Origin of the sequence: Citrobacter werkmanii, assembly GCF_008693645.1 — a bacterium.
GTDB lineage: Bacteria > Pseudomonadota > Gammaproteobacteria > Enterobacterales > Enterobacteriaceae > Citrobacter > Citrobacter werkmanii.
On record NZ_CP044101.1, the window covers coordinates 57,672 to 173,014 of the forward strand.

The 115,343-nt window shown below is 52.4% G+C and carries 113 protein-coding genes, 1 tRNA gene and 1 other annotated feature (1 of these 115 only partly in view); of the genes, 48 read left to right on the plus strand and 66 right to left on the minus strand.

All coding sequences use genetic code 11. From position 1 onward, the window contains the following. The first annotated feature begins 245 nt into the window (after positions 1 to 245). Together waaA and coaD are read left to right on the plus strand one after the other, a co-directional pair. Positions 246 to 1,523 carry a lipid IV(A) 3-deoxy-D-manno-octulosonic acid transferase gene (waaA, locus tag FOB24_RS00945; protein WP_069323706.1) on the plus strand — a complete coding sequence of 426 codons (1,278 nt, stop codon included), beginning with the start codon at positions 246 to 248 and terminating at the stop codon, positions 1,521 to 1,523. Between the two features lie 8 nt (positions 1,524 to 1,531). Beyond that, a complete protein-coding gene (gene coaD / locus FOB24_RS00950) occupies positions 1,532 to 2,011 on the plus strand; it encodes a pantetheine-phosphate adenylyltransferase (RefSeq protein WP_003024099.1) in 480 nt (159 codons plus the stop codon). 48 nt (positions 2,012 to 2,059) lie between these two features. Here the strand turns inward: coaD and mutM are convergent, their stop codons facing one another. The 4 genes from mutM to radC form a co-directional block, all read right to left on the minus strand. Further along, positions 2,060 to 2,869, minus strand: a complete 810-nt coding sequence (gene mutM, locus FOB24_RS00955; protein ID WP_038635364.1) for a bifunctional DNA-formamidopyrimidine glycosylase/DNA-(apurinic or apyrimidinic site) lyase — start codon at positions 2,867 to 2,869, stop codon at positions 2,060 to 2,062. Positions 2,870 to 2,967: 98 nt separating this feature from the next. Continuing rightward, positions 2,968 to 3,135, minus strand: coding sequence for a 50S ribosomal protein L33 (rpmG, locus tag FOB24_RS00960; RefSeq protein ID WP_003024094.1), 168 nt, complete (start codon positions 3,133 to 3,135; stop codon positions 2,968 to 2,970). A gap of 20 nt (positions 3,136 to 3,155) precedes the next feature. Continuing rightward, complete coding sequence (rpmB, locus tag FOB24_RS00965) at positions 3,156 to 3,392, minus strand: 50S ribosomal protein L28 (protein WP_003024071.1); 237 nt, start codon at positions 3,390 to 3,392, stop codon at positions 3,156 to 3,158. 218 nt (positions 3,393 to 3,610) lie between these two features. Continuing rightward, positions 3,611 to 4,276 carry a RadC family protein gene (gene radC, locus FOB24_RS00970; RefSeq protein WP_038635368.1) on the minus strand — a complete coding sequence of 222 codons (666 nt, stop codon included), beginning with the start codon at positions 4,274 to 4,276 and terminating at the stop codon, positions 3,611 to 3,613. Positions 4,277 to 4,447: 171 nt separating this feature from the next. On the opposite strand from radC, the gene coaBC reads away from it, so the two are divergent. From coaBC to slmA, 3 genes are all read left to right on the plus strand, one after another. Continuing rightward, positions 4,448 to 5,668 (plus strand): bifunctional phosphopantothenoylcysteine decarboxylase/phosphopantothenate--cysteine ligase CoaBC, encoded by a 1,221-nt coding sequence (gene coaBC / locus FOB24_RS00975; RefSeq protein ID WP_087857269.1) that lies wholly within the window; start codon positions 4,448 to 4,450, stop codon positions 5,666 to 5,668. Then, on the plus strand, positions 5,646 to 6,104 hold the full coding sequence (dut, locus tag FOB24_RS00980; RefSeq protein ID WP_006687626.1) for a dUTP diphosphatase: 459 nt from the start codon (positions 5,646 to 5,648) through the stop codon (positions 6,102 to 6,104). The genes coaBC and dut overlap by 23 nt, the downstream gene beginning before the upstream one ends. Before the next feature lie 116 nt (positions 6,105 to 6,220). Next, positions 6,221 to 6,817 carry a nucleoid occlusion factor SlmA gene (gene slmA, locus FOB24_RS00985; protein ID WP_003024060.1) on the plus strand — a complete coding sequence of 199 codons (597 nt, stop codon included), beginning with the start codon at positions 6,221 to 6,223 and terminating at the stop codon, positions 6,815 to 6,817. 89 nt (positions 6,818 to 6,906) lie between these two features. Here slmA and pyrE read toward each other — a convergent pair whose 3' ends face one another. Together pyrE and rph are read right to left on the minus strand one after the other, a co-directional pair. After that, positions 6,907 to 7,548, minus strand: coding sequence for an orotate phosphoribosyltransferase (gene pyrE, locus FOB24_RS00990; protein ID WP_061066836.1), 642 nt, complete (start codon positions 7,546 to 7,548; stop codon positions 6,907 to 6,909). Between the two features lie 65 nt (positions 7,549 to 7,613). Beyond that, positions 7,614 to 8,330, minus strand: a complete 717-nt coding sequence (rph, locus tag FOB24_RS00995) for a ribonuclease PH (protein ID WP_003024054.1) — start codon at positions 8,328 to 8,330, stop codon at positions 7,614 to 7,616. 125 nt (positions 8,331 to 8,455) lie between these two features. Between rph and FOB24_RS01000 the strand changes: the two genes are divergently transcribed. Next, positions 8,456 to 9,319, plus strand: a complete 864-nt coding sequence (locus tag FOB24_RS01000) for a YicC/YloC family endoribonuclease (protein WP_006687630.1) — start codon at positions 8,456 to 8,458, stop codon at positions 9,317 to 9,319. Between the two features lie 101 nt (positions 9,320 to 9,420). Here FOB24_RS01000 and FOB24_RS01005 read toward each other — a convergent pair whose 3' ends face one another. Then, positions 9,421 to 9,861 (minus strand): hypothetical protein, encoded by a 441-nt coding sequence (locus FOB24_RS01005; RefSeq protein WP_085049109.1) that lies wholly within the window; start codon positions 9,859 to 9,861, stop codon positions 9,421 to 9,423. 13 nt (positions 9,862 to 9,874) lie between these two features. Further along, a complete protein-coding gene (locus FOB24_RS01010; RefSeq protein ID WP_038635407.1) occupies positions 9,875 to 10,546 on the minus strand; it encodes a hypothetical protein in 672 nt (223 codons plus the stop codon). Positions 10,547 to 10,989: 443 nt separating this feature from the next. Between FOB24_RS01010 and FOB24_RS01015 the strand changes: the two genes are divergently transcribed. Beyond that, entirely contained in the window at positions 10,990 to 11,607 is a 618-nt protein-coding gene (locus FOB24_RS01015) for a trimeric intracellular cation channel family protein (protein ID WP_038635410.1), read from the plus strand. Here FOB24_RS01015 and ligB read toward each other — a convergent pair. Then, positions 11,604 to 13,283 (minus strand): NAD-dependent DNA ligase LigB, encoded by a 1,680-nt coding sequence (gene ligB, locus FOB24_RS01020; protein ID WP_150344420.1) that lies wholly within the window; start codon positions 13,281 to 13,283, stop codon positions 11,604 to 11,606. The genes FOB24_RS01015 and ligB overlap by 4 nt on opposite strands. 261 nt (positions 13,284 to 13,544) lie before the next feature. Between ligB and gmk the strand changes: the two genes are divergently transcribed. From gmk to recG, 5 genes are read left to right on the plus strand one after another with little or no spacing between them, the layout of a single operon-like run. After that, positions 13,545 to 14,168 (plus strand): guanylate kinase, encoded by a 624-nt coding sequence (gene gmk / locus FOB24_RS01025; RefSeq protein ID WP_038635416.1) that lies wholly within the window; start codon positions 13,545 to 13,547, stop codon positions 14,166 to 14,168. A 54-nt stretch (positions 14,169 to 14,222) separates the two neighbouring features. Further along, entirely contained in the window at positions 14,223 to 14,498 is a 276-nt protein-coding gene (rpoZ, locus tag FOB24_RS01030) for a DNA-directed RNA polymerase subunit omega (protein WP_000135058.1), read from the plus strand. An 18-nt stretch (positions 14,499 to 14,516) separates the two neighbouring features. Beyond that, positions 14,517 to 16,628: a bifunctional GTP diphosphokinase/guanosine-3',5'-bis pyrophosphate 3'-pyrophosphohydrolase gene (spoT, locus tag FOB24_RS01035; RefSeq protein ID WP_038635422.1), complete on the plus strand. Its 2,112-nt coding sequence runs from the start codon at positions 14,517 to 14,519 to the stop codon at positions 16,626 to 16,628. 4 nt (positions 16,629 to 16,632) lie between these two features. Beyond that, complete coding sequence (trmH, locus tag FOB24_RS01040) at positions 16,633 to 17,322, plus strand: tRNA (guanosine(18)-2'-O)-methyltransferase TrmH (protein ID WP_137360309.1); 690 nt, start codon at positions 16,633 to 16,635, stop codon at positions 17,320 to 17,322. Between the two features lie 5 nt (positions 17,323 to 17,327). Next, complete coding sequence (gene recG / locus FOB24_RS01045) at positions 17,328 to 19,409, plus strand: ATP-dependent DNA helicase RecG (RefSeq protein ID WP_150344421.1); 2,082 nt, start codon at positions 17,328 to 17,330, stop codon at positions 19,407 to 19,409. Positions 19,410 to 19,448: 39 nt separating this feature from the next. Here recG and gltS read toward each other — a convergent pair whose 3' ends face one another. Then, positions 19,449 to 20,654, minus strand: coding sequence for a sodium/glutamate symporter (gltS, locus tag FOB24_RS01050; protein ID WP_006687638.1), 1,206 nt, complete (start codon positions 20,652 to 20,654; stop codon positions 19,449 to 19,451). A 226-nt stretch (positions 20,655 to 20,880) separates the two neighbouring features. Between gltS and xanP the strand changes: the two genes are divergently transcribed. Both xanP and FOB24_RS01060 read left to right on the plus strand, forming a co-directional pair. Then, positions 20,881 to 22,272, plus strand: coding sequence for a xanthine/proton symporter XanP (xanP, locus tag FOB24_RS01055; protein WP_038635433.1), 1,392 nt, complete (start codon positions 20,881 to 20,883; stop codon positions 22,270 to 22,272). Between the two features lie 121 nt (positions 22,273 to 22,393). Beyond that, positions 22,394 to 24,100 carry an AsmA family protein gene (locus FOB24_RS01060; protein WP_085049113.1) on the plus strand — a complete coding sequence of 569 codons (1,707 nt, stop codon included), beginning with the start codon at positions 22,394 to 22,396 and terminating at the stop codon, positions 24,098 to 24,100. A 38-nt stretch (positions 24,101 to 24,138) separates the two neighbouring features. Here FOB24_RS01060 and FOB24_RS01065 read toward each other — a convergent pair whose 3' ends face one another. The 9 genes from FOB24_RS01065 to FOB24_RS01105 all read right to left on the minus strand — a co-directional run bounded on the left by FOB24_RS01065 (position 24,139) and on the right by FOB24_RS01105 (position 34,211). After that, positions 24,139 to 24,816, minus strand: a complete 678-nt coding sequence (locus FOB24_RS01065; protein WP_150344422.1) for a D-lyxose/D-mannose family sugar isomerase — start codon at positions 24,814 to 24,816, stop codon at positions 24,139 to 24,141. Positions 24,817 to 24,865: 49 nt separating this feature from the next. Beyond that, positions 24,866 to 25,726 (minus strand): ketose-bisphosphate aldolase, encoded by an 861-nt coding sequence (locus FOB24_RS01070; RefSeq protein WP_150344423.1) that lies wholly within the window; start codon positions 25,724 to 25,726, stop codon positions 24,866 to 24,868. An 80-nt stretch (positions 25,727 to 25,806) separates the two neighbouring features. Next, the gene (locus FOB24_RS01075; protein WP_085049116.1) at positions 25,807 to 26,658 is read right to left on the minus strand and encodes a class II fructose-bisphosphate aldolase; all 852 of its coding nucleotides are present in this window, start codon (positions 26,656 to 26,658) and stop codon (positions 25,807 to 25,809) included. 11 nt (positions 26,659 to 26,669) lie between these two features. Beyond that, positions 26,670 to 27,761 (minus strand): PTS fructose transporter subunit IIC, encoded by a 1,092-nt coding sequence (locus tag FOB24_RS01080; RefSeq protein WP_006687644.1) that lies wholly within the window; start codon positions 27,759 to 27,761, stop codon positions 26,670 to 26,672. Positions 27,762 to 27,787: 26 nt separating this feature from the next. After that, entirely contained in the window at positions 27,788 to 28,108 is a 321-nt protein-coding gene (locus tag FOB24_RS01085; RefSeq protein WP_006687645.1) for a PTS fructose transporter subunit IIB, read from the minus strand. A gap of 19 nt (positions 28,109 to 28,127) precedes the next feature. Beyond that, on the minus strand, positions 28,128 to 28,598 hold the full coding sequence (locus tag FOB24_RS01090) for a PTS sugar transporter subunit IIA (protein WP_003024008.1): 471 nt from the start codon (positions 28,596 to 28,598) through the stop codon (positions 28,128 to 28,130). 26 nt (positions 28,599 to 28,624) lie between these two features. Then, positions 28,625 to 30,178, minus strand: coding sequence for a BglG family transcription antiterminator (locus FOB24_RS01095; protein WP_069323692.1), 1,554 nt, complete (start codon positions 30,176 to 30,178; stop codon positions 28,625 to 28,627). Between the two features lie 321 nt (positions 30,179 to 30,499). Beyond that, entirely contained in the window at positions 30,500 to 32,818 is a 2,319-nt protein-coding gene (gene yicI / locus FOB24_RS01100; protein ID WP_150344424.1) for an alpha-xylosidase, read from the minus strand. A 10-nt stretch (positions 32,819 to 32,828) separates the two neighbouring features. Then, entirely contained in the window at positions 32,829 to 34,211 is a 1,383-nt protein-coding gene (locus tag FOB24_RS01105) for a glycoside-pentoside-hexuronide family transporter (protein WP_150344425.1), read from the minus strand. Between the two features lie 290 nt (positions 34,212 to 34,501). Between FOB24_RS01105 and FOB24_RS01110 the strand changes: the two genes are divergently transcribed. After that, a tRNA-Sec gene (locus FOB24_RS01110) sits at positions 34,502 to 34,596 on the plus strand. A 71-nt stretch (positions 34,597 to 34,667) separates the two neighbouring features. Next, positions 34,668 to 35,243, plus strand: coding sequence for a DUF6680 family protein (locus FOB24_RS01115; protein ID WP_121529726.1), 576 nt, complete (start codon positions 34,668 to 34,670; stop codon positions 35,241 to 35,243). Between the two features lie 7 nt (positions 35,244 to 35,250). Here FOB24_RS01115 and FOB24_RS01120 read toward each other — a convergent pair whose 3' ends face one another. Beyond that, a complete protein-coding gene (locus FOB24_RS01120) occupies positions 35,251 to 35,442 on the minus strand; it encodes a toxin-antitoxin system HicB family antitoxin (RefSeq protein ID WP_121529727.1) in 192 nt (63 codons plus the stop codon). 136 nt (positions 35,443 to 35,578) lie between these two features. On the opposite strand from FOB24_RS01120, the gene FOB24_RS01125 reads away from it, so the two are divergent. Further along, positions 35,579 to 35,869, plus strand: coding sequence for a SymE family type I addiction module toxin (locus FOB24_RS01125; RefSeq protein WP_121529728.1), 291 nt, complete (start codon positions 35,579 to 35,581; stop codon positions 35,867 to 35,869). A gap of 216 nt (positions 35,870 to 36,085) precedes the next feature. Here FOB24_RS01125 and misL read toward each other — a convergent pair whose 3' ends face one another. Then, positions 36,086 to 38,890, minus strand: a complete 2,805-nt coding sequence (misL, locus tag FOB24_RS01130) for an intestinal colonization autotransporter adhesin MisL (protein WP_150344426.1) — start codon at positions 38,888 to 38,890, stop codon at positions 36,086 to 36,088. Positions 38,891 to 38,964: 74 nt separating this feature from the next. Continuing rightward, on the minus strand, positions 38,965 to 39,582 hold the full coding sequence (locus tag FOB24_RS01135) for a helix-turn-helix transcriptional regulator (protein ID WP_150344427.1): 618 nt from the start codon (positions 39,580 to 39,582) through the stop codon (positions 38,965 to 38,967). Between the two features lie 577 nt (positions 39,583 to 40,159). Here FOB24_RS01135 and FOB24_RS01140 point away from each other — a divergent pair. The 3 genes from FOB24_RS01140 to FOB24_RS01150 all read left to right on the plus strand — a co-directional run bounded on the left by FOB24_RS01140 (position 40,160) and on the right by FOB24_RS01150 (position 43,232). Continuing rightward, entirely contained in the window at positions 40,160 to 40,933 is a 774-nt protein-coding gene (locus FOB24_RS01140) for a winged helix-turn-helix domain-containing protein (protein ID WP_085049165.1), read from the plus strand. Next, complete coding sequence (locus tag FOB24_RS01145) at positions 40,930 to 41,394, plus strand: hypothetical protein (RefSeq protein WP_038635561.1); 465 nt, start codon at positions 40,930 to 40,932, stop codon at positions 41,392 to 41,394. The genes FOB24_RS01140 and FOB24_RS01145 overlap by 4 nt, the downstream gene beginning before the upstream one ends. 341 nt (positions 41,395 to 41,735) lie before the next feature. Then, entirely contained in the window at positions 41,736 to 43,232 is a 1,497-nt protein-coding gene (locus tag FOB24_RS01150; RefSeq protein ID WP_069323827.1) for a C69 family dipeptidase, read from the plus strand. A 31-nt stretch (positions 43,233 to 43,263) separates the two neighbouring features. Here FOB24_RS01150 and FOB24_RS01155 read toward each other — a convergent pair whose 3' ends face one another. Beyond that, positions 43,264 to 44,166: a LysR family transcriptional regulator gene (locus FOB24_RS01155; protein ID WP_150344428.1), complete on the minus strand. Its 903-nt coding sequence runs from the start codon at positions 44,164 to 44,166 to the stop codon at positions 43,264 to 43,266. Positions 44,167 to 44,270: 104 nt separating this feature from the next. Between FOB24_RS01155 and FOB24_RS01160 the strand changes: the two genes are divergently transcribed. From FOB24_RS01160 to FOB24_RS01170, 3 genes are all read left to right on the plus strand, one after another. Then, positions 44,271 to 45,278 carry a zinc-binding alcohol dehydrogenase family protein gene (locus FOB24_RS01160; protein WP_150344429.1) on the plus strand — a complete coding sequence of 336 codons (1,008 nt, stop codon included), beginning with the start codon at positions 44,271 to 44,273 and terminating at the stop codon, positions 45,276 to 45,278. A gap of 1 nt (position 45,279) precedes the next feature. After that, entirely contained in the window at positions 45,280 to 45,585 is a 306-nt protein-coding gene (locus tag FOB24_RS01165; protein WP_042311525.1) for a putative quinol monooxygenase, read from the plus strand. Between the two features lie 500 nt (positions 45,586 to 46,085). After that, positions 46,086 to 46,766, plus strand: coding sequence for a hydrolase (locus FOB24_RS01170; protein ID WP_150344430.1), 681 nt, complete (start codon positions 46,086 to 46,088; stop codon positions 46,764 to 46,766). A gap of 70 nt (positions 46,767 to 46,836) precedes the next feature. Here the strand turns inward: FOB24_RS01170 and FOB24_RS01175 are convergent, their stop codons facing one another. Further along, positions 46,837 to 47,613 carry an SDR family NAD(P)-dependent oxidoreductase gene (locus FOB24_RS01175; protein WP_150344431.1) on the minus strand — a complete coding sequence of 259 codons (777 nt, stop codon included), beginning with the start codon at positions 47,611 to 47,613 and terminating at the stop codon, positions 46,837 to 46,839. A gap of 147 nt (positions 47,614 to 47,760) precedes the next feature. Here FOB24_RS01175 and FOB24_RS01180 point away from each other — a divergent pair, with 147 nt between their 5' ends. After that, entirely contained in the window at positions 47,761 to 48,705 is a 945-nt protein-coding gene (locus tag FOB24_RS01180) for a LysR substrate-binding domain-containing protein (protein WP_150344432.1), read from the plus strand. A gap of 25 nt (positions 48,706 to 48,730) precedes the next feature. Then, complete coding sequence (locus FOB24_RS01185) at positions 48,731 to 49,633, plus strand: carboxylate/amino acid/amine transporter (RefSeq protein WP_038635581.1); 903 nt, start codon at positions 48,731 to 48,733, stop codon at positions 49,631 to 49,633. Positions 49,634 to 49,659: 26 nt separating this feature from the next. Here the strand turns inward: FOB24_RS01185 and nlpA are convergent, their stop codons facing one another. The 10 genes from nlpA to FOB24_RS01235 form a co-directional block, all read right to left on the minus strand. After that, positions 49,660 to 50,478 (minus strand): lipoprotein NlpA, encoded by an 819-nt coding sequence (gene nlpA, locus FOB24_RS01190; protein ID WP_150344433.1) that lies wholly within the window; start codon positions 50,476 to 50,478, stop codon positions 49,660 to 49,662. A gap of 124 nt (positions 50,479 to 50,602) precedes the next feature. Further along, positions 50,603 to 51,517: an Rpn family recombination-promoting nuclease/putative transposase gene (locus FOB24_RS01195; protein ID WP_150344434.1), complete on the minus strand. Its 915-nt coding sequence runs from the start codon at positions 51,515 to 51,517 to the stop codon at positions 50,603 to 50,605. Between the two features lie 211 nt (positions 51,518 to 51,728). Beyond that, complete coding sequence (dagF, locus tag FOB24_RS01200) at positions 51,729 to 52,472, minus strand: 2-dehydro-3-deoxy-phosphogluconate aldolase (protein WP_150344435.1); 744 nt, start codon at positions 52,470 to 52,472, stop codon at positions 51,729 to 51,731. Further along, complete coding sequence (gene dgaE, locus FOB24_RS01205; protein ID WP_069323676.1) at positions 52,459 to 53,568, minus strand: D-glucosaminate-6-phosphate ammonia lyase; 1,110 nt, start codon at positions 53,566 to 53,568, stop codon at positions 52,459 to 52,461. Before dgaE ends, dagF begins: the two co-directional genes overlap by 14 nt. A gap of 3 nt (positions 53,569 to 53,571) precedes the next feature. Then, positions 53,572 to 54,432 carry a PTS system mannose/fructose/sorbose family transporter subunit IID gene (locus FOB24_RS01210; protein WP_005121522.1) on the minus strand — a complete coding sequence of 287 codons (861 nt, stop codon included), beginning with the start codon at positions 54,430 to 54,432 and terminating at the stop codon, positions 53,572 to 53,574. Continuing rightward, positions 54,429 to 55,178: a PTS mannose/fructose/sorbose/N-acetylgalactosamine transporter subunit IIC gene (locus FOB24_RS01215; RefSeq protein WP_003023960.1), complete on the minus strand. Its 750-nt coding sequence runs from the start codon at positions 55,176 to 55,178 to the stop codon at positions 54,429 to 54,431. The genes FOB24_RS01210 and FOB24_RS01215 overlap by 4 nt, the downstream gene beginning before the upstream one ends. Positions 55,179 to 55,203: 25 nt before the next feature. After that, positions 55,204 to 55,689: a PTS system mannose/fructose/N-acetylgalactosamine-transporter subunit IIB gene (locus FOB24_RS01220; protein WP_038635597.1), complete on the minus strand. Its 486-nt coding sequence runs from the start codon at positions 55,687 to 55,689 to the stop codon at positions 55,204 to 55,206. Positions 55,690 to 55,701: 12 nt separating this feature from the next. After that, complete coding sequence (locus FOB24_RS01225; RefSeq protein ID WP_038635600.1) at positions 55,702 to 56,127, minus strand: PTS sugar transporter subunit IIA; 426 nt, start codon at positions 56,125 to 56,127, stop codon at positions 55,702 to 55,704. Positions 56,128 to 56,247: 120 nt separating this feature from the next. After that, the gene (dagR, locus tag FOB24_RS01230) at positions 56,248 to 59,046 is read right to left on the minus strand and encodes a transcriptional regulator DagR (protein WP_150344436.1); all 2,799 of its coding nucleotides are present in this window, start codon (positions 59,044 to 59,046) and stop codon (positions 56,248 to 56,250) included. A 90-nt stretch (positions 59,047 to 59,136) separates the two neighbouring features. After that, on the minus strand, positions 59,137 to 59,553 hold the full coding sequence (locus FOB24_RS01235; protein WP_038635605.1) for a GNAT family N-acetyltransferase: 417 nt from the start codon (positions 59,551 to 59,553) through the stop codon (positions 59,137 to 59,139). A 129-nt stretch (positions 59,554 to 59,682) separates the two neighbouring features. Here FOB24_RS01235 and FOB24_RS01240 point away from each other — a divergent pair, with 129 nt between their 5' ends. Both FOB24_RS01240 and FOB24_RS01245 read left to right on the plus strand, forming a co-directional pair. Continuing rightward, entirely contained in the window at positions 59,683 to 59,976 is a 294-nt protein-coding gene (locus FOB24_RS01240) for a YicS family protein (protein ID WP_038635608.1), read from the plus strand. Positions 59,977 to 60,070: 94 nt separating this feature from the next. Next, entirely contained in the window at positions 60,071 to 61,453 is a 1,383-nt protein-coding gene (locus tag FOB24_RS01245) for a glycoside hydrolase family 1 protein (RefSeq protein ID WP_121529737.1), read from the plus strand. Positions 61,454 to 61,509: 56 nt separating this feature from the next. On the opposite strand, the gene nepI is transcribed toward FOB24_RS01245, so the two are convergent. Next, complete coding sequence (gene nepI / locus FOB24_RS01250) at positions 61,510 to 62,694, minus strand: purine ribonucleoside efflux pump NepI (protein ID WP_087857244.1); 1,185 nt, start codon at positions 62,692 to 62,694, stop codon at positions 61,510 to 61,512. A gap of 211 nt (positions 62,695 to 62,905) precedes the next feature. Here nepI and FOB24_RS01255 point away from each other — a divergent pair, with 211 nt between their 5' ends. Further along, positions 62,906 to 63,268, plus strand: a complete 363-nt coding sequence (locus FOB24_RS01255) for a type II toxin-antitoxin system RelE/ParE family toxin (protein ID WP_087857245.1) — start codon at positions 62,906 to 62,908, stop codon at positions 63,266 to 63,268. Beyond that, positions 63,252 to 63,575, plus strand: coding sequence for a helix-turn-helix domain-containing protein (locus tag FOB24_RS01260; RefSeq protein ID WP_087857246.1), 324 nt, complete (start codon positions 63,252 to 63,254; stop codon positions 63,573 to 63,575). Before FOB24_RS01255 ends, FOB24_RS01260 begins: the two co-directional genes overlap by 17 nt. 33 nt (positions 63,576 to 63,608) lie before the next feature. Here FOB24_RS01260 and FOB24_RS01265 read toward each other — a convergent pair whose 3' ends face one another. Both FOB24_RS01265 and FOB24_RS01270 read right to left on the minus strand, forming a co-directional pair. Next, on the minus strand, positions 63,609 to 64,061 hold the full coding sequence (locus tag FOB24_RS01265; RefSeq protein ID WP_038635635.1) for a DUF1198 family protein: 453 nt from the start codon (positions 64,059 to 64,061) through the stop codon (positions 63,609 to 63,611). 19 nt (positions 64,062 to 64,080) lie between these two features. Next, entirely contained in the window at positions 64,081 to 64,836 is a 756-nt protein-coding gene (locus FOB24_RS01270) for an IclR family transcriptional regulator (protein ID WP_038635638.1), read from the minus strand. A 245-nt stretch (positions 64,837 to 65,081) separates the two neighbouring features. On the opposite strand from FOB24_RS01270, the gene FOB24_RS01275 reads away from it, so the two are divergent. From FOB24_RS01275 to FOB24_RS01295, 5 genes are all read left to right on the plus strand, one after another. Continuing rightward, positions 65,082 to 65,981 (plus strand): dihydrodipicolinate synthase family protein, encoded by a 900-nt coding sequence (locus tag FOB24_RS01275; protein WP_087857247.1) that lies wholly within the window; start codon positions 65,082 to 65,084, stop codon positions 65,979 to 65,981. 21 nt (positions 65,982 to 66,002) lie between these two features. Beyond that, positions 66,003 to 67,520 (plus strand): UxaA family hydrolase, encoded by a 1,518-nt coding sequence (locus tag FOB24_RS01280; protein ID WP_188332501.1) that lies wholly within the window; start codon positions 66,003 to 66,005, stop codon positions 67,518 to 67,520. A 63-nt stretch (positions 67,521 to 67,583) separates the two neighbouring features. Continuing rightward, the gene (locus FOB24_RS01285; RefSeq protein ID WP_051594496.1) at positions 67,584 to 68,894 is read left to right on the plus strand and encodes an MFS transporter; all 1,311 of its coding nucleotides are present in this window, start codon (positions 67,584 to 67,586) and stop codon (positions 68,892 to 68,894) included. Between the two features lie 53 nt (positions 68,895 to 68,947). Further along, a complete protein-coding gene (locus FOB24_RS01290) occupies positions 68,948 to 69,844 on the plus strand; it encodes a 2-dehydro-3-deoxygalactonokinase (RefSeq protein ID WP_150344437.1) in 897 nt (298 codons plus the stop codon). After that, entirely contained in the window at positions 69,837 to 70,457 is a 621-nt protein-coding gene (locus FOB24_RS01295) for a 2-dehydro-3-deoxy-6-phosphogalactonate aldolase (RefSeq protein WP_150344438.1), read from the plus strand. The genes FOB24_RS01290 and FOB24_RS01295 overlap by 8 nt, the downstream gene beginning before the upstream one ends. 47 nt (positions 70,458 to 70,504) lie before the next feature. On the opposite strand, the gene uhpT is transcribed toward FOB24_RS01295, so the two are convergent. From uhpT to rbsK, 7 genes are all read right to left on the minus strand, one after another. Continuing rightward, entirely contained in the window at positions 70,505 to 71,896 is a 1,392-nt protein-coding gene (gene uhpT, locus FOB24_RS01300; protein ID WP_038635654.1) for a hexose-6-phosphate:phosphate antiporter, read from the minus strand. Positions 71,897 to 72,037: 141 nt separating this feature from the next. Further along, on the minus strand, positions 72,038 to 73,366 hold the full coding sequence (gene uhpC / locus FOB24_RS01305; RefSeq protein ID WP_150344439.1) for an MFS transporter: 1,329 nt from the start codon (positions 73,364 to 73,366) through the stop codon (positions 72,038 to 72,040). A 9-nt stretch (positions 73,367 to 73,375) separates the two neighbouring features. Next, positions 73,376 to 74,878: a signal transduction histidine-protein kinase/phosphatase UhpB gene (gene uhpB / locus FOB24_RS01310; protein ID WP_150344440.1), complete on the minus strand. Its 1,503-nt coding sequence runs from the start codon at positions 74,876 to 74,878 to the stop codon at positions 73,376 to 73,378. Further along, complete coding sequence (gene uhpA, locus FOB24_RS01315) at positions 74,875 to 75,468, minus strand: transcriptional regulator UhpA (RefSeq protein ID WP_038635664.1); 594 nt, start codon at positions 75,466 to 75,468, stop codon at positions 74,875 to 74,877. Before uhpA ends, uhpB begins: the two co-directional genes overlap by 4 nt. A gap of 145 nt (positions 75,469 to 75,613) precedes the next feature. Continuing rightward, positions 75,614 to 76,627: an aldose 1-epimerase family protein gene (locus FOB24_RS01320; RefSeq protein ID WP_087857250.1), complete on the minus strand. Its 1,014-nt coding sequence runs from the start codon at positions 76,625 to 76,627 to the stop codon at positions 75,614 to 75,616. Between the two features lie 11 nt (positions 76,628 to 76,638). Next, the gene (gene fucP, locus FOB24_RS01325; protein ID WP_038635670.1) at positions 76,639 to 77,955 is read right to left on the minus strand and encodes an L-fucose:H+ symporter permease; all 1,317 of its coding nucleotides are present in this window, start codon (positions 77,953 to 77,955) and stop codon (positions 76,639 to 76,641) included. 27 nt (positions 77,956 to 77,982) lie between these two features. Beyond that, positions 77,983 to 78,903 (minus strand): ribokinase, encoded by a 921-nt coding sequence (gene rbsK / locus FOB24_RS01330; protein ID WP_038635672.1) that lies wholly within the window; start codon positions 78,901 to 78,903, stop codon positions 77,983 to 77,985. Between the two features lie 324 nt (positions 78,904 to 79,227). Here rbsK and FOB24_RS01335 point away from each other — a divergent pair, with 324 nt between their 5' ends. Further along, the gene (locus FOB24_RS01335; protein WP_085049143.1) at positions 79,228 to 80,013 is read left to right on the plus strand and encodes a DeoR family transcriptional regulator; all 786 of its coding nucleotides are present in this window, start codon (positions 79,228 to 79,230) and stop codon (positions 80,011 to 80,013) included. A 1-nt stretch (position 80,014) separates the two neighbouring features. Here the strand turns inward: FOB24_RS01335 and ilvN are convergent, their stop codons facing one another. The 3 genes from ilvN to ivbL all read right to left on the minus strand — a co-directional run bounded on the left by ilvN (position 80,015) and on the right by ivbL (position 82,203). Further along, positions 80,015 to 80,305 carry an acetolactate synthase small subunit gene (ilvN, locus tag FOB24_RS01340; protein WP_038635677.1) on the minus strand — a complete coding sequence of 97 codons (291 nt, stop codon included), beginning with the start codon at positions 80,303 to 80,305 and terminating at the stop codon, positions 80,015 to 80,017. 3 nt (positions 80,306 to 80,308) lie between these two features. After that, complete coding sequence (ilvB, locus tag FOB24_RS01345; protein ID WP_137346625.1) at positions 80,309 to 81,997, minus strand: acetolactate synthase large subunit; 1,689 nt, start codon at positions 81,995 to 81,997, stop codon at positions 80,309 to 80,311. Between the two features lie 107 nt (positions 81,998 to 82,104). Continuing rightward, positions 82,105 to 82,203 (minus strand): ilvB operon leader peptide IvbL, encoded by a 99-nt coding sequence (gene ivbL / locus FOB24_RS01350; RefSeq protein ID WP_003827118.1) that lies wholly within the window; start codon positions 82,201 to 82,203, stop codon positions 82,105 to 82,107. A 522-nt stretch (positions 82,204 to 82,725) separates the two neighbouring features. Here ivbL and tisB point away from each other — a divergent pair. From tisB to emrD, 3 genes are all read left to right on the plus strand, one after another. Further along, positions 82,726 to 82,815, plus strand: coding sequence for a type I toxin-antitoxin system toxin TisB (tisB, locus tag FOB24_RS01360; protein ID WP_003023909.1), 90 nt, complete (start codon positions 82,726 to 82,728; stop codon positions 82,813 to 82,815). Positions 82,816 to 82,938: 123 nt separating this feature from the next. Then, entirely contained in the window at positions 82,939 to 83,772 is an 834-nt protein-coding gene (locus FOB24_RS01365) for a DMT family transporter (protein WP_110496412.1), read from the plus strand. 193 nt (positions 83,773 to 83,965) lie between these two features. Continuing rightward, on the plus strand, positions 83,966 to 85,150 hold the full coding sequence (gene emrD / locus FOB24_RS01370; RefSeq protein WP_069323660.1) for a multidrug efflux MFS transporter EmrD: 1,185 nt from the start codon (positions 83,966 to 83,968) through the stop codon (positions 85,148 to 85,150). On the opposite strand, the gene FOB24_RS01375 is transcribed toward emrD, so the two are convergent. Then, positions 85,077 to 86,159 (minus strand): cellulase family glycosylhydrolase, encoded by a 1,083-nt coding sequence (locus FOB24_RS01375; protein ID WP_150344441.1) that lies wholly within the window; start codon positions 86,157 to 86,159, stop codon positions 85,077 to 85,079. The genes emrD and FOB24_RS01375 overlap by 74 nt on opposite strands. A 78-nt stretch (positions 86,160 to 86,237) precedes the next feature. Further along, positions 86,238 to 87,164 (minus strand): DNA-binding transcriptional regulator DsdC, encoded by a 927-nt coding sequence (gene dsdC, locus FOB24_RS01380; RefSeq protein ID WP_038642948.1) that lies wholly within the window; start codon positions 87,162 to 87,164, stop codon positions 86,238 to 86,240. Between the two features lie 228 nt (positions 87,165 to 87,392). Between dsdC and dsdX the strand changes: the two genes are divergently transcribed. Both dsdX and dsdA read left to right on the plus strand, forming a co-directional pair. After that, positions 87,393 to 88,730, plus strand: a complete 1,338-nt coding sequence (gene dsdX, locus FOB24_RS01385) for a D-serine transporter DsdX (RefSeq protein WP_038635692.1) — start codon at positions 87,393 to 87,395, stop codon at positions 88,728 to 88,730. Positions 88,731 to 88,747: 17 nt separating this feature from the next. Continuing rightward, positions 88,748 to 90,070 (plus strand): D-serine ammonia-lyase, encoded by a 1,323-nt coding sequence (gene dsdA / locus FOB24_RS01390; protein ID WP_110496406.1) that lies wholly within the window; start codon positions 88,748 to 88,750, stop codon positions 90,068 to 90,070. Between the two features lie 11 nt (positions 90,071 to 90,081). Here dsdA and FOB24_RS01395 read toward each other — a convergent pair whose 3' ends face one another. The 6 genes from FOB24_RS01395 to ibpA all read right to left on the minus strand — a co-directional run bounded on the left by FOB24_RS01395 (position 90,082) and on the right by ibpA (position 94,215). Further along, positions 90,082 to 90,594 carry a radical SAM protein gene (locus FOB24_RS01395; RefSeq protein ID WP_038635697.1) on the minus strand — a complete coding sequence of 171 codons (513 nt, stop codon included), beginning with the start codon at positions 90,592 to 90,594 and terminating at the stop codon, positions 90,082 to 90,084. Between the two features lie 14 nt (positions 90,595 to 90,608). Then, positions 90,609 to 90,971: a DUF202 domain-containing protein gene (locus FOB24_RS01400; RefSeq protein WP_085049149.1), complete on the minus strand. Its 363-nt coding sequence runs from the start codon at positions 90,969 to 90,971 to the stop codon at positions 90,609 to 90,611. Continuing rightward, positions 90,961 to 91,320, minus strand: coding sequence for a YidH family protein (locus tag FOB24_RS01405; RefSeq protein ID WP_150344442.1), 360 nt, complete (start codon positions 91,318 to 91,320; stop codon positions 90,961 to 90,963). The genes FOB24_RS01400 and FOB24_RS01405 overlap by 11 nt, the downstream gene beginning before the upstream one ends. Before the next feature lie 174 nt (positions 91,321 to 91,494). Continuing rightward, positions 91,495 to 93,156 carry a putative transporter gene (locus FOB24_RS01410; RefSeq protein ID WP_038635704.1) on the minus strand — a complete coding sequence of 554 codons (1,662 nt, stop codon included), beginning with the start codon at positions 93,154 to 93,156 and terminating at the stop codon, positions 91,495 to 91,497. Positions 93,157 to 93,280: 124 nt separating this feature from the next. Further along, positions 93,281 to 93,709, minus strand: a complete 429-nt coding sequence (ibpB, locus tag FOB24_RS01415) for a small heat shock chaperone IbpB (RefSeq protein WP_005121488.1) — start codon at positions 93,707 to 93,709, stop codon at positions 93,281 to 93,283. Between the two features lie 92 nt (positions 93,710 to 93,801). Then, the gene (ibpA, locus tag FOB24_RS01420) at positions 93,802 to 94,215 is read right to left on the minus strand and encodes a small heat shock chaperone IbpA (RefSeq protein ID WP_006687722.1); all 414 of its coding nucleotides are present in this window, start codon (positions 94,213 to 94,215) and stop codon (positions 93,802 to 93,804) included. Then, positions 94,209 to 94,281, minus strand: a sequence feature (ROSE (Repression Of Heat Shock gene Expression) occurs in the 5'-region of heat shock genes and acts as an RNA thermometer to modulate expression.). Its footprint overlaps the gene before it by 7 nt. Before the next feature lie 238 nt (positions 94,282 to 94,519). On the opposite strand from ibpA, the gene FOB24_RS01425 reads away from it, so the two are divergent. Further along, positions 94,520 to 94,852, plus strand: a complete 333-nt coding sequence (locus FOB24_RS01425) for a YceK/YidQ family lipoprotein (protein ID WP_137346623.1) — start codon at positions 94,520 to 94,522, stop codon at positions 94,850 to 94,852. Here FOB24_RS01425 and FOB24_RS01430 read toward each other — a convergent pair whose 3' ends face one another. The 9 genes from FOB24_RS01430 to dnaA form a co-directional block, all read right to left on the minus strand. Then, positions 94,853 to 96,079, minus strand: coding sequence for a DUF3748 domain-containing protein (locus FOB24_RS01430; protein ID WP_137346622.1), 1,227 nt, complete (start codon positions 96,077 to 96,079; stop codon positions 94,853 to 94,855). Positions 96,080 to 96,215: 136 nt separating this feature from the next. Beyond that, positions 96,216 to 97,337: a DUF4056 domain-containing protein gene (locus tag FOB24_RS01435; RefSeq protein ID WP_190971855.1), complete on the minus strand. Its 1,122-nt coding sequence runs from the start codon at positions 97,335 to 97,337 to the stop codon at positions 96,216 to 96,218. Positions 97,338 to 97,354: 17 nt separating this feature from the next. Then, positions 97,355 to 98,440 carry a BamA/TamA family outer membrane protein gene (locus FOB24_RS01440; RefSeq protein ID WP_223851250.1) on the minus strand — a complete coding sequence of 362 codons (1,086 nt, stop codon included), beginning with the start codon at positions 98,438 to 98,440 and terminating at the stop codon, positions 97,355 to 97,357. A gap of 41 nt (positions 98,441 to 98,481) precedes the next feature. Then, a complete protein-coding gene (locus FOB24_RS01445; protein WP_051594498.1) occupies positions 98,482 to 99,492 on the minus strand; it encodes a hypothetical protein in 1,011 nt (336 codons plus the stop codon). Positions 99,493 to 99,665: 173 nt separating this feature from the next. Further along, positions 99,666 to 100,478 carry a sugar-phosphatase gene (gene yidA, locus FOB24_RS01450; RefSeq protein ID WP_038635719.1) on the minus strand — a complete coding sequence of 271 codons (813 nt, stop codon included), beginning with the start codon at positions 100,476 to 100,478 and terminating at the stop codon, positions 99,666 to 99,668. Between the two features lie 209 nt (positions 100,479 to 100,687). Continuing rightward, positions 100,688 to 103,102: a DNA topoisomerase (ATP-hydrolyzing) subunit B gene (gyrB, locus tag FOB24_RS01455; RefSeq protein ID WP_006687741.1), complete on the minus strand. Its 2,415-nt coding sequence runs from the start codon at positions 103,100 to 103,102 to the stop codon at positions 100,688 to 100,690. Between the two features lie 28 nt (positions 103,103 to 103,130). Continuing rightward, the gene (gene recF / locus FOB24_RS01460) at positions 103,131 to 104,204 is read right to left on the minus strand and encodes a DNA replication/repair protein RecF (RefSeq protein ID WP_069323651.1); all 1,074 of its coding nucleotides are present in this window, start codon (positions 104,202 to 104,204) and stop codon (positions 103,131 to 103,133) included. A 197-nt stretch (positions 104,205 to 104,401) separates the two neighbouring features. Next, positions 104,402 to 105,502 (minus strand): DNA polymerase III subunit beta, encoded by a 1,101-nt coding sequence (dnaN, locus tag FOB24_RS01465; protein WP_005121477.1) that lies wholly within the window; start codon positions 105,500 to 105,502, stop codon positions 104,402 to 104,404. Between the two features lie 4 nt (positions 105,503 to 105,506). Then, positions 105,507 to 106,910: a chromosomal replication initiator protein DnaA gene (gene dnaA, locus FOB24_RS01470; protein WP_003827078.1), complete on the minus strand. Its 1,404-nt coding sequence runs from the start codon at positions 106,908 to 106,910 to the stop codon at positions 105,507 to 105,509. A 296-nt stretch (positions 106,911 to 107,206) separates the two neighbouring features. On the opposite strand from dnaA, the gene FOB24_RS24675 reads away from it, so the two are divergent. The 6 genes from FOB24_RS24675 (at position 107,207) to mnmE (ending at position 111,373) form a co-directional block, all read left to right on the plus strand. After that, positions 107,207 to 107,287 carry a hypothetical protein gene (locus FOB24_RS24675; protein ID WP_420867109.1) on the plus strand — a complete coding sequence of 27 codons (81 nt, stop codon included), beginning with the start codon at positions 107,207 to 107,209 and terminating at the stop codon, positions 107,285 to 107,287. Positions 107,288 to 107,515: 228 nt separating this feature from the next. Next, entirely contained in the window at positions 107,516 to 107,656 is a 141-nt protein-coding gene (gene rpmH, locus FOB24_RS01475) for a 50S ribosomal protein L34 (protein ID WP_003023858.1), read from the plus strand. Positions 107,657 to 107,673: 17 nt separating this feature from the next. Beyond that, positions 107,674 to 108,033, plus strand: coding sequence for a ribonuclease P protein component (rnpA, locus tag FOB24_RS01480; RefSeq protein WP_003844432.1), 360 nt, complete (start codon positions 107,674 to 107,676; stop codon positions 108,031 to 108,033). Then, entirely contained in the window at positions 107,997 to 108,254 is a 258-nt protein-coding gene (gene yidD / locus FOB24_RS01485) for a membrane protein insertion efficiency factor YidD (RefSeq protein ID WP_003023846.1), read from the plus strand. Before rnpA ends, yidD begins: the two co-directional genes overlap by 37 nt. Positions 108,255 to 108,256: 2 nt before the next feature. Then, positions 108,257 to 109,903, plus strand: coding sequence for a membrane protein insertase YidC (yidC, locus tag FOB24_RS01490; RefSeq protein ID WP_006687746.1), 1,647 nt, complete (start codon positions 108,257 to 108,259; stop codon positions 109,901 to 109,903). A gap of 105 nt (positions 109,904 to 110,008) precedes the next feature. Next, entirely contained in the window at positions 110,009 to 111,373 is a 1,365-nt protein-coding gene (mnmE, locus tag FOB24_RS01495) for a tRNA uridine-5-carboxymethylaminomethyl(34) synthesis GTPase MnmE (protein WP_150344445.1), read from the plus strand. Positions 111,374 to 111,441: 68 nt separating this feature from the next. Here the strand turns inward: mnmE and FOB24_RS24370 are convergent, their stop codons facing one another. Beyond that, positions 111,442 to 112,209, minus strand: coding sequence for a hypothetical protein (locus FOB24_RS24370; protein ID WP_223851227.1), 768 nt, complete (start codon positions 112,207 to 112,209; stop codon positions 111,442 to 111,444). Continuing rightward, on the minus strand, positions 112,196 to 114,247 hold the full coding sequence (locus tag FOB24_RS01505) for a lipase family protein (protein WP_150344446.1): 2,052 nt from the start codon (positions 114,245 to 114,247) through the stop codon (positions 112,196 to 112,198). The genes FOB24_RS24370 and FOB24_RS01505 overlap by 14 nt, the downstream gene beginning before the upstream one ends. A gap of 184 nt (positions 114,248 to 114,431) precedes the next feature. Between FOB24_RS01505 and FOB24_RS01510 the strand changes: the two genes are divergently transcribed. Further along, positions 114,432 to 115,343: the 5' portion of an MFS transporter gene (locus FOB24_RS01510; protein ID WP_085049154.1), read on the plus strand. It continues 270 nt past the right edge of the window; 912 of the gene's 1,182 nt are visible here — the first part of the coding sequence; the start codon lies at positions 114,432 to 114,434; the stop codon falls past the right edge of the window.

A 115,343-nucleotide genomic window follows, 5' to 3' on the forward strand; every position in this document is an offset into this window, starting at 1 on the left:
TTGAACAAAATAAAGAAATAAATCATTAAAAACAAAAAGATATAAAATTAACGCATTCACCTTAAAACACGCGCCGCACAAGACGTTAAGCCGCGTCAGTACGTTCATAGGCATTTTTAAAAATGCCGCCGATTAAAACAGTGCCGCGACGATTCCATCGTTTTGCTGCGACCTGGATAAAAATGATGGTAAAGCCATAGTTAAATACATAGAATCCCCAGCACATTCATAAGTTAGCTACCATTATGCTCGAATTGCTTTACACCGCCCTTTTCTACCTTATTCAGCCTTTGATCTGGATACGGCTTTGGGTGCGCGGACGTAAGGCTCCGGCCTACCGTAAACGCTGGGGTGAACGCTACGGTTTTTACCGCCGTCCGCTAAAACCAGGCGGCATCATGCTTCACTCAGTTTCTGTGGGCGAAACGCTGGCAGCTATTCCATTAGTCCGTGCTCTGCGACATCGTTATCCCGACTTGCCGATCACGGTAACCACCATGACGCCAACCGGCTCTGAGCGCGTACAATCCGCGTTTGGTACTGACGTTCAGCACATTTATTTGCCATACGATTTACCGGATGCTTTGAACCGTTTCCTGAATAAAGTTGACCCCAAGCTGGTGTTAATCATGGAAACCGAGCTGTGGCCAAATCTGATCGCGGCACTCCATAAACGCGGTATTCCTCTGGTCATCGCCAACGCACGGCTTTCTGCGCGTTCAGCCGCTGGCTACGCAAAATTAGGCAAATTTGTTGGTAAGCTACTGCGTCGAATTACGTTGATTGCCGCACAGAACGAAGAAGATGGCGCTCGTTTTATTACGCTTGGCGCCAGGAGCAATCAGGTCACCGTCACCGGCAGCCTGAAGTTTGATATTTCCGTCACGCCACAGTTGGCCGCCAAAGCGATTACGTTGCGTCGTCAATGGGCGCCTCATCGCCCGGTGTGGATTGCAACCAGCACGCACGATGGTGAAGAAAGCATTATCATTGCAGCCCACCAGGCGTTATTAAATCAGTTTCCTAATCTTTTGCTGATCCTGGTTCCCAGACATCCTGAGCGATTCCCGGATGCCATTAACCTCGTACGCCAGGCTGGGCTAAGCTATACCACACGCTCTTCTGGCGAAGTTCCATCCTCAGATACTCAGGTCGTTATCGGCGACACCATGGGCGAGCTGATGTTGCTTTACGGCATTGCTGACCTTGCTTTTGTCGGTGGTTCACTGGTTGAACGTGGCGGACACAACCCACTGGAAGCCGCGGCACACGCCATTCCGGTACTGATGGGGCCACATACTTTTAATTTTAAAGATATTTGTGCTCGTCTCGAACAGGCAAGCGGATTGATCACCGTCACCGACGCAACCACGCTGGTGAAAGAGGTCTCTTCTTTACTGACCGATGCCGATTATCGTAATTTTTATGGCCGTCATGCAGTTGAAGTCCTGTATCAAAATCAGGGCGCGCTACAGCGCCTGCTGCAGCTGCTGGAACCTTATCTGCCACCCAAAACGCATTGAGGCAAATCATGCAAAAACGGGCGATTTATCCAGGAACCTTTGATCCCATAACTAACGGCCATCTTGATATCGTGACGCGTGCGACCAGCATGTTCGATCACGTGATCCTGGCGATTGCCGCAAGTCCCAGTAAAAAACCGATGTTTACCCTTGAAGAACGCGTCGAACTGGCGCAACAGGCAACGGCGCATCTCGGCAATGTGGAAGTTCTGGGATTCAGCGACTTAATGGCAAACTTTGCCCGTGATAATCAGGCTAACATTCTGATCCGTGGCCTGCGCGCGGTAGCAGATTTTGAGTATGAAATGCAGTTGGCCCACATGAACCGCCACCTGATGCCGCAACTGGAAAGCGTCTTTCTGATGCCGTCTAAAGAGTGGTCATTTATCTCATCGTCACTGGTGAAAGAAGTCGCCCGCCACCAGGGAGATGTGACGCACTTTCTGCCGGAAAACGTCCATCAGGCGTTAATGAGTAAACTAAAGTAATACGTCTGGCCGGATAAGACATACAGCTTATCCGGCCAGCAACGAATGTTATTTCTGACAGCGACGGCAGTAGAACGTCGTACGCTGGGCGTGTTTTGTCGCAATGATCGGCGCGCCGCATACGCGACAGGGTTCGCCTTCTCTCCCATAGACCTGCAGTTCCTGGGCAAAATAGCCCGGCTTACCGTCGCTTTGCAGGAAGTCCTTCAGCGTCGTTCCACCCTGTTCGATCGAACGCAGCAAAACCGCCTTAATGACGCGCACCAGTAGTTCGCACTCATCCTGCGACAAAGATGACGCCAGACGATCAGGATGGATACCCGCTGCAAACAGCGACTCGCTGGCATAGATATTACCTACCCCCACCACCAGCTTGTTATCCATCAGCCAGGGTTTAATCGCGGTTTTCTTCTTCGCGCATTTCTGCTGCAGATAACTGGCGTTGAAATCGTCGCTCAGTGGCTCTGGTCCAAGATGAGCGAGAACATTATGCCCATCGAGCTCTGTCGTCCACAGCCAGGCGCCAAAACGGCGAGGATCGGTATAGCGCAGAACTTTGCCGTTACTCATCACTAAGTCGACGTGGTCATGCTTTTCTGCCGGAAGCTCTTCAGGAAGGATACGCAAACTACCCGACATCCCCAGATGAATGATAATCCAACCATCCGACAGTTCCAGCAACAGGTATTTCGCGCGCCGCTGTACGCTGAGAACGGGTTTATCACTCAACCGGTAGATTTCCTCGGATACCGGCCAACGCAAACGACCGTTACGCACAGTCGCATGCATAATCGTTGCCCCAACCAGATGCGGCTCAATACCGCGGCGGCTGGTTTCGACTTCAGGTAATTCAGGCATAGTATCTCCGGCGATGTATCAGGTCACATTAATATGGGGACGGCCAGAAAACAAAAAACCCCGCCGAAGCGAGGTTTTTTATTACATCAAAGCGAGAATTACTTGATTTTCGCTTCTTTGTAGAGAACGTGCTGACGGACAACTGGATCGAATTTTTTCAGTTCCAGTTTTTCCGGCTTAGTACGTTTGTTCTTCGTAGTGGTATAGAAGTGACCAGTACCAGCAGAAGAAACCAGCTTGATTTTCTCACGAATACCTTTAGCCATGATTTATTTCCTCTTAGTACTTAGTACTTTTCGCCACGGGCACGCAGTTCAGACAGAACTGTTTCGATGCCTTTCTTATCAATAACACGCATACCTTTAGCAGATACACGCAGGGTGACAAAACGCTTTTCGCTCTCAACCCAGAAACGGTGAGAGTGCAGGTTAGGCAGGAAACGGCGTTTAGTCGCGTTCAGTGCGTGGGAACGGTTGTTACCGGTCACCGGACGCTTGCCAGTAACTTGGCAGACTCGGGACATGTCTATTCTCCAAAAATCAAATTAGCTCGAGCTTCGTATGGGGTATCGGCGCCTCGTCAGGCTTTACAGCCCGGTCATCGCGTAGTTCTAAGTGAACTCTCGATTGCCAGGCCCAAATGCCAAACCCGAGATTCTCAAAGGTGGCGTAGTATACGCTGACCCGGCGTTATGCTCAAGTCCCGAACAGACAAAGATCCCGATGGATCGCGTAAAGTGCGTTAAATCCAACCGCGTTCCGCAAAAGAAACGTACTCTCCGCGCCCAATGACCAGATGATCAAGCACCCGGATATCCATGAACTGACAGCATTTCACAACACGCTCGGTGATGAGTTTATCTGCTTTACTCGGCTCTGCACAACCCGAAGGGTGATTATGGGCAAGGATCACCGCTGACGCATTCATTTTTATCGCTTCACGCACAATTTCTCGTGGATGCACCTCAACATGGCTAAGCGTGCCGGAAAAAAGTTTGCTGTGTTTAATCACACGATGTTGAGAATCCATAAAGATCACCAGAAAGATCTCGCGTTCCTCTTGCGCGAGCTGGCTTTGCAGAAATTCTCGCGCCATTTCCGGACTAAGTAACGCGCGCTCTTCCATCACTCGCACGTTATGGTAGCGCCTTGCCAGTTCGGCAATCCCTTTAAGCTGCGCATACTTCGCCAGGCCAATGCCGTGAACGTGGCTAAACGCCATATAGTCTGCTGATAACAGGCCATACAGCGAACCAAAATGCTGGATCAACTCTTTTGCCAACGTCAGCACATCTTTACCCAGAATCCCGGTGCGTAAAAAAAGCGCCAGTAGCTCAACATCGCTAAGTGAACCAGCCCCCTGCGCCAACAGCTTTTCCCGGGGCATCATACGTCCTGTATTTTCCATGCTTTCCCCTCCTTTCGCGTCCGCATAGTGGCATAACGCTTGTCGCGAATCGACGCTCTGTTATCACTTCTTCGTAGCGGCTCGCAAACTGAAGCGCGGGCAAAAGCACGACTCATTGCGGATTGTGATAAAATATCCGCCTTCTGGTGAAACCCAACAGGAAAGATCATGATGAGCCTGGCCGGTAAAAAAATCGTACTTGGCGTCAGTGGCGGCATTGCTGCGTACAAAACCCCTGAACTGGTGCGTCGTTTACGGGAACGCGGCGCTGACGTCCGCGTGGCGATGACCGAAGCGGCAAAAGCGTTTATTACTCCCCTGAGCTTACAAGCGGTTTCGGGTTATCCCGTTTCCGACAGCCTGCTTGACCCCGCCGCCGAAGCCGCGATGGGCCACATTGAGCTGGGGAAATGGGCCGACCTGGTTATTTTGGCGCCTGCTACGGCAGACCTGATTGCCCGCGTCGCCGCGGGGATGGCTAACGATCTGGTTTCAACGATTTGTCTGGCAACGCCTGCTCCTGTTGCTGTGCTGCCAGCCATGAACCAGCAGATGTACCGCGCTGCCGCGACCCAGCACAATCTGAGCATTCTTGCCTCGCGAGGTTTGCTCATTTGGGGTCCTGACAGTGGTAGCCAGGCATGTGGCGATGTCGGTCCTGGACGCATGCTGGATCCGTTGACAATTGTCGATATGGCCGCAGAACATTTCTCGCCTGTCAACGATCTGCAACATCTCAATATCATGATTACGGCGGGCCCGACGCGTGAACCGCTGGATCCCGTGCGTTACATTTCCAATCACAGCTCCGGAAAAATGGGATTTGCTATCGCAGCCGCAGCCGCAAAACGCGGGGCAAACGTCACGCTGGTGTCGGGACCTGTTTCGTTACCCACACCGCCATTTGTGCAGCGCATTGATGTGATGACCGCTCTGGAGATGCAAGCCGCCGTGCAATCTGTGGTGCAACAACAGCATATTTTTATCGGCTGCGCCGCAGTCGCTGATTATCGCGCCGAAACCGTCGCCCCCGAAAAAATCAAAAAACAGGCGACGCAGGGTGATGAATTAACAGTAAAAATGGTCAAAAACCCGGATATTATCGCCGGTGTTGCCGCACTGGATGCTAATCGTCCTTTTGTCGTTGGGTTTGCCGCCGAAACAAATAATGTGGAAGAATATGCCCGGCAAAAACGCATCCGCAAAAACCTTGATGTGATCTGTGCTAACGACGTTTCGCTATCAAATCAAGGGTTTAACAGCGACAGCAACGCATTACACCTTTTTTGGCAGGATGGAGATAAAATCTTACCGCTTGAGCGTAAAGAACTCCTGGGCCAATTATTACTCGACGAGATCGTGACCCGTTATGATGAAAAAAATCGACGTTAAGATTCTGGACCCGCGCGTAGGGCAACAATTTCCGCTCCCGACGTACGCCACTTCTGGCTCTGCCGGACTTGACCTGCGTGCTTGTCTTGATGACGCCGTAGAGCTGGCGCCAGGTGCAACTACGCTGGTGCCAACCGGGTTAGCCATCCACATTGCCGATCCCTCTCTGGCGGCGGTGATGTTGCCACGTTCCGGGCTGGGCCATAAGCACGGCATCGTACTGGGCAACCTGGTCGGTCTGATTGATTCCGACTATCAAGGACAATTGATGGTATCTATCTGGAACCGTGGTCAGGACAGCTTCACGATTGAACCGGGCGAACGTATCGCGCAGATGGTATTTGTACCGGTCGTGCAGGCTGAATTTAATCTGGTGGAAGAGTTTGAAGCCACCGATCGTGGCGAAGGTGGCTTCGGCCATTCCGGGCGCAAGTAACCCGCAGAAAAGTATCCCACAGCGTAATAACGCAATAACACACCGCAAACAGCCGTTTGCGGTCGCTGTGTGGATGCCTGCCTGGCAAGAGCTTATTTTCAGGGGTATTTTGTAACATGGTAGAAAAGCAAACTGCGAAAAGGAATCGTCGCGAAGAAATACTTCAGTCTCTGGCACTGATGCTTGAGTCCAGCGATGGAAGCCAACGCATCACGACAGCGAAACTGGCAGCCTCTGTAGGCGTTTCCGAAGCGGCGTTGTATCGCCATTTTCCCAGCAAGACCCGCATGTTCGATAGTCTGATTGAGTTTATCGAAGATAGTCTGATTACCCGTATCAATCTGATCTTAAAAGATGAAAAGGACACCAGCGCACGTCTGCGTCTGATCGTTCTGCTGATTTTAGGCTTCGGTGAACGTAACCCCGGTCTGACGCGCATTCTGACCGGGCATGCGCTCATGTTTGAACAGGATCGTCTGCAAGGCCGCATTAACCAGCTTTTCGAACGTATTGAGGCCCAGTTACGCCAGGTTCTGCGCGAAAAAAGAATGCGTGAAGGCGAAGGTTACACCGTGGATGAAACACTGCTGGCCAGCCAGTTACTGGCTTTCTGCGAAGGGATGTTGTCCCGGTTTGTACGTAGCGAATTTAAGTATCGACCAACGGATGATTTTGACACCCGCTGGCCGCTGGTTGCCGCTCAATTGCAGTAACACGATTGCCGGATGGCGACTTTGTCTTATCCGGCCTGTGCAACCCGTAGGCCCGGTAAGCTTAACGCCATCGGGCAATTCCGCGACGATTAAACCCCAAACTCTTCTCGGTATGCCCGCACTGCTGCCAAATGTTCTGCCATCTCAGGCTTCTCTTCCAGATACGCAATCAGGTCTTTCAGGGTAATGATCGAAATTACCTTGCAACCATAATCACGTTCCACTTCCTGAATCGCTGAAATCTCGCCACGACCGCGTTCCTGACGATCAAGAGAAATCAGTACCCCAGCAAGCGTAGCGCCATTAGCCTGAATAATCTCCATCGACTCACGAATTGCTGTTCCCGCGGTGATAACATCATCCACCAGCATGACACGCCCCTCAAGTGCGCTACCTACCAGATTACCGCCTTCACCATGGGTCTTCGCCTCTTTACGGTTAAAGCAGTACGGTAAATCTTTATCGTGGTGTTCCGCCAGCGCAACGGCGGTGGTGGTCGCAATCGGAATACCTTTGTAGGCTGGGCCAAACAGCAAATCGAACTCGATGCCGGAATCCACCAGCGCTTCGGCATAAAAACGGCCTAGCAGTGCCAGATCGCGCCCGGTATTAAATAGCCCGGCGTTGAAGAAATAGGGGCTTTTGCGCCCGGATTTCAGCGTAAATTCGCCAAACTTTAGTACCTGCTTGCTAAGCGCAAACTCAATAAACTGGCGCTGATACGGTTTCATGGATTCGCTCCTCATCTCACTTTATTACAGACAAAAAAAAGGCGACTCTTCAGTCGCCTTTAAAATCAATTTTCTAACGCCGCCTTCTGCGTCGCTACAATGGATTCGATTCCCCCTCGGGCCAATGCCAGTAGGGTGAGAAGTTCTTCATGGCTGAACGGCTCACCTTCCGCCGTGCCCTGCACTTCAATAATGCGACCATCTTCAGTCATCACCACGTTCATGTCAGTTTCTGCGGCGGAGTCCTCAACGTACTCGAGGTCACAGAGCGCTTCACCGTTGACAATGCCCACGGAAACCGCGGCAACCATCCCTTTCATCGGGTTAGTTTTCAGCTTACCGCTCGCCACCAGTTTGTTCAGCGCATCCGCCAACGCAACGCATGCGCCAGTAATCGATGCAGTACGCGTACCGCCATCAGCCTGAATAACATCACAGTCCAGCGTAATAGTGAATTCACCGAGCGTCTTCAGGTCAACAGCAGCGCGAAGTGCGCGGGCGATCAAACGCTGGATTTCCATGGTACGACCGCCCTGCTTACCTTTCGCCGCTTCACGGGCGTTACGGGTGTGCGTGGCGCGTGGCAGCATGCCATATTCTGCGGTGATCCAGCCCTGGCCCTGACCTTTCAGAAAACGTGGGACGCCTTCATCAATAGAAGCGGTACACAGCACTTTGGTATCACCAAATTCGACCAGCACGGAGCCTTCAGCGTGTTTTGTATAATTACGGGTCAGGGTGACGGGGCGCACCTGATTGGCACTACGACCTGCTGGACGCATGATAAAATCTCCGGCTTGAAACGAATGTGGCTGCGCATTATACGGACTTCCGACGGTTATTCCTATCCTGACAAGACGTGGATGGCTATAATCCTCCCATCTCATCTTTAAAAACAGGAACGTCTATGATCCGCAGCATGACCGCCTACGCCCGGCGTGAAATCAAGGGTGAATGGGGTAGCGCAACCTGGGAGATGCGCTCGGTAAACCAGCGTTATCTGGAAACTTATTTTCGCCTGCCGGAACAGTTCCGTAGTCTCGAACCCGTGGTTCGCGAACGCATCCGCACGCGTCTGACGCGCGGTAAGATCGAATGTACGCTGCGTTTTGAGCCGGATGCCAGCGCTCAGGGCGAGCTGATTCTGAATGAAAAGCTCGCTAAACAGCTCGTGAGTGCTGCTAACTGGGTCAAAATGCAGAGTGATGAAGGTGAAATTAACCCGGTTGATATCCTGCGTTGGCCAGGCGTAATGGCAGCCCAGGAGCAAGATCTGGACGCCATTGCCGCCGAAATCCTCGCTGCGCTTGACGGTACGCTGGATGACTTTATCGTTGCGCGTGAAACCGAAGGTCAGGCGCTGAAGGCGCTGATCGAGCAGCGTCTGGAAGGCGTCAGCGCTGAAGTGACGAAGGTACGTGCGCATATGCCGGAAATTCTGCAATGGCAGCGTGAGCGTCTGGTGGCCAAACTGGAAGACGCTCAGGTGCAACTGGAAAATAACCGCCTTGAGCAAGAGCTGGTGCTGATGGCACAACGTATCGACGTGGCTGAAGAACTGGATCGCCTGGAAGCTCACGTCAAAGAAACCTACAACATTCTGAAGAAAAAAGAGGCGGTTGGCCGTCGTCTGGACTTCATGATGCAGGAATTCAACCGTGAGTCGAACACTCTGGCATCCAAGTCTATCAATGCCGAAGTGACTAACTCCGCAATTGAACTGAAAGTTTTGATCGAGCAAATGCGCGAGCAAATTCAGAATATCGAGTAATTTTGCGTACCATGCCTATGCTATCGTAACGTACTAGATAGCCTGCTCAATGCAGGCTATCCGTACCTCCAGTAAGTACTGGCTTATATAAAATTGAATACTTATTTATCTGGCATATATTTGTCGTTATAAAGACTCTTCAGAATATCAACCCGAACAGCGTTGCTGCTGTTCATCTTCACGACTGTCAGTACTTCATCAGATCCCCTGAGGCGCCAGCATTCTGCCTCTATATCGCATTTTTCCTGTTTTTCATAGCCCACCATTGAGAGATATTCACTAATTTTCCACGTATCCCTGGTATCATGGAACGTCACACTCCATACATCAGCCTTAGGGCCAGAAATGTTCGTATAATTAAAGTCATATACTTGGGATATTCTCGGCATTTTTTTAAAAACCTGGGGAGTGTAATAATCATATTTGGCTTTATCAAACTCTGTATATTGTGCGTTACATGCAAGTCTCATTTTAATATTAGGCCAGAAATAAGAGCTACATATAGCTATTACCATCAGCACTATTATGACTGCCTGTTTCATATGTTTCCCTTTTTTACCAGTTAACGACCGTTCCATCTCTGGAAACTATTTTAACGTTACCAGACCTAAAGTCGCTGTAAGGTATCACTGTTCTCATGAATGAGGGTAAAACACCTTTTACAGGAAGAGCTAAAGCTGATTTCATCGGATCGGGAAATAAAATCGGTTGGAATGAGGTGTTTTTAAAAGAGCCGATTGGGCCATAATAATCCCAACGTCTGAGGGCTTCCTCTTTGCTGACGGGTTGCAATAGCGGGAATGGGTTACTATATGAGACTACGCGGTAGAACCCCAGCAAATCGGATACTAAATCCTCACCACTGAAACCGCTGTCGGTGTAAAGATAAAAGGGGAAATTTGACTGTAAACCCTCAAAACGATGAGCAAGCGCCATCATCATGGAAAGCGCTATACTATATCGTTCAAATAAGCTACGCCCTTTTCTAATTCTCCATCTGATGAACTTCCCAATTATAAGCCCTCCTCTTCCCATACTTTGAGTGTATTTTACATCGTAATAATCCTTTCCTGAATGCTCGCCTTGGTGCATATCCGAGAGTAACTTTCTAACATCATCTCCTCGAGCATGTCCCATATCTATCCACCCCAAAACTTCGGTGTAGATTATCCCACTTCTTAAAATTCCAGCCTCTCTGCCATCCTGAATTTCTTCTCTGGCGCTCATATCTACCACTCCGACTGACTAAATGCTGAAGATTTTGCTGTAAATGCCCCTACACACATAGAAGCGATAGCTGAGGGGGCCATTTTTCAGAATAGAGGCCACTGAATATCAGAGTTTACTCATGATGACTTCCCTAATGGCTTCTGGCGTGTCAACTTGTCCTATGGTCGAGGAGTAATAGCTTGATGAAATATCATACGTAGCCCGCCAGTAAACGGCGGGACTACGTGTTTTTCCCGACGTTTCGCTTCCGCCCCTTCACTTCGAATTATATTTTCTCATCGTTTATTATTACACTCCACACTTTATACAGCATGCCATAAAGCATTTCTGACAAATTCGCATTAGCTGTAGTTATTAAAATCGTTTCACCTTAGAAAATCTCAATCGTGACAATGCGCACAAATCGATAACCTTAGCCCCCAGCACAACAGGGGGAATACATGCTGTTACACGTTTTATATTTAATTGGTATTACTGCCGAAGCCATGACCGGCGCGCTTGCGGCAGGACGTCGCCGTATGGATACATTTGGCGTCATTATTATTGCCACTGCGACCGCCATTGGCGGTGGTTCAGTACGCGACATTCTTCTCGGCCACTATCCGCTTGGCTGGGTAAAGCATCCTGAATACGTCATCATTGTGGCGGCCGCTGCGGTACTCACCACCATTATTGCTCCTGTCATGCCCTACCTGCGTAAAATATTCCTTGTACTGGATGCGCTGGGCCTGGTGGTCTTTTCTATTATTGGCGCACAGGTGGCGCTGGATATGGGTCACGGGCCGATTATCGCCGTGGTCGCTGCGGTCACTACCGGCGTCTTCGGTGGCGTGTTACGCGACATGTTCTGCAAACGCATTCCGTTGGTGTTCCAGAAAGAGCTATATGCTGGCGTTTCTTTTGCCGCTGCCGTGCTTTACATCGTGCTGCAACATTACGTCTCCAGCCACGATGTGGTGGTTATCTCTACCCTACTCTTCGGTTTTACCGCCCGCTTACTGGCGCTGCGCCTGAAGTTGGGCCTGCCAGTATTTTATTATCGCCATGAAGGCCATTAAGGCATAAAGCCCGTAATACGCTGAGCAGCCAGCCAGTTGCTCAGCGCTATGACCTCCCTGGCCTCCAGCCACTGAATAATCTGTCGTGCCCGGCGCTCCCCCATTAAAGGGAGTTGTCGCCAGCTTTGTTCATCACGGTCCTGCAATTGTTGCCACGAAGCATCCCGACAGGCATTCAGCGTTGCCTGTGTTAACGGTATTCCCATGGCTATAACCCAACGTGTGAACGGAAGATGGCGCGACAGGTTGAACTGATGCCACATCTTCTCCCCTTTGCTTACGCCTAATGTGGACCGGAGCTGCTCCTGAGTTAATCCGAGCCAGGAAAAGATATGTTCAAAGTGATACGTCTGATGAAGGTTACGCCATCCCGCTTCACCAATACCTTCTAATTCCAGCACTTCTTTCGCGCCCAGCCAAACCAGTCTGGCAATAAATTGCTCATAACACGCCGGCGTGGCATAAAAGCAGGTCATTGAATTGAAATGTCCCACAGGCGGCGTTGGCTTAGTGCGTTGAGTGCTACGCCAGACCACTTCGTCGATACGCGGGATCCCCTGTCCGGCCAGGCTTATCAGGATCCGATCTCCAGGCGCGATATCCCATTCATTCCAGCGGCGTACAGAGCCAATATTGACGCGTTGCACGCGTTTATCATCCAGCATGACGGGTGCCAGCAGCGCGACTACGGCAATTTTCCCACTTTTACCGACTGAAAACTGAATATCTGTGACCTCGGATACCTGAGCCACGGGCGGATATTTCCATGCCGCCAGCCACTCTCCCTGCCCGGGTAACCAGTATCGCGCCTGTGGTTCTTTCCCCGATCGCACCACGACGCCATCCGTCACAAAAGGGAGTGCTGAAGTCCACCAACGGGTACGGGCATGCTCGACATCGTCCGCATTTTTCACGGGCTGGGTATAGCGTTGCGTGAAACTGAACCCGGCGGCAGTGAGTTGTTCCAGCCTTTCCGACATGACCGCCGGACCATCAGGCCAGGCCCAGATGAAAATAGCCAACGAACGTAACAATTCCGGGGTGCTCTGGCGCATCATCATTCCAGCGACCTTTGAGCGGGCATTCATTCCCCCGCTCTGTTGCTGGATATGCCCTTCCTGCTGTAAAAATATCTCACCCTGCAACGTACTGTTTGCCAGCAGACCTTTGGAAGTGTGTGGTACGGAAGGTATCCGCAGCACCTTTTGCGTCCAGTCTTCACCTTTCAGGCCATTACCTCGGCTAATCGCTCTTACCAGATTGCCATTGCGATAGACCAGCGTGACCGCCACGCCGTCGACCTTTGGTTGTACCCAGAGATCGCTGCGCACACGCATCCATTGCTGTAACGCTTGCTTATCTGCCAGCTTGCGGACCCCCGTGTGAGGTACTGGATGCGAGACGGTGCCACTTATTGGGGGCGCAGACAGATCAGGTGGAGCTTCATCGCCAAAACAGCGCTGCCATTGGATGAGTTGCGCATTGAGCTGGTCATAAACGCTGTCATCAACGGCGCTGACACCCTGTTTCCAGTAACTATCATTCCATTGTGTTATCTGCTGCTGTAATCGTGAAATTTCCTCGCTTGCCCGGGCTGGGGACCAGGCAGGGCATACCGCCCAAACCGGTAAATTCCAGACCAGTAAAACTATGCCAAGGCATTTCCATAGCCTCATGCTGCCTCCGCTAACCAATGTGTTTCCCGGCAGGTATAGCGCGGAGTGCCATCGAAACAGAGCGACAAAAATTCATCGTGCGAGCAGCCTTCCTGACATTTTCACGTGTTGCTGCAAATTGCCGATAAAACAGGAAACGGGTACGCAAAACGCAATAAACATGCGCAAAAAGTGTGACAAAGGCTACGTCACATAGCGGCTACGTGTATAATAAGCCCGTATGTAGGCTCTCTTTCGACAATCACATACATTAAGATACTCATGGCTCAAGGCACGCTTTATATTGTTTCTGCCCCCAGTGGCGCGGGTAAATCCAGCCTGATTCAGGCTTTATTAAAGACCCAACCGTTGTATGACACCCAGGTTTCTGTTTCGCACACCACGCGCGCACCGCGCCCGGGGGAAGTGCATGGTGAACACTATTTCTTTGTGAACCATGACGAATTCAGAGCCATGATTGGCAGAGACGCGTTTCTGGAACACGCTGAGGTTTTCGGTAATTACTACGGCACTTCGCGTGAGGCCATTGAGCAAGTATTAGCATCCGGCGTAGACGTCTTTTTAGATATCGACTGGCAAGGTGCGCAGCAAATTCGTGAAAAAATGCCGCATGCGCGCAGTATTTTTATTTTGCCGCCCTCTAAGATTGAGCTGGACCGCCGTCTGCGTGGTCGAGGTCAGGATAGCGAAGACGTGATCGCAAAACGTATGGCGCAAGCTGTTGCAGAAATGAGCCATTACGCCGAATATGATTATCTTATTGTGAACGATGATTTCGATACCGCCCTGGGCGATTTGAAAACCATCATTCGCGCCGAACGTCTGCGCATGAGCCGCCAAAAGCAGCGTCATGACGCTTTAATCAGCAAACTGTTGGCAGACTGAACCCACATTCAGTATCATGCCCAGTCATTTCTTCACCTGTGGAGCATTTTAAGTATGGCACGCGTAACTGTTCAGGACGCTGTAGAGAAAATTGGTAACCGTTTTGACCTGGTACTGGTCGCCGCGCGTCGCGCTCGTCAGATGCAGGTAGGCGGAAAGGATCCGCTCGTACCGGAAGAAAACGATAAAACTACCGTTATCGCGCTGCGCGAAATCGAAGAAGGTCTGATCAACAACCAGATCCTCGACGTTCGTGAGCGCCAGGAACAGCAAGAGCAGGAAGCCGCTGAATTACAAGCCGTTACCGCTATTGCTGAAGGTCGTCGTTAATCACAAAGCGGGTCGCCCTTGTATCTGTTTGAAAGCCTGAATCAGCTGATTCAAAACTACCTGCCGGAAGACCAGATTAAGCGTCTTCGGCAGGCGTATCTCGTTGCACGTGACGCTCACGAGGGCCAGACACGTTCAAGCGGTGAACCTTATATCACGCACCCCGTAGCGGTAGCCTGCATTCTGGCCGAGATGAAACTCGACTACGAAACGCTGATGGCTGCGCTGCTGCATGACGTGATTGAAGATACCCCAGCCACCTACCAGGACATGGAACAGCTTTTTGGTAAAAGCGTTGCAGAGCTGGTAGAAGGGGTATCTAAGCTTGATAAGCTTAAGTTTCGCGATAAGAAAGAGGCGCAAGCTGAAAACTTTCGCAAGATGATTATGGCGATGGTGCAGGATATCCGCGTCATTCTCATCAAACTTGCCGACCGTACCCACAATATGCGCACGCTGGGCTCATTACGCCCCGATAAGCGCCGCCGCATCGCCCGTGAAACCCTCGAAATCTACAGTCCGCTGGCGCATCGTTTAGGTATTCATCACATTAAAACCGAGCTGGAAGAGCTGGGTTTTGAAGCGCTGTACCCGAACCGCTATCGCGTGATTAAAGAAGTGGTAAAAGCCGCCCGCGGCAACCGCAAAGAGATGATTCAAAAAATCCTCTCGGAGATCGAGGGGCGTTTGCAGGAAGCAGGCATTCCGTGTCGCGTAAGCGGTCGCGAGAAACACCTGTACTCGATCTACTGCAAAATGGTACTCAAAGAGCAGCGTTTTCACTCGATCATGGACATTTACGCTTTCCGCGTCATCGTTCATGACTCCGATACCTGCTATCGCGTACTCGGCCAGATGCACAGCCTGTACAAACCGCGCCCAGGTCGCGTGAAAGACTATATCGCCATTCCCAAAGCGAACGGATATCAGTCTTTGCATACCTCAATGATCGGCCCGCACGGCGTGCCTGTTGAAGTACAAATTCGTACCGAAGACATGGACCAGATGGCGGAGATGGGGGTCGCGGCACACTGGGCGTACAAAGAGCATGGCGAAACCAGCACCACGGCACAAATCCGCGCACAACGCTGGATGCAAAGCCTGCTGGAACTGCAGCAAAGCGCCGGTAGCTCGTTTGAATTTATTGAAAGCGTTAAATCTGATCTCTTCCCGGATGAGATTTATGTTTTCACACCGGAAGGGCGTATTGTCGAGCTGCCTGCCGGTGCGACGCCTGTCGACTTCGCCTACGCGGTACATACCGATATCGGTCATGCCTGCGTTGGCGCACGTGTCGACAGACAGCCTTATCCGCTTTCCCAACCGCTGTTTAGCGGTCAGACCGTTGAAATCATTACCGCGCCGGGCGCCCGGCCGAATGCGGCATGGCTCAACTTCGTCGTCAGCTCGAAAGCACGAGCAAAAATTCGCCAACTGCTGAAAAACCTTAAGCGCGATGATTCCGTCAGTCTGGGGCGTCGACTGCTTAACCATGCCCTGGGTGGTAGCCGTAAACTGGCTGAAATCCCGCAGGAAAGTATCCAGCGTGAGCTTGAGCGTATGAAGCTCGCTACGCTTGACGATCTGTTAGCGGAAATCGGTCTGGGCAACGCCATGAGCGTGGTGGTAGCGAAAAACCTTCAGCAGGGCGAAGCATCGGCGAACGTTCCTGCGCAATCTGGTCATGGTCATCTGCCGATCAAAGGCGCAGACGGCGTACTGATCACCTTTGCCAAATGCTGTCGTCCAATTCCTGGCGATCCGATCATTGCCCACGTCAGTCCGGGTAAAGGTCTGGTGATTCACCATGAGTCCTGCCGTAACATTCGTGGCTACCAGAAAGAGCCAGAGAAATTTATGGCGGTGGAATGGGATAAAGAGACAGAGCAGGAGTTCATCACCGAAATTAAGGTGGACATGTTTAACCACCAGGGTGCTCTGGCGAACCTGACGGCGGCAATCAACACGACGACCTCCAATATTCAAAGTCTGAATACTGAAGAGAAAGACGGTCGTGTTTATAGCGCCTTTATTCGCCTGACCGCTCGCGATCGCGTGCATCTGGCGAATATTATGCGCAAAATCCGCGTCATGCCGGACGTGATTAAAGTCACCCGCAACCGAAACTAGAGATATGAACTCAAAACGCTATGAGCGCATTTGCGAAATGCTTGCCAGGCGTCAGCCCGATCTGACCGTCTGCATGGAGCAGGTCCATAAACCTCATAACGTTTCTGCGATCATTCGTACCGCAGACGCAGTCGGCGTACATGAAGTCCACGCCGTCTGGCCGGGTAGCCGTATGCGTACCATGGCTTCTTCTGCCGCGGGCAGTAACAGCTGGGTGCAGGTTAAAACCCACCCGACCATTAGCGATGCGGTTACGCAGTTAAAAAGTCAGGGCATGCAAGTTCTGGCGACCCACCTCTCTGATAAAGCCGTCGATTTCCGCGAGATTGATTACACGCGACCGACCTGCATCCTGATGGGCCAGGAAAAAACCGGCATTACTCAGGAAGCACTCGATCTGGCGGACCAGGACATCATCATTCCGATGATTGGCATGGTACAGTCACTGAACGTTTCAGTTGCCTCTGCGCTGATTCTGTACGAAGCACAGCGCCAGCGACAAAATGCTGGCATGTACCGACGAGAAAACAGCATGTTGCCGGAAGATGAACAGCAGCGCTTGCTGTTTGAAGGCGGTTATCCGGTGCTGGCGAATGTCGCTAAGCGCAAAGGACTTCCCTACCCTCACGTAAACACGCAGGGCGAAATTGAAGCCGATGCAACGTGGTGGGCCACTATGCAGTCTGCGAAATAATCGCGATGAAAGGCCGTTTACTGGATGCCATCCCGCTCAACTCTCTGACGGGCGTTGGCGCAGCACAAAGCAGTAAACTGGCGAAAATTGGCTTGCACACCGTGCAGGACCTCCTGCTCCACCTCCCTCTGCGCTACGAAGACCGTACTCATCTGTACCCCATTGGCGAACTGCTGCCGGGCGTCTATGCCACCGTTGAAGGCGAAGTGCTGAACTGCAATATCACTTTTGGTGGCCGCCGGATGATGACCTGCCAGATAAGCGATGGCTCCGGCATTCTCACTATGCGCTTCTTCAACTTCAGCGCAGCAATGAAAAACAGCCTCGCCACCGGGCGTCGGGTACTGGCCTATGGCGAGGCGAAACGTGGCAAGTACGGCGCAGAAATGATCCACCCGGAATACCGCGTACAGGGCGATCTCAGCACGCCGGAACTGCAGGAAACGCTCACGCCGGTGTATCCGACCACGGAAGGCGTTAAGCAGGCAACGCTACGCAAGTTGACCGATCAGGCGCTGGATCTGCTCGATACCTGCGCCATTGCCGAGTTGCTCCCTCCGGAGTTACTACAAGGCATGATGAGCCTGCCGGAAGCGTTGCGCACATTACACCGTCCGCCACCGACGTTACAGCTTAGCGACCTTGAAACCGGACAACACCCGGCTCAGCGACGCCTGATTCTGGAAGAACTCCTGGCGCACAATCTCAGCATGCTGGCGCTTCGCGCCGGGGCGCAACGTTTTCACGCCCAACCGCTGAGTCCTGACAATCGGCTGAAAGATCAACTGCTGGCGGTGCTCCCCTTTAAACCAACCGGCGCACAGGCCCGGGTCACTGCCGAAATTGAACGCGATATGGCGCTGGATGTCCCAATGATGCGCCTGGTGCAGGGCGATGTCGGTTCCGGTAAAACGCTGGTTGCAGCACTTGCCGCCCTGCGTGCGATTGCGCATGGTAAGCAGGTGGCGCTGATGGCCCCCACTGAATTACTGGCTGAACAGCACGCAAATAATTTCCGCAACTGGTTCGAACCTTTGGGCGTTGAAGTGGGTTGGCTGGCGGGTAAGCAAAAAGGTAAAGCACGCCAGGCACAGCAGGAAGCCATCACCAGCGGTCAGGTGCAGATGATTGTCGGCACACACGCAATTTTCCAGGAACAAGTTCAGTTCAACGGGCTGGCGCTGGTGATTATCGACGAACAGCACCGTTTTGGCGTGCATCAGCGTCTGGCGCTGTGGGAGAAAGGCCAGCAGCAGGGTTTCCACCCACACCAGCTCATTATGACCGCCACCCCGATCCCGCGTACGCTGGCCATGACCGCCTATGCCGATCTCGACACGTCCGTCATTGACGAACTGCCGCCGGGGCGTACGCCGGTCACCACAGTGGCGATTCCCGACACCCGCCGTAGCGACATCATTGACCGTGTGCGCAACGCCTGCACCCACGAAGGACGTCAGGCGTACTGGGTTTGTACGCTAATCGAGGAGTCTGATTTACTGGAAGCGCAGGCGGCCGAAGCCACGTGGGAAGAACTTAAGCTTGCCTTACCAGAGCTGAATATTGGCCTGGTGCATGGGCGCATGAAGCCCGCCGAGAAGCAGTCGGTGATGGCCGCCTTTAAGCAGGGTGAATTACATCTGCTGGTCGCCACCACGGTGATTGAAGTGGGTGTGGACGTGCCGAACGCTAGCCTGATGATCATTGAAAACCCGGAGCGATTAGGCCTGGCGCAGTTGCACCAGTTGCGTGGCCGCGTAGGCCGCGGCGCCGTGGCTTCCCACTGCGTCCTGCTCTACAAATCGCCGCTGTCAAAAACGGCGCAGAAACGCCTGCAGGTTCTGCGGGACAGCAATGACGGGTTCGTGATTGCACAAAAAGATTTAGAGATCCGCGGACCCGGCGAGCTGTTAGGTACGCGCCAGACCGGAACGGCAGAATTCAAAGTAGCGGATTTATTGCGCGATCAGGCCATGATTCCGGAAGTTCAGCGTATAGCCCGCCATATTCACGAACGTTATCCGCAACAGGCTGCCGCGCTGATAGAGCGCTGGATGCCGGAAACCGAACGTTACTCCAACGCATAATCCATTTATCGCGGCGGATGTTACTCCGCCGCACAGCCTTTATTGCGCAAAAATCGGCAGCAGCAGATACAGCTTAATCACTAACGCGTTGACGATATCGATAAAGAACGCCCCCACCATCGGCACCACCAGGAACGCCATATGGGATGGCCCGAAACGTTCGGTAATTGCCTGCATGTTAGCAATCGCCGTTGGCGTCGCGCCGAGCCCAAAACCGCAGTGGCCGGCTGCCAGTACAGCGGCATCGTAGTTTTTGCCCATCATGCGCCAGGTAACAAATACCGCGTACAACGCCATAAAAATCGTCTGCACAACCAGTATCGCCAGCATCGGCAGCGCCAGAGATGCCAGCTCCCACAGTTTCAGGCTCATCAGCGCCATCGCCAGGAACAGCGACAGGCTCACGTTGCCCAGCACTGAAACCGCCCGTTCGAACACCCGATAAAAGCCCATGAGCGCCAGGCCATTACTGAGGATCACACCAACAAACAGCACGCAGACGAAGGTCGGCAGTTCGAGCACCGTTCCGACCAGCATTTGCGCAACGATTTTACCTACCGTCAGACAGATAGCGATCAGCGCGATAGTTTCAATCAGCACCAGCGAGGTGATTATGCGTCCAACGTCCGGCTTTTCAAACGCGGTCGGTACAGCCTGATCGTCCGGCATACCGTCAGGCGTGGTGGAGTGTTTAACCAGATAGCGCGCCACCGGGCCGCCAATCAGCCCCCCCAACACCAGACCAAAGGTTGCGCAAGCCATTGCAACTTCAGTCGCATTGGTAAAACCGTAGCGCTCAATAAACAACTTGCTCCACGCAGCCCCGGTTCCATGTCCGCCAGAGAGCGTGATCGAACCGGCAATCAGGCCCATCAACGGATCCAGGCCCAGCAGGCTCGCCATACCGATACCGATGGCGTTCTGCATCAGCAGCAGTCCCACAACGACAATCAGAAAAATACCCACCACGCGGCCACCGGCGCGCAGGCTGGCGATATTAGCGTTCAGGCCGATGGTAGCGAAGAACGCCAGCATCAGCGGATCGCGCAGGGTCATATCGAAGTTTACTTCCCAGCCCATGCTTTTTTTCAGCACCAGCAACGCAATCGCCACCAGCAATCCACCGGCTACAGGTTCGGGAATGGTGTATTTTTTCAGGAAGGAGACAGACTGGACGAGCTTACGTCCCAGCAGCAATACAAGGGTTGCCGCAACCAGAGTAGATAACGTATCGAGATAAAACATTTACAGCTCCATTAGTGCGTTTAGCACAATCACGCACGATGCATTCCAGACCGATTTTTTAGCTCTTATTGAGTTTTCGGGGTGGATTTTAAGCAGAAAATGATGAAAAGTTATATAAAAAAGTTTGTTTATCCGTTTTAAATATTAAGAATAACTGCTGGCAAACGTTTGCTTTTCCGCCCTGGTCAGATAAAATCACCGCTTTTCCACCATGGGATTGCCTCTGATGTCCGTTAACGCCGTAGAGTCAACAAATGCGCAACCGGTTGCGCAGACTCACAACAGTGAACTGATTTACCGTCTTGAAGATCGCCCCCCGTTAGCCCAGACCCTGTTTGCCGCCTGTCAGCACCTGCTGGCCATGTTCGTCGCGGTGATCACCCCGGCGCTGTTAATTTGCCAGGCGCTCGGTTTGCCGGCTCAGGATACTCAACACATTATCAGTATGTCGCTGTTCGCTTCCGGCGTAGCTTCTATCATTCAGATCAAAGCCTGGGGGCCGGTTGGTTCCGGGCTGTTATCTATTCAGGGCACCAGCTTTAATTTTGTTGCGCCGCTGATTATGGGTGGCACGGCGCTAAAAACCGGTGGCGCAGATGTCCCAACCATGATGGCGGCCCTGTTTGGTACGCTGATGTTAGCGAGCTGCACTGAAATGGTTATCTCGCGTGTACTGCATCTGGCGCGGCGTATTATTACCCCGTTGGTCTCAGGCGTGGTGGTGATGATTATCGGCCTGTCGCTGATTCAGGTGGGTCTGACGTCGATTGGCGGTGGCTATGCCGCAATGAGCGATAACACCTTTGGCGCACCGAAGAATTTACTGCTGGCTGGCGTTGTGCTGGCGCTGATCATCCTGCTTAACCGCCAACGCAACCCGTACCTGCGCGTTGCGTCCCTGGTGATTGCGATGGCGGCAGGCTACCTGCTGGCATGGTTTATGGACATGCTACCGCAAAATACCGCACCGGTAAGCCAGGACCTGATCATGGTGCCAACGCCGCTGTATTATGGCCTCGGTATCGACTGGAGCTTACTGCTGCCGCTGATGCTGGTCTTTATGATTACGTCGCTGGAAACCATCGGTGATATTACGGCGACCTCCGATGTTTCCGAACAGCCGGTTTCTGGTCCGCTGTATATGAAACGCCTGAAAGGCGGCGTGCTGGCGAACGGTCTGAACTCGTTTGTTTCCGCCGTGTTCAATACCTTCCCGAACTCTTGTTTTGGTCAGAACAATGGGGTCATTCAGTTAACGGGCGTAGCCAGTCGTTACGTCGGTTTTGTGGTGGCGCTGATGCTGATAGCATTGGGCCTGTTCCCGGCAGTTAGCGGTTTTGTACAGCATATTCCTGAACCGGTACTGGGCGGCGCAACCCTGGTAATGTTCGGTACTATCGCCGCATCTGGCGTGCGTATTGTCTCTCGCGAGCCGCTGAACCGCCGCGCTATTTTGATTATTGCGCTGTCGCTGGCCGTTGGCCTGGGCGTCTCCCAGCAGCCGCTGATTCTGCAATTTGCCCCGGATTGGGTGAAAAATCTGCTCTCCTCAGGCATTGCCGCAGGCGGTATCACCGCTATCGTTCTGAATCTGGTGTTCCCACCAGAGAAGCAATAAGCAAAATGCGGCGTTGGCTCTGAATCAACGCCGCTGTAACGCTCTTTCACCATTCCTGCCTTGAGCATTGCCTCTAAATCGTGCATAACTTGACTATGTGCACTTCGCGGGATGGAAGACCATGAAATTTATTGGAAAGCTGCTTCTTTACGTGCTGATCGCCTGTGCAGTGGCGATTCTCGGCCTTTATTTTCTACTGCAAACCCGTTGGGGCGCAGAGCACGTCAGCGCCTGGGTCTCAGAGAACAGCAGCTATCATCTGGCATTTGATGCTATCGATCACCGGTTTTCTTCCCCTTCCCATATTCTGCTGGAAAACGTCACCTTTGGTCGCGATGGTCAGCCCGCAACGCTGGTCGCTAAAACGGTCGATATTGGGCTGAGCAGTCGCCAAATCACCGACCCGCGGCACGTAGACACTATCCTCTTGCAAAACGGCACGCTGAATCTTTCCCAGCAAACCGCACCGCTACCGTTCCAGGCCGATCGCCTGCAGTTACAGGATATGGCGCTCAACAGCCCCGGCAGCGAGTGGAACCTGAGCGCCCAGCGCGTGAACGGCGGCGTGATTCCCTGGAGCCCTGAGGCAGGTAAAATTCTCGGCAGCAAAGCACAAATTCAGCTCAGCGCCAGCTCATTGACGCTGAACGATGTCCCAACCACCAACGTATTGATTGAAGGCAGCATTGACCATGGTCGGGTGACGCTAAGTAATATTGGCGCAGACGTCGCGCGTGGCGCATTAACCGGCGTGGCGCAGCGCAATACCGACGGTAGCTGGGTGGTAGAGAATCTGCGCCTGAACGATATCCGGCTGCAAAGTGACAAATCGCTGGCCGACTTTTTTGCGCCGCTAACCACTATTCCATCCTTGCAAATTGGTCGTCTGGAAGTGACGGATGCCCGTCTGCAAGGTCCTGACTGGGCGGTCACGGACCTTGATCTGAGCTTGCGCAACATGACGTTTAGCAAAGATGACTGGCAAACACAGGAAGGAAAACTGTCGATGAACGCCAGCGAGTTTATCTACGGTTCACTGCATTTCTTCGATCCGATTCTGAACGCCGAGTTCTCGCCGCAGGGCATTGCGCTGCGCCAGTTCACGACCCGCTGGGAAGGGGGAATGCTCAGAACATCCGGAAACTGGATGCGTAACAACAAAGCGCTGGTTCTCGACGATGCCGCGATTGCCGGCCTGGAATATACGCTACCGGAAAACTGGAAACAGCTATGGATGAAGCCTCTGCCAGCCTGGCTAAACAGCCTGACGCTGAAGAAATTCAGCGCCAGCCGTAATCTGGTGATCGACATCGACCCGGCCTTCCCGTGGCAACTCACCGCACTGGACGGTTACGGTGCTAACCTCGGGCTGGTACAGAACAACCAGTGGGGGATCTGGAGCGGTAACGCCACGCTCAACGCCGCTGCTGCCACCTTTAATCGCACCGACGTGCGCCGTCCTTCGCTGGCGCTAACGGCGAACGGCAGTACCATCAATATCAGTGAACTAAGCGCCTATACAGAAAAAGGGCTGCTGGAGGCCACCGCCAGCATTTCGCAACTGCCTCAGCGTCAGGCACAGGTCAGCCTGAACGGGCGCGGCGTGCCAATGACCATCCTGCAACAGTGGGGCTGGCCAGCACTGCCGCTTTCCGGCGACGGTAACATTCAACTCACCGCCAGCGGCAACATTCAGGCCGATACGCCGCTCAAGCCCACAGTCAACGGTCAGTTACATGCGGTGAATGCAGAGAAACAGCAGGTCACGCAGACCATGCAGGCGGGTGTGGTATCAGGTAGTAACGTTGCCTCACCCGTTACGCAGTGATTATTGCCCGGTGGCGCTTCGCTTACCGGGCCTACCGCTCATAAACGCTTATATTCACTGCATAACAACCACTTCACCGGCTCGTCTTCTTCTATCGTCGGGAAACGACCGCCCGGTTCAAGGAAGTGATTGTCATGCTGGTCGTCATTGACCATCGAGATTTCCCAGCCCAGAACAAAGGCTTTCTCAGCCCAGAAACGGTGATACAGTCGCGGCGGCAGACACACTCCCTGCCCCGGTTTTAGCACCAACGTATCACCAGATTTAACGGTACGCCGCTGACCATCGACGCTAACATCAACAATGCGCTGGGGATCATAGCCGTCATCGGGCATGGACCATGCCAGCTGCATACACAAATCGCCGCCGCCGCGGTTAACGATATCTTCCATCTTATGGCGATGAAAATGCCACGGTGTTTGTTGATCCTGCTGAATTTGCAGCATCTTTTCGGCATACGGTTTGGGGTAATCGGCTGACCCCATCAGACCATTGCGCAACGTCAGTAACGTCAGTCCCGTTTGCGCAAAATCCCCGCGCCCAAAGTCAGTAACGTCCCAGCCCAGTTGGAGATCGCGCACTTCACGCCACAAAGAGTGGTCCTGTTGTCGCCAGGCGTCGACCGTTAAATACGCAAAATCAGGCAGACAGACCCGAAAGGTCTCGGCGATGGCATGCGCTTTATCGATGACATAATTAATATGTGAACGCTTCATTGCACTTTTCCTTGTTGCGAAAGAGGCGGGCCACCCCGCCTGCATGCCGTTAGTAAAGTGACGCTTTGCCGGTTGAGCCAAACAGTTTCATTTTGTGGCGAATCACGTCCCGCGCGGCGCTGATGGCTTCCGGGTAGATGACGTTCGGGTCCCACCAGGTCTCTTTTGCCAGGATTTCGCGGACTTTCTGGAAGTAGGCGTATTTCATATCGCTGGAAATGTTGATTTTGCCCACGCCGAGCGTAACGGATTCAGCGATTTCCGCATCCGGATTCGCGGAACCTCCGTGCAGCACCAGCGGAATGTCCACCCGCCCGGCGATATCGTGCAGGATGTTCATTTGCAGCTCTGGCTGCATCCCTTTCGGGTAGATCCCGTGCGCGGTACCAATCGCCACTGCCAGCGTATCGGCCCCGGTACGGGCGATAAAATCCTGCGCCTGGGCGGGATCGGTGTAAGTAACCTTCGACACGCCGCCTTCCACGGACGTTCCGGTCTGACCAATCGTACCCAGCTCGCCTTCAACCGAAACGCCTACCGCATGCGCCAGCTTGACCACTTCACGGGTCAACGCCACGTTCTCTTCATACGGCAGCAGCGAGCCATCAATCATCACCGAGGTAAATCCACACTGAATTGCCCGCAGGACATGCTCTACCGAAGCGCCGTGATCCAGATGCAAAGTAAAGGGGACCGGGCTACGCAGGGTGATATCTCGCACATAGCTAAAGAACGCATCGCCGAGGAAATCATGTTCGCTGGGGTGAATGGAGATAATCGCTGGGGTGTTGGTCGCTTCCGCTTCTTCCACCACCGCACGCACAAAGCAGCTATCCGCTACGTTGAATGCGCCGATGGCAAAACCGTGCTGACGGGTCGGTTGCAGTAATTCTTTCATCGAAACTAACATGTTAATTCTCCAGTTTCAGGGTGTAGAAAGCCCTGCCAGTGCGTCATCGCAGAGGCATAAAAGGCGTTACAGAAAATGAATCAGGCCTGGTCGATAGCGCCGCTGGCCTGTAGATACGGAATAATGGCTTCCTCGCAGGCCTGCTCCATCAGGGCCAGGGCATCAACAAGTTCGCAGGATGTGTCGCGACACAAGGTGTGCAATAGCGCGGCCTTTCCCGCTTCGAAGACCGCCGCGCCAACATTAATCTTGGCGACGCCAAACGTCGGGCAACGCTGTAGCTGGTCAAACGGCGTCCCGCTACCGCCATGCAGCGCCAGCGGCACCGTTGATAAACGGGCAATTTCCTCCAGCCGTTGAAAATCAATGGCTGGCGTTACGCCCGGCGCGTACATACCGTGCGCCGTACCGACCGACACCGCCAGTAAATCAATCCCGGTCTGTTGGATAAATGGCTCCACGTCAGCGGCCTGAGTCATCAAATCAGCGTTAGCGGCATGGTCATAGCGCGGGGCGTCGGCCAGGTGGCCCAGCTCGCCTTCCACGCACAGAGAAACGCTGGCTGCGAGCTCGACCACCGCCCGGGTCTGGCGAATGTTTTCTTCCAGCGCAAAGGCGGAGGCGTCGATCATTAACCCGCTGAATCCGGCGCGAAAAGCCTGGCGAATGCGTACAGGATCCTTTCCATGATCTAACGCCAGCGCGATCGGTACCGAAGCTTCCTCTGCCAGCGCTTTGACCACCGCCGCCGCTATCGGTGCCGGAAAATGGTCCAGATGCCCCTGATACAGATTCAGAATAATGGGCGCACGGTGTTTCTCTGCCACCCGCACCGCCGCACGGGCGCTTTCCAGGTTCATACAGTTGATAGCCAGCAGCGCATACTGCCCGCGCCAGGCTTTCGTCACCATGCTTTTCATATCGGCAAACATACGGCCTCCGGTTATTCCAGGGTGAAGGTGATCTCTTCGTCTTTCAGCTTTTGATCGCTGAGCTCATCAAACTCTTCGTCACGCTCGGTCACCGGTTTCTTCCACAGCGATAGCATGACACCGCAAATCACCGTCCCGATCCCCAGCGCCAGGCAAAACAGCAGCGGATGCGTAAAGAGTGGAACCACAAACATGCCGCCGTGCGGTACCGGGCTTTCGACGCCCCATACCATAATCAGGCCACCCGCTATCGCCGAGGCCACCACGCAGGAGCCCACCACGCGCAGCAGATCACGCGCCGCAATCGGAATAACCCCTTCGGTTATCATGCAGATCCCCATCGGGAATGCCGCTTTCAGCGCCTCACGTTCCGCACGGGTGTACTTGTGACGCGTGAGCAGGAAGGAGAGCGTAATGCCGAACGGAGGGATTATCGAACCGACAAACTTCACCGCTTCGGGGCCATACACGCCGCTGACCAGCATGCCGTCAGCGAACAGTGACATGGTTTTATTCACCGGACCGCCGAAGTCGAATGTAGCCATTGCGCCGAGAATGGCGCCCATCAGGAAGCGTGACCCGCCTTGCATGGACTCCAGCAGATGAATTAGCGCGTCCTGCAGCCAGGCTATCGGCTTGCCAATCAGCGTCATCATCAGCAACCCGCCGATGATGGTGCTCAATACGGGCAGCACCATGATGGGCATCAGACCCTGCATCGACTGCGGTAAACGGATATAGCGTTTGAGCAGCAGGACGGTATAGCCAACCAGAAAGCCGCCCAGCATCCCGCCAATAAAACCGGTATGAATTTCGCCGCAGACAAAGCCGACAATCAGACCCGGCGCAAATCCGGGGCGATCGGCAATGGAGTACGCAATCGCCGCGCTAATCAGCGGCACGATTAACCCCATCCCCCAGCCGCCAATCTGATTGAGCATCCAGGGGATAGTTCCTGTTTTTTCACCCACGTTAGTACCGCCAAGTATTTGTCCGAGGGCAATACAGATCCCGGCGGCTACAATTAACGGGATCATCCACGAGATCCCCGTTAATAAATGTTTTTTTATTTCCTGAGATAGCGGAATTTTATTTTCACTCATGTGAAATCCCTCCAGAATGAGGATCGCTACTGGTTATTATTAACTAATGATTTTTCGACCTTTTCAAGAAACTGAATGGGCGATTTTATGACGATTTCGGTTTTTACTCGCACAATGCGTTTATTTGAGAAGCGTTCCTCCCCTTTTATTTTGACATCGACGGCAAGAATCACGACATCCGCGGCAGAAATATCATCTGCCAGCAGTTCGTTTTCCGTACCGATGGTGCCCTGGGTTTCAACTTTTATATTATGCCCAAGCGCTTTAGCACCTTTTATTAATTTTTCACGGGCAATATAGGTGTGCGCAATACCCGCCGTACAGGCGGCAACACAAACAATATTCATAACATGCTCCACATTTTATTTAGCAGACGTTGGATTCAGCATATTGGCTAAACAACTCAATAATTTTCTGTGGACTACTTTCAACTAAGAGTTGTTCAATAATGTCGTCATCCGCTAGCGCGCCGGCAACCTGCGAGAGCAGACGAATATGGGTAGTGTTTTGATCTTCAAGACGTACGGCAAACAGAATGATGCAGCGCACATTGCTGCCGTCCAGGGTTTCCCAGGGAATATCCTGACGGGTACGACCAATCGCCAGGGTGGTATTAACCACCGCCGAGGATTTCCCGTGGGGGATCGCAATATGATTTTCGAAGCCGGTCGAGCCTTCGGATTCACGCTGCCAGACATCCTGAATAAACGTTTCCCGGCAGCTAATTGCCCCATCCTTTTGCAGAATATCAGTAAGTTCCTCAATAGCCTCCGTTTTGTTCGTAGCCTTCATATCCAAAATAACGCGATTTGTATTGAGAATTTTCGTGATGTCCATCAATCATACCTCATGGAGTTCAGACATTAATTTTCAACGACCAGCGACGTCGCCCGATGTAATTTTTCCGTAATAACCGTTTCCGTTACCCGCTTAATATCCGCATCATTGAAAAAGGCGGTGACATAGACGACCGGCATGGCAATGGCGGGTAAATTAATGGTCGATACCACCAGCTCAATATCGTCCGTCAGTACGGAGGGCAAACTGCCAGCTGACACCACGCCGACAATTGTCCAGTCCGGAAAGGCGCGCAGAATGCGGCTCTTGAGTAAATGCGAAGTGCCAATCCCGGTTGAGCAGACTAACAACACCCGCTTACGCGCTATCTGGCGCTCCATTGCGGCCTGAAAATGGACGGTTAAGTATCCCACCTCATCTTCCGAAACGGCCCGCTCGCCCCAACCGCAAAATACCCGATTCACCGCACACTGGGTCAAACGCCAGACGTCCTGCAACTCGCCTTTGATATCCTCCAGTAGCGGATTACGAATGCGGATCTGGTAGTTCAGGCGGTTAATCAGCGGCTTAATATGGATCAGCAACCCGTCATACAGCGCAGTATCCTGGCTGAGATCGCTGTCGACCATCTCGGCGAAGATGGCAATCAGTCGATGGGTAATCAAGCGCGCTTCGTCGCTGGAGTGCATATGACCAATCACGCTCACATCATTATGTTCCTCAATCACCACGCCGGACGAGATAATGTATTGATAGATAAACCAGACCTCGTCTTCCGGCAGCGGGTGAGCGATGCGTTTTTCGATATGCTGAATCATACGACTGGCAATAGAAAAAATATTCTCGTCGCATGAGGTGATGTTTTCATCTTTTCTCGGCAGCGCATTTCCGCGTGTGATGCGGTACATCATGATCAAAATATGGGTGAAGATATTGACGTAATAAGGCTCCCCCAATGACCAACACAGGTCGTTCTCCATTTCCTGCAGCAGCGTCTGGACAAATAAAACGTCTTCCTCGCCGAAGTAATGCACCAACGCTTTATAGCTGCCGGGATCAAGGCGCGAATACACCATGCTGCCGGGTTCATTATGGTTAATCACACCGTTAATCAGCGATGCCATCGCCTGGCGCACGCTGCTCTCACTACCTTCAATGTGCGTACCGCTTTGACTGCGGATAAGCGATAACCCCAATGGCGTTATCCAGGATTCAATCACTTTCAGATCGTTAACAATCGATGCGCTACTAATAAAATAACGCTCAGATAATTTACTGATCGACGTTTCATGCGGCGTTTCGCTTAATAATTGCGATGCTATCTTAACGCGCCGCGAATTACTCATCATACCGTCAGTATCATCACCCTCGTTCCCTAATAACTGGTCCAGATACAAAAGGTCTGTAATATTATCGGCACTTAATATTACGCCTGCGCCAGTACGTTTATCGATGGCTATTTTCCATTCCGCTAACCATGGTTCCAGTAACCGCAGATCGCGCTGCACGGTTTTCTCTGAAACCGATAAATATTCGGCAATTTTCAGCAGCGTGACATATTCCTTCCGAGACAGGAGGAATTTTAATAATCTGTTTTGTCGCGAGGTAATCATTTGCATTATTTACCCTTATCACACACCAGATTAAATATCTAAAGAAGCGTTTATGCTCCACGTGTAATCCGTGATGATAAATATAAGAGGACTACGATGCGCCAACAATACTAAATCGCGTCCTGTATTCCGGACAGAAATAAGACAAAACGGGGAAATAGTGAGATATTTACGGCGCAGATCACATTTTTTACGGGAATTAGAGTGATAGCGCTCGCAAATATGGGTAGGTAAAATTTTAAGTCAGAATATTTTTGATTTTCAGATCTGGAACGCTGCTCGCAGCGTGGGCCGGATAAAACACATCCGGCACCACGTAGACTGAATTTACAGGGTAATCGTCAGAGTATCACCTTCAGGCGCTATCACTACGCCCTGCTCACTGCCGGCATATGAACCGCCCTTCACGCCGCTAATTTGCGGGATATTACGCAGGCACAACGTCCAGTTACGCGCTTCACCGCGACCTTGTACGGTGATGGTTTTACCCGCACGTATCGCCTTCAGCGTGAAGATAACCGACCCGTCAGCAGCCGGGACCTCACAGACCGCTTCCCTATCCTCTTGCAAATGGAACAACTGGAATGCGGTCCCTTCATGCCAGGCATAGTCCGGCTTCTGGTTATTACTGCCCAGCGCCAGCAGGGTGTTGTCGCGCACGTACACCGGCAGACTGAGGAAGTCATGCTGCTGTTTGTACCAGCGGCAGCCCTGCACTTCGTCGTTGTGCCACAGATGCGTCCAGCGGCCTTCCGGCAGATAAAACTGCACGTTACCGGCTTCGGAGAAGACTGGCGCCACCATTACCGAATCACCCAGCATATACTGGCGATCGAGATAGTCGCATGCAGGATCGTCCGGGAACTCCAGCATCATGGCGCGCAGCATCGGCGTGCCGTGTTCGTTCGCCAGCGCGGCCTGACGATACAAATACGGCATCAGGCGGCACTTCATTTCGGTGAAATAACGCACCACATCGCAGGACTCTTCATCGTACGCCCATGGCACGCGGTAGGATTTGCTGCCGTGCAGGCGGCTATGGCTGGAGAGCAGCCCGAATGCACACCAGCGCTTGTAGACGTCCGCCGGGGCGGTGTTTTCGAAGCCGCCAATGTCGTGGCTCCAGAAGCCAAAGCCGGAGAGACCAATGGATAAGCCGCCGCGCAAGCTTTCGGCCATGGATTCATAGTTGGCGTAGCAGTCCCCGCCCCAGTGCACCGGAAACTGCTGCGCGCCCACGGAGGCGGAACGGGCGAACAGCACCGCCTCTTCTTCTCCGACGGTCTCTTTCAGCACGTTCCACACCAGTTCGTTGTAGATGTAGGCATAATGGTTGTGCATTTTCTGCGGGTCTGAGCCATCAAACCACTGCACATCCGTTGGAATGCGTTCGCCGAAATCAGTTTTGAAGCAGTCCACGCCCATCTCCACCAGACCTTTCAGCTTGTTGGCATACCATTCGCAGGCTTGCGGGTTGGTGAAGTCGTAAATTGCCAGCCCCGGCTGCCATTTATCCCACTGCCACAGGGAACCGTCCGGGCGTTTGAGCAGATAACCTTTCTCTTTCAGCTCCTTGAAAACAGGTGATTTCTGACCGATGTACGGATTGATCCATACGCAGACTTTCAGCCCTTTCGCTTTCAGGCGCTGAATCATGCCTTTCGGGTCCGGGAAGGTCACCGGATCCCACTCGAAGTCACACCACTGGAAAGCCTTCATCCAGAAGCAGTCGAAGTGGAAAACGTGCAGCGGTAGATTGCGCTCGGACATGCCGTCGATAAAGCTGTTCACCGTCGCTTCGTCATAGTTGGTGGTAAACGAGGTGGTCAGCCACAGGCCGAACGACCAGGCGGGCGGCAGTGCTGGACGACCGGTAAAGCGGGTATAGCGATCCAGCACCGCTTTCGGCGTCGGGCCGTCGATGACGAAATATTCCAGATACTCGCTTTCGACGCTGAACTGCACTTTCGATACTTTCTCAGAACCAATTTCAAACGATACGCACTGCGGATGGTTCACCAGCACGCCGTAGCCACGGTTGGTGATATAGAACGGGATGTTCTTGTAAGACTGCTCGGTACTGGTGCCGCCATCGCGGTTCCAGGTCTCTACCGTCTGCCCATTACGCACCAACGCGGTAAAGCGCTCGCCCAGCCCGTACACCGTTTCACCGACGCCCAGATCCAGGCGCTCGAACATGTAATTGCGTCCGCTGTTGGCGTCCTGTACATAGCCGTTGTTTTTCAACTGGCTGCCGGTAATGCGTTCACCGTTACGCAGGAAATCCAGCGACCAGAACTCGCCTTTGGTGACGCGAACGCTCAAATTACCGCTCTTCAGCTCAGCGAACTCAGCGGTGTTCTGCATCTCAACGTTTACGTCCTGCTGCACGTTCAGCGGGTAATGCGGACCGGTATCCAACGCGCCCTGGAAGTGTTCCATCCGGACACCCACCACGCCTTCCTGCGGCGAAAAAAGGCGCAGCGTGAACAACGGGGTATCGAGTTGCCAGGTCCGTTCACGTACGTCACGCGGCGCAACGTAGACCAGCATCTCATTACCTTGCTGTTCAACCTCGAACACCTGGACAGGGTTAATCACATTCAGGCCGGGCTGAATCAGCCAGTTTCCGTCGCTAATTTTCATAATCGGTTCCTTAGTTCTGTAATTCTTTCGTCGTAAAATCTTGCTGATTACGGTGCGCACCCTGCGCCAGCTGACGCATAATTTCAGTCAGATACGGGGTTTTCAGGGTGTAGAAGCATTTGGCAATCACGGCACTCAGCAGGTAGCAAATAGCCGGAATAAGGGTGAACAATGCAATGATGATGGTGATGGTGGCGCTGTTTTGCGTTTTCGCCGCGGCATCGTAGCCACCGCCTGCCAGCATCCAGCCGATCAGCGCCCCGCCAAGCGCCAGACCCAGCTTGAGCACGAACAACGTTCCCGCAAAACTGATGCCCGTCAGACGTTTGCCGTTACACCACTCGCCATAATCAACGGTGTCGGACATCATTACCCACTGGATTGGCGTTACGAGCTGATGCAGGACGCCAATCACGAAGATAAAGACGAACATGGTGATGTTGGCGTGCATCGGCACGAAGAACATCGCCACGCTGATGACGGCCAGCAGGGCATTCGTCCACCAGAAAACGCTGACTTTGCATTTCCAGTCAGTCAGCGGTTTTGCCAGCGCAGAGCCAATCAGATTGCCGACGCAATAGGTGGTAAGGAAAGCGACAAATACTTCCGGTGTGCCCAAAATCCAGGTGACGTAATACATCATCGCACCGCCGCGAATGCAGACCGCCATAATGTTGAGGATGGTGAGCAAGCCGACAATGCGCCACTGGTCGTTCTGCCAGATATCACGCAGGTCTTCACGCATTGAATTGTTGGTTGGCGGCGCTTCAACACGTTCTTTGGTGGTGAAAAAGCAGAATGCGAGCATCAGGAACGCCACAACCGAGAGCACTGCGATTCCCCCCTGGAAGCCCAGCGCCTTGTTTTCGCCGCCAATCAGCTTTACCAGCGGCATCATCAGGACGGTGGAGAGCATGCCGCCCGCCGTTGCCAGCACAAAGCGCCACGACTGCAGGGAGATGCGCTGCGTCGGGTCATTGGTGATCACGCCGCCCAGCGCGCAATAAGGGATATTGACCACGGTATAAAGCAGGGTTAGCAGCGTGTAGGTGATGACGGCATAAATCATTTTGCCGTGCAGGCTGAAGTCCGGCGTGCTGTAGGCAAGCACACAAACCAGACCAAACGGCAGCGCGCCAAACAGCACCCACGGACGAAATTTCCCCCAGCGTGAACGGGTTCGGTCAGCAAGCAGCCCCATGCAGGGATCTGAGATGGCATCCAACGCGCGGGCCAGTAAGAACATGGTGCCGACAAATCCGGCTGGGATACCAAAGATATCGGTATAAAAGAACATCATATATAACATGACATTATCGAAGATGATGTGGCTGGCGGCATCGCCCATGCCGTAGCCAATCTTCTCCTTAACAGACAGAATCTCACTTTTCATTACGCATCCTTGTTTGCACTTTCACACGCACTGGTACCGGTTACAGTTCTTGTAAACCATCCCTGTGAGCGCGGGTATTGCGATATCTCGTTATCAAATTACGATTCTTGTTTTCTGTGATCAGGGTAGCGTCTAAAAATGTGTCCAAGTGTAAGTAATGGATTTTGCGAGGATTTATTTGAAACGGGTCATGGTATGGAGAAACGGAAGTTAAAAAAGTGAGTGAGGGGGTGTGGAAACCCGAGGAAGTAGCTATAATGCGCCCCGCCTCCATGTAGCAATCGAGGCGCGGAAGATCGTCATCTCCGGTGAGGTGGCTGGACTTCAAATCCAGTTGGGGACGCCAGCGTTCCCGGGCAGGTTCGACTCCTGTGATCTTCCGCCAAAATTCTCATATCATCCTCAAAGATTTTATTTCGTTTCAATTGTCATAACCTTCAGAATTAAGGAAAAGACATGAGTTGGGCACTAGCTATCGCTACTATTTTTGCTACGCTTTTAAGTCCTTTGCTCGCAGTCAGAGTACAAAAGCTTATCGAAAAACATTCAGAAAAGAGAAACATAAAAGTTAATATATTTACCGAACTAATGGCAACAAGATCGACCGCAGCTCGCCTTTCTAATGAGCACGTTAGAGCACTGAATATGATCGACTTAGCATTCTATGGTGATATAAAAGGAAGTATAAGCAAAAGGACAAAATCCGAAAAAAAAGTCCTTGATGCCTGGAAAGAATATTTCACTCATTTATGCACACACTGTCCAGAAAGTGAGAGTGGTAACACGATGTGGAATCAGACTAGCGATAGATTATTTGTGAATTTACTTTCTGCTATGGCTGAAGATATAGGCTACGATTTTGATCGAGTTCATTTGCAGAATGCTATTTATATACCAGTTGCTCACGGACAAATGAATTTAGAAAATCAAAAAATTCGCAAAGGCCTAGCTTCAATTTTCTCTGGTGAAACAGCATTAAAAATGGATGTAGTTTCTTTTCCCGAATCTTCTGACACTCAAAATTCTCAATAGAACTAACCTACATTTCTGGCTCAATACCTAATTTACGTAATTCCTTTCTCCCCAAGGTTTTGAGCCAATTCCCCAAACTCATCCCCTCTGCTTTTGCAGCAGCCTCGAACTGCGCCTTTAACTCAGGCGTGATACGGATCTGAAAAGTTGGTGCTTTTCCAGATTTAGACTGATTTGGATCACGTTTAGCCGTTGACATGTACGTACCTACAAGCGCAAGATATCACCAATCAGGTACGTACCTTTTTCTCTGCCGACCTGACTTATAAACGCCCTCGCCCGGTATTCGCAGTACCCGACGAGAGCTAACCTCACCAACTATCAAGGAGTTGATTATGGCTGATTCGCATTCTACCCCAGACACCGACCAATCCGGAACCGAGCGTTCGGTAATTGTGGGATATCGCCCGAATGTTTTCGACAAATCCACGCCAAAAATTATTCTTTCCGGCAAGTGGCTACGCGACGCGGGGTTTGATACCGGCCAACAGATTACCGTAAAAGTGATGAATGGCTGTATCGTCCTGATGGTCTATGGCGAGCAGGAACAACGGTTGCAGGATGAACTGAAAGAGGCCAGTCAGAAGCTGAACAGAATCGAGAGCACACTGGCGACTCTCCAGTGAAATACGGCTGAACCTGCAAGCGGTACTTACAGGTTCAATTGGTGCCGGATGGCGCTTGCACTTATCCGGCCTACGGGCTGCATGCAACAAGTGACAACATTGCGGCTTTTTATTGCAGTTGTTCGGTTTTACCGAACAACTGCAATAACCATCATATTTCATACGTAATAAAGCCGCCGATCGGTTAATCAGCGGCTTTTCCATTACTCACTTACATCAGAAATTATATTTCACGCCAAGCATACCGCGGGTATCGCTGTAGCCTTTGTCGCCAACCTGTTGGGCCACGTTGCTCCATACGTTGAGGCGCGGGGTGATTTGACCTTCAACACCCACTTTCAGCTCGCCGATGTTCTTCGTGCCGCGCATGTCGTTTCTCACATCGTCCATCTTCACGCTGGCAGTCTGCGTGTTATGGATCCAGTTGGCTTCGACAAACGGCTGGAACTCGCGAGATTTACCGTCATCGATGGCGTTATGGCCGTTGATAAAGGCTTTCACGCCCAGACGAGTCATCAGGTTGCCATCGGTGTCATCCTTCACGCGGGTCCCGTTCGCTTCGCGATGGCTGTCGGCCTGCACGTCCATCCACACCACCTGCGCTTTCGGTTGCAGCCAGTAGCTATTGCGCTCGCTTTCGCCCAGTTTAAAGCTGTAACCGGCTTCGACCGAGGCGGTGATACCGCTGGATTTATATTTCTCTGTCGCCTGCTCCTGACCCATCACTTTGTTATCAAACCAGTTGTACAGCGCCCAGGTATCTACGTAGGTACCGGTCTTGTCTGCGTCATTGGCATACCAGGTGCCGTACAGCCCCACGCTGTAACCGGTGACCTGACCACGAGAGTGGTAGCCGGTCAGGCTGGACTGCGTGCGGTTCTGGCTGTTGGCATAACCTGCCATCGCGCCAATATGCCAGCGGTCGAGGCCATCGCTACTCCATTGCGCCAGATCGCCGCCTAACTGTAAGACGTAGCTGTTGCTTTGGGTTTTCAACTGCCCGCTACCGTCTTTGAAGCGGGTATGCGCGCCAACGTTACGCATCCACAGACTGGTCACTTTTTTCTCGCCCGTCAGCATGTCGACGTACTGCGTTTCACCCAGACGATCGTGCAGTCGGGTCATGAACAGTGTGTTAGCGGCATAGTTGTTCGCCAGATAACTGCCGGCTTCCGGACGATACTGTTGCTCCGTGACCGGCGGAACATGAGGCTCTTCCGGCTCAGGAATAACCGGGTCCACAGGGTCGATCGGGTCCGGGTCGACCGGATCAGGGATAATCGGATCAACCGGGTCCGGGTCTACGGGATCAGGGTCAACAGGGTCCACCGGATCGGGCGGAGCAGGAATGAAGCTGGTCAGATACCAGTTGCGGCCCTTCTGCACTACGTTATAGTCGTACGCCCCGGCGACAATACGGCTCGCTTTATCAAATGTGCCGTCAGAGTTGCCAGCAACCTCGATTATCTCAATGCCTTCAACGGTCTGCGCCCCGGTACCGCCAATGTTGTTCACCGCCACAAAGGCATTACCCGCTGTGTTGCCGAGCACTGTCAACTTATTGGTTTCGGAGGCATCGTCATTCAGAACGGTATTGAAAACCAGTTTGCCGCCATTCCCGGTAAAATCTTCGTTAATCGTAAGCGTCTGCCACGGTTCGCCGTCAGCATGGCCAAAGTTAACCACTGCCCCACTGTTCAGCGTCAGGTCGGTCAGCGTTGAGCTGTTGGTCATATTCCAGGTCGCATCGCTCATTTGCAGCGAGATGACCCCCGTCCCGGCGGTCGCGCTGGTGATATAAGACGCCCCGCTCCATAGCGAGTTGTCGGTCATGTTGAGCTTAATCGTACTGTTTTGCTGGGGCAGGCTGCTGGTCGCGTTTGTCCCTCCGGCAGCATGAAGATCTCCGTCGATAAGGAAGCGTCCACCGGCGGATCCGTCTACGGTGCCGCCCGTTTCGGTGCTGATGGCATAGCTTTCAGTACTGTGGTCGCCCACCATAGTAATCGCGGCGCCGCCGGCCAGGTTTATCGCCCCGCGTGAAATCGCAAACAGGCCGCGTGGCGCTTTGCTGTATGAAGCCGCTTTTCCAGAACTGTTCACGATAATGGTCGCGTTATCGCCCAGGTTCACGGTCGCGTTGGTGGAATAGACCGCATGCGCGCTCGCGCCGTTAACCGTAATAGTGGCGTTATTACCCAGTTCCGTTTTAGAAGATGTGGCAGCATAAATGCCCGTTGAGGAGGCGCCAGACGTCTCGATGGTAGCGTCATTGCCAAGCAGGATTGAGGAACCGCTCTGCCCGGAGCGAAGACCTTCAGAGCCGTCGCCGGTCGTCACAATATGCGCACGATCGCCAACGACAATCGTATTTTTGGCAAGCGTCGCATCTCGCATGGCATTGGCGGTGATACCACGCCCCTGGTTACCCGTCGTTTTGATGTACAGATCATCACCGACGTAGATATTAGCCGAGCCTATCCAGCCCTGGCCTATCGCGTTATAACCGGCGTTAATACCGTCACCATCCTGACCGTCTACATAAATACTGGTGCGATCCCCGGTGATGATAAAGACCGGGTTATCCGGCGTATTGGCCCCATGCGTGCGGATACCGTCAACATCTTTACCATTATTGGCGGCATTCTTTGACTGGGTGCGGATCGTCAGGTCGTCACCAAAAATAACGCCCGGACTACCCGTCGCGCTGTTCTGAATAACAGTAACAGAGTGCTCAAAAGCTTCAGCACCGGGTCCATTTAACGTTAATCCATTACCATAAACAGGAATGGTGCCCGCACTCCACTGATAAACATAATTTGGCATGGCGCTGGTTTTAGCGAAATTGGCATTGGCCTGCGCAGGGATTATTGCCTGCAATTCCGGGGGCAGACTGCTAACCAGACCGCTGGAAGGAAGACTATCAACATCAACCCAGGCTGCATGGGCTGAAAATACCATAGACGTTAATGCGGCTGAAACCGCGATGGCAATACGAGAGTAAGATTTGGGATTTGGCATATTAGCCTCCTGCTATCAGGCGTAGAGCGTCCACCACATCGCAAGGATGTGAAATAATAAAAATCAGAAATGCGTTATAAAATATTCGATAGTATTTGATGAATACTATGGCCCAACTTATCTTCAAGCCGGAGCTTATAGACGTATATTTTCTTAATATCAATATTATCTATTTGGGTAATTTGCTGAATACTTTTTCCTGAGACAAATCGCTTCAGTAATATCATTTCTGTATAGTTGAGTGTGCGCCCACGTTTACTGTTAGCGAGATGACCCGTAAATAATCGTCTCATCTTCTGATGCTGTACGTCATCATCATCATCAGAATATATAATGCCTTGTATTTTATTGCTTTTCGACAGCCAGTAATTGGCTAACGGCGCCAGGTTCCGGTCCGCAATCAAAACAATATGCATACCGCTATACGCCAGACGGTCAACCCATTTCGGGTCAGCGAACAGGCGCAGGTTGGGGAAGGAGAAATCCACAAAAATAAACCCGCGGGATAAATGGTTTTGATTATTAAGCAAAAGTTTTTCAACAACGCCTCGTTGTAGAAAACCGTTTCCCTCAGGCCAGATCGCAAAAGCGGCACGGTGACAGTAGCTGGCGCGTACCGCAGTATCCGGAAATAATTGACAGGATAATTCACAGCTTATGCAACGAATACTCTGTGATGGGGATCTGTTCATAAAAAATGACTCCTGTTATTTTTCCATAAATATTTCATCGGTAAATAAATGTGTCAATCCGACACGTATGACATTCCTTGTCAGTTAATAACAGCAACCCTAAAAAAATGTAATAAACTCTTGATGCGCTAATATGTACGTACGGTAAGCAATGCCATACCGCTAAGTTTTTTTGTGTTTTATCTCAGAATAACAATCTGGGCATTAGGAATTTTATGCATAAATTAAAACCCTAGGATAAATCTTAAAAAAGCACTATTTGCTAAAAAATAACCGCTGTAAAGGTTACTCGTTAATTACACAATTCAGATAACTCAATCACCCTTGTTGCTCTGTGGATAAATATAATGATAACCCAGATAAAACTGTAATGAATTCTCATTATTTAACATTAGCTAATTCCCACCTAAGAAATTAAGTTAATAACATATTGTATTTGAAGGATTTTTACCCCCTAAGTGAAATTCTTATCTTAGATCATGTACAAAGAGTGAGGCGTCTTATCGATTTGGATGTAAAATTTAAGGGGTGTGCAAGGACACGCTGTGATACGTTTTCGTTACTGAGGGCTGGGCAATTGTATCTTATCAATCAGTTGGTCGAATTTAATCCTGATAGCAAAAGTCTGGTCAATCGTCAGACCGGGCGCACAATACAACTCCAGCTCCCAGCTTCGCTCTGTTTTCTCTATTTAATTACTCACGCAAGTGACATTGTTTCCCAGAACACGTTGATGATAGTGGGTTGGGGAGAGAGAAATAATGTCACCAGCACCAACACGTTCTACCAGGCAATTCTGACGTTACGTAATGCGCTGGCGGAAGTGGGACTACCGCGTGATACGGTGAAAACTATTTCCCGGCGAGGGCTGAGATTGAATGAAAACACTCAAGTAGAAGTGATAACGGATCCTCAGAGTGACGTTTCCCAGTCACCGGTTATTGAGGAGCGCGCGCCTGCAAAGGTAATTCTTACCGCACCACAACAAACGACGCAGATCTCCTGGTGGAACATTTTATTTAGCGTTAGTGTTGTTATTGCTACTCTGGTTATCTGGCTGGTGTGGTATCAGACTCGCCCGGTTATGCCATTTAGTAAGTTTGTCTCTGTTTCCATGCAGATCCCTTCGCGGCAAAACTGCAAAATTTATTACTCTCCGAATGAGTACGACCAGCATGGCTATTTCAGTCTGATGCAACTTCATCCTTTTCTCTGTGAAAACAACAAACACGTGTTTCTATCCGGCTACCTCAAAGCAGAAAGGATGGTGGCATTTGTATGCGATAAAGATGCGCGGATTGATGCCCACGCATTTTGTACTACCCATTATTACTGGATGCGCGGGCAATGAAAAAAACACGCCACATAATCTTGCTCACTATTGGCCTGGCTACCTTGCTCGGTTCAGGCAGTTGGCTATGGTATTCGCGCTATGCCGAAAAGCCGCTGAATTGCGTTGGGAACGTTGAATGGAATATTGGCAGCAACCGCTTTGCCGGTACGGTTTCATTTCGGATGTACAACCAGGAAGGTTTATCAACAATTACCGGTAAACTGTATGGGCGTAATACCTCAGACATCAGCAGGAACATCTATTTCAGCTACACCCAACAGCGTGATGCGCGGGTGTTACAGGCCATGCAAGTCGTCAAAACCTTCGCCGACACGGCCGATGAAGCGGATATCAACAATACGTTGCCCGGGTTTTATCGGCAGACCGGACGCAGCCTGAGCCTGGTCATGGAGGAGTATAAGGGCGCATGGATTTTCGCCAGTTCCAATGTTCCCTCGCTGTATTGCCGCAAAAGGTAACGTCATATCCGGAAACAAAAAGCACGGTGCTGCCACGGGATTCACTTTTGTCATCATTAACTTACGCGACACAGGTCACTGAATCCACTAATAAGCCATTCTATTCTTCACCGCGAATCAGGAAACATCCTGAATATCAGGATATTCGTTGCGTAATAATTAAGCGAAATGGACGTTTTATTTTGTCCAGAAGACTTCAACCTACGCATGAATATTTGGAGAAGACGTGGGCAGGGGCGTTTATCTCTCTCGCGAGACATGTCTGAGCATTCAGACGTTATCGCATTTCAGGAAACGGTATGTTTCCGGTGTATTTTTGGCGTACATATGAGGGATACGTAATGTTTACTTTTAAAAAGTGCCTGATTGCACTTTCAATAAATTTGGCAGTTGTTTCGTCAGGTTTTGCTTGTACGACCCTGCTGGTCGGCAATGAAGCATCCGCGGACGGCTCCATGTTGGTCGCCCGTAGCGCAGACAGCGATGCCCTGAAAGCACAGCATTTTGTCATTCATCCGGCAAAACAGAATCAGACCGGGGTATACAGCACCAAAGCACATAATGGCGCGAATGATTTTACCTGGCCACTGCCGAAAAACTCTCTGCGTTATACCACTGTCCCAAACTGGAAAACTCAACTGCACGGCGCGACCGGATTTAACGAACTGGGCGTCGGTGTGAGTGGAACAGAATCTATTTTTGCTTCACCAAAAGCGCTGGCCGCCGACCCGTACGTTGAGGATAAAGGGATCACTGAAGACGATATCCCGGATATTCTGCTGTCGCAGAGCAAAACCGCACGTGATGCCGTTGCGCTGCTGGGACATATTGTTGAAACCGTCGGTGCGGGCGAAGGCTTTGGCGTTGCCGTCGTCGACGATAACGAGATCTGGTACCTGGAAACCGGCAGCGGCCACCAGTGGATGGCGCAGCGCCTGCCCAATAACCAATATTTCGCCACCGGTAATCAGGGCCGCCTACAGGATTACGATCCTAAAAACCCGGATATGATGGCGTCAAAAAATCTGATTCAGTTCGCAACGGAAAAAGGTCTGTACGAACCGGCGAAAGATGGCAAATTCAACTTCTCTAAAGCCTATACCCGTGATGACGAGCGTGACCGTACGTATAACGATCCTCGCGTATGGACCATCCAGAAAACGTTCAATCCTTCCGCAAATCAGGATATGGCCAAAGGACGTGAATTCCCGGTCTTCATGAAGCCAGAGAAGAAAATGACGCTGGACGATGTAAAAGCCGTGCTGCGTAGCCACTATGAAGGCACCAGTCATGACCCGTACACCAACGGCCTGAACGGTAAAGAGCCGTGGCGTCCGGTCAGCGTCTTCCGCACCTATGAAGCGCACGTTATGCAGGTACGTCCGTGGTTGCCAAAAGAGATCGGTGAAACAACCTACATTGGTCTGGGTATGGCCGATCTCACCGCCTTTGTTCCGTACTACAGCGGCCTGAAAGCATATCCGGCCAACTATACAATGGGTACAGATAAGGCTGACGATCAATCCATCTACTGGAAATATCGTAAATTGCAGACGCTGACGATGACCGATTATCCGAAGCTCGCGCCAATCGTCAAAAAGGCCTACAAAGCGTGGGAAGATAAAGTGGCGAAGGAGCAAAAAGAGGTCGAAGCAGAATATCTAAAGATGGCGAAAACCAATAAACCTGCCGCAGATAAAATGCTGAATGACTTCAACCTGCGCATCATGGCCGATGCAGAGAAGTTAACGGAAGATCTCACTAATCAGTTGTTTACCATCCGCACCAAAGACATTCAGTCTGATATTTTCTTTGCTAACGCAGCGAAAAAAGACTAAGCCACAGTAATGTACTGGCGCAAAGCGTATCTTAGCTCTGCGCCAGCATTTCACATCGCGCCTTCACGGCGTCATGCAGCAAGCGTACCGCCGTTGAAAGCTGCTTACGATGCGGGCAAATCATATTCAGCGGGACTTTCTCTCCCTGATAATCCGTCATCAGCAGCTGCAATCGCCCTTCGCGTACATCCTCGCTAACATCCAGCCACGACTTGTAGGCAATCCCCTCACCCGCAATCGCCAGCCGTCGGATCACTTCGGCATCATCGCTCATAATCGTGCCGTTGACCTGCACACTGCTGACCTCGCCGTCGTGCGTAAAAGTCCAGCGGTCGTGCAGGCGTCCACGTAAGACAAAGGTCATGGCGTTCAGCTGCGCTAAATCTTCCGGGGTTTTCGGCGCTCCGTTTTGTAAAACCCAATCCGGGGACGCCACCAGCACGCGTCGATTACCCGGCGCAACGGGCAGCGCAATGTATGACGCATCTTCGGTATTGCCATAACGAAATGCGACGTCGACAGGATCTTTAAAGACATCCGTCACCTGATCGGAGAAAAAGATCCGCAAACGCAGCGCAGGATAGCGGCGTCGAAAAGATTGAAAGACCGGCAGCAGCAAATTCCGCCCAAGATCGGAAGGAACGGCGATTTGCAGCGTGCCAGAAACTTCATCTTCCGGGGTCTGAATTTTTTGCAGCCCGGCATGCATCACGTCCAGCATCTGGCGGGCATAGGGCAACCAAATCTCGCCTTCCGGCGTCAGGCGCAGGCTGCGCGTGGAGCGAGCGAACAGGCGGATAGTCAACGTAGACTCCAGGCGCTTGATAGCAGAACTGACCTGAGCAGGCTGAACGCCGGCTTCGCGTGCCGCATCGCTAAAACTATTCAGCGCCGCGGCGCGGACAAACAACGTGAGATCTTCAAGCCGGAACATTTTCACTCCCCGAGTATAAGTCCTGTCGCCGTAGGGCTATTTTTCCCGTTCTGCCGCCGGTTTACCATCGAATTATTCAACTGATTCCTGTGACCGGAGAGAATATGAAAGCCATCGCCATTACCCGCGCCGCGACCGACGGCAATAACATTGAATTTTTACAAGAGATTGACCTGCCCATGCCAGTTGCCACAGGACATGACCTGCTGGTTGAAGTAAAGGCCATTTCCGTCAACCCCGTTGATACCAAGGTCCGCGAAGGTTTTAACGCTGATGTGCCACGCGTACTGGGCTGGGATGCCGTTGGTGTGGTGAAGTCCGTGGGCGAAGCCGTTACTTTGTTCTCGCCTGGCGATGAAGTCTGGTACGCCGGGGCCCTGGGACGTGCGGGCAGTAACAGCGAATTTCAGTTAGTTGATGAACGAATCACCGCGCTGAAACCGCGATCGCTGGATAACGCCTCTGCGGCAGCGCTACCGCTGACCGCAATCACCGCCTGGGAAATGCTTTTCGACCGCCTGGGCATTGAGGAAAACGGCAACGAAGGCGATGTGTTACTGATTGTCGGCGCGGCTGGCGGCGTGGGTTCTATTCTGACGCAACTGGCCAGTAAGCTGACCAAAATGACCGTCATTGGTACCGCATCACGTGCGAAAAGCCAGAAATGGGTACGTGAAGCGGGCGCTCATCATGTGATTGACCACAGCAAGCCGTTGACGGAAGAGCTGGCACGGATAGGTATTAAAGAGGTGACGCACGTTGCCAGCCTGAATAATACCGAACAGCACTACTCGCAAATTATTGCTGCCCTCGCTCCACAGGGGAAACTGGCGCTGATTGACGATCCGCAAACCCTTGATGCGCGTCCGCTGAAAGCCAAAAGCATTTCGCTGCACTGGGAGTTTATGTTTACCCGTTCGATGTTTACCACCCACGACATCATTGCCCAGCATCAGCTATTGACCCGCGTGGCCCAGTTGATCGACGACCACACCATCCATACCACGCTGGGTGAACATTTTGGCGCGATCACGGCGGCGAATCTGCAAAAAGCGCATGCGCAAATTGAAACGGGTCGCTCGGTCGGCAAGATTGTGCTGGAGGGGTTTTAACATGTCTGATGCAGAAGTGATTTCAATTATTGCAGTACTGAAAGCCAAACCAGGGAAAATCGATGCACTGAAACAGGCGCTACAAGCTCTCTTACTGCCCACGCGCCGGGAGGAGGGCAATATTGAGTATGCGTTGTTCCAGTTACGCGACACGCCAGATGTATTTTATGTGCGCGAATCCTGGCGCGGTCAGGCTGGCCTGGACGAACATATCGCCCTGCCGCATTTCCAGTCGTTTGTATTGCAAATGAACGATCTACTGGCCGAGCCGCTACGACTGGATTATCTGACGCCTATAGAGCCGTAATATTAATACCGTGCTTCTCTGCTGTTCGGGGGAGCACAATAAATATCAACTTGAGAATTTACTTAACTCAATAATAACTTAGAAAATAAAATAGACATGATCATTATCCTCTGGAAAACTGTGGCATTAGTCGCAAAATTGACATTGAAGATATATCGTTAATATTCATTTTATTTCACAATAATAATAACCATATAAAAATAAATCACTCAGAAACACCCGCCGAATCTCCATCCCCTTACTTCCAGTACACACCATAAAATAATGTGAATGCAGAAATATAATTTCATAATAACAAGTATTGTTATTTTAATGGGGCAGGAGGAAATTAATTCACTAAGGCAATTCTGATAAAGATAGCTTTAGCCTCCCCCTGAAATTAACCATGAAGATGTCAATAATGGTTAATGAACTGTAGAGCAAAAATGGATATCGCCCAGGCGATTTAGACTTTACTGCAGGTTAGATAGCCTGCAAAAAGCAACAACAAGGAATGGATCATGTCTACACCCGCTAATTTTAATGGCCAACGCCCAGTGATTGATGTCAATGACGCAGTTATGTTGCTTATCGATCATCAAAGCGGCCTGTTCCAGACCGTTGGCGATATGCCAATGACTGAACTGCGTGCAAGAGCTACGGCTCTGGCAAAAATCGCCACCTTATGCAAAATGCCGGTGATTACCACCGCCTCTGTGCCGCAGGGGCCAAACGGTCCGCTTATTCCGGAAATTCATGAGAACGCGCCTCACGCACATTATGTCGCACGCAAAGGTGAAATTAACGCCTGGGATAACAAAGAGTTTGTTGCGGCAGTAAAAGCGACAGGCCGTAAGACGCTGATTATTGCTGGTACCATCACCAGTGTATGCATGGCATTCCCGGCCATCAGCGCGGTAGCAGAAGGTTATAAAGTCTTTGCCGTCATCGATGCTTCCGGTACCTACAGCAAAATGGCGCAGGAGATCACCATGGCCCGCGTCGTACAGGCTGGTGTCGTGCCGATGGATACTGCCGCGGTTGCGTCTGAACTGCAGAAAACCTGGAATCGGGAAGACGCAGCGGAATGGGCTGAAGTCTATGCCAAAATCTTCCCGGCTTATCAGTTACTAATTGAAAGCTATACCAAAGCCCAGGATGTTGTGAAAAATAACGAGCTGCTGGACTCTCAGCGCGCTTAACTTTTCCGATCTTGCACAAACGCCTGTTTCGTATAAGCAGGCGTTTTGTAATGCGCAGCATCAGTCCCTGTCAGCTATTACGTCCAGCCATAACACCGCCATCGACATCCCAGACAGCGCCAGTCACCCAACCCGCCTTGTCTGACAGCAGGAACGCGACGGTTTCGGCAACGTCAAGCGGCTTACCGACCCGACCGATCGGGTGGAAACTGTCAAAGCTGTTCATCACACCTTGTACATCTTCTTTCGGGATAAACCCTTCATAGATGGGGGTATGCACGACCGCTGGCGAAACGGCGTTCACGCGAATCCCATGCGCACCCAGCTCAATAGCCAGATTTTTGGTTAAAGCATGCAGACCCGCTTTGGCCATCGAATAGGCCGATGAAGGTGTCGCGCCCACCGCTTGTTGCGCCCACATTGAACCAATATTCACGATGGCGCCGTTTATATTGTCTGCCAACATATTGCGTACCACATCGCGGGTGATGAAAAACGTCGCCCGATTGAGGCTCATATATAGCTCATAATCTTCAACTTCATGTTCAGTAAAAGGTTTCGGGAAAAACACGCCAGCCGCATTCACTAACAGGTTGATGTCTTTATGATCAGCATTCACCGTTGCCATCACCTGCCTAACCCCCGCTTCCGACATCAGATCTGCCACAATGACGGAGACGTCACCCAGCTCCGCCAACGCCTGACGGGCCCGTTCCGCTTTCTCGGCGCGGTTGCCTACCAGCACCACGCTACCGCCGCCCTGGAGGATCAGTTTCGCCGTTTCGAATCCCACCCCACTGGTCCCACCCACCACTAATAATTTCTTTCCGGCAAAGAATGCGCTCATCGTTAACCTCGTTTAAAGAATTCGTTGACGCGCTAAAGATGCCACTCGGCTCAGGAGTTGACGACTGAGAAGAAATAGCATCTCAAGAAAGAAAATCTATCTCGCTGGCGTATACTGGAAACAGTTAATAAGAATGGAAAAAAGCAGATGCGTTCACTCAATCGGCTAAAATGGTTACACGCTTTTGAAGCCACCGCCCGCCATGGCAGCTTCACCGGCGCGGCGCAGGAACTGGGCGTGACGCCTGCAGCCGTTGGTCAACTGGTGCGTGCGCTGGAAGATTGGGTAGGCCATCCACTGTTACATCGCACCCGCACGGGCAAAGAACGTCTCACGCTGGTCAGCGAAGCACAGGACGCATTGCGCGACATCACTCTGGGACTGGATAACCTGGAATCCGGACTCAACAAACTGCGCGGCCGTCGGGCGCGCTCGGTGGTGATCATTACCGCGTCGCAGGTCCTGGTCATGAACTGGTTGATGAGTCGTCTCAATCGTTTCTCACAAACGCATGAAAACATCGAATTACGTTTGAATGTGACGGAAAAGCTGATGGATGTCGCCCACGGCGAAGCCGATCTGGGCGTACGCTGCGGCAAAGGTGACTGGCCCGGCGTCAACAAAACCTGGTTAATGGATGAAGAAGCCGTTCTGGTCTGCAGCCCACGAATGGTACCGGTAGATAAAATCGCCTGCGGGGAATGGCTGGCCGCGCAAAAACTGATCCACGACGACACTCCCCACCCCGGCGCTCATTTTCCTGCGTGGGATGATGTCTTGCACGCTACCCATGCCCCGGCCGTCCGCGACAGTGGACTGCACATTAACTCCACCTCTGCGGTGATCCTGGCGGCAATCAGCGGTCAGGGGGTGGCTATCGTTCGTCGGGCGCTGGTTCAGCAGTTACTTACCGACGGACAGCTGGTGCAACTTCACCCCGACACCCGTTGGCCGCTGACGTGGTCATACTACATCGTCACGCCGCAGCATGCGGTAATGCGTCCGGAAGTGAAAATCTTTAATGACTGGCTGATTGCGGATGTGCTGGCAGAAATCGCAACTATCTCTGCTATGATGCCTGCACACAAATAAAACAAAACGACATGCCGAGGGAAAGATGGGTTCCACCAGAAGAGGGATGATGAACGTCCTGATTGCCGCCGTATTATGGGGAAGTTCGGGCGTTTGTGCACAGTACATCATGGAGCAAAGTCAGATGTCATCTCAGTTCCTGACCATGACGCGTCTGATTTTCGCCGGACTTATTCTGCTGATGCTCTCTTTCGTTCACGGCGACAAAGTATTCTCCATTATCAAAAACCGCAAAGACGCGATTAGCCTGCTGATTTTCTCGGTGGTAGGCGCGCTTACCGTACAGTTGACCTTTCTGTTAACTATTGAAAAATCTAACGCCGCCACCGCGACGGTACTGCAATTTTTGTCACCAACCATCATCGTGGCGTGGTTTTCCGTAGTACGTAAAGCGCGACCAGGCATTTTGGTGCTAACCGCGATCCTGACCTCGCTCATTGGCACGTTCCTGTTGGTCACCCACGGTAACCCGACATCGCTGTCTATCTCACCTGCCGCGCTGTTCTGGGGAATTGCCTCCGCATTTGCCGCCGCGTTTTATACCACCTACCCTTCAACGCTTATCGCGCGCTACGGTACGCTGCCGGTTGTTGGCTGGAGTATGTTAATTGGCGGGATGATCCTGCTGCCGTTTTATGCCGGGCAGGGAACAAACTTTGTCGTCAATGGCAGTTTGATTCTGGCATTTTTCTATCTGGTGGTTATCGGTACGTCACTGACGTTTAGCCTGTACCTAAAAGGTGCGCAGATGATTGGCGGCCCGAAAGCGAGCATTTTGAGCTGCGCGGAACCGCTAAGCAGCGCGTTGTTGTCTCTGCTGCTGTTAGGCATTACGTTCACCCTGCCTGACTGGCTGGGCACGATGCTGATCCTCTCGTCGGTAGTGCTGATCTCAATGGACTCACGTCGCCGCGCCAGAGCGGTTTAACCCCAACCGGCGCGGCAACGGGTTAATTACCAGCCCGGAACCGCACCGCCGTTGAAGATGGATTCCGCCGCTTTTGCCACTTCCGGTGATTGATAAGATTGCAGAAATTCTTTCACGTTTTCGGCATCTTTGTTGTCTTCTCGCGCCACCAGGATATTCACATACGGCGAGTTCTTATCTTCGATAAATACGCTGTCATGCACCGGGGAAAGTCCGGTTTGTTGGATATAAGTGGTACTGATAATCGCCACATCCACTTTCCGATCGTCCAGTACGCGTGGTAGCTGCGCGCCTTCCAGCTCCATGATATTCAGATGCCGTGGATTATCAGTAATATCCAGTGCCGTAGGCAGCAGGCCTGTCCCCGCTTTCAGGGTGATTAACTTTTCTTTTTGCAGCAACAACAGCGCCCGCCCAAGGTTGGTCGGATCGTTAGGTATTGCAATCGTTGCGCCGTCTTTCAGTTCTGCTACCGTTTTGATTTTCTTCGAATAACCGGCCATTGGAAAAACAAAGGTATTTCCCACCACCACCAGCTTATAGTTATGCGCTTTATTATCCTGTTCAAGGAACGGACGATGCTGGAAGACGTTGGCATCCAGTTCACCATGATTAGTGGCATCGTTGGGTAATAATGAACCGCTGAAGCCCACCAGCTCGACGTCCAGGCCGTATTTCTCTTTGGCTACTTTCTTCGCGACCTCCGCCACGTCCTGCTCTGCGCCGTTAATCACGCCCACTTTAATATGTTTCGCGTCGTTGCTCTGCTGATCGCACCCTGCCAGCAATAATCCCGCCAGTAATACCACCGTCCCGGCTGCAAAATGAGGTATCTTCAGTTTCACGTTTTTATCCTTTTGAAATAACCGCCTGATGAGTAATGAAATGACTATAGCGGGAAGGCCACTGCGGTTTAAAAAACGAAAAAGCATCAGCAAGAAGAAAAAAGCATAATGGAAAAAAGGATAATTAGTCAGAATGTGCCGTGAGCTCATCAATGGAAAGCCCGGTAATCATCAGCACCAGTTCACGATCGATGCCCTTCTCAAGCATGGCATGGGCGATCCGCAACGCTTCATCCTTTTTGCCTTCGAGTTTGCCTTCCAGCAATCCTGTTCTTCGCCCCGACTCACGTAAGCATTCTGCAATCGTCATTAATCTCTCCTTATGCCTGGGAACACGCCTGGCAACCTCGCGAATAAACGCTTCAAAACGCGGTGCGCTGCCGGACTGTACCAGGTAATTAAATAGCGTTTCTACCTGACTGTCATTAGCGTGTCCCTTAATCAGCAGAGCAACCAGTTTATCGACCAGCACCATCAAATCGCGCTCACGTATATGCTTTTGGACAAGTTCCAGTAGCGCCATGCGCCGATGCTGCATAATCTCGTCATCAGACACCACTGTGATGTCTACCAGCGGGAAAGCCGCGCCATAAAGCTGCCGCGCAGTTTCTGAATCGTCAAACTCATCCAGCCAGCACAGTGAAAAAGGGTACGGGCTAGCAACGCCATGATAAAAAAGTATCGGCACCACTAGCGGCAGCGTTTTGTTTCCGGCATCAAGATGGCTCTGCATCGCGGCAATGGCATAACGCATCATCCGGAACGCCATATGCGCATCCGGCGAACTCTGGTGTTCAATCAACGCATAGATATAGCCTTTTCCAGTCCTTGTTTTTAGTGACCACAGTACATCGGAATAGCTGACACGCAGGTCTTCCTCAATAAAACTCCCGGATTCCGGCTTCAGTGTGTTCAGATCGCAAAGTTCACGCAATGACGCTGGGAGATAGGTATCAAGAAAATCCCTCGCCGTTTCTGGATGGTTTAAGAACTTTTTAAAAACTGCATCATGCGGGGTAGAAGTTGTAGGATTTTTCATGGCGATCCGTCACCAAAAGAACAAGATGACGGAACCTTACTCGCCAGCAGCGCAACCAACATTAGGGAAACTCTTCATCTGCGAGGGGCTTTGGCGAATAAATACATACTTTTGCAATGTATTCATTTTCCGGGAATGGTGTTCGCAAAAATGCCCGGTGAAACCTAACGCTTACCAGGCATCTTTTATGCACCATCCGGCGATAACAACGTCACACCATCTCTTTCACTATCTCCATTAACCTGGCGACATCTTCAGGCCGGGTATTACCCGTTTGTGGATCGATAATCGAGCTGTAAACATGTGGCATCACGCGGGGTACTCCCGCCTCCAGACAGGTTTTCAGGATAATGCCGAAGTTATCGAGATCGATCCCGCCCGTCGGTTCAATCAGCGTCATGCCGTTGCGCGCAGCGGTCGTCGCCAGCGCATACAACTCAGGCAGCGACCGCTCTCCCCCCATGGGGAAAAACTTCGCCGCGTGCGCCCCTGAATCCAACATCATCCGTACCGCTGCATCACAGGAAACGCGGGCAGGCGTGCCCTGGCTACTGCAAACGCCCGTCGAGATCAGCACTTCCCCCGGTGTGCCCGTCGGGCTGACCAGCGCATTGATAAGGGTTTGTTCGCCGCCCGTGGCCGCCAGCGCCCCTGCCGCAAACCCGCAGCCGGTAAAGGTCTGGTTGACGTGCGCCGGATGAACCGCTGAGGCTATCATCGCCGCTTTGTAATACTGTGCCGGGTCGCCAGCCCCCAATCCGACGGAGATCGACGGCACCTCCGTCATCCAGCGTTTAACTTCCCGAACGCCCTCATCAACTGACGTAAACTGCGCGGAAAGCACGCCGATCACCGCATGGCCTTCAGCGGCATCATAGATTTCCCGGGCATTGGCGATATCCTTCGCCAGCACGTTAATGGCCACTTTATTCCGATAAAAATTAATGTGCTGCATGGTCTGCAATCTCCTTTAATCGCGCTACGATCAACGCCATTTCCCCTTCTGCGACCGTACGCGGGTCAAGACTAAAAACGCCCTGATGAAGGTTGTAACGACGAGCGTAAATCGCGATATCGCCCCCGCGAAGTTGCGCTTCGACAGCATAAGCATCCTGCCCCAGCGTCTGCGCGTTCACGCGGATCCGAATCCGCCAGATGGCGCGTCCGGCTTCGTCCTGTTCGATATCGGCGTCCAGTCCGGGAATCGCTGATATCGCCTGTGCCACGGGCTGGAGTTCCTCAGCAGTCACCACGACCTGCCCCTGATGATAGTTTTCCAGGGCATACACCAGCCCGACCATATTCTCTTTGCCGATTTTCATCGCCCGGGCAATCCCGTGGTGCTGCGCTTTACACGCGGCAATCCACTGTTTCTTACCGGTGATAAACCCGGAGGTCGGCGCGTTAAAGGCTTTTGCTCCGCTGTAGACCACCATATCCGCCCCGCTCGCCACCCAGGCGTGTAAATCCTCCTCGGCGGCGGCATCAACAATCAGCGGCAGATTGTGAACCTGCGCGACCTGCACAAAATCCGCAATGCTCAACATGCCCTTCTGCACGCAATGGTGCGATTTCACGTACAACAGCGCGGCGGTGTTATCGGTAATCGCGCTCTCCAACTGCCAGCGGGCCGCAAGATTACTTGAGCCGACTTCCACCACGCGACCACCGCCCAGGCGAATAGCGCTGGTGATTGGCGCCCCGTAGTCAACGTTATGCCCGCGCAGCATGACCACTTCATTCGCCATACCTGTGCTATCAGGCATTAGCGAGACTCGCGCCGGGTCACCGCGGGTAATGGCTGCGGCGACAGAGATAGCAATACCCGCCGACGCACAAGAGGTGATATAGCTGTCCTCCGCGCCGGTATAACGGGAAACCAGCTCGCCGGTACGGTCCACCAGCCGATCGATTTCAACAAAGGCTGAGGCCGCCCGCGCGGTGGCCTGCATCACCTCCGGCGCTACGCTGGAAACGCCCAGAATCGTCATCTTGCCGCAGGCGTTAATGACCTGTTTTAGCCCCAGTTGTTGATAAATATTCTGTGTCATGGTTTACAGCACTCCCAACAGCGAACAAACCACGCTGAGCGCCACAATTGACAGCAGGATCGTGGTGTAACGTGGCCCTTTCTTCACCAGATAAAAGTAGATGGCGAACACCGCCGCCAGCGGCAACAGGCCGGGGGCAATAGAGTCGAGAATTTGCTGAACCACCACTTCAGAGCCTTTCAGGGCGCTGAGTTTTAGCGGGGTGGTGATCTTGACGTAACTCGCAGAAAGCGCGCCCATCATGATCAGACCCAGCACGTTAGCACCGTAGATAAGCTCCTTAATTCGCCCTCCCTGCAGCAGACCGATAATCGAGTCACGCCCCAGCGTATAGCCTTTGTGGACCATGCCGTAGCTGATTGCCAGCGTAATAGCAGGATAGAGAATTAACGGTACAATTCCGCCCATCGCGCTGCCATTGGCGGCGAACGGGATGAAAATAGCAATTAACAGCGGCATAACGGCTGCCCAGATAATGGAGTCGCCCATCCCGGCCAGTGGCCCCATTAAGCCAGTTTTAATCCCGGTGATCGAAGCGTCGCTAATCGGCTCGCCGCGCGTTTTCTGCTCCTCCATCGCAATGGAAATCCCCTGAATCACCGCCCCGAACGTTTGCTCCGAGTTGAAGAAGTTCAGATGGCGTTTCAGCGCTTCCACCTGCTCCTCTTTTTGCGGGTATAGTTTTTTGATGATCGGTGTCATCGAGGCGCAGAAAATCAGGCTTTGCAAACGCTCATAGGAGCTGGAAACTTCCGCACCCAGCCAGTAGATAAACCAGGCTTTGGTGATATCTGCTTTGGTCAGCGTGCCGCTTTCACGTGCACGCTCCACCAGTTCATGCTGCATTACGTCGCTGCTCATCATGCTGCTCCTTCATTTTTCGCCAGACCTTTAATCAGGAAGGCCACGCAGGTACCAAAGATTGCCATCGCCATGATGTCCACCTTCAGGTACAGCACTGCAAAGAATCCGCCGATAAACCACGGCAGCAGGCTCTTTTTACCGATCACCATAATGGTGATGGCAAAGCCCAACGCCGGCAGAATGCCGCCCATAATTTCAAAGGAGTGTGTGAGCCAGTGCGGCATCAGCTTCAGGAAGCTTTCCACCACGTCCTGACCAAAATAGTTAGCGGCAAAGACCACCGGGAAACGCAGCACCAGCCCGAGTAACGCCGGGTAGAGGAACGCACAGCGCATAATCCCCGCCATGTTGGCCGTTTCCGCGTGCTTGTCGGCCATATGTACCCACGCGGCGTTTAACGTACGACGCAACTGGTCGAGGAACACACCGATAACGCCAAACGGGATCGCCAGTGCGATGGCCAGGTTCGGGTCCATTCCGGCCTTCACGGCGATAGGAATTGAAATACAGGCAGCCAGCGCCGGATCCGACGGGACGTTGCCGCCCGGCGTAGAGGTCACGCCGAGGTAAACCAGTTGCATACCTGCGCCGATGATCATCGCCGTTTCCATGTTGCCTAATAGCAGGCCAACGAATACGGCAATCACCACCGGCTGCAGCAGCATGGCGGAAAAGGTGTAGCCAAGGCGTAATCGGGCAAACCAGTAATACAACCCCATCAGGCTTGCAAAGACTAAAGTATCCATAGTTAAGTACCCTGTTATCAACGAATTAGAATTTTTTCAGGATATCGTCCAGCGACTGCGGCTTATCTTCCGGGATAGTCTGGAAGAACACCTGAATCCCACGATTTTTCAGGTCGCTCAGAATGCCGACGTCTTTTTCATCCAGCGTGATGTTCTGGAATACCGCTTTGCGGTTTGGCCCACCGCCCAGCCCACCGACCTGAATGGTGGAGACATCAAAACCCAACTGGACCGCCTCCAGGACCGCCGCCAGAGAGGGGAACAGCACCAGGACCTTGCCGTCACCAAGCTGATTTTCTTTCCATGCGGCGGCAAAACTCTGGTTACCAAAGCAATCCACTTTGATATTTGGCGGCGCTGCCATCAGGTAGATATTTTTCATAAATGGGTCGGCGTCCAGCTCATCGCTAACCACCGCAATCCGGTTTGCCTGAGATTGTCCAACCCACTTAGTCACAACCTGGCCATGAATCAGACGGCTATCGATACGACATAAAACGATGTTTGCCATGATGTTTAATCCTTATTGTGATTGTTGTAATTGACGTACGTGAGCAACAACGTCCAGGCAGCTGCTCCGCCCGGCCTCGACCAGTTCGGCCACACAGGCGGTCAGTTGACCGTGCTCGCGTTTGTCCAGCGCCTCCAGTAACAAAGAGGCATTCAGCCCGGAAATGACTGCCACCGGGTAGTCGGCGCTCAGCCGCGCCGCAACATTAGAAGTGGTGCCGCCAATAAAATCGGTCAGGATCAGTGAGCCTTCCGGCATGGCTTTCACCACGACTTCGACGCGCTGATAAAACTCACCGAGCGTATCAACGGGCATCAACGCAATTTCGGTCACGCCTTTGATTTCGCCCATCACCATGCGCAGGCTGTTGCAAAGCTGTTGCCCCCAGCCGCCATGGGTCAGCAGCAGGATCTGGGGCAAGGATTCAGTGGTAGTCAAAATGGCCTCCTGGCTCGATTACATAGACATAGGTAAACAGAGCAAAGGCTGTGCCAGAATTTGTGTCACACGGGGGAGTTGTGGATGCTGGCGGGGCGCAAAGCCCCACCAGACAAGAGATTAGCTATACAGCAGTTCGTAGATATAAAAATATTCCGCGTCCGATAAGCGAATGGCATAGGCCTCTTCGATCGGCAAGAAAGCAGATTTAATGACACTAAACGCGCGGATATCAAGATCCGGCTTGTTCTCTAACGCCATCTGTAACGGTTTGCGGTTAATCACGATACGCTCAACCATACAGCAGCAGTGGATCAGGAAGCGCAGTGTCACCTGGCGGCTCGGTTTTAGCGAAAGCGCGGTGGTCAGATGATTCAGCACACCTTCCATCTCTTTCAGAATGCGCTGCGGGTTAAGCACCGAAATATGGTTGATGATGCTTTCCATGGTCAATGCGCTGATGAAACGCATTGCGCTGCGCTCCATCTCCAGACGACGCTCACTGCTGGAGAGATCCGGCGTCAGCAGGCTGAGCACCAGTTCGGGTCCCTGCTCAGAGAACAGCTCCTCGAGCGAGATAAACGGAATGTCCGGCAGTCCCGGCTGGAAAGTACCGACGATCCCCGCCAGACGCTCGCTGGCGTTAATCGCCTGCTGAACGCGCTCCAGGCTGCGGACTTCGTTGTAGTCGAGGATCACCATCCGCGTGTCCTGCGACATCAGCTCGCCGAAGCTCTCTTCCAGCACCTTTTTGATTTTTTCCGCCGTACCCATACCGGTAATACAGGAGATGACCAGCACTTTCCCGCTGTTTTCCTGCTGCGGCGTACAGAGCTGACAGGGAATATTTTTGCTCTGCATTAATGCCGCCAGCTGCGGTAAATCACTGGTTTCATAGCTTAAATCCAGTCCTACCTCCAACAAGCTGGTGAGCGTAATATTTGGCATCAACAGAACGTCTATCTGGAATAATTTGCTGATCGTGCTGCCAAAATGGACCAATGAGCCAATATCCACCATCAGGATCAGTCGGCGATATTGCCGGGCCTGGATCATCTGCGTCAGGGCTTCCAGCGTATCATGCACCGACTGCTCGAAAGGCATATCGATAGCGCTGAACAGCTCGCGCTCCAGCACGCGATTCACATACTGCGCCTGGCTGGTGGCGGTCGTCGCGCCGTGAGCAATCAAAATCACCCCGCAGTCCGGGCTGGCGTCAATTCGTTGGCGGTAATGCCGACACTCTTTGAGGAACAGACACAGCCAGACTACCTCCGTCGCCGGGCACTGAATATGCAGCAGTTCGTTGATTTTTCGGCATAACAGCGTGGCGTTTTCGTATTCATCTTTACAGCGATCGAGGATCAGGCTGGAAGAATAAAGCTGGGGAATAAGCCCGCGCTGCACGTAGCCAATCAGCGCCAGAAAGTGTTTGCGCAGCGGGTTAACCAGATTCTCCGGCAGCGTAAAACCGAGCACCTGCTCAACGCAGCCGATCAGTAGTGTCACGCGCTCTTCAATCTGATCGCCATAGCGCGGGGGATGCGCCACGCTGTCGCGGCTGTAGAGGCCGTATTCAAAAATCGAGCTGAGTTTATTTTTAAGTATCGCCAGGGTTTCGGCTGGCGGTACGTTGCTGTTGCGCAGGTTGATATATTCCCGGGTCAGGAAGCTGTAAAAGAGATCGCTCTCTTCAATTTCGGCTCCGGTCGCCAGCGAATTTTTCAGTGCGGGCAGCGTACGGGCGTCGATGCTCAGATGTTCTTTACCTTCGAACAGCGCTCCCACCAGCAGGCGTTGTTCCGGCGTGGCGTTAAACGGCATTTCTGCCAGACGTTTATCCAGCTGTAGCGTATCGCTGTGTTCCGTCATCCCCGAGGCCCAGGCCTGGGCGCAGAGAAACTGAATGTCGCTCTTGAGCTGACCAATATTGCCTTCCAGCGGCTTATTCAGCAGCCAGAGCAGCAGGGTACGGTCGATGCTTATCGTGCGTTCGATTTTACGGCTCTCACGCTGTAAAAAGCCGACGATAAGTTCAACCTGCTCTTCCACCGAGCGCTGGCGGATGCCGGGTAAATCGATGCACACCTGAATACGTCGCTGGAAGGTGCGCAGCAGCGCCGAGCTGACCGGTTCGGTGGTCGCACAAATCAGACGGACCGAAATTGAGCGCGCCACGGCGCTGGAACCCAGCGGTCGGTATTGGCCTTTGTCGAGAATTGAGAACAGTTTTTCCTGACCTTCATACGGCAGACGATGCACTTCATCGAGCAGCAGATAGCCGCCGTCAGCCTGCTCGACCAGCCCCGGTTTATTCTCGTTTGCGCCGGTAAAGGCCCCCTGTCGATGGCCAAATAAATGTGAAGAGAGCAGCTCCGGGTTATGGGCGTATTCCGCGCAGTTAAAATAGACCAGCGGTGGCGGTGTTCCCGTCGCGCGTTCGCAGGCAAAACGGTGCATCAGTTCGGCGAAAAAGGTTTTGCCCACGCCGGAAGGACCGGTCAGCAGAACGTGCAACCCGTGGGGATAAAGCACCGCCGCGCGGCCTTTTTCCACCGCATCGCGCAGGCTGCGATCGTAACCAATCAGGCCGAAAAAGGGATCGTCTGTCGCCTGGGCTTCCTGAACAGGCAACAGATCGGCAACGGTTTGCACTTCGCGCTCGGACTCATCCAGTTTGCGTCCCAGCAGCGTTTCAATCGCCTGACGATGCAGAAAGAATACCGGACGTCCGCGACTTTTAATCGCCAGACCGTCATTCCAGAGTTGATTGAGATCTTTACTGACCGAGTTACGCGCCAGCCCAAGATTAAAGCCGATGGCCTCCGCGGTGAACGCCGTTTCCTGCGCCAGTTGGGCAAGATTCAGTCCTCGCGTCAGCCGTTCCAGCTCTCCCAGTATTATCTCAATCCGTCTCATCTCTTTACCGCTTAAGAAATAAATGATTGTTCAGAACATACACTATTCTGCTGCGCAAGAAAGTGAGGCGGCATCCAGACCTTCCGGTCATCAAAACGTTTTCGACAAATAATGGCGCGCGGCACCGGTTTCCGGGAAGTTATCGAGGGTCATTTGCAGCTGATAGCCGTTTTTCTGATAAAACGGCAGCGCCTGGAAACTCATCGTATCCACCAACGCATGCAGACACCCTCTCTCACGCGCGGTTTGTTCCGCCGCCTGCATCAATTTTGTGCCGTAACCGCCTTTACGCAGCGAATCATGCATCCATAAAAACTCAATGCATAGCCATTCGCCTTTAATTTTGCCGATCAACCCGCCCAGAATTTCATTGTGCTCATCGCGCCAGTACACCGCCAGGTCGCCAAAATTGGTGGTTCTGAGAAACTGGCGATTGTACGCACGCAATCCGGCCAGCAGCGCGTTTTGATCGTCTTCGGTAACCGTATCGGTAATCTGTATTTGCATCCTATCCTCCTGAAAAACTACAACGTCTGGCTGATTTAGTTTTAGGCATTAACACAGGCTGATGAGTGAGTCGTATGCCGTCTACACTTACTCTTGAGATGATGCGCATAGACAACAAGGATTATTATCATGAAACGAGTCATTTTTCCGATTATTGCCGTCCTTTTCACGCTACCCGCACTGGTACAAGCCGACTCGGCGTATGGCGGACTGCAGGCAGTACACGAAAAAAACACCGTTATGAAGGACTTACGTAAGATTTGCACCCCACAAGGGTCGCCATCGGATGAGGTATGGGAAAAAACGATTATGGCTGATACGCGTAATCAGCAGCACATCCGCGAAGCCATTCTGGCAATACAAAGAAATAACCAGAACAACTACTGGGAAGCGCTTGGCAAAGTGGAATGCCCGGATTTATAGGCATTTATGTTGTAAAATGAGTACTGTAACCGGTTTCTGTATCGTAAAAACACGTATTGTTGCCTGAATGAATCAATAGCAATGGAGCAACAATATGCGATACCGTTTTCCTGAAAACTTCTGGTGGGGCAGTGCCTGCTCGGCGCTACAAACCGAAGGCGATAGCCTGAACGGCGGTAAAAGCCCGACCACGTGGGATGTGTGGTTCGACCGCCAGCCAGGTCGTTTCCATCAGGGGGTTGGCCCGGCGAACACCTCGGGCTTTTATCAGCACTGGAAACAGGACATCGCACTGCTCAAACAGCTGAAACACAATAGCTTCCGTACATCTCTGAGCTGGTCACGCCTGATCCCGGACGGCACCGGTGAGGTTAATCCTGAGGCCGTCGATTTTTATAATAACGTCATCGACGAGCTGCTGGCGCAAGGCATAACGCCATTTATCACCCTGTTCCACTTCGACATGCCGATGGTGATGCAGGAAAAAGGCGGCTGGGAAAACCGTGAAGTGGTTGAGGCGTTTGGCCGCTACGCACAGACGTGTTTCAAATTGTTCGGCAACCGCGTTAAGCACTGGTTCACCTTCAACGAGCCGATTGTTCCTGTAGAAGGCGGTTATTTGTATGACTTCCATTATCCTAACGTGGTGGATTTCAAGCGTGCCGCCACTGTGGCGTACCATACCGTGCTGGCGCATGCGACGGCGGTGCGGGCGTATCGTGATGCAAACCATGACGGTGAAATTGGCGTAGTGCTGAATTTAACGCCTTCGTATCCGCGCTCGCAGCATCCGGCAGATGTCAAAGCCGCGCACCATGCGGATCTGCTGTTTAATCGCAGCTTCCTCGACCCGGTACTGAAAGGGGAATATCCGGCGGATCTGGTGGCATTGCTGAAAGAGTACGATCAGCTTCCGGCCTGCCAGCCAGGCGATGCGCAGTTGATCGCCGACGGCAAAATCGACCTGCTGGGGATTAACTATTACCAGCCGCGTCGTGTGAAATGTCGCGATACGGCAGTCAATCCGAATGCGCCGTTTATGCCGGAGTGGCTGTTTGATTACTATGAAATGCCGGGACGTAAAATGAACCCTTACCGCGGCTGGGAAATTTATGAGCCGGGTATTTACGATATTATTACCAATCTTCGCGATAATTACGGTAACCCACGCTGCTTTATTTCAGAAAACGGTATGGGTGTAGAAAACGAACAGCGCTTTATTCAGGAAGGACAAGTTAACGATAGCTACCGTATTGAATTTGTTACTGAGCATCTGAAATGGCTACATAAAGGCATTAGCGAAGGCTGTCATTGTCTTGGCTACCATATGTGGACCTTTATTGATAACTGGTCATGGCTCAACGGCTATAAAAACCGCTACGGTTTTGTCCAATTGGATTTAGAAACACAAAAACGTACAGTGAAAAAGAGCGGCGAATGGTTTGCCCATACCGCCGAAAATAATGGTTTTGATTGATTAAGTTGCCGGATGACCGTGTTGACTGAAAACGATGCGCCATCCGGCAACAGTTTTCACTGAATCCTGACCTTCATCGTTACCAGAAGCGCTGTCAGCAGCATCAGGCTGCCCGAGAGCATCAGGGGCGACAGCAGTCCGAGGTTATCGAGCGCATAGCCTCCCACCGCAGCCCCGCAGGTATTGGCAAGCTGGATCACGGCGACCTGGACCGATCCAGCTTTTTCTGCCTGATCGGCAAGCGAGCGGGTGATCCACGTCGACCAACCAACCGGTACCAGCGCAAACGCCAGCCCCCAGATTATCGCAATGCCCGCGGCCACCACTTTATCGCTACCCCACAGAATCAGGACCAGCGCGCTGAGCGCCAGCACCAATGGCGCACCGGCCAGGGCCAGTTTGACCGAGCGCTTCAGAATCACCGAAGAGAACGACGTCCCGACAAAGCTGGCGATACCAAAACTCAACAGCACCAGCGTCAGGCCATCAACATCAAAGCCCGCCAGATTCATATAGACAGGGCGAATATAGGTAAAGAAGGCGAACTGCCCGGCGAAGGACATGAAGATGGCAATCATCCCGGCCATTACTCCGGGGCGCTGCAGCAGGCTGAACATATTTTGCTTGTGATGCGCAGGTTCGCCCGGCAGCGAAGGCAGCGCTCTCACTACCCAGATGGTGCACAGCACGCCCATTACCGCCGCCGCGTTAAACACGTTGCGCCAGCCGATGATGCCGCCCAAAAAGCTCCCCAACGGCGCGGCAATCACCAGCGCGATGGACACCGCGCCAAATATCACCGACAGCGCTTTCGGTACCGTACGCGCGGGAACCAGACGCATGGTCAGCGACGCTGACATCGCCCAGAACCCGCCGAGCGCCAGCCCCAGACAGGCACGACCGATCAGCAGGAGCGTAAAAGAGTTAGCAAATGAAACCAGCAGGCAGGAAAGCGTCAGCAGAACCGAAAACAGGATCACCACATAGCGACGATCGGTCGCCTGGATAATTTGCGTCACAAACAGGCTGGCGAACATGGCGACAAACGCCGTCACGGTCACTGATTGTCCGGCAACGCCTTCTGAAATGCCCAGATCCTGCGCCATTGGCGTCAGCAGGCTAACGGGCAGAAACTCAACGGTTATCAGGCAGGCAACACAGAACGCCACGGCGAATACCGCCGACCAGTTTGGCCGGGTATTTACCTCAGCGCGGGATTTTTGTTCAACAGCGTCACTCATTTTGTTACCTGCGTGGGGTGATTGTAGAAAAGTTACGCATTGTAACATTAAAAGTGTGACGTATTTAACGTTTTGACAACCTTGTTATTTGCATTACGGCCTTCGAGTCAGCTCGCATAAGCAAAATTTCCATTCCTCTAACGTTTTAACAGGATATTGAATCTCATAATATAACACCAAGTGCTATACTTACGGTTACAGGATGTCTCCGATGCGTGTTTTCAAGACTAAATGGTTCGCCAGAGAAGCCAAATCCCACACGGTAAAAGATAATGAATTATGCAAAGCCATTGCAGCTGCTTTGCAGGGAAAAGTGGAGGATCTCGGCGGCGGAGTTTATAAGAAACGCCTGAACCAGAATCGCGATCGAGCGATCATTCTGGCGAAAGGAGGTGACCATTGGTTCTACACGTTTCTCTATGCCAAACAGGATATGGCAAATGTTAGTCACAGCGAATTGATAGGATTTCGAGAATTGGCAAAGCATTTCGCCAAACTTACAGATGAAAAAATTATTATCTTATTGAAAAATAAAGAACTAGTAGAGGTCTGTTGTAATGACCGAAAAAAATGATTTCAAAAGCCCGGCCTTTGAAGCTATCCATAGTGCGGCAACCGGCTTGTTTAGCGTCGAGGCGATCCCGCAGGAAACCATGCGTAATTTCGACAAAGCGTGTTTGAGCCGCGTCATCGATCTTCAGCCTCGGGAAATCAAAGCGCTCCGCGAAAAATTTAACGTGAGCCAACCTGTTTTTGCACATTACCTCAATACCAGCGTGTCGACAGTGCAAAAATGGGAGAGCGGTGCCAAGCGGCCGAGTGGAATGTCTCTTAAGCTGCTCAGCGTCGTTCAAAAGCACGGATTACAAGTTCTGGCGTAGGCCTGATAAGCGTAGCGCCATCAGGCATCACTATCAGTGCAGCCAGTGCACGCCATCTTCAGGTTGGAAAAAGGCGTTATAGCGCATCTGGAACGCGTTAAGCTCCTGCATATCCGGCTCCATTTCACGTAGAAACCCGAGCGCCAGGCGCACCTGCGCGTCGGTGATCGGGGCGGCCAGGCGAGATTTTTGTAGCAGGCGGTGCCACTGCAGCAGGTTCTGCTCGCTGCCGTCGACAATGACGATTTGCCAGATTAACAATACCTGGGCGGCATTTTGCAGATGCGATTCATCAGGGCGGTGCAGGTACTGTAAAAACGCCTCCCCCTGTACTTTTCCCATCTGGTCAATCATCGATTCTACTGGTACTACATCAATACTCAGTCGCTCACTCAGACGGCGAATGGCCCGTCGTGATCCGGACGTCAGCACCCGGAAGCCCACTACAAAAACAACCACCAACGTGGCCAGCATTATCCAAATCATTAATGACGATACCGCCCGCTTAAACTAATTTTTCCGAGAGTGACTGACAGGCTTCGCGCACCCACTGCGAATATTGTGGAATACAATTTTTTGGCATTTGTAGTTCAACGCCGCTGATACTTATTGCCGCAATCACGTCTTTATTACGGTTAAAAACCGGTGCGGCAATGCAATAGATGCCAGGGGAGTCTTCGGCGTTATCAAAGACCCAGCCTTGCTCGCGGATTCTGGCAAATTCCTTCATTAATGCTTTTTTGCTGGTAATGGTGGTTTCGGTATACCGTGGCAACACTTCATCAGGCAACAACTCATCAATTTTATCTTGCGGCAGCCAGGCACAAAGCGCTTTGCCCACACCGGAGCTGTGCATCGGTAATTTTTTACCGACCCAGGTCCGAATGCCAATCGGCTGGGTATTCTCCAGCTTCATAAGATAAATTGGCGCGACTTCATCCAATATACCTAAGTGACAGGTCAGGTCCGTTTGCTGACGCAGTTTTTCCAAAACAGGAAGTGCCGCATTACGAATATCAAATTGTTCCAACGAACGATTTCCCCATTCGTACAGCTTCAAGCCCAAAAAGAAACGTCCCTTTTCCAGGCGCAAAAGATGATGCGCAACCAGTGCATTTAGCAGGGAAGACGTGCTGCTTTTTGGTAATGCCAGATCCTGCTGAATCTGACTGAAGGTCGCTCCTGGGGAGTTAAAAAGATAATTACAGATTTTTACTGTCTTATCCAATGCGGGAACAGAGGTCGTAATGTCTTGGTTCATGCGCTATTAATCTTTTTTATTCATAGACTCTGCACAGTATACCGCAATCACTTTTCTCAGGAATGCGGCTTTTTTGCACATACGCAAACTGGGCTCTATTACCTAAATTTTATACCCACAAACCCGATCCATCTCACAGTTGTTCATTTGTTCTGCAAAAAACGTTGACGAACGATTTGGATATTTGCTGTACTAACTTCAATATACAGAACATAGGTTCCATATACAGAACTAAAGGAGTGGCAATGTTGAACATTTTTAAGGGCATCTTCCCGCCAGTACCGACTATCGTTGACGAAAGCGGGGAATTGGATCGCGCTGGAATGGCAGTAATGATTGACCATGTGATTAGCAATGGTGCCGACGGAATGCTCATTCTGGGCAGTGGCGGCGAATTTTCCCATTTCTCGTCCGAACAAAGAAAGCAAATTGCAGAGTTTAGCCTGCAGCATGTTGCCGGTAGAGTTCCTGTTCTTATTGGTATCGCCTGCGCCAGCACAGCGGAAACTATCCAACTTGGAAGGCATGCTGAAAACGCGGGCGCAAAAGGAGTACTGGTAGTCAATCCTTATTATGCAAAACTCAGCGATGAGGCCCGCTTTACGCATTACAAACGAATTGCTGAAGCGCTAAGCATTCCCGTCTTCTTATATAATTTTCCAGAACTAACTGGCCAAGATATTGGTATAAATGTCATCACTCGCCTTGCCCGCGAAGTACCAAATATCGTTGGCATTAAAGATACAATTGATAACATTAGCCACACCAGGGAAGTTATCAATCAGGTTCACTGTTTCCGCCCAGATTTTATCATTTTTAGCGGCTATGACGAATATTTACTTGATACATTATTACTCGGTGGACATGGCGGCATTCCGGCAACATTTAACTTTGCGCCTCATATTACACGCGGAATTTATCAGGCGATTCAGCAGAACGATCTCGCTACCGCCAAAGTACTTCAACAACAACTTGCCGGATTATCACCTTTATATGCCTTAGAACAACCTTTCTTTGCCGTTATCAAGACCGCCATTAAATTAAGTGGCGTGGATATATCAACTGCAGTTGTCCCGCCAGCATTACCGTTAAATGAAGAAAAAAGAGAACAGGTTAAAAATATATTATCCCGTATTACGGTATAAACCAGCATGAGAGCAAAGATAATGAACATCAACCCTGTATTAAAATTGAATCCCAAAGATGATGTGGTTATCGCAAGGCAGGCTGTCCCCGCAGGCACCCGGCTTGAAGAAGAGCACATTACTGTACTCAGTGATATTCCCGCAGGGCATAAAATCGCCCTGCATGCACTGAAGGTTGGCGATGCGGTCAGACGTTATGGGCAAATTATTGGCTTCGCAACTCAGCCCATTAAGCCTGGCGAACACATCCACATGCATAATTTGGGAATGGGTGACTTTGAACGCGACTATGCCTGGGGTGAAGATTGCCATTCACCTTTTCCAGCCCCTCAACAGGATACCTTTATGGGTATCCGCCGCGCCGATGGCCGTGCAGCTACACGTAATTACATCGGTATTTTAAGCTCCGTAAACTGTAGTGCCACGGTCGTAAGAGCTATTGAGGATCACTTCCGTCTGCAGGGTCTTGCAGATTACCCGAATGTTGATGGCGTGGTGTCATTACCACAAAGTTTTGGCTGTGCTATTGGCTCTAAAAGTGAATCAATGGACGTCATGAGACGTACGATGGCCGGTTATGCCACCCATGCTAACTTTGCCGGCGTAATCATCGTTGGACTGGGATGCGAATCCAGTCAAATTCAAGACATGATGAATGCCCATGGACTAGCCGATGGCCCAATGATGCACAGTTATACCATTCAGGATGTGGGCGGTACACGTCACGCCATTGAGAAAGGAATTTCCCTGGTTAACCAAATGTTGCCCGTTGCTAACCAGGTAACACGTCAACCTATCCCTGCATCAGAAATCATACTCGCGCTCGAATGTGGCGGTTCCGACAGCTATTCCGGGATCTCAGCCAATCCAGCTCTGGGCTATGCGGTAGATAAACTGGTGCAACAAGGCGGAACAGCGATTTTATCTGAAACCTCCGAAATTTATGGTGCCGAACATCTTCTTACCCGCCGTGCCGTTTCTCGCGAGATAGGTGAAAAACTCATTGCCCGCATTCACTGGTGGGAAGAGTATTGTCGCCGCACTGGAAGCGAAATGAACAACAACCCTTCGGCGGGTAACAAAGTCGGCGGGCTGACGACAATTCTGGAAAAATCACTTGGTGGTATTGCTAAAGCGGGTACAACCAATCTGACAGAAGTGTATGAGTATGCTGAACCGGTAACCGCGAAGGGTTTTGTCTTTATGGATACCCCTGGATATGACCCTATTGCCGTCACGGGGCAAATCGCCGGAGGAGCAAATCTTCTGTGTTTCACCACAGGCCGAGGTTCTGCCTTTGGTTCCAAGCCGACCCCAAGCTTGAAGCTGGCTACCAATAATGCGCTTTGGCAACGCCAACAGGAGGATATGGATATTAATTGCGGAACCATTGTCGAGGGGGAAGAATCCATTGCAGAAGTCGGTGAACGTATCTACCAGATGATCCTTGAGATGGCATCAGGTAAAAAAACGAAGAGTGAGGAATTTGGCTATGGCAGTCAAGAATTCGTCCCTTGGACTGTTGGCTCCATAATGTAACACTCCACAAGATAATAATACCTCGTACCGCCATACTCATTATGAGTATGGCAAGGAGCCCTTATGTCTATTGTTAACGTAAATACTGAAGAAGAAAAATTAAAGGCAACAACAGTAAGGTGGCGCATATTTATTATTATGCTCTTATTAGGTGCTATTAACTATATTGACCGCACCTCTCTTTCTATTGCCATGCCTTATATTACAGATGAATTTGGTATTACCGATACTCGCGTTGTTGGTGTGATTCATAGTGCCTTTTTCTGGGCTTATGCATTAATGCAAATTCCTAGTGGGGTCATTGCTGATAAATTCAAAGCCAGACATATCATTGCGCTGGCCACTATCTTATGGGGAGCATTTCAAGCCGTTGCGGCTCTGTGTCACTCTATTTTCACCCTTTCACTTTCTCGTCTGGGGTTAGGCGTCACTGAATCTCCAATCATGCCCGCTGGCGCGAAGTTAATGGGTACATGGTTAACGCCAACCGAACGCGGACGTGGTTCGATGCTACTTGATGGCGGCGCGCCATTGGGTACGGCGCTGGGTGCGGTGATCATTGCCGGACTTATTGCCTTTTTCGACTCATGGCGTATGGCATTCGTGGTGGCTGGTGTGGGAACAATGATTGTCGGTTTACTGGCCTGGTGGTACATCCGCACTTATCCATCAGAACACCCCAGCATCAATAAAGCTGAACTAGACCATATTGTTGCGGCAAACGGTGCTGAAACCAGTAGCAAGAAATACCGTCTGGCCGATATCAAACCTTACCTGAAACAACGTAATGTGATTGCACTTATCTGTGGCTGGGTTTGCTATAGCTTCGTGTTCTATGGCCTGATGACATGGCTACCGCTCTATTTCCAGGCCACCTACGGTTTTGATATCAAATCGATGGGCGGAGCAATGGCGCTGATCTTCCTGCTGTGTTTTGTCGGCCAACTGACTGGCGGCTACATTATGGATAAATGGCGCAGCAAAGGAGCAAAAACAAGCCGCGTTATGCATACGATGTTGGCGATTTCGGCTACCACCGCTGGTGTTGGTATTTTCCTTTGCGCACAAAGCTCGACGCCAGCCGTCGCAATTACCTTGCTCACTATTGCCCTTTTTCCCCTGCGATGGGCCAGCGTTTACTGGTCAATACCCGGACTACTGGGCGCACAATCAGTTGCAGGCACCATTTGCGGAACCATGAACTTCACCAGTAATTTGTTTGCAGCCATCCTGCCTATTTTTATCGGTTTCCTGGTGCAATCCACGGGGAACTATTACGCAGCGATGATGTTCTTTGCGCTGGCTGCTGTGGGTTATCTCATCTGCTCGCTGCTGATCAACTTTGATAAAAAAATGGTCATTACCGACGAGTAATCCGCCTGAATCTGGCCCGTTTACGGGCCATCTTTCAACATCAGGAACGATGTATGTTCAATTCAGAGAATTTCATTGCCGTAGACTGGGGCTCAAGCAACCTGCGCATTTGGGTCTATCAACAGAATCAATGTGTCTGGCAACACGTCAGTCAGAATGGGGTACTCAAACATCAACCAAGTGTATTCAAAGACACCTGGTTAACACTGCTCAGTTTGTGTCCGCGGCCATTAAACACAGATACAACCGTCATAATGAGCGGAATGGTGGGCAGTAATATCGGGTGGGTAGATAGCCACTATTTACGCTGTCCAACCCCGTTAAGTGCATTATCACAGCATCTAACAAAGGTTGAAGATGCGGGCCCTTTTCCCACTTTCATCGTTCCTGGCCTGCAAATTGCCGGGCCGGAAAACTACAACGTTATGCGTGGAGAGGAAACTCAGCTATTTGGCGCCTTAGCTGATGGGAACTGGTACGTATTCCCGGGAACACACAGCAAATGGGTGCAGGTACAAGAGAGTAACGTCTGCGATTTTCAAACCGTCATGACCGGCGAGTTTTTCCACTTACTTTCACACTACTCCATCGTTGGGAAAAACGCCGAGGAACAAAACAAGAACGAACAGGCTTTTTTAGCAGGAGCCGAACGCGGCTGGCAGGAAACATGTTTATCCCGCAGCCTATTTGATCTGAGAGCCAGAATACTCACCCATGCGTTGTTACCCGATACGCTTTACGAATCTCTGTCAGGGTTATTGATTGGCCATGAAATAGCACAAATGCTACAGCACTATGCCATTAACACTGAAGAAGAAGTCATTCTGGTGGGCAATGACGATTTGCTCAGCCGCTATCAAAGCCTGTTTCATCATTTCGGTTATCGCTGTCGGCTGTGTAACGGTGAAAAAGCATTTATTAATGGCATCAGGAGACTTTTAAATGAATAGTCGTAACCCTTTGGTCGCAATTTTACGTGGGGTGAAGCCCGATGAAGTGCTGGCCCATATTGATGCACTTATCACAGCCGGATTCAGCACAATAGAAATACCGCTGAATTCGCCAGACTGGCAACGTAGTATTGCTCTTGCCGTGGAACATTATGGTCATACAGTAAAAATCGGTGCCGGAACGGTCACTAATGTCAGTGATGTCAGCACACTCTCTTCGCTGGGATGTGCATTTATCCTTACGCCCAACACCGATCCGGAAGTAATTGATACTGCGCGAGCGGCCAAAATGACCACCTGCATCGGCTGCCAAACAGTCAGCGAAGCATTTGTTGCATTCCGGCATGGCGCGGACGGATTGAAAATTTTCCCTGCGGGGGAACTGGGACCGAATTACATCCGGGCATTAAAAGCCGTTTTGCCTCCTCAAGTCCCTTTATATGCCGTTGGCGGAATTAGGCCAGACAATTTGTCCCATTACCTGAAGGCAGGTTGTTTCGGTGCCGGCTTAGGCAGCGATCTGTATCGTGCCGGACAATCTATCCACCAAACAGCCGCAAATGCGAAGGCATTTATCGAGGCTTATAATACTTTCTGTGAGTCTCAGGCATAAAAAAGCCCGCCATTAAGGCGGGCAAAAGTTACCAATGCACACTTAACTCAAGCAACTTTCAATTGTTGAATCTTTTTCTCACGGCGAATTTTACGTTCTTCAAACACGGCCACGATGGCCATCAGGCAGATACAGCCGATGGCGGCGGTATCCAGCGCGGCAAAGGTGCCCGCCCAGCCGGTGAGACCGAAAATCGGCGTGCCGTCGGCAATCATCCCGAGCCCCAGCTTGGCGAAGCTGTCTCCAATCAGGTAGGCGAAGGTGCCTTTAATCCCGTCGGCCGCGCCGATCGCTTTTTTCGGCACAAATCCGACGGCGGCCACGCCGATTAACAACTGCGGGCCAAACACCAGGAAGCCGAGCGCAAACAGCGAAGCCAGATAGACGTACTGGTTGCTGGCGTGCTGGTAAACACCCAGCGTCGCGATGATGAGTGCCAGCGCCACGCAGGCCACCAGCGCACGACGACCGTTAGCGAGATCGGAGAGCCAGCCCCACAGCAGCGTGCCGACCAGCGCGCCTACTTCGAACAGGGTAAAGCCCTGAATTGCCACCTCTTTGGAGAGTTTTAGCTCCTGGAAGGCGTAGACGGTGGACCACTGGTCGATACCGATACGCACCACGTACAGGAAGATGTTGGAGAAGCACAGCAGCCAGATCACTTTGTTTTTCAGCACGTACTCAACAAAGATCTGCCATTTGGTCATCTCGTTTTCTTCGGTCTCTTTGTCCTCTTCGCTGATCTCCTCGCCGAACAGCTCTTCGGCTTTACCGAGGCCATAAGATTCCGGGGAGTCGCTGCCGTAGCGCAGGCCGATAAAACCGACAATCAGGGCAATAATCGACGGGAAGATAAACATACCGATGACGTGGCCATCGAACAGGTAATTCGCGCCGAACAGCGCGACGCCCGCCGCACCCGCACCGCCGAGGTTGTGGGAAATATTCCACATGCCGAGGTAGGAACCGCGCTTACGGCGTGGCGTCCACTTGGTGATGGTGGAATAGCTGCACGAGCCGCCGGTGCTCTGGAAGAAACCGCTCAGCGCGTAGAAGGCAATCATCAGGAACAGGCTGGTTGACCCCGCGCCCATGCTGGCGCTGAAGCCGAGCATACAGATGGCGGAGAGGATCAGCATAAACGGCAGGAACTGCTTGGTATTTTTGCCGTCCGCGTAGTAGGAAACCACGGTTTTACCCACGCCATAGGTGATGGAGAAGCCGAGGCCAATCATCCCCAACTGCGTCATGCTCAGCCCGTAGGTGGAGATCATGTCGTTTTGCGCGATGTTGAAGTTTTTGCGGATCAAGTACATGGTCAGGTAGCCGATAAAGACCACCAGATAGGACTGCATGAACGGTTTGAACCACATTTTGCGCCGCACATCGAGCGGCAGATCCAGGGTCGGCTTGCGCACCTGGTTGAGAAAGGCCAGCATTTGACACTCCCGAGCTGATTTTTTACCTGCGAATGGCAGGCATTGTAAAAATCAGCCGGGAGACACGCCTGAGACAGCGTCCAGGTGAAACCGGGAAAATTTCTTAGTTTTACGCCACTCGGGGCAAAAAGGTGAGGTGCATCACGCTTCGTTGAGATCGCGCGGTGCCTGGGCGTTTAAGAACGGCAGCAACAGCAGCGCTGAGATGCCGGCCGCGATGGCGATCACCACAAAGAATCCGCTCCAGTGCCAGACCTCCATCACTTTCGCCAACGGCCAGCCGGAGAGCGATGCCCCCAGATAAGCAAACAGGCCGACAAAGCCGGTCGCTGCGCCCGCCGCCTCCTTGTGCGAGCACTCCGCCGCCGCCATGCCAATCAGCATCTGCGGGCCAAAGACGAAGAAGCCGGTGGTGAAGAAGCACGCCGCCTGCATCACGTAGCTGGCGAATGGCATCAACCACAGCGAGCCCACGGAGAGCAAAATTCCGGCGGCGAAAATCAAGTTCATCGGCCCACGATTGCCGTTGAATAGCTTGTCCGAGCCCCAGCCCGCCACCAGCGCGCCGATAAACCCTCCCAGTTCAAACATGGTGACGGCAGTGTTGGCCGTCACCAAATCGACGCCGAGCGTCTCCGACATATACAGATTGCCCCAGTCATTGATCGCCGCGCGTACCACGTACACCAGCACATAGCACAGCGACAACAGCCAGATATATGGATTGAGCAACACATATTTGGTGAGGATCTCTTTACGAGTTAACCCCGCGCCCTCCTGCTGCTGGGCAATTTCCAGCTCATCGTGCCGCCAGTCGCCAATCGGCGGCAGACCAATCGCCTGCGGCCTGTCGCGCAGCCGCCAGCAAAGAAAAACGCCCACCACGATCGCCAGCGTACCGGCAATCATCATCCCGGCGCGCCAGCCGTAATGCAGCGCTGCCGCCGCCATGACGATCGGAATCAGCGCGCCGCCGACGTTATGCGCGGTGTTCCAGATTGCCCACCAGCCGCCGCGCTCGTTGCGCGAATACCACGCGGTGAGCAGGCGGGCGCACACCGGCGCGCCCCAGCCCTGGAAGAAGGCGTTCAGCGCCCACAGTACGGCAAAGGCCCAGACCGAGGTTGAGAAGCCGAACAGGATGTTAACCACGCCGGTGGCGATAAGCCCAATGCCCATAAAATAGCGGGCGTTGGAGCGATCGCTAACAATGCCGGAGACAAATTTCGACAGCCCGTAGGTGATGTAAAACAGCGTCGCCAGCAGGCCAATATCGCTGCGGGTCAGCACGCCGCTGGTGATAATTTCCGGCACCGCGGCGTTAAAGCTTTTGCGCGTGAAATAAAACAGCGCGTAGCCGAGCCAGATAGTCAGCAAAATATGCCGCCGCCAGTAACGGTAGCGGGCGTCCACTTCCTGCTTGTCGGTGATAAACGGCGCGCTGGCCGGAGCTTTTAAAAACTGAAACATGGCCGTTCCTTAGGCGTAGCGCTGGGGCAGCGACACGCTGACGCGCGTACCGTGCATACAGGAAATCGTGAGTGAACCGCCGAGCGCCGTCACCCGCTCGCGCATACCGGTGAGGCCGAAACCCTGCGGGTTCGACCCCGGCGGCAAGCCGCTGCCGTCGTCCTCAATGACCAGCATCAGCCGCTCATCCTGCTGCCAGCCCTGGAGCGTCACCGCGCTGGCATTGGCGTGCTTCACAATGTTGTTCAGCCCTTCCTGACAGACGCGAAACAGCGTCACGCGCTGGCTTTCGCTCAGCAATGACTCATCAATTCGCCAGTCAAGGTGGCTGACGATACCGCGACTTTCCAGCTCCATTTCGCGCATCAATGAACGGATGGCCTGTTCCAGCGTGAGATCGTCCAACTGTCGCGGTCGCAGGCGACCCAGCAGGCGGCGCACCGAATCGTACACGCCCAGAGACAACTGCTCGATATGCGCCCCGCTTTGCTTAACGCCCGCGTTCTCGGGGGCCAGGCGCTGTACGATACCCGCCTGCGTACGAATGGCGGTGATGGTCTGGCCGATATCGTCGTGCAGCTCGCGCGCCACGTCGCGGCGCACGCTCTCTTCGGTCTCCAGCAGACGTTCCGCCAGCCGATGATTACGCGCCAGCTCGTTTTGCAGCGACTGGTTAAGCTCACGCAGCCGCTGAATACCCGCGCCGAGCAGCAGCCCGGTCAGGCTTTGCACCAGCAGGGAGAGCAGTAAATCGACCGGGTGATCGTGCCAGGTCTGGCTGGCAATCAGCGCGATGGCGTTCATCAACGTCGCAATCAGCGCGCCTTGCCAGCCGTAATGCCAGGCGAGCGCAATAATCGGTAAAGCGAGACAAAACGGCGTAAAGCGCGAAAGCTCAGCGGGCAAACCGAGCTGTAGCCACAGGCTGACGGTGAACAGCAGCAGATACCAGACCAGATGTCGCCCGCGCCAGTTCACCGGCTGCGACACCAGCGCCGGGCCGAGCGGCAGCCAGGTGGTGCTGGTGAGGTAGTGCCAGAACACCAGGCAGATCGGCGCCAGCGTTAATCCGCCGGTCAGGGTCAGTAACAGCGCATTCCACGCTTCCTCCCCCTGCCCCAACCACGGCAGCGATTGCAGCAGCGCCGCCGCCGTCAGCGCTGCGCCCTGCAACAGCAACGTGCGCCAGTCGCGTTGATGGCGGTATCGCGAAATCAGCATCACCGGGAGTAGCGTGAGGGCGCTTCCGATCATCAAAAGTGGCAAATGAGCCAGCGCCACCTCCTGCGCCAGCCAGTACATCAACAGCCATTCCGCGCCCAGCAGCACCGGCCAGTAACCGCGCGGGCATTGCAGCATTAATCCCAGACGCAGGCCAAACGGAAACAGCAGTACCGCCAGCTCCGGACGTTCGACCAGATGCAGGCTGATGCTCCACAGGCAAAACCACGCGGCGGAAAAAATAAAGAAACAGGCGACAACGGTAATCAACCGGGAGAAAAGTGCGTTCATTGCCAGCCGTCAAACATCCGGCGCGCCAGTTCAACATCGTTGCTGACGTTCAGCTTTTCCATCAGGTTGGCGCGATGAACGTGCACCGTTTTCGGCGACAGCCCCAGCTCGGCGGCAATCTCTTTCACCGCCATCCCCTGCGCCAGCTTCTCCGCCACCTGACGCTCACGTTTGGTCAACGGATCCTGACGCCCGGCCGCCAGCTTGACGGCGATGTCCGGCGTCAAATAGCAACCGCCGGTCGCCACGGTATGCACGGCGGCAATCAGTTCATCCGGGCTACAGCGTTTTGAAAGAAAGCCACGCGCGCCTGCGTTGAGCGCCTGCTCGACCAGTGCCGGGCTGTCGTGGACGGAGAGCATGATGATCGCCATCCCTTTTGGCAGTTGGCTGAGTAGCTCCAGGCCCGAGATATCGGGCATCGAGATATCGCAAATACACACCTGCACGCCGCGCCCCGGTAAACCGGCCAGCGCCTCGCGCCCGGAGCCAAATTCCGCCACAACCTGCAAATCAGCTTCCAGCCCCAGCAGTTGGGCAAAGCCGGAGCGGACGATAGTGTGGTCGTCGATAAGGGCGATGGTGATCATGGGTTTGTCCTGGGGCTGGGAAACGCCTGATGGCGCTGCGCTTATCAGGCCTACGGGAAGGTAGGCCTGATAAGGCGTTTATGCCGCCATCCAGCAAAAGCGCTTACCTTAACGATAAGCGCTTTGGTGTTCAAGCCTTGAGCGATCAGGCTATGCCTGTCGTGACGGTAAATGTCCGGGTGTGCTGCGGTTCTATTTCAATCAAGGTGCCATTGCGTTGTGCCGCCAGGAATCCTTCGGGTCGACAGGTTGCAGGCAAGGCGAATGCCGCAACCTGTTGATCGCCGTTATACAGGATCCATCGCGTCACATAATTCAGCTCCGCGCTGGAGAAGCGTGTAACGAACGTGGTGCCATCTGGTGCTATCATGCTAAATTCCGGCTTATCTGTGTACCTGTCCAGTTGGTCAGCAAAGAAGACAATTTCCGGATCGTAAAAATGGGGTTCATTGAGCCGCGCCAGAGAAGCCTCGCCCTGCACAATCCGCTGATTAAACGCCAGCCATTGCTCAGTCGGCTTAACATGCGCGGGTATCGACTCACGCAGCTTCATGGCCTCATCCGGAATATTCTGGCTGAAGGAGGCTTCCGGTACGTAGGCATAGTTCATATGGCACATGTACTGCAACGGCATTGCCACTGAGGCGAGGTTGGTAACCGCCATCTGAATATCAAACAGCGCGCTCGCTTTGTGCATTACCACCGCAGGATGCGCCTGATAATGATGACCGAACCCCATCACATACTCATAGCGTCCACCCACGCGCAAATTCTCACCCTCCAGCTCCAGCCAGGCTTCATCCATCGCGGCACAAGCCATTTCACCGTGCAAAGGATGTGAATCTTCTGGCGATGGGCAACCATTAGCCAACAGACCTGAGTGGAAGGCAAAACAGCCGTAGGTCGCCACCACTTCCGCCGCCGGTTTCGGCTGACTGAACATGTTACGCATGGTCAGGTCATGGCCATCAAACTGAGCATCCCATATCATTTGCCCCATCCAGGGCAGAATAACCAGATGTCCACGACTGTTTTCTACCTTCAGCCCTTCCACTCCGCTGGCGTAACGAAATGCGGTAACCGTGAAGTCACTATTCTTCAGTAAGATTCGCGGATGCTCTGCAAAGAGTTCTCGCCACAGCGTTATACGTGTTGTCATGATCGCTCTCCTCAGGAAACTGTCGCTTCTGCCAGGTTGTTGCGCACTTTGCTTTCACGCCAGAAGTAGATACCGACGTACACGAAGCAGAGCATGGAAACCAGGAACGAAAGTTGCAATGAATGGAACATATCAGCCACATAGCCCTGAATCGCCGGAACCACCGCCGCGCCGACAATCGCCATAACAATGACGGCACCTGCCATTTCGGTATGTTCGTTATCCACGGTATCAAGCGTACCAGCATAGATTGTCGCCCAGCAGGGTCCAAACAGGACACTTACCAGCACTGCGACATACACAGCGCTGAAACTTGGCGCCAGTGCAACATAGATGAGGAACAGGGCACCAATGATGGAATAGAGAATCAGCACTTTTTCCGGATTGAAGCGTGTCATCAAAATGTTGGCGATAAACTTGCCGATAAAGAAGCAGGCGAAGCTATAGACCATGAAGGTTGAGGCGTCGCGCTCGTTGATATCACCTAATTCCAGGGCCAGACGGATGGTGAATGACCACACCGCGACCTGCATCCCCACATAAAGAAATTGCGCCACAATTCCACGACGGAAACGGGCATTGCTGGCCAGATAACGCAGTGTATCCATCGCTGACGGGCGTTTACGACTCGTGGTTTGCGCGACTTTACAGGTCGGGAAGCGGGTCAGCAGGAATAACACCATCACCACAACCAGCACCATAATCATGTACTTGTATGGCTCAAGAGTATTTTCCAGCATCATCACTTTAAAGTTATGGATCTGCTCGGCGTTCATCCCGGCCATCTGTTTTTCCAGGCTTTCGCCTTCAGAGAAGACCAGATATTTACCCAGCAGAATACCAGCCGCTGCGCCAATAGGATAAAAGGTCTGGCTGATGTTCAGGCGTAAGGTCGCATAGGCTTTTGGGCCTATCATTGAGCTGTAGGTGTTGGCTGCCGTTTCCAGGAAACTCAGGCCAATCGCAATCGCGAAAATCGCCGCAAGGAACATGGTGTAGGTGGCCATGTGCGATGCCGGGAAAAAGAGCGTACACCCAACGATATAAAGGGTCAGCCCCATTAAGATGGCGATTTTATAACTGGTTTTTTTAATCACCAGAGATGCCGGGATCGCAATTAAAAAATAGCCGCCATAAAAGGCACTCTGAACTAATGCCGAGGCAAAGTTACTGAGTGAAAATACACTTTTGAATTGCGTAATCAGAATATCATTTAATGCGGCTGCGCATCCCCATAACGGGAATAAACAGGATAACAAAATAAACTGGAACAGAGGGGTCTTATTCAAATAGCCGTCAGGCATCTGAATGATGTTTTTATCGTTCATAGTGCTACCTTTTACAGTGCAGGAGTATTATTCGTTTAAGGTAAGAAACTCATTAAATTGTTCGATGCTTGGATAAGATGATTGAGTGCCTTTCCCGGTAACGCTGAAAGCAGCGAAGAGAGCGGCTTTTTTCATGGCGGTTTCCACATCACCGCTTTGAACGTAATAGTGAGCAAAACAACCGATGAAAGCGTCGCCTGCGCCACTGGTATCGACAGCGTTCACTCTAAACGCCGGAACATGGACTTCCTGGTCACGCGTCATCCACAGCGCACCTTTCTCACCCATGGTGACGATAATATTGTTCAGACCTTTATCAACCAGAGAACGTGCTGCTGCGCGAATATGGTCATAGGTATCTACTGGCATACCGGTTAATATTTCCAGCTCGGTTTCATTCGGCACGAAAAAATCACATTTACAGGCATAAGACATATCTAATTCCCGTAATGCAGGGGCGGGATTTAGTAACACTTCAATACCGTGCTTTTTGCCGAATTCAATCGCGTGATAAACGGTTTCCAGCTGCACTTCCAGTTGCAGGATAATAAGCTGACATTTTTTTAGATCTTCCGCCGCACGATCGATATCTTCCGGGGAGAGAAATTTGTTCGCTCCTTTAATAATCAGAATGCTGTTGCTGGAGTTGGCATTAACAAAGATCGGTGCGACACCGCTGCTGGTGCAGGGTACCTTTTCGACATAGGTGGTATTAATTCCCCAGGATTCGAGATTACGAATAGTGTTATCCGCAAAAATGTCATCACCGACTTTTGTCAGCATCAGCACTTTGGAATTGAGCTTAGCGGCCGCAACTGCCTGATTTGCGCCTTTGCCCCCGCAGCCAATTTTGAACGCCGGCGCTTCCAGCGTTTCCCCTTCTTTGGGCATCTGGTTGATGTAGGTGATGAGATCCACCATGTTGGAGCCAATAACCGCGATATCCATTTTACTACCTCTCAGAAACAATCACACAACAATGATATTAAAATAACATTATCATGTTACTTTTGTATCATTTGTGACTAGGATCGCGATTGGAAGATCATTTTATTGTTTATTTATTACGCTAAATGTTGCTATCCGATCACACTAAAAATGATGAAGTTGCTTACAATTGACTGAAAGTTAACTGGATATAATCAATAAAACGTGAAAAAACACGCTTTTATTTCCGAATAGTCAGACGTATAGTAATGCGGCAATGTCATGTTCTCAGAAACACAAAAATGTTACTGAAGGAACATGGAAATATGATTCGTGGAGAAGCACATGGAAACCAAGCAGAAAGAACGTATTCGACGTCTGATGGAATTGTTGAAGAAGACCGACCGAATCCATCTGAAAGAGGCGGCACGAATGCTGGAAGTTTCTGTGATGACTATTCGTCGGGATCTCAGTCAGGATGACGAGCCGTTACCCCTCACGCTGCTCGGTGGTTACATTGTGATGGTGAACAAACCTGCTACCATCGTTAACGCGCCACTCCCCGCGCAAAAGCAGTATCACCGCGACGATTTACCGGTTGCCATTCTGGCAGCGGGACTGGTGAGTGAAAATGATCTGGTCTTTTTTGATAATGGTGCGGAAATGCCGTTGGTGGTCAGCATGATCCCGGACGATATTTCCTTTACCGGGATTTGCTACTCGCATCGGGTGTTTGTAGCGCTAAATGAAAAACCCAACGCCACAGCGATTCTTTGCGGGGGAACCTACCGGGCGAAAAGTGACGCCTTTTACGACACCAGCAATCCCTCCCCGCTGGATGCACTCAACCCACGGAAAGTCTTTATCTCCGCCAGCGGAATCCATGAGCATTTCGGCGTTAGCTGGTTCAATCCGGACGATCTGGCCACAAAACGCAAAGCGATGGAACGCGGATTACGTAAAATTCTGCTGACGCGCCACGCCCTGTTCGATGAGGTCGCCCCCGCCAGCATTGGTCCACTCTCCACCTTTGACGTACTGATAAGCGACCGTCCGTTACCGGCAGATTACGCAACCCACTGCCGGAACGGCTCTGTCAAAGTGATTACCCCGGATTCAGACGGCGACTAACTCACTCGAAGAAGACGGAGATTTTATTAAACATCGACGGGTCTGACTGGTTGCGGGCGACTTTCACCACATCTTCCAGTTTGTCGATCTGGCTTATCATCTGTTCCAGACGCTGATCGTCGTTGACCAGTAGCCAGATACGGCTCTTATCGCTGTCCTGGATCGGTAGGCAAAGAATACCTTCCACGTTGAACGCGCGGCGGGCAAACAGCCCGCAGACGTGGGTCATTACGCCCGGATGGTTGCGTACGGTGAGTTCCAGGATTACGTTGTCATGAGTCTGCTGTTGCATGGCTTATTCCCCCACCATTTCAGTGTTTGCCGCACCCGGCGGCACCATCGGGTATACTTTTTCTTCCGCGTCGATACGCACGTGGATCAGCGCAGGTCCAGGGCGATTAATCATTTCCTGCAACGCTGCCTGTGGATCCGCTTCGTTATTTAAATCACAAGTTTCCAGACCAAATCCGGCTGCGATCTGCATAAAGTTAATCATCCCCGGATAGGTCGCGGCAAAAACACCCTGCTTATAGAACAGGCTCTGCTGCTGATATACCAGACCCAGCGCTTCGTTATTCATCAGAATGATTTTAATATCCAGCTGATTTTCGCTGGCCGTCGCCATTTCCTGAATATTCATCATCAGGCTACCGTCGCCAGAGAAGCACAGGACTTTTTTATCCGGGTTCGCCAGCGCCGCGCCAATGGCCGCCGGCAGACCAAATCCCATGGTGCCCAGACCACCAGAAGTCAGCCACTGACGCGGACGGTTCAGCGGATAAGCCTGCGCCGCCCACATCTGATGCTGGCCGACGTCGGTAGTGATAATGGCGCTGTCATCCACGCAAGCCGCCACGGCGTTGATCAGCCCATAGTGACTGAGCGGGTCGCTTTCCTGCGGAATAGCGCAAGGAAACTCACGTTGTAAATCGGCCACCATCTGATGCCATGCCTCTCGCGGCTGGGCTGCAACCAATGGGATCAGTTGCGCCAGAACCTCATCGACATCCGCCTGAATCGCGACATGCGGCTGTTTGATTTTACCCAGCTCCGCACGGTCGATATCCACGTGGATGATTTTGGCGTTCGGGCAGAACTGTTCGGTTTTACCAATCGCCCGGTCATCAAAACGTGCGCCCAGAACAATCAGTAAGTCCGCTTCTTGCAGAATAAAGTTGGTGCTGCGCGCGCCGTGCATACCCAGCATGCCTAACGACAGCGGATGCGCCTTTGGCAGCATGCCCAGCGCCATCAAGGTCATGGTGGTAGGCAGCATGGCTTTTTCGGCCAGTTCACGCACGCGTGCGGGCGCGTTAATCACGCCGCCGCCGAGGTACAGCACCGGACGCTGTGCGGCATTAATCATGGCCGCGGCATCGCGAATGCTGTCCTGACTGAACGCCGGCGCCGCCATTTTCTGCGCGGGTTCCGGCATCTCTTCAATGTCAAATACGGCGGTTTGAATATCCTTAGGAATGTCTATCCACACCGGGCCTGGACGTCCGGACTGCGCAATGCGGAACGCATCGCTCATGACCTGCGGTAATTCATTGATATGGCGGACCAGATAGTTGTGTTTGGTGATGGGGATAGAAATACCGTAGGTGTCGACTTCCTGGAAGGCGTCGGTACCGATCATCGAGGCCGGAACCTGCCCGGTGATACACACCAGCGGGATGGAATCCAGACGAGCATCGGCAATCGCGGTAACCAGGTTGGTGGCGCCCGGCCCGCTACAAGCCATACACACGGCGGGTTTACCATCGGTTCGCGCCATGCCTTGCGCGATAAACCCCGCACCCTGCTCGTGGCGCGCCAGGATATGACGGATTTTCGTGCTTTGGCTTAACGCGTCATAGACGGGAAGGATCGATCCGCCAGGGATACCGGTGACTACCTGGATTCCCTGACGTTCCAGGAAATGAACGATGAATTCTGCGCCCGTAAAACGCGTACGCTTGGATGTTATGCCCGAACTTGCCATGCTCCAGTCCTTTTATTCTGGGCCGTTGCTCCGGGCAGGTCTCTTAAACGAAAAACCCCGCCCGGTTTGCGCCGGCGGGGTTTTGGAATCGTGTGTTGATCCGGACCCTACGGCGCATTGCCGACGACCACCACCACACGCACGACGACCGCTGCGCGAGATGGCGCAGTTTTTAGTAGGGTCGCAGTCAGCATGGAAGGGTTCATTAGGGACCTGTCTGTTTGTTGATTAACTGGATTTATACAAACACAGGTTTTTCAGCGTGACAATGGAAAAATTTTCATCTGCACAAAAATGCGTCAAAGATCACATTTCGCTATGTGATGATGAAAAACAAAAAACCCCGCCGGAGCGAGGTTCTTTTCAGCGTTGTGCGGTTGGTAGCCGCCGAGCACACTGTGTTATGTCAACGAGAAAAGTATACGCGTTCTGCGAAGAACACGCAATTTCGGCACGAATTTTGATGATGTTGAGTATGGCCTAATGTTGACGTCTCGTCCATAAAATACTGTTAATTTATACAGTATTTATCTATAATATTTCGGTACGCAATGTGTTATGCGGGGGCCGCATCGTAAACCGGCGCATCAAAGTCCTGGCTGAAACGGGTGGTGCCGTCAGCGCCTTAACCCCCGTGTGAGCACACTGTGTTATGTCAACAAAGGTGCTGGCAACAGGCAGCGGCGAGGTACGCCAGCACCGTGCTCCTTGTACCAAAAGGAGAGCGTATGAGCCTCGTGGATATCGCTATTCTTATCCTCAAACTCATTGTTGCAGCACTGCAACTACTTGATGCCGTTCTGAAATACGTTAAGTAATTCAGATTCAAGTCGCACCTAAGGGGAGCGGGTAACACTCCGCTCCCCTTTCACCTTTTCCCAGGTGCTTGTCACGCGTCAATATGTTACGTTTTTATGACATTCTCAGGGAAGAATTCCGCCATGACGCTTTCTGTTTTCTGCATTTTGCTGTTCGCCGCGTTGCTGCATGCCAGCTGGAATGCCATTGTTAAGGCTGGAAACGATAAACTGTACTCGGCGATCGGCGTCAGCGGCTCGGCTGCGATTATGGCATTGATCTGCTTACCCTTTGCGCCTCAGCCTTCTGCCGCCAGCCTGCCGTTTTTGGCTGTCTCAACGGCCTTACAAGTGGTGTACACGGTTCTTGTCGCCAAAACCTATCAGGTTTCGGATATGAGTCAGACCTATCCTTTAATGCGCGGCACCGCACCGTTGCTGGTTGCGATTATCAGCGTCCTGTTTCTTGGCGATAGTCTCTCTACGCTTGCCTGGGTGGGGATTGCCACCATCTGCCTGGCTATTCTCGGCATGGCATTTAACGGACGCAGCAGCTCGCAACGCGGGATCGTTCTGGCGCTCATTAACGCCTGTTTTATTGCCGGTTACACGCTGGTCGACGGCACCGGGGTACGCTTATCAGAAACCGCGTTGGGTTATACGCTGTGGACCTTCTTTCTGAACGGTTCTTGCCTGCTCACATGGGCGATGATCGCCAGACGCCGGGAAGCGTCACGCTATCTGGTACAGCAGTGGAAGAAAGGTATTCTTGGCGGGATTGGCACGATGGGTTCCTACGGACTGGCGCTGTGGGCCATGACCCAGGCGCCGTTGGCGGTGGTCGCTGCGCTGCGTGAAACTTCCATCCTGTTTGGCGCGCTGCTCGCCTGGCTGCTGCTGAAAGAGAAGGTCGCAGGGATACGTCTTGTCGCAGCCGCAGGTATTGCCATAGGCGCGGTTTTGCTACGCTTGTCATGATCTGTTGGTCGACCTGATGCAATCCGGCAACATTTGTTGCCGTTTTTTGTTTACATTTCCTGCCGTTCATCGCTTAAACATTCCAGCCTACTATCTGGCCTTCTTTTTCTGTTGTGGTAGATTCCACGCGCATTTACGGGAAAGTGCAGCACCTTATTCTTATTTTTTCACTTTTTGAAAAGTTATCAGCGAAATGAAAAGGCATAGAAGCGTCAATTTGTTGTTGATGTTGGTATTACTGGTGGCGGTTGGACAGATGGCGCAAACCATTTATATCCCCGCTATTGCTGATATGGCGCGTGAACTGAACGTTCGCGAAGGGGCGGTGCAGAGCGTGATGGCCGCCTATCTGCTGACCTACGGCCTGTCACAACTGTTTTACGGCCCACTTTCCGATCGCGTTGGCCGCCGTCCGGTGATTCTCGCCGGGATGTCTATTTTTATGCTGGCCACGCTGGTCGCCATCACCACCCACAGCCTGACGGTACTGATTATCGCCAGTGCAATCCAGGGGATGGGAACAGGCGTCGGCGGTGTGATGGCGCGAACCTTGCCGCGAGACCTGTATGAAGGTACGCAGCTTCGTCACGCCAACAGTTTGCTGAATATGGGGATCCTGGTCAGTCCGCTGCTGGCGCCGCTGATTGGCGGTATGCTGGATACCGTGTGGAACTGGCGCGCTTGTTATATTTTTCTGCTGATTCTGTGCGCGGGCGTCACGTTTAGCATGGCGCGCTGGATGCCGGAAACGCGCCCGGCAGGCGCGCCACGTCCACGGCTTATCGCCAGCTACAAGACGCTGTTTGGCAACAGCTCTTTCACCTGTTACGTGCTCATGCTGATCGGCGGCCTGGCGGGCGTTGCGGTCTTCGAAGCCTGCTCCGGGGTATTATTGGGCGCAAGGCTGGGTTTAAGCAGCATGGTGGTCAGTATCCTGTTTATTCTACCTATTCCGGCGGCGTTTTTCGGCGCCTGGTTCGCCGGTCGCCCGCACAAGCGTTTCTCAACGCTGATGTGGCAGTCGGTCATCTGCTGCCTGGTTGCCGGTTTGATGATGTGGATCCCAGGCCTGTTCGACGTGATGAACGTCTGGACGCTGCTGGTTCCCGCCGCGCTGTTTTTCTTCGGCGCCGGGATGTTGTTTCCACTGGCAACCAGCGGCGCAATGGAACCTTTCCCGTTCCTGGCGGGCACTGCCGGCGCGCTGGTCGGGGGATTACAGAACATTGGTTCCGGTGTGCTGGCGTGGTTCTCGGCGATGCTGCCGCAGACCGGACAAGCCAGTCTGGGCCTGTTGATGACCCTTATGGGGCTGCTGATTTTTGTATGCTGGCTTCCACTGGCGTCACGCGTGTCGCATCAGGGGCAGGCGGTTTAAGCGCATGATGGCCCGGTTTATCGCCGGGCTTGTCACATTCAGGCGCAATCATCGTCGTCAGTAACGGCTCCAGCGCCGGACGCCAGGCTCCCTCCTCGCCATCATAGAACTGCGTATCCGCATTGACAGCATAGGGAATCTTCGCTTTCTTCAGCTCGCACGCCATAAAACGGGCGAAGGCCATTTGCGCTGCAGAAGGTCCATTTTTAATGGTTTCTCCCGGCGACCAGCCGCCTACCCAACTCACATGACCGGTTTTCTGCTGCCAGCGAATGGCGGTATTGATACGGGCGCGAATAGCCGTCTTTTCCGCTGCAGTCCCTGACGTCCATGGGTATTTGCCGTTATTTTTCAGCGGCCCCCACGGGAAGATATGCCATTCGGCCAGCACGGTATTCTGGCTTTGCGGCGGCAACTTCAGGTTCGGCAGCTCTTCCGGCGCGGCACGCAGTCGCGGCGCAATGAAGATCATCCGTTGCGGGTCAATAGCGTGGATGGTACGAATCGTTTTGTCATACACCCGGTTGAGCGATGCCTGATTATGGTTGAGCTTATCCGCAGGTTCATAAATCAGGTCAAAACCCAGTAGCGGCGAACGTTGACCAAAGTAATGCGCCACCGCCACCCACCAGTTCACCACCTCTTTTTCATTACCGGCGCTGGGGTCTTGTTTATATTCATCCGCCTGGTAAGCAATAATCGGGATTACGCCATACTGCTCGCAGGCTTCGACCAGCTTGCGCAGATGAATCAGTCTGGCTTCTGTCGGTTCTCCCGCCACGCGAATACGCACATGGGAAATGCCTTTCGCCCTGAAATCCCGCACCACCAGCGGATCGAACTCGCGGATGCCACGCTCGGTTCGCGCCCAATCTACGTCCATCCCGACCCCAAGCTGCTGCGCATACGACGCCGCCGTCAGCGCTGGTGGTGCTGCACACACGGTGGCGCTGGCGAAGAGTAACAGGGAAACAATCGACTTTAACACGGTCGTCCTTACGCAAATCATCAGGAGTGATATCACGTATTTAGCATGCTTTTTTACTTTCCGTGTAGAGAGAAAGCGTAAAAAATATGCATGACCCGCTTATTTAACCTGCTCCTGTAGCCAGCCAATAAACGCCTCGATTTTCGGCCACTGCCTGCCGGGCAGCGTGGTGATGTAGTAATGCTGATGGCATTTCAGCGCCATATCGCCAAAAGGCGCGACCAGCTCTCCGCTATCGAGGCGTTTTTGCACCAGCCTCTTACGGCCCATCGCTACGCCGATGTGATTCATTGCCGCAATCACCGCTAAATCAGAACGATCGAAACCAATGCCCGACGATGTCGGCAAATTTACCGCAAAATGCTGCGCCCAGCTGTGCCATTCATCGGTCCCGGAATCGTTGCTCCACGCCTGTCTGTCATGCAGCAACGTACAGTGCGGCAAATTCACCAGCGAGCCAGTGAGACCATAACGAGAGGCATAGTCCGGGCTGCAGACCGGCAAAATCTCTTCATCCATCAGGAAATGATGCGTGAGCTGCGCGGAGGGCGCATCATCAAAATAGATCGCCAGGTCGATGCCGGCACGCTGCAGATTGACGTTGTCGTTCCCAGTCAGCATGGTCAGCGAAATCGACGGGTAGCGACGGGTGAAGTCGCCGAGCGCCGGAACCAGCCAACACTGGGCGATAGAGGGCCGTGAGTACACGGTGAGCGTCCCCGACAGTTCCTGATTTTTGATATCAAGAATTTCCTGGTTAAGCGTGTCCAGCGACGATTTCAGCGCCCAGAACACCCGTTTACCCTCGTGAGTCAGTTCCACTTTGCGGTGAGAACGGACAAACAGCTGAATACCCAGCTCATCTTCCAGCTGATTAATGCGGTGGCTGACAGCACTGGGGCTTAATGACAACTCCTCTGCCGCCAGCGCAAACGACTGATGGCGGGCCGCCACTTCAAAGGTATACAGCTTTGACAGCTGCCAGCCGTTAAGTAGTCGGTTTCTGACTTCGCGTAGGGGATCCATATTCATCTCTGTCATCCTGAATCATGCGTCGGAGTGTAAAAAAAACCGCTGTAAAAATCAGCACAAAGATGATTCATAGTGAACCATATCGCATTAATGACGTGTAATTAGACGTAAATCACTCACTTGATGCAATCTGGCTCATGTGAAAGAGGATTTATATCGTTTGTCAGACCCTGCCTTATTTTTGTCCAATAACCTCAGGTTAATCACAGGGCAAGGTGAGTTATGCACTCTCAAATCTGGGTTGTGAGCACGCTGCTGATAAGCATCGTGTTAATCGTTTTGACCATCGTGAAGTTCAAATTCCACCCGTTTCTGGCTCTGCTGTTAGCCAGCTTCTTCGTGGGTACGATGATGGGTATGGGGCCGCTGGATATGGTCAATGCCATTGAGAGCGGCATCGGCGGTACGCTGGGCTTCCTCGCCGCGGTTATCGGCCTCGGGACCATTCTGGGCAAAATGATGGAAGTGTCCGGCGCGGCAGAACGCATTGGCCTGACGTTACAGCGCTGCCGCTGGCTTTCCGCTGATGTCATTATGGTGCTGGTCGGGCTGATTTGCGGGATCACGCTGTTTGTTGAAGTCGGCGTGGTACTGTTGATTCCGCTGGCTTTTTCGATTGCCAAAAAGACCAATACTTCACTGCTGAAGCTGGCGATCCCACTGTGTACGGCGCTGATGGCGGTGCACTGTGTGGTGCCGCCGCATCCGGCCGCTCTGTTCGTCGCGAATAAGCTGGGTGCGGACATTGGCAGCGTAATTGTTTATGGTTTACTGGTGGGCTTAATGGCCTCGCTTGTCGGCGGGCCGCTGTATCTGAAATTTCTCGGTAACCGCCTGCCGTTTAAACCGGTGCCGGCTGAGTTTTCCGACCTGAAAGTGCGCGACGAAAGTACGCTGCCGTCGCTGGGCGCAACGCTGTTTACCGTCCTGTTGCCGATTGGCCTGATGCTGGTCAAAACCATTGCTGAGTTGAACATGGCAAAAGGCAGCACGCTGTATACGCTGCTGGAGTTTATTGGTAACCCGATCACCGCGATGTTTATTGCCGTCTTCGTGGCCTACTACATTCTCGGCCTGCGTCAGCACATCGGCATGGGCGCGCTGCTGACCCACACTGAAAACGGGTTTGGTTCGATTGCCAACATTCTGCTGATTATCGGCGCAGGCGGCGCATTCAACGCTATCCTCAAGAGTAGCGGGCTGGCGGATACCCTCGCGCTAATCCTTTCAAACATGCATATGCACCCAATTCTGCTGGCGTGGCTGGTGGCGTTAATTCTGCATGCTGCGGTGGGCTCTGCCACGGTGGCGATGATGGGCGCGACGGCAATCGTGGCACCAATGCTGCCGCTCTATCCCAACGTTAGCCCGGAGATCATCGCTATTGCAATTGGTTCCGGCGCCATTGGCTGCACGATCGTCACAGATTCCCTCTTCTGGCTGGTGAAGCAGTACTGCGGCGCCACCCTGAATGAGACGTTCAAATACTATACGACCGCGACATTTATCGCGTCCGTGATTGCACTGGTGTGCACATTCCTGCTTTCCTTTATTATTTAAGCGCGAAGAGACTGACTATGGAAAACATTCAAACACTTATCGGCCAGTATCCTTTAGTGGAAGATCTGGTGGCTCTCAAAGAGACGGCCTGGTTTAACCCTGGCACCACCTCTCTTGCAGAAGGTTTACCCTATGTTGGCCTGACCGAACACGATGTTCAGGATGCCCATGCCCGGCTGACGCGCTTCGCGCCGTACCTGGCACAGGCCTTCCCGGAAACCGCAGCCACCGGCGGCATTATTGAGTCTGAGCTGGCTGCAATCCCATTGATGCAAAAACGCCTGGAAAAAGCATTCGGACAGCACATCTGCGGCGAACTGTTGCTGAAGAAAGACAGCCACCTGCCGATTTCCGGCTCAATTAAAGCGCGTGGCGGCATTTATGAAGTCCTGACCCACGCGGAAAAGCTGGCGCTGGAAGCCGGTCTGCTGACGACAGAAGATGATTACAGCATTCTGCTTTCACCTGAATTTAAACAGTTTTTCAGCCAGTACAGCATCGCGGTAGGCTCCACTGGCAACCTCGGGATGTCGATTGGCATCATGAGCGCCCGTATCGGCTTTAAGGTGACGGTACATATGTCTGCCGACGCGCGCGCATGGAAAAAAGCCAAACTACGCAGTCACGGCGTGACGGTCGTCGAGTATGAAGAAGATTACGGCGTGGCGGTTGAACAGGGCCGCAAAGCGGCAGAGTCCGATCCGAACTGCTTCTTTATTGATGATGAAAACTCCCGCACGCTGTTTTTAGGTTACGCGGTGGCTGGTCAGCGTCTGAAGGCGCAGTTCGCGCAGCAGGGTCGCGTGGTGGATTCGGACCATCCGCTGTTTGTCTACCTGCCGTGTGGCGTCGGCGGCGGTCCAGGCGGGGTGGCGTTTGGTCTGAAGCTGGCGTTTGGCGATAACGTACACTGCTTCTTCGCCGAGCCGACCCATTCACCCTGCATGCTGCTGGGGATTTATACCGGGCTGCACGATACCATTTCCGTGCAGGACATTGGCATCGACAACCTGACGGCGGCGGATGGGCTGGCGGTGGGCCGCGCTTCGGGGTTTGTCGGCCGGGCGATGGAACGTCTGCTCGACGGTCTGTACACCCTGGACGATCAGACGATGTACGACATGCTGGGCTGGCTGGCGCAGGAAGAAGGGATTCGCCTTGAGCCTTCAGCGCTGGCGGGGATGGCCGGTCCGCAGCACGTTTGCGCCTCTGCTGACTATCAGCAGATGCACGGCTTCAGCGCCGACCAGCTCAATAACGCCACTCATCTGGTGTGGGCGACCGGCGGCGGCATGGTGCCGGAAGCCGAAATGGCGCAGTATCTGGCCAAAGGGCGATAACGGCGCTGAGCTTAACGCAGCATCGCCATCAGTTCCATCGGTGAGCGATGCTGCTTAAGCAGGTCACGCATCACGCGCATATGCGGCGCGGTATGGTTGAAGAAAGCCTGATATCCTGTACACAGCACGCCCTTTCCATTCTCCTCGCGATACGCAGGACAATCTCCATGGTAGTACTGAAACAAAGAGCATGCCTGACAGCGTGTATTCTGCAGTGTCATCGTCTGGCATTCAAACAGTGCAGTCCGACCACACCACTGGCGTAGCGTATTATCGAAAAGCTGAATAGATATTTGATTAATATCTTCACGTACCCAGATATCAAATATCGCAATTAAAAATCGCCCCCACCCGTCCGGCGTCACTGAATCTTCAGTCAGGTAACCTGAAGCATCGCGCTTAATCAAAGGAGTAAACTGTACGAGGCGAACTTTTCCTTGTTGCAAACCACGATACAATTCAACCGGTTGTAAACTTTTCTGGTGGTTAATCACCATTTCTAAAACGTCATCACTAACATCCATGTTCTCACATCCTGTCATGCAAAATTCTCGATAAATACGATAAGTTGGCGAACATGCGTTACAGCAAACAGTATTGCGAGGGATAACACCGCGAGGGAGATCATAAATTTGTCACGCACCGCGCGAGATTCAGAAAAATCACTATCACTCACATCCATGAGATTACGGCTGCGGGTATAACGCCAGAGAATAATCGCCACCAACGTCAGTATGACGATAGATATCCAGAACAGTGCCCCAGCCTGATGCCAGTTGTGCTTAATCGCCAGCGCCATTAACGCGCCATAACCCAACAACGTACGAAACCATGCCAACGATGTGCGCTCCGGTTGTAGTCCCGGATCGGCGATACGTCGCGATTTACGGCTATCCGGCATACAGCACCAGCACCAGCACCAGCACCATAACAATCACCGCTACAATCGTCAGCATTGCGCTGATAATGAGCAAACTGTGGGTGTAAGGCAAATCCTCTTTCAAGCGCATTGCCTTTTCATTACGTAACCAGCGCAAATAACCATAAATAGCCAGACCGCCAGCAAACAGACACAGCAACAGGGCCAATACTTCGCGAATAACTGGCGTGGCGAAATCCGGAGCCAGTTGATCCAGACCAACGCCTGCGGCCAGAAAACCTAACGAGGTGCGTATCCATGCCAGAAATGTGCGTTCATTTGCCAGCGAGAAGCGGTAATCCGGCGCTTCCCCTAGGCGGGAAATCTTCATGACGACTCCTTCAATATTGTTGTCTGGTCGTTATACCGGAACAGTTCAGCAGTATGAACCTGATTCGCAAACGGAAGAGAACGTAATGTGATGAGACAATGGAAAAAAAGATGTGGCGAATGGCGACTTGCACCGTATCCGACCTACAGGAGATGCAGGCCGGATACGCTGTTACTAACCTATCCCCCAGAAAATCACCGCCAGCAGCTGTGGGGTGATAATCCTCAGGAACATCACCAGCGGATAAACGGTAGCATAGGAGAGCGCCGCCGCCCCGCTGGTGGCATGCAGGTTGTTAGCAAACGCCAGCGCGGGGGGATCGGTCATCGAACCCGCCAGCATACCGCACAGCGTCAGATAGTTCATTTTGGCGAAGATACGCGCCAGCAGTCCCACGGTAATCAGCGGAATGGCGGTAATAAAAATACCGTACCCGACCCAACTCAGCCCATCGCCCTGGGTCAGCGTATTAACAAAATCACCGCCGGACTTCAGGCCAACCACCGCAAGGAACAGCACAATACCTAACTCTCGCAGCGCCAGGTTAGCGCTGGGAGGCATAAACCAGTACAGCTTACCAATACTGCCAATACGCCCCAGAATTAAGGCCATGATCAGCGGTCCACCGGCCAAACCCAATTTTAACGCCACCGGGAAACCCGGGATGAACAGCGGGATGGACCCCAGTAGAACACCCAGTCCTATACCGATAAATACCGGCAGCATCTGCACCTGTTGCAGTTTTTGCTGCGCGTTGCCGACAACATTGGCAACGGCATCAATGGATGCGGGACGCCCCACCAGATTGAGGATATCCCCGAATTGCAGGCTGGCATCGCTGCTGGCCACCAGCTCAACGCCCGCACGGTTCAAACGGGAGATAACCACGTCGTAACGTTCTTTAAAATGCAGGTCGCGGATACGTTTACCCAGCACCTGTTCGTTGGTCACCACCACGCGTTCAACGCGTAAATCAGTACCTCGCGTCGACAGCGATGTGTCCACCTCCTGCCCAATCACCACCTGCGCGTTATGCAGGTCACCGGGCTGGCCGACCAGGTGTAGCAGGTCGCCCATCTGGATAATCGTCCCTGGCGACGGCACCATCAATGTCTCTTCACGTTTCAGACGCGAGCAGATGATTTTATCGCTGTTCAGAATTGGGACATCCTGAATCGCCATATTGTTGAGGTTCGGGTTTTCCACGCGGATGTTCATCGTCTGAATCAGCGCGTGTCCGTTGGTCAACGTGGATTCATGCTGCTGAGCTTCAGCATCGACGTTAACGCGGAAAATAAGGCGCATCAGCCACATCGTGAGCAAAATACCGCAGATACCAAAAGGATAAGCCATGGCATAGCTCATCCCCATCTGGTCTACAATATCTGCTGGCGTCCCCAGATCGCGCAGAATTTGCTGCCCGGCCCCCAGCGCCGGCGTATTGGTGACCGCGCCGGAAAATATCCCCAGCACCACCGGAAGGGGAATGGCAAAAATCTTATGCAGGATCGCGGTGACCAGCCCCCCCATGATGACAATCAGTACGGCAAACAGATTCAGCCGCAGCCCGGAAACGCGCAGTGACGCAAAAAAGCCCGGCCCCACCTGAATACCGATGGTGTAGACGAAAAGAATCAGGCCAAATTCCTGAATGAAATGCAGCATGTCGCCGCTCAGGGTCATCCCTGCCTGATCGACAAAATGTCCGACGATAATACCGCCGAACAGCACCCCTCCGATGCCAAAACCAACGCCACGTATTTTTATGTTGCCGATCCATAATCCGACAACCGCCACCAACGCCAGAACGCTGACCGTCAATGCTATATCACTCATTATCCTGTTCCCTGTGAATAACATCATTAAGTAAATGGATTCTCGCAGAGTACAGTCGCAATGTATGGGTGGTAAAGCACAAAAAAGCCCCGTCATTTCTGGCGGGGCAAAGGCATGGAGCTATTTAGCTATTTAATGCGGGACGTTCGCTGATGGCGATACGTTGTGGGGCAATGGTTTCAGGTTCATTACGGGTCAAATCGATATGCAGCAAGCCGTTAGTAAAGCTTGCGCCGGAGACCTCCATATTTTCAGCCAGCGTAAAGCTCAGACTGAACGACTGAGTAACCAGCCCCTGGTGCAACCATTTTGTCTCTTTTTCCGGCTGCTGCGGTGTACCTTTCACCGTCAGGCGTGTGCCTTCCAGTTGAATATCCAGATCTTCCTGGCGGAAACCGGCTAACGCAAGGGTAATGCGATAGTGGTTATCATCGCTCTTTTCGATGTTATAGGGTGGGAAGCTCTGGCTTTCACCGGCGTTTTGTAACGCATTGGCCAGTTTGTCAAAACCGATCCATTGACGCAGCAGTGGGGATAAATCGTAGTTACGCATAATAATCTCCTTCTAAGAAGCGAGTAGGTACCTTTCGGCTCCCTGACGGCAAGCCGATTGCTTAGCAGGGCCGCCTGAAGCGGCCCACAGAATTAGTTGATTTCGATGCGGCGCGGTTTGTTCGCTTCGGGAATAACGCGCTCAAGATCGATATACAGCAGACCATTCACCAGGTTTGCGCCGCGAACATGAATGTTCTCCGCTAACTGGAACTTACGTTCGAAGTTGCGCTCGGCAATACCCTGATACAGGTAAGTACGTTCTTTTTGCTCATCCGCATGAGCGCCTTTTACCACCAGCAGATTGTCCTGCGCGGTAATTTCCAGCTCGCTTTCAGCAAAACCGGCAACGGCAATCGCAATGCGGTAATGGTTTTCGTCTACCAGCTCAACGTTGTACGGAGGGTAGCCGCCATTACTCTGGCTCTGGTTGTTTTCCAGCAGGTTAAACAGACGGTCAAAACCAATAGCAGAACGGTACAGCGGGGATAAATCAAAGTTACGCATAATCAATAGCTCCTGAAATCAGCGAGAATATGAGACCTTCCATCATGGACAGGTCAGGTAGCCAGGACACCCATCAGGCATGCCCTTCTGTTGTCTACATCCTAAAAATGGGTCTTAACACAAACTTTTCAAGTGTATTCATCTGACTTTTTTTGCAGTTTGTTGTCTATTGCATACACTGAGGAGAGCAGTTGTTATCGATAAATCGCGATAGCCGCCACAGTGCGACGAAATGGTGATGTTATTTTCGCAACGGATCGCTTTAACTCACCATGCAAACACGATGAAAACAGATGAATAAACGATGATAAAAAAAATGTTGGTAACACTGACAATGTGCAGCGGGATGGCGTTTTTGAGCGGTTGTTCCAGCATAATGTCGCATACCGGAGGCAAAGAAGGGACGTATCCTGGCACACGCGCCAGCGCCACCATGATCAGCGAAAGTGATACGAATTGGGGAACGAAGTCGCTGGCGATTCTGGATATGCCTTTTACTGCGGTGCTGGATACCGTATTGCTTCCGTGGGATCTCTTTCGTAAAGATAACTCGGTGAGATCCCGCGTAGAAAAGAGCGAGGAGAGAATGCAGGCCACGAATGCCGTTATCCCCCCGGCGAAAATGACTGCACCTTAATTAACGCCCTGTTTCAGTCATCCACAGTTGGCGGAAACCTTCGACCTCTTCCATCCACGCAACCAGTCGCCCATCAGGAGAGAAGACAACCGCATCGGCCGACGGAGGGTTGCCGTGACGCGCCGTTAAAAAATCAATCTCTCCCGTCTGAGCATCACAACAGGCTATTCTGTTTTCCAGCACAAATCCCAGCCATTTCCCTGATGGATGCCAGTTGAATGCCGACTGAATACCCGTGGCGCAACGGGTAAGCTGACGCGGCTCACCACCCTGTGGTGGAATTAACCACAGCTGCACAACGCCATAGTTGTCGCGCATTAAAAACGCAATTTCAGACGTCTGCGGATTACTGCGCACCCAGTGGCGCGGCTGATTCACCAGCCCCGGAAAGGCGCGCTCATGAGTAAACGTCAGGCGACGTTGGTGAATACCGGATGGCGGCGCAGGCATTGTCGCCTCTGTGCCCTCCAGCGGAGCATCACCCGGCTGTTTCCAGCCGCTTTCATTCTGAGGCAAATCAACAATAAACAGCTCCGGCACTTTCTCACCGCTCACTGACAACGTATCGCCGATAAACGCCAGCGTGCTTTCGCCCACCCAACCTTCTTCATAGGCGCGGTTTATCTCATCGCTCCCCGGTTTTGGCGCCGGCGTCGTTTGACTCACCAGCACGCACCAGCGGCTCCCGCTATATTCACGTGGATGCTGCGCGGATACGTTCACCGGACCATACGGCGCAGCCACGCCGACGTTACGTAAATCCAGCGCCGGGGAGCGTTCATGCAGCACATGGTCGTTATAAGTAAAACTGACAAACTCACCGTTCGGGCTAAAGACATGCACATGACTGCCGCCGCGTAACGCGCCAGGCGTATACGGCGCGGTGATATCCATCGCATCCAGATTCGTCACCTCTGCCTGCGAAACAATCACCCCACGGCGATGATGAAAGTCGTAATCCCATGTTTCATCTGGATTTTCTGGCCCATGAATAAAAACATACTTTTCCGACTTTGGATGAACGGTCACCACGCCAACATGTGCCCCCTGAGTGGCCCGGTAAATCACCTCCAGTTCGCCAGTATGAACATTGACGCGTTCAATCGTTTCCCCCGTAAAAGAGGCACCGGAAGGACGCACGTCGAAGACCAGCCACTGACTGTCCGGGGTCCAGGTGTTGATATTGGTAAGCTGATGATTACGCGGCGTAAAGGTGATTTGCTTCATGGGATGCCCTGATACAAGACGATTTAAGCAATCATACTTCACAAGCACTTCACTTGCAGGATTTAGCGTAGCGATTATCGGATTGGGCCCGGCATATGCAGAAAACCTCCGCCAGTGAAGTTCTGGTGGAGGTTTTTTAATAAAGGAATGAATGCTCATCCACTTTCGACAGATTATCCCTGGCACCTGCAAGCGTAGCCAGCGCAGGGAAATTAGCATCGCTATACCAGGATTGTGGTAAAGGTAGCCGCGCCATGTTACTTCCGGGCCGGAGTTGAAGTTGCGCCAGCGAATCAAGGGAATAATTTCGCCAGTGATGCGGTAATGACAGGCGTAGCGGCGCGGCTTTTTCGCCCGGCACTGGCGTTGGCAAACGCGAATCACTTACATCGTAGTTTCTGTGCAGCACCAGATATTTCTCCGGCACCCGACGCTGGCTGTTCCACCACTTGCCATCCAGCATATCAAACTGAAAACGGGTTATTGTTTCTGACTTAGCTCCCAACTGCGTTAACGCCTGACGCAGTGCATTATTCATTGCCGCATCGTACATCCCTGATGTTGCCAGTTGCCCATCAAGGATCAGCGACACCGCAATTCTTGCCCCCAACAGGTTGGAGTAGAGATCTTCCGGTGAAAATGCGGAAACTTCCTCAGAAAACCCAGGAACTGACTCAAAACCGTCCCATTGTGCAATTTCATGCCAGGCCGCGAGCTGAAAGGCCAGATGTGCTGCCAGCCAGGCAGCTAATGCGTAACGATCGCCCGCCGTTTCAGGTGGTGTGAAGGCGTTGAAAACGATATGCCGCTCCGCCAGTTCATCTTCGAGTCGCAACGTAAAAGGCTGACCTAACTGTGGAAGTAGATGGCTAAAAAGCCAGACCGTCATATCTGCGGTATCTCGTACATGCGCGATATCGATGAAACCGCCGCGAGAGGTGTACACAATGCCATTGTGTTCATGCCCAATGCCGGCCAGGTTCACTAGCCCTAACAGCAGGCTATCGTTATAGCGATGCTCGCCAATACCGTTAGCTGTCACGACGTTATTAAGTTCATAAAACGGTACTGGCATATCCAGCACCTGCGCGTGCAGGTCGTAACCAAAAGCGCAGCACGGACGTAACCCTTGGGGTGCAGGGAGCGGCGAAACAACTGGCCAGGCGGTGCTTTCGGCCTTGTCATCTTCATTTACCAACTGCAAAGGTACAGGTATCGCAGCATGGACCCCGACCGTTGCCAATAACAAGATAGTCATCAGCAGCACTTTATTGATCAAAACGCCTCTCCTACCTGAAAATAAAAACCGCTGCTCCCTTTGCCAATGCCATAATCCAGACGCACATTCACCCGCGGCTTAAATTCAAAGCGATACCCCACCCCCGCCGAGGGTAGCCAGCGTCCGTCATCCAGCGCGCTAAATGATGGCCCCATCGTCCCTGCGCCCAACCAGCCAACCACGCCATGCCGCCAGTCAAGTTTGCGGCGATACTCTACCTGCCCGCTGACGGCGTTTTTATCGCGATAGCGTCCTTCGTAATAGCCGCGCATCCGCTGATTGCTACCGAGCAGCGGCATCATGCTCCACGGCACATCCCCCTGAGTAAAGGCACCGTCCATCTCCCATGCCAGTACGTCCTGGTCGTCCAAAGAGTGATAACGGCTGTAGTGCAACTGGTATTCATCAAACCGGGTATCGCTCCCCGCATCGGGCGTATAGCGGGTATAGCGTACGTCGGCATATTGTCCCTGGCGCGGGTTAGGAACAAAGTCGCGGTCATCCCAGCTAAGTTCGACACTGCTGCCGGAACTTAGCACCGACGCGCCCTGCCCGGTATTTTCAATTTTTAGCGGATCATTACCATCCATTTGCGCAGCATGTTGCGCGTTCAGCGACCAGCCGACGCCCAGATAGATATTAGGCGCTACCCGACGATATAACGTGGGGTGCAGATCCAGATCCTGAGCCGTATATTGCTGTTTCTGGCTGTCTTTATCACCGGCACTAAATCCCTGCCCCCAGTACCAGGTTGGCGTATCGGTTAATGCGCCATTGAGAAAGAAACGCCAGCGATCGTCGGCAAAAAAGGCATAATTTTGCATAGTGACGCCGAAAGCGCCCGTTGAGCTAAAGTAGCCGCTGAGGGTCAGCGTCGAGTTCTGACTCACCGTGTCGTTTGGGTCTGGGCGATACATTCCCACCACCGCGGTACCTATCCCCAGCCCCAGCTCCGGAGTGTAAAATGGCCCCGGCATTACGCCCCAATCGATTCCTTTGCTGGCGTTAAAGTTATCGCTGGCGCCCAGTGTATTCAGCCAGCCGTCAACTTCGTCGCGGGTCGGTAATTCTGCCTGCGCAATGCAGGCGAACAGACTCACCAGCAACAAGAAAGCGAGGCGGATCAAAAGCGGTACTCTCCAGCCATGAAAAAACTGTTACGGTCGGCAAAGCCAATTTCGGTCGTCACGTTAAAGTTTCGGGTCAATTCATACTGCGCCCCGACCAGTACGTTCCAGGGGGATTGCAGATGCTGTTTAACGTCGAAACGGCCATTGCCGTCCTTATTCGCGATATCCACCATTTTCTGCAGCGTCTCAGACGGCATATTGAGATCGCTAAGGCTACCCCTGAATTCTTGCTGCACGTCCTGATACATACTGCCAATCCACAGATTCAGCTTGCCGGACGGCAAGTACAGTGCTTCCACACCCGGGGTGGTAAAGCGATAACCGACTCGCGGAGAAACCGTGAAGGCATCAATACTACCGTCAAGAATGTCAAACTGCGTCTGAGTATAATTGGCATCAAAAGCCGTAAACCAGTTACCCACACCGCCCACCAGTGTCGTCCCCACACCGTAGGTCGTGCCTTTAAAGTCGAGCTGAAACGCCAGGTTTTGCAAATTGTCTGGCGTGTGAACTTTGCGTGGACCTTTAATGCCTACACCAATCTGCGAAACGGAGTGACCGTCGGTATAGCCCACCAGGCCATAGACGTTCATAAACGGCAGCAGCCAGGCATCCAGTTTCAGGGTTTCTGTTTTGCTTCTCTCGCGCGTATTGCCAACGTTAATTTTGAATGCGTTATCCAGCGAATGACCACCCAAAGAAAGGCCATTAAAGTTAATACTGTCTACATTAATATTCTGCCTGATATTCATGTAGTTAATATTTACACCAAACGGCTCAGGCAGGTCGTAACCACGTTTACGCGCCTCGTCACCTAAGAAGGGCAAAACGGAGTGGCTTGCAGCAGGTTTAGTCGCCGGTTTTACCGGCAAAGAAGCGGCCTGACCATCATCCTGATAATCATACAAAGGTGTTAACGTTGAGCCAGAATCCGTCGCAGCACAGGCTTGAAAAATCAAACAGGAAGACGTCATCAACACCAGGCGAATGCTTGTGTTAGTCATAAGAAAACATAGTTGCAGGCAGGAACCGCCTGAATATAAAAGAAGGTGGGAGAGTATAGAAGTTGCGTACTAAATGGGGGGATTAATGTGCGGTTTCACATCTGATAATACAAACGTGATTTTTATAACATTCTTAATGTTTTATGCCTGGCCGAAGCCAGGCATAACGCACATCAGGAGAGGACGTACTTCTCAATGGCCCAGGCAACACCGTCTTCCAGATTAGATTTCGTCACAAAGTTGGCGATCTCTTTCACCGTTGGAATGGCGTTATCCATCGCAACGCCCACGCCGGCGTATTCAATCATCGCGATGTCGTTTTCCTGATCGCCAATCGCCATAACCTCTTCGGCTTTGATTCCCAACGCATCGGCCAGCGATTTTACGCCAGTCCCTTTGTTGACGCGTTTATCAAGGATTTCGAGGAAGTACGGCGCACTTTTCAGCACGGTGTACTTTTCTTTCACTTCCGCCGGAATGCGCGAGATGGCCTTGTCGAGGATCTCCGGCTCATCAATCATCATCACTTTCAGGAACTGGGTCGCCGGATCCATTTTTTCAGCCTCACAGAACACCAGCGGAATCGTCGCGACAAACGATTCATGCACCGTGTAATAACTGATATCACGGTTAGCGGTATACAACGTGTTGCGATCGAGCGCGTGGAAATGCGAGCCAACTTCCCGGGAGAGTTGCTCCAGATAGCGATAATCATCATAGCTCAGCGCGGTTTGCGCCACAGTACTGCCATCGCCCGCTTTCTGCACCAGCGCACCGTTGTAGGTAATGCAGTAGTCACCGGGTTGTTCCATGTGCAGTTCTTTCAGATAGCTGTGAACGCCGGCATACGGGCGTCCCGTGGTCAGCACTACGTTCACGCCACGCGCGCGTGCCGCGGCAATTGCCGTTTTGACTGCAGGTGAAATGGTGTGATCGGGCAGCAGAAGTGTGCCATCCATGTCGATAGCAATAAGTTTGATAGCCATGAGTTCCCCGGATTAAATGAGTCCGCCCTCATGCTAACGCGATTCCGCTCAAAAAACAGCTACGAAAAGGAGGATAGAAAGGGGAATCAAGATTCCCCTTTTGTAGGTCGGTTGTCGTTTGTAGGCCTGATAAGCAACGCGCCATCAGGCACAATACAACATCTTGCCGGATGGCAGCGTAAACCGCCTTATCCGGCCTACAGATTGGCTTAGATATCGATGTTCGCCGCTTTCAGGGCGTTTTCTTCGATAAATGCGCGGCGTGGTTCGACGGCATCGCCCATCAGGGTGGTGAACAGTTGGTCAGCGGCAATCGCATCCTTCACAGTAACGCGCAACATGCGACGGCTTTCCGGATCCATGGTGGTTTCCCACAGCTGTTCCGGGTTCATCTCGCCCAGACCTTTATAACGCTGGATAGCGAGACCGCGACGAGACTCTTTCTGCAGCCATTCCAGCGCCTGCTCAAAGCTGGCCACCGGCTGGCGACGCTCGCCACGTTCGATAAACGCATCGTCTTCGATCAGCCCGCGCAGCTTCTCACCGAGCGTGCAAATACGATGGTACTCGCCACCGGTCACAAACTCGTGATCCAGCACATAGTCGGTATCCACACCGTGAGTACGTACGCGTACAATCGGCTCAAACAGATTCTGCTCTGCGTTATGGTGAACATCAAACTTCCACAGGCTACCGTGCTGTTCTTTTTCGTTCAGCTCGGTAATCAGCGCGTTAACCCAACGGGTAACGTTCTGTTCGTTCGCCAAATCAGCTTCCGGCAGCGTCGGTTGATAAACCAGCTCTTTCAGCAGCGCTTTTGGGAAACGACGTTCCATACGGCCAATCATTTTCTGCGTCGCGTTGTATTCAGAAACCAGTTTCTCTAACGACTCACCTGAAAGGGCAGGCGCACTGGCGTTGGTGTGCAGCGTTGCGCCATCCAGAGCGATAGAAATTTGGTACTGATCCATCGCTTCGTCATCTTTAATGTACTGTTCCTGCTTGCCTTTCTTCACTTTGTACAGCGGCGGCTGCGCAATGTAAACGTGGCCGCGTTCAACGATTTCCGGCATCTGACGATAGAAGAAGGTCAACAGCAGCGTACGGATATGCGAACCGTCGACGTCCGCATCGGTCATGATGATGATGCTGTGATAACGCAGTTTGTCCGGGTTGTACTCGTCACGACCAATGCCGCAGCCGAGCGCGGTAATCAGTGTCGCCACTTCCTGAGAGGAGAGCATTTTGTCGAAACGCGCTTTCTCGACGTTGAGGATTTTACCCTTCAGCGGCAGAATCGCCTGGTTTTTACGGTTACGCCCCTGCTTCGCAGAACCGCCCGCGGAGTCCCCTTCCACAAGGTACAGTTCGGACAGCGCCGGGTCACGTTCCTGACAGTCCGCCAGCTTGCCCGGCAGACCGGCTAAGTCCAGCGCGCCTTTACGACGGGTCATTTCACGCGCGCGACGTGCTGCTTCACGGGCACGGGCCGCATCGATAATCTTGCCGACGACGATTTTCGCGTCAGACGGGTTTTCCAGCAGGTATTCGCTCAGCAGTTCGTTCATCTGCTGTTCAACCGCCGATTTCACCTCAGAGGAGACCAGTTTGTCTTTGGTCTGCGAGGAGAATTTCGGGTCCGGCACTTTCACGGAAACCACCGCAATCAGGCCTTCACGGGCATCGTCACCGGTAGCGCTGACTTTGGCTTTTTTGCTGTAGCCTTCTTTGTCCATGTAGGCGTTCAGGGTACGGGTCATCGCCGCGCGGAAGCCTGCAAGGTGAGTCCCGCCGTCACGCTGCGGAATGTTGTTGGTGAAGCAGTAGATATTTTCCTGGAAGCCGTCGTTCCACTGCAGCGCAACTTCAACGCCGATACCGTCTTTTTCGGTGGAGAAGTAGAAGATATTCGGGTGGATCGGCGTTTTGTTTTTGTTGAGATATTCAACAAACGCCTTGATGCCGCCTTCGTAGTGGAAATGATCTTCTTTGCCGTCGCGCTTATCGCGCAGACGAATAGAGACGCCAGAGTTCAGGAATGACAGCTCGCGCAGACGCTTCGCCAGAATGTCGTATTCGAACTCGGTTACGTTAGTGAAGGTTTCATGGCTTGGCCAGAAACGGACCTGAGTACCCGTTACTTCCGTTTCGCCTGTTACCGCCAGCGGCGCCTGCGGCACACCATGCACGTAAGTTTGCTGATGCACTTTGCCTTCACGACGAATCACCAGCTCCAGTTTCTGCGACAGGGCGTTAACGACGGAGACACCTACGCCGTGCAAACCACCGGAAACTTTATAGGAGTTATCATCGAATTTACCGCCTGCGTGCAGAACAGTCATGATAACTTCCGCCGCCGAAACGCCCTCTTCCGGGTGAATACCGGTTGGGATACCACGGCCATCATCGGTAACAGACACGGAGTTGTCCGCGTGAATCGTTACCACGATATCTTTACAGTGACCCGCGAGCGCTTCGTCGATAGCGTTATCTACCACCTCGAATACCATGTGGTGCAGACCGGTGCCGTCATCCGTGTCGCCGATATACATACCCGGGCGCTTACGCACCGCATCCAGCCCTTTCAGGACTTTGATACTGGAGGAGTCATAAGAATTCGACATCAACGTTTCTCGCTCATTTTATCTTGGGTTAATCCGTTATTTTACCCTTTTCCACGGTAAACATCTTCGAATTTTCATCGGACATGTCTATAACGTGTTCAGCGCTGATTGCGCTGACAAAGACCTGAGATTGCGTGGCTTTTAAGCGGCTGGCCAGCAGCCCGCGACGCGCATCATCCAGTTCAGAGGCAAAATCATCTATCAGGTACAGGCAGCGCCGTCCGCTTTCACGGGTCAGGAACTCCCCTTGCGCCAGACGTAAGGCGCACATTAGCAGTTTTAGCTGCCCACGCGACAACGTGTCTTCTACCGGCGCACCGTCGGCACGAATGCGGAAATCCGCCTTATGCGGGCCGTGTGCGGTGTAGGTCAACATGCGATCGCGTTCAAAACTGCGTTCCAGCACCTCGGCATAATCTGTCTCCTTCTCCCAACCACGCTGGAAAGAGAACGAGAGAGAAAACTCGGGAAGAAACTGCTGGCAGGTATCCGCCATATCCTGCGCGATACCCGCGCTGTACTCCGCGCGCCAGGTGCTGATTTGTTCCGCCAGCGGAATAAGTTCTCTATCCCACGGGCGCAGTTGCTCATAACGACTCACCTGGCGCAGTGCCGCATTGCGCTGCTTGAGCAGTCGCTTCAGGTTGCTCCAGGCGGTGAAAAATCCGGCTTCATTGTGAAAGCATCCCCAGTCAAGAAATGCTCTTCTGTATTTGGGGCCGCCGTTGAGTAAAGTAAACCCCTCTGGCGTGATCAGCTGCATCGGCATCAGGTGCGCCAGTTCAGCGACCTTGTGCCCGTCAGTGCCGTCAATGCGCACTTTGCTGTCGCCCAGTTTGTCTTTCGTCAGACCAATCGATGTCTCGCGCTCTTCTCCCTGCAATCGTCCGTGTAAAACAAACGACTCCTGCTCGTGGCGAATCACGCGGCCAATCTGCAAACTGCGAAACGCCCGGCCATGGCCGAGCGTATAGATGGCTTCCAGCACACTGGTTTTGCCGCTGCCGTTCGCGCCAACCAGGAAGTTAAAGCCGGGGGATAAAGCGAGATCCGCATTTTCAATATTGCGGAAATCTTTGATTAGCAGTCGGGATAGCGACATATCAACTCATAACCAGGGCGTTATCGTCGCAGTTAGTCTGGTTACGGCCAGCGCACAGCAACCGGAGCGTACTGAAGTACGTGAGGATTGCTCGCTGCGCTCGCCCTTCGGGCCGTCCATAGGACGTCCAAAATACTTCGTATTTTGTGCGAGCACTGCCCGGAGCCAGAATAACAAGTAAGATAGCCCGATATTCTTTACAAGCGCATAGGCATGACGACATAGGCTGCGGATTGGCTGGCCGCATCTTCAATCTGTACGCTCGATACGGAATCGGTCAGCAAAATACGCACGTTCTCGCACTTCAGCGCGTTCAGAACGTCAAGCACGTAGCTCACGTTAAAACCGATTTCCAGTTCTGTACCAGGATAGGAGACATCCAGAATTTCTTCTGCTTCTTCCTGCTCCGGGTTGTTGGCGGTGATTTTGAGCTGATTTTCGCTGACATACAGACGCACGCCGCGGAATTTCTCGTTAGAAAGAATTGCCGCACGGGCAAACGCCTGTTTGAGGATATCGCAACCGGCTTCCAGATGTTTGTCCGGATTCTTCGGCAATACGCGGCGATAATCCGGGAAACGGCCATCAACCAGCTTGGAGGTGAAGATGAAATCGCCCACGTGCGCACGAATGTTGTTGCTGCCAATCTGCACGCGCAGCGGGTTGTCACCGCCGTCGAGCATACGCATCAGTTCAATCACGCCTTTACGCGGTACGATCACCGAATGGCTGGGCAACGGCTGACCGACAGGCATTGAACAAACCGCCAGACGGTGACCGTCGGTCGCCACGGTACGCAGCTCTTCCCCTTCGGTTTCAAACAGCATGCCGTTTAAGTAGTAACGCACGTCCTGATGCGCCATCGAAAACTGCGTGGCTTCAATCAGGCGCTTCATCGTGGCCTGCGGCAGGGTGAATTCGACTTCGCTCTGCCAGTCATCCAGATTAGGGAAGTCGGCGGCAGGCAGCGTGGACAGCGAGAAACGGCTGCGACCAGAGCGTACCAGCATGCGGTCGCCTTCCAGTTGAACGGCAATTTCCGCGCCTTCCGGCAATCCGCGGCAAATGTCGAAGAATTTACGCGCCGGAACGGTAGTAGCACCAGGTTCATGAGGCTGGATCAACGCCACGCGCGCCACCATCTCCATTTCGAGATCGGTACCAGTCAGAGAAAGCGCACCGTCAGCGACCTGCAGCAGCAGGTTTCCGAGGATCGGCAGTGTAGGACGTCCACCCAGCGGGCCGCTGACCTGCTGAAGCGGTTTTAATAAATGTTCACGTTCAACGGTAAATTTCATAGCGTCACGAAGATAATGTTCTGATTAAATTGGAGAAATCTTCTTTAATATCATGGCTTTCTTCACGCAACTGCTCAATCTTGCGGCAGGCATGAAGCACGGTAGTATGGTCACGCCCACCAAACGCGTCGCCAATTTCCGGCAGACTGTGGTTAGTGAGCTCTTTTGCCAGCGCCATCGCCATCTGGCGCGGACGAGCTACCGAGCGAGATCGACGCTTTGACAGCAGATCCGCAATTTTGATTTTGTAATACTCCGCCACCGTCTTCTGAATATTGTCGATGGTGACCAACTTTTCCTGCAAAGCCAGCAGATCGCGCAGCGCTTCGCGCACGAAATCGATGGTAATCGCCCGGCCGGTAAAATTGGCGTTGGCGATCACGCGGTTCAGTGCGCCTTCCAGTTCACGCACGTTAGAGCGTAGACGCTTGGCAATAAAGAACGCCACTTCACCCGGCAGACGAATGTCGTTTTCGTCAGCTTTTTTCATCAGGATCGCCACGCGGGTTTCCAGCTCAGGCGGTTCGATCGCAACAGTCAGCCCCCAGCCAAAGCGGGATTTCAGTCGATCTTCAACGCCATTGATCTCCTTCGGATAACGATCCGACGTCAGGATGATCTGCTGATTACCTTCCAGCAGGGCGTTGAAGGTGTGGAAGAATTCTTCCTGCGAGCGCTCTTTGTTGGCAAAGAACTGGATGTCATCGATCAGCAGCGCGTCGACGGAGCGGTAGTAGCGTTTAAACTCTTCGATCGCATTGTTTTGCAGAGCTTTAACCATGTCCTGCACAAAACGCTCGGAGTGCATATACACCACTTTCGCGTTCGGTTTACGCGCCATAATGCCGTTACCGACAGCATGCAACAGGTGGGTTTTACCCAGACCCGTACCACCATAAAGGAATAACGGATTGTAGGCGCCGCCAGGGTTGTCCGCCACCTGACGTGCCGCCGCGCGCGCCAGTTGGTTAGATTTACCTTCAACGAAATTATCAAACGTATGTTTGACGTTGACGTTAGAGCGATAGGTAGGTTCTGCCGGAGCCGGGACGTTGTCCCAGCCTGGACGCGCCGCCGGAGCAGCACGTTGCGGTTGTACTTGTTGCGCCACATGGGCAGGCGCGACAACGTTGTTCACCGGCGTCTTCAGCGTTTGCGTGACGGGTTTAGTTCCGACCTCAAAACGCAGCTGTGGGGCATCCGCTCCGCAGAAGTTATTTAGTAATCCATTAATATTATTAAGGTATTTGTCCCTTACCCAATCGAGCACAAAACGGTTTGGCGCATACAAAGCCAGCGTGTTATCGCTCAGTTCCGCCTGCAACGGGCGTATCCACATACTGAATTCTGTGGCTGGTAACTCATCCTGCAATCGGGCAAGACACTGCTGCCAAAGCGAAAGTGACACGGCGGACTCCACTCGAACAAAAGTCGATAAATGACAAAGGCTGAAACATTCATGATTGTTGACGCACATCGACAAGACCCTATGCAAAGGGTGACGTGCGAATTGCTATCTGCAATTTTACCCGATCAGGATCCATTGAAACGATCGGGACCGCGGATCATAGCGTAAACTGAGAAAGAGATCTTCTGTTTCTCACAGATTCTTCCCGATTTATCCACAGGATGATCCAGAATCGGCTAAGTGTAAACGATCCTGGAGAAGTGCTGCAGGTTTTAGCGCGCATATTGAAAAAATTAATGAGTAAAGATGCTTTACTGCTTAAACGATCTAATAAAGATCCCGGGCGATCCTTGCGCTTTATCCACCAGCCCGTATAATTCTTACCCCCAGCGAGTAACGGTCGCCTTACGGCGTCAACGCTGCCTGTTTTTCACACAAAACCTTGTGGAAAAAAGCGGGAAATAAGGAAAGAGAATTGACTCCGGAGTGTACAATTATTACAATCCGGCCTCTTTAATCACCCACACTGTGGCGTAAGTCGTTCGAAACTCGTTCGGGTATACGCAAAAGTCAGTGAATTTATTCAAGTTTAGGTAGAAATCGCCATGAAACGCACTTTTCAACCGTCTGTACTGAAGCGCAACCGTTCTCACGGCTTCCGTGCTCGTATGGCTAATAAAAATGGTCGTCAGGTTCTGGCACGTCGTCGTGCTAAAGGCCGTTCTCGTCTGACCGTTTCTAAGTAATAAAAGCTAGCCCCTGAGTGGTTAAGCTCGCATTTCCCAGGGAGTTACGTTTGTTAACTCCCACTCATTTCACATTCGTCTTCCAGCAGCCACAACGGGCTGGCACGCCGCAAATCACCATCCTCGGCCGCCTGAATTCGCTGGGGCATCCCCGTATCGGTCTTACCGTCGCCAAGAAAAATGTTAAACGTGCGCATGAACGCAATCGGATTAAACGTCTGACGCGTGAAAGCTTCCGTTTACGTCAGCACGAACTTCCCGCAATGGATTTCGTGGTGGTGGCGAAAAAAGGGGTTGCTGACCTCGATAACCGTGCTCTCTCGGAAGCGTTGGAAAAATTATGGCGTCGCCATTGTCGCCTGGCTCGCGGGTCCTGATAGCCCTCATTCGGGTCTATCAACGCCTGATCAGTCCGCTGCTTGGGCCGCATTGCCGTTTCACTCCAACCTGTTCGAGCTACGGAATTGAGGCATTGCGCAGGTTTGGAGTGATAAAAGGCAGTTGGTTGACGGTGAAACGCGTATTAAAATGCCACCCTTTACACCCTGGTGGTGACGATCCCGTCCCGCCCGGACCATTTGATACCAGAGAACACTAACGATGGATTCGCAACGCAATCTTTTAGTCATCGCTTTGCTGTTCGTGTCTTTCATGATCTGGCAAGCCTGGGAGCAGGATAAAAACCCGCAACCTCAGGCCCAACAGACCACGCAGACAACGACCACCGCAGCGGGTAGCGCCGCAGACCAGGGCGTACCGGCCAGTGGCCAGGGGAAACTGATTACGGTTAAGACTGACGTGCTTGATCTGACCATCAACACCCGTGGTGGTGATGTGGAACAGGCTTCGCTGCCAGCTTACCCGAAAGAACTTGGTTCTACCGAACCGTTCCAGTTACTGGAAACCACGCCACAGTTCATCTACCAGGCACAGAGTGGCCTGACAGGTCGTGACGGCCCGGATAACCCGGCTAACGGCCCACGTCCGCTGTACAACGTCGAAAAAGACGCATTTGTACTGGCAGACGGTCAGAACGAACTGCAGATCCCGATGACCTATACTGACGCAGCGGGTAACACGTTCACTAAAACGTTTGTCCTCAAGCGTGGTGAATATGCTGTCAACGTTAACTACAGCGTGCAGAACGCCGGCGAGAAACCGCTGGAAATCTCCACCTTTGGTCAGCTGAAGCAATCCATCAATCTGCCATCTCATCGCGACACCGGTAGCAGCAACTTTGCGCTGCACACCTTCCGTGGCGCGGCGTACTCCACGCCGGATGAGAAGTATGAGAAATACAAATTCGACACCATTGCTGAAAACGAAAACCTGAACGTCAACGCTAAAGACGGTTGGGTCGCAATGCTGCAACAGTATTTCGCAACGGCATGGGTTCCGCGTAACGACGGCACCAACAACTTCTACACCGCTAACCTGGGTAACGGCATTGCCGCTATCGGCTATAAATCTCAGCCGGTACTGGTACAGCCAGGCCAGACTGGCGCGATGACCAGCACCCTGTGGGTCGGCCCGGAAATTCAGGACAAAATGGCGGCCGTTGCACCGCACCTGGATCTGACCGTGGATTACGGCTGGTTGTGGTTCATCTCTCAGCCGCTGTTTAAACTGCTGAAGTGGATCCATAGCTTCCTGGGTAACTGGGGCTTCTCCATCATCGTTATCACCTTTATCGTTCGTGGCATCATGTACCCGCTGACCAAAGCGCAGTACACCTCCATGGCGAAGATGCGTATGCTGCAGCCGAAGATTCAGGCTATGCGTGAGCGTCTGGGCGATGACAAACAGCGTCAGAGCCAGGAAATGATGGCCCTGTACAAAGCTGAGAAGGTTAACCCGCTGGGCGGCTGCTTCCCGCTGATCATCCAGATGCCAATCTTCCTGGCGTTGTACTACATGCTGATGGGCTCCATTGAACTGCGTCATGCGCCGTTCGCGCTGTGGATCCATGACCTGTCTGCACAGGACCCGTACTACATTCTGCCGATCCTGATGGGCGTGACGATGTTCTTCATTCAGAAGATGTCTCCGACCACCGTGACCGACCCGATGCAGCAGAAGATCATGACCTTTATGCCGGTCATCTTCACCGTGTTCTTCCTGTGGTTCCCGTCAGGTCTGGTGCTGTACTATATCGTCAGCAACCTGGTAACCATTATTCAGCAGCAGCTGATTTACCGTGGTCTGGAGAAGCGTGGGCTGCATAGCCGCGAGAAGAAAAACTCCTGATTCGGTGTAGGCCGGATTAGGCGAAACCGCCATCCGGCAAACGGAACATAACGTAAAGGGCGGTCATTAGACCGCCTTTTTTATTGCATCACAAAGAGACATATCATGAGCCATAACGACACCATCGTCGCTCAGGCCACCCCTCCGGGACGTGGTGGCGTGGGTATCCTGCGTATCTCCGGCCTGAAAGCGCGCGAGGTCGCAGAAACCGTGCTGGGCAAACTGCCAAAACCGCGTTATGCCGATTATCTGCCGTTTAAAGACACGGATGGCAGCGCGCTGGATCAAGGCATTGCCCTGTGGTTTCCCGGCCCAAACTCCTTTACCGGTGAAGACGTTTTAGAGCTGCAGGGTCACGGCGGTCCGGTGATTCTCGATCTGCTGCTCAAACGTATTTTGACCATTCCCGGGCTGCGCATTGCCAGACCCGGTGAATTCTCCGAGCGCGCATTTCTCAATGATAAGCTCGATTTAGCCCAGGCCGAGGCGATTGCCGACCTGATCGATGCCAGCTCGGAGCAAGCGGCTCGCTCGGCGCTGAACTCGTTGCAGGGCGCTTTTTCCGCACGGGTAAATCATCTTGTGGAAGCGCTCACTCACCTGCGCATCTACGTGGAAGCGGCGATTGATTTCCCGGATGAAGAAATCGACTTCCTGTCTGACGGCAAGATTGAAGCGCAGCTCAATAGCGTTATCAGCGATCTTGATGCCGTACGTGCCGAAGCGCGTCAGGGCAGCCTGCTGCGCGAAGGGATGAAGGTAGTGATTGCTGGTCGCCCGAACGCCGGGAAATCAAGCCTGCTGAACGCGCTGGCAGGCCGCGAAGCCGCCATTGTCACCGACATCGCCGGCACCACCCGCGACGTACTGCGTGAGCATATCCATATCGACGGTATGCCGCTGCACATCATCGACACCGCCGGTCTGCGCGACGCTAACGATGAAGTGGAACGCATTGGGATCGAACGCGCATGGCAAGAAATCGAACAGGCCGATCGCGTACTGTTTATGGTTGATGGCACCACCACCGACGCTACCGACCCGGCGGAGATCTGGCCGGACTTTATTGCCCGTCTGCCCGCCAAATTGCCTATTACCGTGGTGCGTAACAAAGCGGATATTACCGGTGAAACGCTGGGTCTTAGCGAAGTAAATGGCCACTCACTGGTTCGTCTCTCCGCACGTACCGGGGAAGGCGTAGACGTGCTGCGCAACCATCTCAAGCAGAGCATGGGCTTTGAAACCAATATGGAAGGCGGCTTCCTGGCGCGTCGTCGTCACCTACAGGCGCTGGCAGAAGCGGCGGAGCATCTCGAGCAGGGCAAAGCCCAACTGCTCGGAGCATGGGCCGGAGAATTGCTGGCAGAGGAGCTACGTCTGGCTCAGCAAAACCTCAGTGAGATTACCGGTGAATTTACCTCCGACGATCTGTTGGGACGGATTTTCTCCAGCTTCTGTATTGGTAAGTAATTCTTCAGAGATTGGCCATTAATGAAAAATCCCGCCAGCACATCCTCTGGCGGGAACTACATAAATCATCATTTCATCGACAGCAATTTTTCATAGCTGGGATAAATATGCGGGATCTTTTCACTACTGCCATCGGGATAAGTTGCCGTAAGTTTGCCTGGAGCATCTGGAGGTGTCAATGTAACAACTTTATCGAAATGAATGACTGGCTCAATAAGGATGTTTTGAGTATTCCTAAGCCGAAAACGCCTTCGCCATTTTTCTGGGCCGGTATTTCCACCAAATAATTTCAATGTTGTTTGATTAAATAAATGGCTAATAAATACTTCAGGGAAATAATCCGTTTTTAAGTCAAGATCTCCACTGACCTCTTTTGCTCTCCCTGTCCCATACCCATCACTGAGGCCATAATCTCCAAAATCAAAGATATAACTGGTCTCAATGACTTCTTTTCCTTTCACCAGTAGAATATTATCCGCAATCCTGAAACTTACTCTCAGTGAATTTAGCTGCCACTGGCACGGCCCGCCACCATCAATGGCAATACTGGTCTGCCACAGCCCCCCCATACCCTGCCGGACGAAAGGCTGCGTAAAACCGTTGTATCCCCGCACAGGATAAGATTCAAAGCTGGAGTTATAGCTTTTATCCATACACTTTTCAGAGCGGTAAAGAATCTGCATCGGCATTAGAGTGATGCCCTCTGGCATCCGGAATGACACGCTGACACGTCGGGCATTATCAGGAGGGGAAAGTGTCTGATCTGTGTTATCTCCGCAACCGTAAAGTGGTGCGATAGTTAACATAATAACGGTAGTTATCTTAAAATAATTCAACGCTTTCCTCCGTCACCGCCGCGAAACGGGTCAGGGCATTGCGGCCAATTTCATCAGACTCCGTGAGTTGCAGGGCTATCGGCAGTAAATCCTGAAGCATCAGAAATTCACGGTTACGCTGGATCTCATCCGGCTGCCCGTTACTGGATGCACTTTTCTCAACCTCATCGCGAAAGCGCATCCGCATTTCTTTTCTTCTCATCTTCAGCTCCGGATTTGCCAGTTCAAGCAGTTGATTATGGATGTAGGGCAAATAGCGGTGCGCCATCGAATGGTTTTGCGGGTCCGTACCTAAACCGTTCAGCGTTGGATTGGTATTTTTCGGAAAGGTCTTTGTCAGAGCATGCGGTGCGAGGCACTGGATGAACGTTTCCTGATGCTTACCGCTAGATTTCAGACATTCATCATTCAGAGAAGGAACCAGATATAGTTTCACCCCCACAAAATGGCGCGTGTAGATCTGTCCATCAAGTAGAGTTTTGTGGTTCGGGCTGGCAACCCGCATTGAACACTGCTCAGCTAGGAAAAAAACCACCGTTTTACCGTGATGCCAGTAAGGATCTTTTTTATCTACAAGTCCCACAGACTGATACGCCAGATCCCGCACAGCCCCCCCAAGACCGGCAGCCGTCGTCAGTGACCAGTCAAACCCCAACTTATCTCCCAGCAGTCCCCATTTATTATAAAAAGCGTTATCCAAATCAGCATCCGGGGGGATTTGCGTGATTGAGTCATTGTCGTTGACGTGCCGGTAATGGGTAATACTGCCCAGAAAAGATATAGCCGCTCGGGTAAATGTACGCGGCATTCCGTAGGTATACAGTATGGGATGACTGACTTTCATCTCGGCAGCATAAAGTAATGCCAAAGCTCCCCCCAAGCTGTGACCACAAATAAATAGCGTCTTCGTTCCTTGCTCTAAAGCCCGATTAACCGCATTCAAATTATCCTCAAATTTCCTGTCGGCTAGCTCATAAGCCTCCAGAAATCCTCCATGAATATTTCCCGCCCCGGCCAGTTCCGGCAAACAACGTTTTGGTGCAAATGATAAATCAGTTAGCACATTCAACAGGCTATCAGTCCCGCACCATGCAACCAGCACATGCATGCCACATTCCACCGTAAAGAGCCGGGTGTCCCCCTCCGGTTGATCACTATCTTTCGTGCTCAGATACACTGGTGGGCGATAGCGGTCATGAAAAGGAACATCGACCGCCAGCGTGTGGTACCAGGAAGGAAATTCAGCAAACTGAGGAATGCATGATAGATCCTGACACTTATTCCGGAAGAAATGGTTGATAGTTTTATTATCTTTTTCTGCCGCATAAACCAGGTCAGCCATAATGCCGAGATTCAAAGCGTTGGCGAGGTCATAGTCTTTTGTGTCGTGCAATGCCAATACCCATGCCCGAAATGGACAGATTTCAATAATGTGTCTTTTTTCCAACAGCTCACAGGGGATCTCCGTCCCCTTCAAGGAGCGATTCGGTGGGAAATGGAATTCCGGAGGCTCCGGTTCATCCCAGCCTTCAATCAACGGCAGGCGGTCGCATAACTTCCCGATAGTGACATAGTGATACACATGATTAGCCGCTTCTGTTATTTCCTGTACATTCGATCGCCAGCTATTGTCACGGGTGTCCGACCAGAACATATTTCTACTCTCTGGATGGCTATTAGGATTACGCCTAACGCCCAGTGGCCGCTGTGTCATCTCTTCAGCCAGTTGCTGCCCATCCGCCTTAACGTCGACAGTTATCCAGTAAAGATCATCAAACCGAACCAATCCTTGATTGTCGGTAACGCCCGCCGGAGGGTTGGGGGGAGGCGTTGGGCTGTAGCTGTTTTCATGCTGATGCCACACTGATGATGTCAGCGGACGATATTCCAGCCTGACATTAAGTCCGCATACAGGAGTGTTGTTCTCATCGACGAACTGCAGTTCAAGCCAGTATTTATGCTGCTCTCCACGACAGTAAACAATTTTTCCTTTCGGGTTTATATTCGTAACACAAGTATTATCACCAATAATTTCCACACCAATACCTTTTACTTTGTGTGGTTATGTTTAATTCATTTTATCTCGCACATTTCTTAATCAATATAAATACATTCCGAATTAATAATGCTTTCCTCACAGGAAAACACTGTTGTCCAAATGGCAACTCGTGCAGTTGACTCTCTGCCCGTATCCTAAGCGCCACATTCCTTATGAGGTCGCTATGACACGCTTTCTAATCTGCAGTTTTGCCCTGGTTCTACTTTATCCCGCCGGTATTGATATGTATCTGGTGGGGCTGCCCCGTATTGCGGCCGATCTACAGGCCAGCGAGGCGCAACTGCATATCGCGTTTTCGGTTTATCTGGCGGGAATGGCGACGGCGATGCTTTTCGCCGGAAAAGTCGCCGACCAGTCAGGACGTAAACCGGTCGCCATAGTCGGCGCCCTCATCTTTATTTTCGCCTCTGCGCTGTGTTCATTTGCCGAGAGCGGTACACCGTTCCTGGTCGGCCGTTTTATTCAGGGCGTGGGCGCAGGCTGCTGCTATGTGGTGGCCTTCGCTATTCTGCGCGATACGCTCGACGATCGCCGCCGGGCAAAAGTGCTGTCGCTGTTGAACGGAATCACCTGTATCGTACCAGTACTGGCTCCGGTGATGGGGCATCTGATTATGCTCAAATACCCGTGGCAAAGCCTGTTCTACACGATGATCGGTATGGGTGTGGTTGTATGCTTGCTGTCGGTATTTATCCTGCGAGAATCACGCCCAGCGACCCTCACGGCGTCTATACCAAAGAACCACGCCAACGAGTCTTTGGTGAACCGTTTTTTCTTAAGCCGTCTGGCCATTACCACTCTCAGCGTGTCGGTGATCCTAACCTTCGTGAATACCTCTCCGGTGTTGCTAATGGAAGTGATGGGCTTCGACCGTGGTGAGTATGCCACGACGATGGCCATGACCGCAGGTATCAGTATGGCGGTCTCTTTCTCGACGCCGTTCGCCCTCAGCGTATTCAAGCCTCGCGTTCTGATGCTGACCTCTCAGGTGCTGTTTCTGTCTGCAGGCGTGGTGTTAACCCTCGCCAGTTCGCATATGGTGACGCTGTTTGGGCTGACCTTAATCTGCGCCGGG

Coding starts and splice junctions, on each gene's coding strand:
- FOB24_RS01400 (WP_085049149.1), bottom strand. CDS start 90,971: ATGCCGGATAGCCGTAAATCGCGACGTATCGCCGATCCGGGACTACAA.
- FOB24_RS01195 (WP_150344434.1), bottom strand. CDS start 51,517: ATGAAAAATCCTACAACTTCTACCCCGCATGATGCAGTTTTTAAAAAG.
- recG (WP_150344421.1), top strand. CDS start 17,328: ATGAAAGGCCGTTTACTGGATGCCATCCCGCTCAACTCTCTGACGGGC.
- ibpB (WP_005121488.1), bottom strand. CDS start 93,709: ATGCGTAACTACGATTTATCCCCACTGCTGCGTCAATGGATCGGTTTT.
- FOB24_RS01060 (WP_085049113.1), top strand. CDS start 22,394: ATGAAATTTATTGGAAAGCTGCTTCTTTACGTGCTGATCGCCTGTGCA.
- ilvB (WP_137346625.1), bottom strand. CDS start 81,997: ATGGCAAGTTCGGGCATAACATCCAAGCGTACGCGTTTTACGGGCGCA.
- FOB24_RS01245 (WP_121529737.1), top strand. CDS start 60,071: ATGCGATACCGTTTTCCTGAAAACTTCTGGTGGGGCAGTGCCTGCTCG.
- slmA (WP_003024060.1), top strand. CDS start 6,221: ATGGTAGAAAAGCAAACTGCGAAAAGGAATCGTCGCGAAGAAATACTT.
- FOB24_RS01170 (WP_150344430.1), top strand. CDS start 46,086: ATGTCTACACCCGCTAATTTTAATGGCCAACGCCCAGTGATTGATGTC.
- rbsK (WP_038635672.1), bottom strand. CDS start 78,903: ATGGATATCGCGGTTATTGGCTCCAACATGGTGGATCTCATCACCTAC.
- FOB24_RS01105 (WP_150344425.1), bottom strand. CDS start 34,211: ATGAAAAGTGAGATTCTGTCTGTTAAGGAGAAGATTGGCTACGGCATG.
- FOB24_RS01120 (WP_121529727.1), bottom strand. CDS start 35,442: ATGTCAACGGCTAAACGTGATCCAAATCAGTCTAAATCTGGAAAAGCA.
- yidD (WP_003023846.1), top strand. CDS start 107,997: ATGGCGTCGCCATTGTCGCCTGGCTCGCGGGTCCTGATAGCCCTCATT.
- uhpB (WP_150344440.1), bottom strand. CDS start 74,878: ATGAACGCACTTTTCTCCCGGTTGATTACCGTTGTCGCCTGTTTCTTT.
- xanP (WP_038635433.1), top strand. CDS start 20,881: ATGTCCGTTAACGCCGTAGAGTCAACAAATGCGCAACCGGTTGCGCAG.
- FOB24_RS01275 (WP_087857247.1), top strand. CDS start 65,082: ATGTTGAACATTTTTAAGGGCATCTTCCCGCCAGTACCGACTATCGTT.
- FOB24_RS01145 (WP_038635561.1), top strand. CDS start 40,930: ATGAAAAAAACACGCCACATAATCTTGCTCACTATTGGCCTGGCTACC.
- ibpA (WP_006687722.1), bottom strand. CDS start 94,215: ATGCGTAACTTTGATTTATCCCCGCTGTACCGTTCTGCTATTGGTTTT.
- FOB24_RS01435 (WP_190971855.1), bottom strand. CDS start 97,337: ATGACTATCTTGTTATTGGCAACGGTCGGGGTCCATGCTGCGATACCT.
- dsdX (WP_038635692.1), top strand. CDS start 87,393: ATGCACTCTCAAATCTGGGTTGTGAGCACGCTGCTGATAAGCATCGTG.
- coaD (WP_003024099.1), top strand. CDS start 1,532: ATGCAAAAACGGGCGATTTATCCAGGAACCTTTGATCCCATAACTAAC.
- FOB24_RS01080 (WP_006687644.1), bottom strand. CDS start 27,761: ATGAGTGAAAATAAAATTCCGCTATCTCAGGAAATAAAAAAACATTTA.
- FOB24_RS01445 (WP_051594498.1), bottom strand. CDS start 99,492: ATGACTAACACAAGCATTCGCCTGGTGTTGATGACGTCTTCCTGTTTG.
- FOB24_RS01265 (WP_038635635.1), bottom strand. CDS start 64,061: ATGATTTGGATAATGCTGGCCACGTTGGTGGTTGTTTTTGTAGTGGGC.
- FOB24_RS01395 (WP_038635697.1), bottom strand. CDS start 90,594: ATGGATGTTAGTGATGACGTTTTAGAAATGGTGATTAACCACCAGAAA.
- FOB24_RS01430 (WP_137346622.1), bottom strand. CDS start 96,079: ATGAAGCAAATCACCTTTACGCCGCGTAATCATCAGCTTACCAATATC.
- FOB24_RS01335 (WP_085049143.1), top strand. CDS start 79,228: ATGGAAACCAAGCAGAAAGAACGTATTCGACGTCTGATGGAATTGTTG.
- FOB24_RS01155 (WP_150344428.1), bottom strand. CDS start 44,166: ATGTTCCGGCTTGAAGATCTCACGTTGTTTGTCCGCGCCGCGGCGCTG.
- FOB24_RS01135 (WP_150344427.1), bottom strand. CDS start 39,582: ATGAACAGATCCCCATCACAGAGTATTCGTTGCATAAGCTGTGAATTA.
- FOB24_RS01150 (WP_069323827.1), top strand. CDS start 41,736: ATGTTTACTTTTAAAAAGTGCCTGATTGCACTTTCAATAAATTTGGCA.
- FOB24_RS01210 (WP_005121522.1), bottom strand. CDS start 54,432: ATGATGAGCAGCGACGTAATGCAGCATGAACTGGTGGAGCGTGCACGT.
- gmk (WP_038635416.1), top strand. CDS start 13,545: ATGGCTCAAGGCACGCTTTATATTGTTTCTGCCCCCAGTGGCGCGGGT.
- dgaE (WP_069323676.1), bottom strand. CDS start 53,568: ATGACACAGAATATTTATCAACAACTGGGGCTAAAACAGGTCATTAAC.
- rph (WP_003024054.1), bottom strand. CDS start 8,330: ATGCGTCCAGCAGGTCGTAGTGCCAATCAGGTGCGCCCCGTCACCCTG.
- FOB24_RS01405 (WP_150344442.1), bottom strand. CDS start 91,320: ATGAAGATTTCCCGCCTAGGGGAAGCGCCGGATTACCGCTTCTCGCTG.
- dnaN (WP_005121477.1), bottom strand. CDS start 105,502: ATGAAATTTACCGTTGAACGTGAACATTTATTAAAACCGCTTCAGCAG.
- FOB24_RS01255 (WP_087857245.1), top strand. CDS start 62,906: ATGCGTGTTTTCAAGACTAAATGGTTCGCCAGAGAAGCCAAATCCCAC.
- rpmG (WP_003024094.1), bottom strand. CDS start 3,135: ATGGCTAAAGGTATTCGTGAGAAAATCAAGCTGGTTTCTTCTGCTGGT.
- FOB24_RS01280 (WP_188332501.1), top strand. CDS start 66,003: ATGAACATCAACCCTGTATTAAAATTGAATCCCAAAGATGATGTGGTT.
- FOB24_RS01285 (WP_051594496.1), top strand. CDS start 67,584: ATGTCTATTGTTAACGTAAATACTGAAGAAGAAAAATTAAAGGCAACA.
- misL (WP_150344426.1), bottom strand. CDS start 38,890: ATGCCAAATCCCAAATCTTACTCTCGTATTGCCATCGCGGTTTCAGCC.
- FOB24_RS01270 (WP_038635638.1), bottom strand. CDS start 64,836: ATGAACCAAGACATTACGACCTCTGTTCCCGCATTGGATAAGACAGTA.
- uhpT (WP_038635654.1), bottom strand. CDS start 71,896: ATGCTGGCCTTTCTCAACCAGGTGCGCAAGCCGACCCTGGATCTGCCG.
- dagF (WP_150344435.1), bottom strand. CDS start 52,472: ATGCAGCACATTAATTTTTATCGGAATAAAGTGGCCATTAACGTGCTG.
- FOB24_RS01160 (WP_150344429.1), top strand. CDS start 44,271: ATGAAAGCCATCGCCATTACCCGCGCCGCGACCGACGGCAATAACATT.
- FOB24_RS01015 (WP_038635410.1), top strand. CDS start 10,990: ATGCTGTTACACGTTTTATATTTAATTGGTATTACTGCCGAAGCCATG.
- ilvN (WP_038635677.1), bottom strand. CDS start 80,305: ATGCAACAGCAGACTCATGACAACGTAATCCTGGAACTCACCGTACGC.
- mnmE (WP_150344445.1), top strand. CDS start 110,009: ATGAGCCATAACGACACCATCGTCGCTCAGGCCACCCCTCCGGGACGT.
- FOB24_RS01220 (WP_038635597.1), bottom strand. CDS start 55,689: ATGGCAAACATCGTTTTATGTCGTATCGATAGCCGTCTGATTCATGGC.
- ivbL (WP_003827118.1), bottom strand. CDS start 82,203: ATGAACCCTTCCATGCTGACTGCGACCCTACTAAAAACTGCGCCATCT.
- dut (WP_006687626.1), top strand. CDS start 5,646: ATGATGAAAAAAATCGACGTTAAGATTCTGGACCCGCGCGTAGGGCAA.
- recF (WP_069323651.1), bottom strand. CDS start 104,204: ATGTCGCTATCCCGACTGCTAATCAAAGATTTCCGCAATATTGAAAAT.
- FOB24_RS01290 (WP_150344437.1), top strand. CDS start 68,948: ATGTTCAATTCAGAGAATTTCATTGCCGTAGACTGGGGCTCAAGCAAC.
- uhpA (WP_038635664.1), bottom strand. CDS start 75,468: ATGATCACCATCGCCCTTATCGACGACCACACTATCGTCCGCTCCGGC.
- FOB24_RS01115 (WP_121529726.1), top strand. CDS start 34,668: ATGAGTTGGGCACTAGCTATCGCTACTATTTTTGCTACGCTTTTAAGT.
- mutM (WP_038635364.1), bottom strand. CDS start 2,869: ATGCCTGAATTACCTGAAGTCGAAACCAGCCGCCGCGGTATTGAGCCG.
- FOB24_RS24675 (WP_420867109.1), top strand. CDS start 107,207: ATGAGTAAAGATGCTTTACTGCTTAAACGATCTAATAAAGATCCCGGG.
- uhpC (WP_150344439.1), bottom strand. CDS start 73,366: ATGTTTCAGTTTTTAAAAGCTCCGGCCAGCGCGCCGTTTATCACCGAC.
- FOB24_RS01070 (WP_150344423.1), bottom strand. CDS start 25,726: ATGTTAGTTTCGATGAAAGAATTACTGCAACCGACCCGTCAGCACGGT.
- FOB24_RS01010 (WP_038635407.1), bottom strand. CDS start 10,546: ATGAGCGCCAGAGAAGAAATTCAGGATGGCAGAGAGGCTGGAATTTTA.
- waaA (WP_069323706.1), top strand. CDS start 246: ATGCTCGAATTGCTTTACACCGCCCTTTTCTACCTTATTCAGCCTTTG.
- dagR (WP_150344436.1), bottom strand. CDS start 59,046: ATGAGACGGATTGAGATAATACTGGGAGAGCTGGAACGGCTGACGCGA.
- rpmH (WP_003023858.1), top strand. CDS start 107,516: ATGAAACGCACTTTTCAACCGTCTGTACTGAAGCGCAACCGTTCTCAC.
- FOB24_RS01235 (WP_038635605.1), bottom strand. CDS start 59,553: ATGCAAATACAGATTACCGATACGGTTACCGAAGACGATCAAAACGCG.
- rpoZ (WP_000135058.1), top strand. CDS start 14,223: ATGGCACGCGTAACTGTTCAGGACGCTGTAGAGAAAATTGGTAACCGT.
- FOB24_RS01240 (WP_038635608.1), top strand. CDS start 59,683: ATGAAACGAGTCATTTTTCCGATTATTGCCGTCCTTTTCACGCTACCC.
- pyrE (WP_061066836.1), bottom strand. CDS start 7,548: ATGAAACCGTATCAGCGCCAGTTTATTGAGTTTGCGCTTAGCAAGCAG.
- dsdA (WP_110496406.1), top strand. CDS start 88,748: ATGGAAAACATTCAAACACTTATCGGCCAGTATCCTTTAGTGGAAGAT.
- FOB24_RS01375 (WP_150344441.1), bottom strand. CDS start 86,159: ATGATTTGCGTAAGGACGACCGTGTTAAAGTCGATTGTTTCCCTGTTA.
- FOB24_RS01180 (WP_150344432.1), top strand. CDS start 47,761: ATGCGTTCACTCAATCGGCTAAAATGGTTACACGCTTTTGAAGCCACC.
- dsdC (WP_038642948.1), bottom strand. CDS start 87,164: ATGGATCCCCTACGCGAAGTCAGAAACCGACTACTTAACGGCTGGCAG.
- FOB24_RS01090 (WP_003024008.1), bottom strand. CDS start 28,598: ATGGACATCACGAAAATTCTCAATACAAATCGCGTTATTTTGGATATG.
- emrD (WP_069323660.1), top strand. CDS start 83,966: ATGAAAAGGCATAGAAGCGTCAATTTGTTGTTGATGTTGGTATTACTG.
- coaBC (WP_087857269.1), top strand. CDS start 4,448: ATGAGCCTGGCCGGTAAAAAAATCGTACTTGGCGTCAGTGGCGGCATT.
- nepI (WP_087857244.1), bottom strand. CDS start 62,694: ATGAGTGACGCTGTTGAACAAAAATCCCGCGCTGAGGTAAATACCCGG.
- FOB24_RS01085 (WP_006687645.1), bottom strand. CDS start 28,108: ATGAATATTGTTTGTGTTGCCGCCTGTACGGCGGGTATTGCGCACACC.
- FOB24_RS01065 (WP_150344422.1), bottom strand. CDS start 24,816: ATGAAGCGTTCACATATTAATTATGTCATCGATAAAGCGCATGCCATC.
- FOB24_RS01410 (WP_038635704.1), bottom strand. CDS start 93,156: ATGAGTGATATAGCATTGACGGTCAGCGTTCTGGCGTTGGTGGCGGTT.
- gltS (WP_006687638.1), bottom strand. CDS start 20,654: ATGTTTTATCTCGATACGTTATCTACTCTGGTTGCGGCAACCCTTGTA.
- FOB24_RS01365 (WP_110496412.1), top strand. CDS start 82,939: ATGACGCTTTCTGTTTTCTGCATTTTGCTGTTCGCCGCGTTGCTGCAT.
- fucP (WP_038635670.1), bottom strand. CDS start 77,955: ATGAACGATAAAAACATCATTCAGATGCCTGACGGCTATTTGAATAAG.
- FOB24_RS01320 (WP_087857250.1), bottom strand. CDS start 76,627: ATGACAACACGTATAACGCTGTGGCGAGAACTCTTTGCAGAGCATCCG.
- tisB (WP_003023909.1), top strand. CDS start 82,726: ATGAGCCTCGTGGATATCGCTATTCTTATCCTCAAACTCATTGTTGCA.
- FOB24_RS01005 (WP_085049109.1), bottom strand. CDS start 9,861: ATGAAACAGGCAGTCATAATAGTGCTGATGGTAATAGCTATATGTAGC.
- FOB24_RS01295 (WP_150344438.1), top strand. CDS start 69,837: ATGAATAGTCGTAACCCTTTGGTCGCAATTTTACGTGGGGTGAAGCCC.
- yidA (WP_038635719.1), bottom strand. CDS start 100,478: ATGGCTATCAAACTTATTGCTATCGACATGGATGGCACACTTCTGCTG.
- FOB24_RS01125 (WP_121529728.1), top strand. CDS start 35,579: ATGGCTGATTCGCATTCTACCCCAGACACCGACCAATCCGGAACCGAG.
- radC (WP_038635368.1), bottom strand. CDS start 4,276: ATGGAAAATACAGGACGTATGATGCCCCGGGAAAAGCTGTTGGCGCAG.
- FOB24_RS01425 (WP_137346623.1), top strand. CDS start 94,520: ATGATAAAAAAAATGTTGGTAACACTGACAATGTGCAGCGGGATGGCG.
- FOB24_RS01095 (WP_069323692.1), bottom strand. CDS start 30,178: ATGCAAATGATTACCTCGCGACAAAACAGATTATTAAAATTCCTCCTG.
- FOB24_RS01260 (WP_087857246.1), top strand. CDS start 63,252: ATGACCGAAAAAAATGATTTCAAAAGCCCGGCCTTTGAAGCTATCCAT.
- yicI (WP_150344424.1), bottom strand. CDS start 32,818: ATGAAAATTAGCGACGGAAACTGGCTGATTCAGCCCGGCCTGAATGTG.
- FOB24_RS01000 (WP_006687630.1), top strand. CDS start 8,456: ATGATCCGCAGCATGACCGCCTACGCCCGGCGTGAAATCAAGGGTGAA.
- rpmB (WP_003024071.1), bottom strand. CDS start 3,392: ATGTCCCGAGTCTGCCAAGTTACTGGCAAGCGTCCGGTGACCGGTAAC.
- yidC (WP_006687746.1), top strand. CDS start 108,257: ATGGATTCGCAACGCAATCTTTTAGTCATCGCTTTGCTGTTCGTGTCT.
- gyrB (WP_006687741.1), bottom strand. CDS start 103,102: ATGTCGAATTCTTATGACTCCTCCAGTATCAAAGTCCTGAAAGGGCTG.
- FOB24_RS01175 (WP_150344431.1), bottom strand. CDS start 47,613: ATGAGCGCATTCTTTGCCGGAAAGAAATTATTAGTGGTGGGTGGGACC.
- FOB24_RS01215 (WP_003023960.1), bottom strand. CDS start 55,178: ATGGATACTTTAGTCTTTGCAAGCCTGATGGGGTTGTATTACTGGTTT.
- FOB24_RS01165 (WP_042311525.1), top strand. CDS start 45,280: ATGTCTGATGCAGAAGTGATTTCAATTATTGCAGTACTGAAAGCCAAA.
- FOB24_RS01075 (WP_085049116.1), bottom strand. CDS start 26,658: ATGTTTGCCGATATGAAAAGCATGGTGACGAAAGCCTGGCGCGGGCAG.
- FOB24_RS01185 (WP_038635581.1), top strand. CDS start 48,731: ATGGGTTCCACCAGAAGAGGGATGATGAACGTCCTGATTGCCGCCGTA.
- trmH (WP_137360309.1), top strand. CDS start 16,633: ATGAACTCAAAACGCTATGAGCGCATTTGCGAAATGCTTGCCAGGCGT.
- ligB (WP_150344420.1), bottom strand. CDS start 13,283: ATGAGGCTATGGAAATGCCTTGGCATAGTTTTACTGGTCTGGAATTTA.